Raw genomic sequence first — 115,343 nt, forward strand, 5'->3', positions numbered from 1 at the left:
TTTATCTGCTACCGATGGGAAGAAAATGTTAGGAGATTTTCCACCTAATTCCATAGTTACAGGAATAATATTTTCTGCTGCATTGTGCAATACAGTACGTCCTGTTTCTGTAGAACCAGTAAATGATAATTTTGCTATTCTTTTAGATGTTGCTAATGCTGCACCAGCTTCTTTACCAAAACCAGTAACAATATTTAATACACCTGCTGGTAAAATATCACCAATTAGTTCCATTAATGCCATTACACTTGTAGGTGTTTGTTCTGCTGGTTTTACAACCGCTGTACAACCTGCTGCTAAAGCCGGAGCAATTTTCCAGGCTAACATTAACATTGGAAAATTCCAAGGAATAATTTCACCAACAACACCAACTGGTTCGTGTAATACAATACTAACAGTATCTTTATCGTGTTCAGAAATACTCCCTTCATCTGCACGAATAACTCCTGCAAAATAACGGAAGTGATCTATACAGTAAGGAATATCTGCTGCGCGTGCTTCACGAATTGGCTTACCATTATCAATAGTTTCTAAGGTCGCTAAATACTCTAAGTTATCTTCCATAACCTGAGCAATTTTTAATAACGCGTTACTACGTTCTGTTGCAGATGCGTTGCTCCACGCTGGGAAAGCCTCGTGTGCTGCATCTAATGCTAGGTCTATATCTTCTTGTGTAGATCTTGCTGCTTGTGTAAATACTTTTCCGTCTACTGGAGATCTGTTTTCAAAATATTGACCTTTAATTGGGTCAACAAATTTTCCTCCAATAAAGTTTCCATATCTTTCTTTAAATTCGGGTTTTGTTACATTTGCCATATTACTGTGTTTTAATTTTTTTTAAATTCTGCTTGAAAAAACAAGCGTTTGTAATTATGGTACAAATGTATAATGGAGTAGAAGCTTCTTATTTATTGATATGGTTCAATAACTTATGAAAACAGTTCAAGTTGTCTTTTTTGATGTTAAACAAATATTAAAATAATTATAAAGAACTGAAAATCAATTAATTGACAAATTCTTATGTTTTTTATATTTCTGTTGGACTAATTCCGAACTTGTTTTTAAAGGCCACACTAAAGTTAGATAGGTTGTTGTAACCGACGTCTAAATAGATATCTGAAGCTTTTAAATCGCCTCCTTGTAAAAGTTCTTTTGCCTTTTGTAGTCGTTTGTCTTTTAACCATTTTCCTGGAGCCTCTTTATACTCGGCAGTAAAATGCCTTTTAAAAGTAGACAAACTCATATTGCATAAAAAGGCAATTTCTTCTAACTTTAAATTAGAATGTATGTGATCTTCTACAATGTTTTTAAAAGGAGAAACTTCTTTAGATATTAATGCGTGTAAGTAATGCTCAAATTCATTACCATATTTATCTAGTAAATACAGTAATATTTCTTCAAATTTAAGCGATAACATAGCATCACAATAAGCACTGTTTTCAAATGTTTTTGACGATAATGAGCTTATAAAAGATGCAATATAATCGTCGTTTTCAATCACAAAATAAGGCACTTTTTCTTGATATGGCTTAACGTCTTTGGTGTATTTGCTTAAAAAATTGGTAAGTTTTTTTTCAGAAAAAAAGAAAAGTTTACAATAGTAAATAGCTTCAGTATCTAGCAACTCTGTCCAAAGCCAGTTTCCTTTTTTTAATAGTAAAGACTGTTCGCTATTAACTGCTTTAGAGGTATTAGCAAAATGCACTTGCTTTTTTCCTACTTGAAGAAAGCTAAACATATTCATGCTTAAATTTACCTTGCTTTTTACAACATCGTTTGTCATTTTAAAATCGTACACAAAAATGTCTTTACTTTTGTTTGGAGTATCAAAGTAAATTTCAGGTATGTTTTCTATGGGCATTGCTCTGGTTTTTTAATTTGAAATGCTTTAGTTGAGATGTTTATAAGTTAGTATTTCAACACAAAGATACGTTTTGAAATTTCAAGGTATTACATTTTTGTTTTAAAAATATCCTGAAGTGTCTGTAACTCTTTTTTATATTTTAAATCGGTTCTAGAAGCAAAATATAAGGTGTTTTCGGTGTTTACTTTTCCATCCCAAATACGTTTAATTGTTTTATTTTCTACAGCAGCATTACATAAAAAATCTGGCACTAAAGCCAATCCACTTTCATTAGCCAAACATCGAATAATAGAAGTAATGTTTGGTAAAATATAATTGGGTTTAAAGGCTGGTTTTTTATTGAAATTCTCAAACCAAAAACGTCTAAAATGTTCCATTTCGTTAGATGCGCTATACCATGTGTTTTGTTGTAATTGGTTTTCTAACGCTTTGTAGTCTTTCGTTTTAATAAGCTTTTCTATTGAAGAAGTATCTGTTTTATTACCTGCAATAAGCACAATCCGTTCTTTAGAAAAAGCAGTATATTCTACCAACGATTTTTTTTCATTCTGCACTTTAGGAGTGATAACCAAATCTAAAATACCATTGTTTAGATCTTTAATTAAATGCGTATGATCGCCAAACCTAGCGACCAAATCGAACTCTAGTTTAGCAATTTCAGGTTCCACAATAAGCTGAAACATTTCAGAACACATACCAATATTTAAGGACGGTTTTTTGTCTTGTGTCGTTTTTTTAAAATGCTGTTCGGCAATTTCTAAGGTATTGATAGATTCAATTATATATTCATATAAAAATTTACCTTCTTCGGTAGGAATCATTTTTCTTGATGTACGCTCAAATAGTTTTTTTCCAACATAGGCTTCCAAGGCATTTAAATGTACACTAACACCAGGTTGCGAAGCGTATAGAGCAACAGATGCTTTGGTAAGTGTACCATTTTCGTAGATTTCTTTAAAGGTTCTATACCATTCTAAATTCACCATGCTATTAAAATATTTATACAAATGTATAATTTATATTATTTTTATAATAACAAAGCCTGCGTTATTTTTGCTGAAAATAAAAACAGATGAAAAACATATTTATAATTAATGGCGGTCATCCTTTTGCACATTCCGGAGGAAGATTTAACGAAACCTTATACCAAACAACAATATCGCATTTTGAAGCTTTAGATGGATTTGAAGTTAAGCATACGCAAGTTGGAGACAATTATGATGCAGCTGAAGAAGTAGAAAAGTTTAAATGGGCAGATATTATTATTTACCATACACCAATTTGGTGGTTTCAAATTCCGTTTGGTTTTAAAAAATATATAGATGAAGTCTTTACAGAAGGCCATCAAAATGGTATCTACAGTAGTGATGGTAGAAGTAGATCTAATCCAAATATTAATTACGGAACTGGTGGATTAATGCATGGTAAACAGTATATTTTAACTACAAGTTGGAATGCTCCAAAAACTGCATTTACTTTAGAAGATGAATTTTTTGACCAAAAAAGTGTGGACGAAGGTGCTATGTTCGGTTTTCATAAAATGAATGCTTTTACAGGAATGACCTGTTTAGCTACGCATCATTTTCATGACATGGAAAAAAATGCAGATGTACCTTTAGAGTTAGAAAATTATAGTGCTTTTTTGAAAACAGTACTTTAATATGCTATAAAATATGTCATAAAAAAAGCCTCAAACATAACTTGAATGAGGCTTTTATATTATAAAATTTAGCTTTTATTTTAAAAATGCTAATAAAGGCTTTATAAAACTATCAAACTGTTCAATGTGTGGTAAATGGCCCACATTTTCAATTTCTACAAGTTTGGCATTTGGTATGGCTTTTTGTGTTGTTTTACCTAATTGGCTGTATAAACCCATTGTTTTTCTAACGTCTTCACTCACTAATGGTTTTCCTAAAGCGGTACGATCTCTGGTACCAATAATTAAAAGGGTAGGCGCTGTAATGTTTTTAAACTCGTACACGACAGGTTGTGTAAAAATCATATCGTAGGTTAATGCATTGTTCCAAGCAATAGTTTTGTAACTTGAATTAAGCGTCCAACCTGCTAGTAAATTTACCCATTGGTCGTATTCTGGTTTCCATTTATTATCGTAATAATTTACTAGTTGGTATTTTCTAATGCCTTCGTAGCTTTTTTTAAGCTCATTAGCATACCACCAAGTTACAGGTTTGTAAGGTACTTTTAGTTTCCAATCTTCTAAACCAATTGGGTTTTCTAAAATAAATTTATCCGTAGTTTTTGGATACATTAGTGCAAATCTTGTAGCTAACATTCCACCCATAGAATGTCCTAAAACCGAAGTTTTACTCACGTTTAAACTATCTAATAACGTTTTTGTGTTTTGCGCTAATTGTTGAAATGTATAATGAAAATGTTCTGGTTTGCTAGATTTACCGAAACCTATTTGGTCTGGTACAATAACGCGATAACCTGCTTTAGTTAAAGCTTCTATTGTGGTTTTCCAATACGCACCATTAAAATTTTTACCATGAAAAAGCAATATGTTTTTACCATTGTAATTATCTGGTTTAACATCCATATATGCCATTTCTAGCGTTTGGTTTTGTATGTTTAATTCTAGTGTTGAAACCGGAAAAGGATAGCTGTAATTAGATAATTGTATATCTAACCATTGTAAATTATTTGTTTGTGCAGTGGTTAGTTGTATTGTTATAACTACTAAAAATAGTGCTAGTAATTTTTTCATTGGTCTTGTGTTTTGTTACTCACAAAACTATCCAATTTACTAATGTACTTGCCTTAAATATTTGCTAAAGTTTGAATGGTTTGGTTTTAAAAATAAATCTTTTTAGTTTCGTTTAACGTGTTTGTACAAGGTTAGTTGAGAGGATTTTCACAAGTAGGCTAGAACTAGTAATAAATTATATACGGTATTAGCAACTGTGTTTTTATTCAAATTCAGAGTCTATTTCATCTACCATTTCAAATAACTCTTCTGAGTTTTGTCTTAAAGATTGAATGAAAATTCTCAATTCATTTTCGTCACTAATTTTGTTATTAATTAATGTTTTCTCTAGCCTATTTAAAATGTATTCGATTAAATTTAATGTATCTTCTAATCCTTGTAAGGCATTAATTTTAAAATATCTTTTCTCAACTTCTATTTTTATTTTATTAATAGTTTCTTGAATCATTTTAAAATTAACATCCACTATTGGATAATCTTTATGAGAGTGTTCAAATAATTTGGAAATGTGATAGTCATATGTGTTTGGAATTACATTTCTTATTTTATCTCCTTTAAATTTATTTTTATGCTCTTTAAATTCGTTTGTTAATTTGTCCATAGTATTAGAAAGAATAATTTTTAATAATTCAGCTTGTGATTTAATACACTCAATAACATTTATATCTTCAAATTTCGATTTTTCTCCACTTTTCGGAAAATAAGAAGCAAGAGTAAAACCTTCATTTGATATTGAGTTTCTTCCTATCATATGGAATGATTTATCATTTCTTCTATTAGTTGGGTGTCCAATAGAATCATTTCTATGTTCTCTAATTTTATATAATTCAGGATATTCAATTTTCCAGTTAATTGTCTTATTGAACAATGCAGAAAGTAAATTGTTTAAAGCATCTTGTTGTAAGTTTATAGCTTGTAAAACACCATAAATAAAAAGGTATCCTCCATTATATGGTCCAAATTCCTCTAATTTTAGATAATAATCTATAGCTTCTTGCGTATCATCAAATGTGTATAATGAAGCCCAGATTTTATTCCATTTAACTTTGTCTTGAAATAGTAATTCTCTCTTCCAAGGATGATTCAGTACGTCTCTAATTTCTTTACTTAGTTTGGTTGGCATATATTGTGGCTACAATACATTCTAATATTAAACATTAAGTATGTTTAATATCAAACGTTTGACGAAGTTAGCAAATTCCTTTAGAAGTTTTTTACACAAAACCACTATAGTTTACCCAAGTTATCAACTTTATTTTTTTATTTATAAAAAGCAAAAACGAGTTTTGTTATAAACCATTGTTTTCAGTGATAAGAATAAACTTTCTTATTGTTACATTTGCGCATGCTTTTTAAGCCTCAAAACATATTAGTTTTTTTGTTTTTCTGTTATGCTTCTATTTTAGTAGCACAAAACACGGTACCAGAACATGAGCGTGAAACCGCACAAGTAGATAAACTTTTTTATTATTTTAATAATGGTTTTGATGCTAAAGCTTACAAGCAAGCACACCAATTATTGCCTAAATTTAAATTAAATAAATCTATAACAAATACCAATTTATTATTAGCCTATTACCATAATAAATACGTTGCTATAGACTCGTCTATTTATTACACACATCAAGCTTTAAAGAGTAAAAAAAATCCTAACGACTCTTTAGGTATTAGATTAAAAATATTGTCTTATCAGTTACTAGCCTTAAACAATACAAATAAAGGCTTGCACCAAGAGAGTAAAAACTATTATATAAAAGGTGCAGAGTTAAGTGAAAAACATAACGAAACCAATTTGTATTACACACATATTCATGGTTTAGCAAGTACTTACGTTACACTTGGAAAAACTCAAGAAGCTTTAAAATTGTTTGAAAAATGCATACAGTTTTCTAACGACGAAGAATTAATTTTAGGAAGTTACATTAATTTAGGTTCTATTTATTCGTCGCTTTCAAAATACGAAACCTCAAACCAGTATTTGCAAAAAGCAAAAGCCATTTGCGAAAAAGAATCCTATAGAAAACAACCACTTATTAATATTTTAATAAATATTGGTGATAATTATTTAAGTAAAGCAGAAACCGAAGCTGCACTTACTGTATTTAAAGAAGCTAAAAAAATAAGCAGCCAGTACCGTTTTAGTAATTTAGAGCTTATAGCTTTAAGTAAAATAGGAACCATTTTATACCAACAAAAAAAGGATGACGAAGCGCTTTTAACCTTTTCAACAACATTATATAAAGCCATTAGTTTAGGAAATTTAGATATTGAGATGAATAGTTATCTCATGATGGAAAAAATTTCTGCCAGAAAACAAGATTTTAAAAATGCGTATAGCTATGGTAAACGTTATTATAGCATAAAAGATTCTATAGATAATTCTATAACAGAAGAAGAAATTAATAAATTAGAAGTAAGATTTAAAACCTTAGAAAAAGAAAAAACAATAAAGCTTTTAAAAATCGAAAACTTAAATAAAAGCTTAAATATAAAAAACAAAGATGCCTCTTTAGAAAAACTTAAACTACAACAAACAATAATTGCAAAGCAAAACGAAAACAAAGTTTTACAACTAGAAAATGGTGTAGAAAAGCGTAAAAACGAAATTATTTTACTTAAAGAAAAAGAAGCACTAAAGGCAGTAGAGCTAGATAGAGAGCGTACAATTAAATATATTGTATTGGTAGCATTTTTTATTTTGTTAGTACCAATAGCAGGGCTTTTAATAATTTATTACCAAAAATTACAGGCTCAAAGTTTACTTAATTTAAAAGAAAAACAAATTAATGAGCAGCAGGTAATTTCGCTAAAAAAAGATCAAGAATTAAAGCTTATTAAAGCATCGGTTAGAGGTCAAGATTTAGAGCGAAAAAAAATAGCTCAGGAAATGCACGATAGTATTGGTGGTAATTTAGCAGCTATAAAATTACAATTTAGTCAGTTGTCAAACCATCCAAATAAATTAAAATTAATTTATAGTCAGTTAGATGATACTTATGAGCAGGTAAGAAATTTATCTCATAATTTATTGCCCAAAAAAATACGAGAAAACGACTTTGTGTTTTTAATAAAAGAATACATAAGTACTGTTGAAAACGCTAGTGGTATTAAAATAAATTTATCGTTTTATAACGAAAAAGCAATTAATAAGATAAGCAAGATTTTGCAAAACGAATTGTTTTCTATCTTTCAAGAGCTTACTACCAATACTTTAAAATATGCTAAAGCCAAAACTATAGATATACAGCTAGATTATTTAGATAGCGGTTTGTTTTTTGTTTACGAAGATGATGGTATTGGTTTTAATTTATCTCAAACCACATTGGGTATTGGTTTAACAAATATTAAGAATAGAGTAGAAAATTATAATGGTATCTTGCATATCGATTCTAAACCAAATAGAGGCACGAGTATAAATATAGAGATTCCTTTAACAGCCTAAATTAATGATGCATAACCTAATTATTGCCGACGACCATAAAATGTTTTTAGATGGCTTACTTAGTATTTTAAAAACAGAAAGTAACTATAATATTATATACACCGCAAAACATGGCGGACACGTTAAAAAATACATATCTATAAATAAAAACGAAAAAATAGACCTTGTAATTACAGATGTTACCATGCCAGAAGTAGATGGTATTGCTTTAAATAAATGGATTAAAAAAACAGCAAACCATATTAAAACTTTGGTTGTAAGTATGCACAATACACCAGGAATTATTGATGATCTTATAGAAAATGATGTAGATGGATATCTTCAAAAAAATGCTAAAAAAGAAGAGTTTTTAAAAGCTATTGAAACCATTTTAGGAGGCGAAAAATATTTTTCGCAAGAGATTAAAGACATCTATCTTAAAAATAAATTTGAAAAAAAGAAAGATAAAGACATTAAACTCACCAAACGAGAAGTTGAAGTTATTTCACTTATTGCTGAAGAGTTTACAACTCAAGAAATTGCAGATAAGTTATTTTTAAGTAAACATACTATAGAAAGTTACCGTAAAAATCTAATTACTAAGCTTAATGTAAGAAACCTTGCAGGCCTTACTAAATACGCCATAAAAAAGGGTTACGTATCTTAAAGCGATTACAATACATATAAAAGTAAAAAGGTTCTAATTGTTAGAGCCTTTTTTTGTGCTTTAGTTTTTTAACAATTAAATAAAAGCGAAGCAGTTTTAAAATGAAAAAAAACATTTAAGTGGTTGGTTTTTAGTTTTTTATAATTAAAGCCACTGTTTTCAGGGTGTTTAGTTTCACCACATATAGGGTTATAAACAGCTATCTATAGCTATAAATTTGCCAAGTATATAAGAAACATTATAAAAAAATAAAGTGTTTCAAATATTAAAAAAACAAATTATAACCAATTAAACTAAACATTATGACTTTCGGAATTACACTAATTTTATTAAGTATTATCGCTGTTCCATCTTTATTATTATCAAAAAAACCTAATGCAAAAGAACTGTTAGAAAAAATAGAACCTTATCAAGGTTGGATAGGTTTAGCCTTTTGTTTCTATGGTATTTGGGGAATTATTTTCTCTATACTAAACTTAGGATGGATGACTTCGTTTCCAGTTTGGTGGGCAACATTATTAGCAGGTAGTATTGTAGAAGCTGTTTTGGGATTCATGTTAGGATTTACATTAATTAACAAGTTTGTTTTATCTAAAAATGAAGCAGCAAAAGAAAAAGCAATCGAATTAAGAGCAAAACTAGCACCAAAACAAGGAAAACTTGGTGTAGTAGGTTTATTTGTTGGTGCATGGATGATTATTGCATCAATTTTATTCTTCTAAAAAAAACACTAAAAACTTTAATTAAATAGATATGAAAAATTTAATCTTTTTATTAGCTGTTTTATTTGCAATGCCAGCAATATTTCAGGAAAACGACAATACAATTTCGGTTTTTGGTGAGACTGAAAATACTGTAGAAGGCGATAGTTATATAGTATTAATAGCATTACAACAAGTACTTGTTTACGAAGGTCAAACCGAAGTAGAAGCAAATTCTTTAAAAACCGTAAAAGAAAATGCTATAGAGAAATTTAAAAGCATTGGAATAGATTTTAATAGATTTAAAAGAAACACATATTACGAGTTTGCAGTGTCGTTTAGTCAAAATAGAGAATCTGCATATTACTTTTTAAGAACCTCTAATAAAGAAGAAATTAGAAAAATAATAACACTTAAGTCTGCCGGAATGTCTATTGTAAATATAGAAGTAGAAGCAAAAAAACTTACCGGCGAAGAACTGGTCGCGTTAACAGTAAAAGCTATTGCTAATGCAAAAGAAAAAGCTGAAGGTATTGCTAAAAAAATGAATAAAACTTTAGGCGAAGTTGTACATATTGCAGATACAAACTCAAGCTTACAATACATGCAAAGTTATGGCACAACAACAGCACGAACACATGGTGTTAATGTTACTTTTAAATTAAATTAAAAAAAAGATATTACACCATTATAAAAAAACACCTCTTTAACTTAACAAAGCGGTGTTTTTTTAGTTTTTACAAAAAACTATCTTTTAGTTGTTGTACTATTTTAGTGCCATCTGGATCGGCTTGTGTTTTTAAGTTACAAAAATCTTCAGCCCATTGCGATGTACGTATGCGTAATGGAGGATTTTCATTTTGTGCTACATCTAAAACTACATTTGCGACTTCTAATCCGGTTTGGTACACTTGTGTTTCACTTTCATTGGCACGTTTTTGGTTTCCAGCCATGTATCTTTCGAAAATAGGAGCGTACTCGCCAGTAGCAAATTGGCCTTCAATAGCTGTTTTTTCTATAGCAGAGGTCATAAATTCTGTTGAAATTCCGCCAGGTTCTACACAAGAAATTTTAATATTAAACGGCTCACTAACATAAGTGGCTAAACCTTCCATAAAACCTTCTACCGCAAATTTTGCTCCGCAATACAACTCGTTAAATGGTTGTCCTACTAAACCACCAACAGAGGTAATACTAATTATTTGTCCAGATTTTTGTTTGCGCATGTGTGGTAAAACTGCTTGCGTGCAATACACAACACCAAGATAGTTAACGTCTGTGACCCATTTTATTTCGGCTTCTGTTGCTTGTTCTGTTGTTTTTGCAAAACCTGCTCCTGCGTTATTAAATAGCATATCTATTTTACTATCATTTTCAATAATAGTATCTACTGCTGCTTTAATGGTTTCGGTTTTTGTAACATCTAAGGGTAGTAAGTGTATGTCTAAATTGTCTTTTTCAATATGCTCTTTTAGTTTACTTGCTTTTTCTAAGTTACGCATAGTAGCATAAACTTTGAAATTGTTTTTGGCAAATAGGATAGCGCTTTCAAAACCTACGCCTGTTGATGTTCCTGTAATTAATACGTTCTTTTTCATAATATTTAGTTTATGGAGTGAATATTCATTCCAAATTAATAGTAAATTTTTTTTATGCTTTTATTGCATCCCAAAGTAGGTTAATTTGGTTATTAAGTGTTGTTGTTTTAGTTTCTTTTTGGTTGAAATGCCAGCGTAAATAAGATAGTATAGAGCCTCCAATAAACATGAGTAACTCGTCTATATTTATAGATTTTATAATGCGTTGTTGTTGCCCTTTTTTTAATAAGTTATAAACTTCAGTAATAGATTTTTGTCCTTCGTTTCTAGAGCTTTCAGTAATTATAGGTGATGCTTGAAGCTGTTCCATAAATTGAAAGTAAGTAGGATGTGTAATAAAAAAGTCTATTATTGCTGCATAGTAATTTTCAAATTGCGTTTTAATAGGTTTAGTAGCATCAAACGCTGTAAAAACTTTAGTTTCTTCTTGTTTAATATTTATATATATAGCGTTAATTAATGCGTCTTTATTTGAATAATAGTTATAAATGGTTCCCATGCCTGTGCCTGCAGCTTTTGCTATAGCAGACATTGGTGTATTATGCACGCCTTTTTCTGTTAGTAAGGTAATGGCAGCAGATAATATGGCTTCTTTTTTATTCATAAGACAAAAATAGGTGTTTTGGAATGATTGTTCCAAATTTTTAACTTTATTTTAGAATTAAGTTGTTTTGTGTATTAGTTGTAATGATAGATTTAATCTTTTATATATTAATTAAATAGTATATAAAAGCAATAATAAATGAGATAGCTAATATAGAGCTAAAAAGCCAAAACCATTGAAATTTGTGAGTTTTGTAAAACTGTGTTGTAGATTGAATACTTGCTATTAAAGCTAGTATAGCAGCGATTATAAATATGCCTGTGCTTAGGTTGAAGATATAATCAAACTTTGAGCTCCAAAAAAAATAGCTTAGTTTAATATATATCATTAAACTAGCTGTAAATGTTAATAGTATTGAAATTATAAAAAGTTTTTTTGTGCTCATCATGGTTGGCTTACAGTAATACCAAAGGTAGTTTTTGTTTTAAGATTGAAGTTGTTTTAAAAAAAATATATTTTACAACTAACTTATTACTTACAATAACTTTATGCAATCAATAACCTTTTCGATAGTTTTATTAGCTTCATTTTTTCGCCAATGCATATATAAATCTATAGTTTGTTCTAAGTCTATAAAGCGTACATTATTAAATTTTGAATGTTTAAATGAATAGGGCAGAATAGAAATACCAAGTCCTTTAGACACAAGGTTTAAAATCATACCACCAAAATCTGATTCAATACTAATTTTGGGTTCAAAACCTAATTGGTTGAATAAGTTTCTCAATAAAGATGAAAAAAATGTGGTTTGATGCAAGCCTGAAATGATAAAATTTTCTTCCTGAAGCTTTTTTATATTATTAATAGAGTCTTTATTTAACCAATGGTTGTTGGGTACAGCAATGCAAATAGGCTCGGTAGATAATTTTTGAGATTTTATGTTGGCATGCTGAATGTTATCACGACTAAAAGCAATATCTGTATTGTAATTTAGTAAAAGTTTTTGGTGATTCTCATCGGTAAGTTCTGCTAATTCTAATTTAAGTTCTGGTAAATTGGTTTTAATAATTTCTAAAAAATTAGGCAAGAAACTAAAAGTTATAGAGCCAGGATAAGAAATGGAAACGTGTCCAGAATCACCTTGGTCTATTTTTTTTGCTTGCCTGTGTATTTGATCTAATTCGTTTATGGTTTTAGTCCAATGCTTTTGTAAAAATTTTCCAGCATCGGTTAATTTTACGTTTCTTTTATTTCTTTCAAAAAGCGAAAAACCCAATTCGTCTTCTAAAGCTTGAATTTGTCTTGTTAGCGAAGATTGTGAAATAAAAACTTTTTCGGCGGTATTCCAAAAATGAAGCTCTTTGGCTAAAACTAAAAAATATTTAATTTGTTGTGTTGTCATAACAAATGCGTTTTTTGCATTACTCAGTCAAAAATATGTATTTTTAAATAGGTATTACCATAGTTTCTTTGCTTAAGTATTTTGTTTCATTAAAATAGAATAAAACAATGTTAGGAATTGAAAACTTTTTAAGCTTTATGGTTACTGCTTTATTTTTTATAATGACACCTGGAATGGATACTGTTTTTGTGTTAAATAAGTCTATTAGTCAAGGTCGTAAATCTGGAATAACTTCTGCAATAGGAATAAATGCGGGTGTTTTAACGCATGTATTTTTTTCGGCTTTGGGCCTTACGGTCATTATTTCTAAATCTGAAACAGCTTTCATGTTTGTTAAATATGCTGGCGCTGCATACATTTTTTATATGGGTGTACTAAAGCTTAAAAGTAATACAGATATATTAAATAATACAGATGATGCTAATGCTATAAAACCTTCTAAAAATGATTTTTGGTCAGGTTTTTTTACTAATTCATTAAATCCTAAAGTTGCATTATTCTTTTTGGCCTTTTTCCCTCAGTTTATTAATCCTTCTCAATTAGAAGATCCAGTTCCTTTTATATTGTTAGGCTTAACTTACGCTTTTATTGGTATTGTTTGGTATTTGATGTTAACGGTGTTTGCGAGTAAATTTTCAGAGACTATTAAAAGTAATCCAAAATCGGGAGTTTGGATAAATAGAATTAGCGGATTTATATTTGTGTTAATGGGCTTGCAAATTGCATTTGGTTAATTTTTGAAATTAAAAAAACCACTTTGAATAAACAAAGTGGTTTTAAATTTTTCTTTTTCTATAACTTCTATTTATCAATAGAACCTAAAACACGTTTCATAAAGTTATTTACAGCCTCTTTTTTTGGTGTACCTTCTTTAATCATTTTATTAACTTCAATTGCACCATACATATTAGATATTAATTCTCCAATAACGTCAAGTTCTTCATCTTTTAAAGAAGGAACTTCGGTTAATGCTTCAAGTGTTTCTATAGTTTCATTAACATAATCTTCGTCATTGTCTTCTATAAATTGAGCTAAGTGTTTTATTACAGGTAATTTCATTGATAATTGTTTGTTTATTTGGTTTTTACGCAGTTTAAATATTAAATTAAAACTGCGCTAAACCAGATGTTATTTTTATGCTACTTCGTTTACTAAGTCTTTTAAAACGTCAAATTTGTTAGTCTGTGTTTGATTTACAAATTTTCCATCTTTAAACGTTGCAAATGTTGGTAGATTATCTACAGTTGCTAATTGTCTTGATTCTGGAAATTTTTCTGCGTCTGCGATAACAAATGTTATATTTTCTAACTCACCAGCTAATTTTTTAACTTTAGGTTTCATAATACGACAGTTACCACACCAAGTTGCAGAATATTGCACAACAACAGTGTTGTTACTTGCAATAATTTCACTTAAATTATCTTGACTTAATTCTTGAACCATAATTACTTAGTTTACGTGGTTTGCTAAGTACTCTGCAGTACCTAATCTATTTGCGCTCATTGCGTCTTTTCCTTCTTCCCAGTTTGCAGGACAAACTTCACCTTTTTCTTGTACGTGAGTTAAAGCGTCGATAATACGTAAAAATTCGTTTACGTTTCTACCAATTGGCATGTTGTTAACACCTTCGTGTTGTACAATACCATCTTCATCTATTACGTAAGTAGCTCTGTAAGTTACATTGTCACCATCTACAGTTACAACTCCAGTTTCTTCGTTGTACTTTTCGTTAGTGATATCTAAAATACCTAAAGTAGAAGCTAAGTTACGGTTAGAATCTGCTAATATTGGGTAAGTTACGCCTTCAATTCCACCGTTATCTTTTGGTGTGTTTAACCATGCAAAGTGTACTTCTGGAGTGTCACAAGAGGCACCAATAACAATTGTATTTCTTTTTGCAAACTCTTCTTTTGCAGCTTCAAAAGCATGTAATTCTGTTGGGCAAACAAAAGTAAAATCTTTTGGGTACCAGAATAATACTACTTTCTTTTTATTATTTCTTGCTTCTTCAAGAACGTTTAATTTAAAGGTGTCACCCATTTCGTTCATTGCGTCTACATTTAAATCTGGAAATTGTTTTCCTACTATTGCCATTTGTTAAAATTTAATAATTATTAGATTAATTTTTGAGTAGGCAAAGATAGAGGTGAAGACTAAAAAAACAAGCCTTATAAAATTTTTAAATCTTATAAGGCTATCAATTTTAGCTATTGTATTTTTAAAATAGAATAGGTATTTGTTATTTTGAAGACAGTTGCTTTATTTTAATTGAAAATGCAGCGAATAAAAGTGTCATAAACGGACTTAACCAATTAAATATAGCAAAGAAAAAATAATCTACAACCGGAACACCTAAAACTCCTGATTGATAAGCACCACAAGTATTCCATGGTACTAATACCGAGGTTACAGTTCCTGAATCCTCTAAAGTTCTACTTAGATTTTCTGGAGCAAGGTTTTTTTCTTCGTAAGCTTTTTTAAACATTTTTCCAGGTACAACTAATGCTAAATATTGGTCTGATGCTGTTACGTTTAATGCTAAACAACTGGCTACTGTACTTGCAAATAAACCAAAGGTTGTAGAGGCTAAACTTAATAAAGCTCTACTAATTCTAGATAATGCACCAATAGCATCCATAACGCCACCAAATACCATAGCACAAATAATTAACCAAATAGTACCAAGCATTCCAGACATACCACCTGCAGAAAATAAATCGTTTAATTCTGTACTAGAGGTTTCTACAGCAACATCTACAGTCATTGCATTCATTACACCTTTATATGCAGATTGAAAGGTTAAACTTTCTGCTCCAGCAATTGTAGTTACTATTTCTGGTTGAGCAATTACTGCAGCAATTCCGCCTAATAGCGTACCAACTAATAAGGCAACTAATGGTGGTGTTTTTTTTATAATTAAAAAGATTACGACTACTGGAACTATAAATAACCAAGGTGTAATATTAAATGCACCGTTAATAGCATTTAACTTATCAGATATGTCTGGTGTACCTGTAGTATCTATATTTAAACCAATAATTATAAAAACAATTAGAGTTACAGTAATTGTAGGCACTGTTGTATATGCCATGTATTTAATGTGTGAGAACAAATCTGCTCCAGCCATTGCAGGCGCAAGGTTTGTAGTGTCACTAAGTGGAGACATTTTATCACCAAAATACGCGCCAGATAAAACAGCTCCTGCTGTCATACCTAATGATATGCCAAGTGTTTCGCCTATACCAATTAATGCAATACCAACAGTTGCAGAAGTCGTCCAAGAACTACCAGTAGCAATAGAAATTATAGCACAAATTATTACAGATGCTGCGAGAAATATAGTGGGATTTAAAATTTGTAATCCGTAATAAATCATGGTAGGTATAATGCCACTAATTAGCCAGGTTCCTGCTAAAGCGCCAACCATAAGTAGAATTAGTAGCGCGCCAGAGGTAGATTTTACATTCTCGGCAACTTCATCTATCATTTGTTTATAAGAAACTTTGTTGTAAAAGCCAACAACAGCTGCAACTGCAGCACCTAAAAGCAGTATAAATTGATTACTACCACTTAAAGCATCATCTCCATACACGAAAAATACATTATAAAATAACATAATAACTAATGCAATTACAGGAATTAATGCTTCCCAAATATTAAGTTCTTTGTTTTCAATAATATTTTCGTCTTGAGGTACTGATGGTTTAATATCTTGGCTTTCCATTTAGTATTACTATTAGTTTAATTTTATTTGAATGTAATGTTACGATTTTGTACGATGTTATGCAAATAGAAAAAAGGCTTGAAATACTTCAAACCTTTTATTTTTTACTTAGGGATTTATTTTTTTTAAACCAATTCTGGCTTAAGTATTTCTAAATCAATCATACAGGCTTTCATTAGTTTAAAAGTGCGCTCAATATCGGCATCTAAACCTATAGAAAAACGTATTAATCCATCGCTTAGTCCCATTTCTGCTTGTTCTTCTTCAGGAATTTCTGAAGATGTTGAGCTTCCAGGTGCAGAAAATAAGGTTTTATAAAACCCTAAACTTACAGCTAAATATCCTAAATTTCTTTCTTGCATTAACTCCATTAAAGCATTGGCTTTATCTAAAGAACCAACATCTATAGTTAGCATACCACCAAAACCATACTTATTATTCATCATGTTTTTAAATAGCGTGTGTGATGGATGTGATGCTAAACCAGGATACACTGTTTTTAAACCAAGTTTCTGAAATTTTTCAGCTAAATAAGTAGCATTTACACTGTGTTGCTGCATTCTAATGTGTAATGTTCTTAAGTTTTTTAAAACTGAAGCTGCACGAAGGCTATCCATAGTAGAACCTAATAACATACAAGCACCATCGTTTACATTTCTTAGGTCATTAATAAATTCTTGAGTACCACATATAACGCCTCCAACAGTATCAGACGATCCGTTTATAAATTTAGTTAAGCTATGTATTACAACATCTGCACCTAATTGTGCAGGAGAAATAGATAAAGGTGAAAATGTATTATCTACCACTAATTTTAAATTATATTGTTTTGCTAATTTGGCTAAACCAGCAATATCTGCAACCTCTAATAATGGATTGCTAACAGATTCGCAATACAACACTTTTGTGTGAGACGTAATTGCAGCTTCTACAACATCTAGTTTTGTAATGTCTACAAACGATGTAGATACATTAAACCGCGGTGCAAAGTTTTTTAAAAAAGCGTAAGTACCACCGTAAATCGTTCTACTAGATACAACATGATCACCAGCACCACAAAGCTGCATAATAACAGGTGTAATTGCACCCATTCCAGACGCTGTTACATTTGCTGTTTCTGTACCTTCCATAGCAGCAAGCGCTTCTCCTAAATATAAATTTGAAGGCGTAGAATGTCTTGAATATAAATAGCAACCATCTGCATTACCTTCAAAAGTATCAAACATGGTTTTAGCAGAAAGAAAAGTGTATGTTGAAGAGTCTGAAATTGAAGGATTAACACCACCAAACTCACCAAAATATTGTAAGTCTTGTATATTATTAGCAGGTTTAAAAGCCATAATTTAATTTTTTAAGTTTAATATTTAGTAAAAGTCATTTATTTTAGATTATTAATCAATATATTGTTTTAATTTTAGATTTTAAATCTGTTTAATTTTGATTTAAGTGTTTTAAATTCTGAAAAAGCAATAAATTAAATGTGTAAACAGAAAATTTTTCGATAATGACTTTTGATGCTATAGATACTAAGCTTATAAAACTATTACAAGAAGATAGTAAGCAAACAAACAAAGAGCTTTCTAATAAGTTAAATCTCTCTGTTACCGCGGTGTATGAGCGCATTAAAAAACTTGAAAATAATGGCGTAATTAATAAATATGTTACTTTAATAAATAAAGAAGTCGTTCAAAAATCTTTTGTAGCATTTTGTAACATTAAATTAGTGAAACATTCTCAAGATTATGTTTTTAAATTTGAAAAAGATGTAACTAGTTTAGAAGAAGTTTTAGAGTGCTACCATATTAGTGGAGATTACGATTATTTATTAAAAGTATTAGTAAAAGATATGAAGGCTTTTCGTAATTTTATGGTAAATAAATTAACAAAACTAGATCATATTGGTAGTACACATAGTACGTTTATGATTAATGAAGTTAAACATACTACCGTAATAACAGTTTAAAAAATATGATGCAATCTACTATCTATAAGCTTATAGAGTTTTTTATTATTTTTATAATAATTCCAATAAGTTTTACAATAGATTTTGCATTATGGATTAAAGCTATAATTGCAATAACAGGTTTTATATATATAGTTTATTACTTACTTAGAATTGAAAAAAATAAATTTAAAATTGCTGCTAACTTAAATTGGAGTCGTTTTTTTAAAGCCACTTTTTTTAAACTTATACTAATTGCAGTAATAACTATAACTTTTGTTTTAATTTCTAATCAAGCAAGTTTATTTAAAGTAGTATTAAATAAACCATTATTGTGGTTGGTAATACTGTTTGTGTACTCTGCTTTTTCGGTATATCCTCAAGAGTTAATTTATAGAACTTTTTATTTTCAGCGTTATAAAAATCTATTCAAAAACGAGCATATTTTAATATTTATAAATGCCATTGTATTTTCTCTAGCACATATTTTTTTTAGAAATACATTAGTTATTTTATTAACCTTTTTAGGTGGTTTATTATTTGCATTTACTTATAATAAAACCAAATCAACACTATTAGTTTCAATAGAGCATGCTATTTATGGTAGTTGGTTGTTTACCGTTGGAATGGGAGAGATGTTAGGTTTTCCTTCTTAATTTTTTTTAAAAATTAAATTTTATTATTTTGGTATCGCTATTAACAACTAATTAATGAAACACCAAGAAATAAAAGAGGTTTATAAATCTATTTTTGAATCTTACACTAAACCATCGCTAGAAACACATATTAAAAAAATTATTGAGCTAGATACGTATTTGCCATACAGTTCTACTTTTTTCTGTTTAACAAATACACAAGAGCTTACTTTTGAATATATAAGTAAAAACTTTACCTCTTGTTTAGGTTTAGATGCTACAGATTTAAAAGTAAAAGGAATGAAATACTTTTGGAGTAGAATCCATCCAGAAGACATAGAAATCTGGTTAGGCGCTTTAAATAGTTTAATGGAGTTTACTTTGGCCGAAATACCCGAAAACAAAAGAGAACTTGCTAATTATACATGGAATTATAGAATAAAAAATGCCAGCGAAAAGTACGTAAATATTATACAAAATACTACACCATTGGCTTTTGATAGTGAAATGAAACCTATAATTGGTCTAGCGCATTATACCGTTTTAAATATTGAATTAAACTTGCCAATAACTGCAACTGCAAAGCTATTAAATAATAAAAATGAGTACGAAACTGTATATTACAATAACTTTTCTCAAAAATTATTACATGCAGGAATAAGCAATAGAGAACGCGATGTAATACGTCTATTAATACTAAATTTTACTAGTAAAGAAATTTCCGAAAAACTAAATATAAGTCCGCATACGGTAGACACACACCGAAGAAATATTTTAAAAAAATTAAAAATATCTTCAACTGGAGAATTAGTAGGAATGTTAAAAATGGATATGACTTTATTATAGGCAATTAAAAAAATACTCAAATTGAGTATTGTGTATACTTAATATAATAGTGATTTTTACAGTGCTATTAATCAATTCTAATACTAAAACAGTTCTAATCTAATAAAAGAGAATTACTCTTTTTTAAAGATAGAGCTGTTTTTTCTTTGCGGTAAATTTAAAAAATAAGCCTCTCATTATTTTAGTAAAAAATACATCATTGTACATTCGTAAATAAAATTACAAAATTGTATTTTTGCTATAATAATCAATAAGATAGTCTTAAATACAAGATAAAATTCATTCTAAATATTACTTATGAGTAAATACGATGTAGCCATAATAGGCTCAGGACCTGGAGGATATGTAGCAGCAATACGTTGTGCACAACTAGGTATGAAAACTGCAATAATCGAAAAATATTCTACACTTGGAGGTACTTGTCTTAATGTAGGTTGTATACCTAGTAAAGCCTTACTAAGTTCATCTCATCATTACGAAGAAGCTACTAAACATTTTGAAGAGCATGGAATAGAAATTCCAGGTGAAATTAAAGTTAATTTAGAAAAAATGATTGGTCGTAAACAAGCCGTTGTAGACCAAACAACTGGTGGTGTAGAGTTTTTAATGAAAAAAAACAACATCGATGTATTTACAGGTGTTGGTAGTTTTATAGATGCTACACATATTAAAATTGAAGGCGAAGAAACAACAGAAATTGAAGCAAAAAACACCATTATTGCAACAGGAAGTAAACCTTCAAACTTACCATTTATAACACTTGATAAAGAACGTATAATTACATCTACCGAAGCTTTAAAACTTAAAGAAATACCAAAACACATGATTGTTATTGGTGGTGGTGTAATAGGCTTAGAACTTGGTCAAGTATATAAAAGATTAGGAGCAGAAGTTACCGTAATAGAATACATGGATAGAATTTTACCAACAATGGATGGTTCTCTATCTAAAGAATTAAATAAAGTCTTTAAAAAGGCTAAATTTAAAATGATGGTGTCTCACAAAGTACAATCTGTAGAGCGCAATGGAAATGAAGTTATTGTAAAAGCCGAAAACAAAAAAGGAGAAGTTGTAGAAGTAAAAGGAGATTACTGCTTAGTATCTGTAGGACGTAAACCATTTACAGATGGTTTAAATGCTGAAGCTGCAGGAGTAAAACTTACAGAAAGAGGCCAAATAGAAGTAAACGAACATTTACAAACAAACGTTAGCAATATTTATGCAATAGGAGATGTTGTAAAAGGAGCAATGTTAGCACATAAAGCTGAAGAAGAAGGAACCTTTGTAGCCGAAACTTTAGCAGGACAAAAACCACACATAGATTATAACTTAATCCCAGGTGTAGTATACACATGGCCAGAAGTTGCAGCAGTTGGTAAAACCGAAGAAGAATTAAAAGAAGCTGGAGCAGAATATAAAGTAGGACAATTTCCATTTAGAGCTTTAGGTCGTGCTAGAGCAAGTGGAGATATTGATGGTTTTGTAAAAATTCTTGCAGACAAAAATACAGATGAAGTATTAGGAGTACACATGGTTGGTGCACGTTGTGCAGATTTAATTGCAGAAGCAGTAGTAGCTATGGAGTTTAGAGCTAGTGCAGAAGATATTTCACGTATGTCTCACGCACATCCAACATTTGCAGAAGCAATAAAAGAAGCCGCTTTAGCAGCTACAGATGATCGTGCTTTACACGTATAAAACAATAACTTTTTAAAAAGTTAAATAAAAAAGCGAACCTAATGGTTCGCTTTTTTTAAATTGTAAACTCAAAAAAATAGATGTCTCAAGAAATTAAATTTGAAGAAAACGATGTTATTGGTGAAGCAACCTTAGATGTAATTGCAAAAGCCGATAAATTTAATAGATGGATGTACCAAACCATTAAACCTTATTGTAAAGGGAAAACTTTAGAAATAGGTAGCGGTATAGGTAATATATCAACATTTTTTCTTGAAGATGATTTTGAGATGGTTTTAACAGATATAAGACAAAATTATTTTGAAAAACTAAACCAAAACTTTAATCAGTATTCAAATTTTTTAGGTTCTGAAATCATGAACCTAACCGATGAGGATTTTGATAAAAAGTTTGAAAAACATTTAGGTAAATATGATACTGTTTTTGCTTTAAATGTAGTAGAACATATAAAAGATGATGTTTTAGCAATTAAAAATTGTAAAAAACTGCTAAAAGATAACGGACATTTAATAATACTAGTACCATCATACCAAACGCTTTATAATAAATTTGATAAAGAATTAGGGCATTATAGACGGTATACTAAAACGTCTCTTTCAAACATTTTTAAATTAAATAATTTTAAAATTATGCATAAGCAGCATTTTAATTTTATAGGTATTTTAGGTTGGTATGTAACAGGAAGTATTTTAAAAAAAGAAAGTATTCCAGGCGGACAAATGAAATTATACAATACTTTAGTACCAATATTTAAAATTATAGATAAACTTATTGCAAATAAAATAGGACTTTCTACAATAGTGGTTGGTAAAAAATAGCTTATAAAGCTCCAATTAAATCTTTAATTCTAAGCCTTTTGTTATAGTTGTTTTCGTTAGTTTCTCTAATAAAACACTGGTCACTTAAAGCACCATTATTAACTTTATTAATTAATGTTTTTGCTGTGTATGGACCAAACTCTTCAGATTTATTTATAAAATAATATTCATGATTATGTATAATATTTTTTGCCTTACTTAAATACTTTGAGTGTAGGTAAGTGGTAATATCATCATAAGTATTTAAAACTTTATCACTTTTAGTTTCGTTTATAAAAACAGCAAGTTCGTTAGATTTTCTATCAATGTCTAAGGTTAAAATGTCTTCATTTCTAAACGTCATTTTAATTACATTAATACTACCATCTTCACTGGTAATACGAATATAATTTTCATTTACATAATGCCATTTAGCTTTAGAGATTGTATTATTTGTAGTTCTAGTTAATACGTTGTCTTCAGTAAATATATAAGTGGTTTTTGCTTCTTTTATAGTATTAACCAATAACCAATTTTGATTAACAAGAATACTCACCACATTATCGTGGTAAAAAGTATTATCTGGATTTAAAAAAAGCTTAGAAATATCACTCATCGCTTAAATGTAAAAAATACGAGTTATTGTTAAAAATAAAACGGTATTTTTTCGATAAACGTATATTTATGCGTGTTTTATTGCGTACTTGGTAAGAATTATTTTCTTTTATTTCTTTTGTTATAGTTTTTGTCACCGCGCGTTTTAGGTTTTTTATACTTAGCGGCAATTTTAAACTTGTAAGAACCACCTAAATTTTCTTTAGAATTTTTTTCAGATTTTTCATGAAATGCTGGTCCAGGAGCGTCTTCATCTTTTCTGCGTTTATTAGGGTTATTACGTTCTTTAATTTGTGGTCTTTCTTCTTCTATAAGTTCTGTAGAAATTTCAACGGTATCTGGAATTTCTTCTACATTAATAGTCATATCCATTAACGCTTCAATATCTTCTATAGCTTGTTGTTCTTTTTCTGTAGTAAACACCAAAGCATGACCTTCGCGTTCTGCACGACCTGTTCTACCAATTCTGTGCATGTAGTTTTCTGGATATTCTGGTGTGTCAAAGTTTATAACGTGCGACACATTATCTATATCTAAACCACGAGCCATAACATCTGTAGCAACTAAAATTCTATTTATGCCTTCTCGAAATTGCTCGATACTTCGTAATCTATAGTTTTGTGTTTTGTTAGAGTGTATAACACAAAGCTCTTCGTTATATTCTTCGTCTAAAGCTTCAAATAGGCGATCGGCCATTTTTTTATAAGCTACAAAAATAAGTACCTTATTATAGGTTTCTTCATCTTGCAATAAATGCTTAAGTAAATTTAGTTTAGTATAAAAATTAGGCGCTTTGTAACGCGTTTGCTTAATATTTTCTAACGGCGTTCCAGAAGTAGCAATAGATACTTTTTCTGGCGATTTAAAGAAATCTACAATTAAATCGTCTACATCTTTTGTCATTGTAGCAGAAAACATAATGTTTTGTCTGCGTGTTGGTAACAAATCGAAAATATTAATAAGTTGATGTCTAAAACCTAAATCTAGCATAACATCGACTTCATCGATAATTAATTTTTGAATAGATTTTAATTGTAAAACTCTACTTAAAGCCAAATCGTATAAACGTCCTGGAGTAGCAACTAAAATATCTATGCCTTGAGCAATAGCTTGTTTTTGTGTATTAATATTTGTGCCACCATAAACACCCAAAACACGATTGTTAATGTATTTAGAGAGTTTTTCAATCTCTTCAACAACTTGTACAACAAGTTCTCTAGTAGGTACTAAAACTAACACTCTTGGGTTTTCTTGTTTAGAAAACGGAAGATTTCTAAGCACAGGTAGCATATAGGCAAAAGTTTTACCTGTTCCTGTTTGTGCTATACCAACCATATCTTTTCCACTTGCAACCACATTAAAAGCTTCTGCTTGTATTGGTGTTGGTGTAGTGTAGCCCAAATCGTCTAGGGCATTATATAATGGTGTGTTTAAGTTTAAGTCTCTAAAAGTCAAAGTAAATTATTTAAGCTACAAAATTACTATTTATATTTTGCTTACCCTAAATGATCCTCATGTATTTGTATACTGTAGGTTGCTGTAAAAGTTTCGCTTTCAGGTAATTTAATAATGCCCTCTTTTTCTTCTATTTTTTGATTTGTATTTTCATGATCTGCGACACCTAACCAAGGTTCTATGCAAACGTATGGTGCATTTGGTTTTGCCCAAATGCCCAAATAATTAAAGTCTTTAAAACTTAAATTAAGTATTTCGCCATGTATTTTACTAACTAAAGCTACTTTTCTAGACTTTAAATCTTTAAAAATAAGTGCGTCTTTATTAAATAAATCTGGTCTTAATTGTATGCTATTTCCAGATTTAAAAACGGTTTCAGTTTTATCTGTTACTAAACCATTATCCATGTTTAGCAAATGGGTTTTTGAGATTTCATTGTTTTCAAAAACTAAACTATAATCTGTATAGCTTTCGTTATTATATAATGGGCATTTAAATGCTGGATGACCACCAATTGAAAAGTAAATAGCTTTGTTGTCTAAGTTTTTTACTGTGTGTGCAATGTGGATGGTATTTTCTTCTAAAGTATAGGTAATTATAAATTGAAATTTAAAAGGGTAAATTTTTAATAAATCTTCATTATACATTAGGCTAAAAACAAGACTATTTCTCGTTTGTTTTAAAAGTTTTATATTTTTATTATGCCTAACAAAGCCATGTTTAGGAAGCTTAAATGTTTTACCATTATAGGTGTAACTATCTTCTTTTAGAGCGCCAATAATTGGAAATAAATTAGGAGCAAAACTTCCCCAAACATCGGGATCTGCATGCCACATAAATTGATTTTTGTTTTTTATAGCTGAAATTTCACAAAGTTCTGCACCTTTTGTATTGACTTTAATTTTTAAATTATTGTTAGTTAATTCGAACATGATTTTATTGGTTTTCAACGTTGTTTCTTGCTAAAATTTAAAGTTTTTCAAAAGTAATAAACCTTAAGAAATATGTTTTTTTAACATGGTTTTTTTTATAATTTTTCAGCTTTCTTTTTAATAAGTTCTTCTGTTTGCGCTTTCCACTTATCACTTAAATAGTGCCAATCTGTCAAGGTGGTATAAGTTTTAAAATCATGTTTTTGAGAGAGTTTAAAATCGGCTTTTACCACTGCTAAATAAGACTCTTCTGTGCCATCATACTCATAAATTAATGCATAGGCATAATAATTTATGCCGTTTAAATTAAGTGTGCCTAATACTTTTCTTTTTGTTGGCCATTCGTCTACTTCTTCTAAATATTGTTGTAAAGATAAGTTTGCAAACGCTGCTTCTTTATAATATTTTTTTGAAACCTTTTTAAAGTTATTTGCCTTATGGTATGCTTTCATAATATTATAGCGTGTATCTAAACTATCTAAAAGGGTATTGGTTAACTGGTTTTCAAGTTTTAAATCGTGAAGAATTCTAATTTCTGAAGCTCTAAGCGCTAACCACTTGTTGTTTTTAATATCTAATAACTGATTTGTAAAATTATCTATAGTTTGTGCTTGTTTGTTTTTAGGAAATGCCTCAAAATAATTTAGATAATTATAAATTATGGTTTGATGTGAGTAGTTAAAGTCTTTTGATGCTTTTTGATTAATAAATGTTTTTAAATCTTTAGTATTATTAATGGTTAAGCTATTAAATAGTGGAATAATATTGCTTTTGTTTTTATAACTAGATTTTAATATTTGTGCTGATAAACTTAGTAGTTGTGATCTGTATTTTTTTGAGTCAATAAGTTTTAATAACCCATTATAATCCTCTATTGCCATTGGGATAGAATCAAAATATGGAGAAAAAATAGCGTAATTATAATCTTCGGCTGCTTTAGGAGTATTATTTAAAAGTAACTTTCTATAAGTTGTTAAATTGTTGGGCGTTTTTAGTTCGGGAATTATTTGTAATATGCTTCTTTTTAAAGCTTCGTTTAAATTATTACTAGTGTATAGTTTTTCTAAAAAAGCAACTGTATTGTCATCTGAAACGTTATTAAATTCATTAATTATAGCTTCAATTACTTTTTCTTTATTTTCTGTTGTTGCATACTTAGCATCTATGGCTTTATAAAGTTTTGGTACATCATCTTTACTAAATTCATAATATGTAAATGCACCATAAGCTTGTTTAAATACTAAAGAGTCTTTAGACTTTAAATTGTTTAATAATAAATCTGTTTTAGAGCTGTAATAATTAAATGAGGTAGTATTTGTTTTGGGTAAATAACCGTACAATAGGTTGTTGGTTGTTTTACTGTCAATATTTTCTTTGCTTACAAAAGCCGATGTATAAATAAATTTATCTTTATCTAACCAAAGTAAGTACTTACTATAAATACTATCTTGTTTTTGCATAACAACAAATTCTACACCTTCGTTATTATTAACTTTTACTTTTTTGCTTCTTACAATAGTATCTGTGTAATTAGTAATGTTTTCTTTATTTAAATCGTAAAATTTAGCTAGGGTATCTATTTTAAAATAAGGTTTTAATTTTGTAAAACCGAAGGCATAAATATCTCCTGATTGTTCGTTTTTAGTATAATAATCATAAGAATTATAAAAATACGTATCAGAATTATCATAATCTTCATCTTCTAAAATTTCACGAATATTTTTAAAGCCTTTAAATTTTAAACCTTGTTTTTCATGAACAACAATAGGTTCTTCTTCAAAATCTGTAAGTTTAAAAGATTCAAAAAACGGATTGTTTGCATTTGCTTTTAATCCTTTTTCAAGTCTTTGCGCAAGAAGTAAATACGTTCTATTGCCTCTAAAAAACAATCTGCAAATAGAATGAGAAACACCTTTAATATAAAGTTCATATTCCTTACCAATATAACCGTTTTGGTATATTGTTTTTGGTGTGCCAATAATTTCGGCTTTACCAGTAAATGTTTCTGCCATACCTGTAAACGATGCCTCTAAATCATCAATTCTATAGCCATTAGGTTGGTCGTTATATCGTATTATATAATTAGATTTATTTTTGGCATCTATGGCCATAAACATATTAATTATGTAAGGTTCTGTAGTGTCTTCAAACGGACTTTCAATTTCTCTAGAACGATCTAAAGGTTTGCTTGGCATTTTTACTGTAAAGGCTCCTTTTTTATGCTTAAACTCATACCAATTTGGTGTTGGTATAGCTTTAGGTTTTGTGATTTTTATAGAGTTTACAAAACGTGACACCATTTTAGAGTTTAGTGAATTATAGTTTCCGTAGACTAAAAATTGATAAAAAATCCCATTTTTAAATGCAAAAACAGATTTTACACCATCTTTTTTTTGATCACTTGGTTCAGGAATTTTTATGTCAATTTCATAACCTTGTGTACCACCAATTGTAATGGTTTTTTTGCTAACTATTTCTCCATTATATCGTGTAGCAGCATCTTCAATCATTTTTTCATAAAACATGGTTTTGTCTATTCCATTTTTAGATCTAAAATCTAAAGCAAAATAAGAATAGTTTGTACCGGTAATTAAGTCTGTGTAGATATAAGCATCAAGTCCCTCGTTATTTGATTCTATAGCAGGAATTCCTGGTGTTTGCAATGTGTAGCCATAATCTTCACTATTAAATGTATGCCAAGACATTTTAGAAGTATCTATAGTATAATTTTTTGCAACTCCTGTAAATTTAGCTTCTACAGGCGTAACTTTATAACCTTTATCGCGAAGCATTTTTATAAGTCCCACATTTCCTGGTAAATGTGCTGCACCAACAGCCGAAAAAATAGAACTGTTTTTCATTTGTTTTATAATACTATTAGTCATTACAATGTTTCTACTTTTCATTTCTTCTCCATAACCATCATAAGACATAATCATGGCGTCTATAGCATTAATATCGCCTGTTATATATACCTTTTTTAAGGCTTCAGTTTCAGTTTCATAAGTTTCTATGTCGTAAAAAAGCTCTTCTAAAAGTAGTTCGCGTTTTCTCTCATCTGTAGCATTTTCAAAATAAAATAATTGTGAATCGGTATCTTCTAAACCTACAATTTCTTTTTGCATAGTCTTAGCATGACCTAAAAGGTGCATGTCTACAAAAGTTGTTTTATCGGTTTCTTTTTCACTATCAGGACTTAGCATAGACATTAAAATACTTGGGTCGTAAAGTGTAGATTCTTCAATATCGTAACCGTTTATAGCCTTAAACCGTTTGGCAATTTTGCTATATTCATCATCATTTAAAAGTTTTTTAAACTGCAAATAAGCAAGCTCAATTTTTGGTTTTGTAAACATTTTTATCACTAAAGAATCGGGCTGAATTTCTAATGCAAATTTCTCGGTATTTTCAATTGCAGGCAAAACGGCATCGCTAAAATTAAAAGCGCGTTCGTCGCTAACATGCATTGTGCCAAATAAATAAGAAGGTTTACGTTGGTCTTTGCCTTCAATTTTCCATAATAAAGAATATTTAGATTTTTCTTGAGCAGATAATTGTAAACCGAAAATTAATAAAAGCAAAATGGTTAGTAAATGCTTTTTAAAATTAATAGAAAATAAAGTCATAAGATTGGGATAGTGAAACGTTTTATATATTATACTTAGAAAATAGTGAGATTCTTTTTAAATTTGAAAAGGTTAATATAAGCACTTTAATTGAGAACAAGTAAAACAAAACAAATAGTTAATATTGAGGAATTTAAGAGAAAACTACTTTCTTGGGCACAACATTTTGATGATGTTGTTTGGCTTGATTCCAACAATTACTCACAAAAATATTCAAATTATGATGCCGTTTTAGCGGTTGATGCATTTACAGCAATACAAACAGATTATCATGATGCTTTTGGTAAACTTAAAGAATACCAAAACAATACTAACGATTGGATTTTTGGTTATTTAACTTACGATTTAAAAAACGATACCGAAAACTTAAAATCTAATAATACCGATGGTTTAGCTTTTGCAGACCTGTATTTTTTTCAGCCTAAAAAAATCTTTTTGGTACAAGGTAATACGGTTACTATAAAATATTTAAATGCTGTTGATGATGAGTTAGAAATAGATTTAGAAACCATAGAGAATTATAAATCTACTATTAATACTCAAGCAAATACAAACATAAAAATTAAGCTGCGTACAAGTAAAGATGATTACTTTGAAAAAGTAGCAAAAATGCAATGGCATATAAATAGAGGTGATATTTACGAAGCTAATTTTTGTCAAGAATTTTATGCCGAAAATACAACCATAAACCCAATAGAAACTTATTATAAACTTAACGAAATTTCACAACCGCCATTTGCAACTTTTTTTAAAACAAATGATAAATATTTACTCTCTGCTTCGCCAGAGCGATACATAAAAAAAGCAGGTACTAAAATCATTTCGCAACCTATAAAAGGTACAGCAAAACGCGAAAGCGATGCTATATTAGACAATACATTAAAACATAATTTAATTACAGACCAAAAGGAACGTAGTGAAAATATTATGATTGTAGATTTAGTTAGAAACGATTTATCACAAACAGCCACAAAAGGTAGCGTTGAAGTCGAGGAGCTTTGTAAAGTTTATAGCTTTAAACAAGTACATCAAATGATATCTACAGTAGTTTCTCAAGTAGAAAACACTATAGATCCTATAGAAGTTTTAAAAACTACATTTCCAATGGGAAGCATGACTGGAGCTCCAAAAATTTCAGCAATGAAAATTATTGAAACTCTAGAAGACGCTAAACGTGGTTTGTATTCTGGTTCTGTAGGTTACATTACTCCAGAGAACGACTTCGATTTTAATGTTATAATTCGTAGTATTTTATATAACGAAACACGGCAATATGTTTCTTATTCTGTTGGTGGAGCAATTACTGCAAAAAGTAAACCAACTAGCGAATACGAAGAGTGTTTATTAAAGGCAAAAGCCATGCAAACAGTTTTAGAAAACAATAATTAATAAGCAGTAACACATGTTTAATGCCTTTAAAAATAATATAGAGAATAATATGCCTTATTTAAAAAAGGCTAAAATTCTTATTGCGGTTTCTGGAGGTTTAGATAGTGTTGTTTTAACTCATTTATGTTCAAAGTTAAATTTAAATATTGCGCTAGCACATTGTAATTTTAATTTACGCGAAAATGAAAGTGATACCGATGAAGCTTTTGTTTTAGAATTAGCAAAAACATTAGATATAGAAGCTTTTGTACAGCATTTTAATACAGAAGCTTATGCTAAAGCAGAAAAAAGCTCAATACAAATGGCAGCCAGGACCTTACGTTATAATTGGTTTTTTGATTTAGCAAGGCAATTACAATTCGACTATATATTAACAGCACATCATGCAGATGATAATCTAGAAACTGTACTAATAAATCTTACACGTGGTACAGGAATTGAAGGTTTAACAGGAATCCCAGAGCGTAACGAAAATATCGTGAGACCATTACTTAAGTTTTCAAGAGAAAGTTTAGAGTACTATGCAAAATCTAAAAATATAGCATGGCGAGAAGATAGTAGTAATGCTTCAACAAAATATTTAAGAAACAAATTACGACACGATGTTATTCCTATTTTAAAAGAAATAAATCCTACGTTGCTTAAAAATGTAGAAACTACATTAGATAATTTAAAAGATACCAAAGCTATTGTTCAAGAAAGTGTAAGTGCAGTTTTAAAACGTGCAATTATACAACACGATAGTGAAGCCGTAATTTATAAAATACAAGAGTTTAAAAATCTAAAACAACCAAAAGCTTATTTATTTGAGGTTTTTAAAATCTATGGTTTTACAGATTGGAACGTACTTGAAAATTTATTGCACGCGCAAAGCGGAAAACAAATAATGTCTAACACTCATACACTGTTAAAAAATAGAGAAACATTAGTTTTAACAGAAAACACAACTGTTACAGCATTTAAAGAAATTACAATAGAAAAACCATCTAAAAGTATTGAAATTGCTAACGGTTTATTATCTATAGAACGCGTTGAAAAACTAGAGAAAAATACAAAATCTACTATTTATTTAGACCAAAAACTGTTAAACTTTCCTTTAAAAGTAAGACAATGGGAAAAAGGAGACTATTTTTACCCGTTGGGAATGACAGGAAAAAAGAAACTAAGTAAGTTTTTTAAAGACGAAAAACTGTCGTTACGAGCTAAAGAAAAATGCCTCGTTTTAATCTCAAACAATACCATAGTTTGGGTTATAAATTATAGAAGTAGTGCGTTGTTTAAAGCAACAAATCAAACAGATAACATATTAAAAATCACATATCAACAATGAAGCAATTTATAGCTTTTATCTTAGTTTTATTTTCAATAAATAGTGTAACAGCACAACTTAATCCTGTAAAATGGAGCACAAGTGTAGAAAAAATATCTGATACAGATTATAACTTAATATTTAATGCAGATATAGAATCGAAATGGCATTTATACTCACAAACGTTACCAGAAGGTGGCGCTTTGCCAACAGCGTTTACATATAATAATGAAGGTGAAGATTATAAAGTATTAGGTAAAACAAAAGAGAGTAGAAGTATAACAAAACACGATAAGGTTTTTGATATGGATCTTACGTTTTTTGACGATTCTGCAACATTCACGCAACGTATAGAGTTGGTAAATAAAAATATTATTGCCATAGAAGCAGAGGTTAGCTTTCAAGCCTGTGACGATAAACAATGTATTTTTGAAAGTGAAATTTTAACCTTTCAACTTCCAACACCAAATAATATTATTGGCAAACAATCTAACGTTTTAGAGCCTGTAAAATGGACCTCGAAAGCCAATAAACTTTCAGATACAGAATATGAGATAGAATATAAAGCAGTAATAGATGGCGATTGGCATTTCTATTCACAAGAAAATAATGCAGACGATGGACCAATTGCTACAGAATTTACATTCGATACTGAGTCTAAAGACTATGAAGTAATAGGAGAAACTTCAGAATCAAAATCTAAAAAAGTTTTTGAAGACGTTTTTAATATGGATGTTAAGTATTTTGAAAAAGAAGCAACCTTTAAGCAAAAAATAAAACTTTTAAATCCAGAAGTAAAAGTTATAAAAGCAGAAGTGTTTTTTCAAGTTTGTGATAACGAAAAATGCCTTGCACCAGAAACCTTTGAGTTTCAAACATCGCTTTCTGGAGATTTATTAAAATCTTCAGGAGCAACACAACTTAGCGATTATGATATTGAACAATCGAAAGCACTTGCATTAGATATTAAAGGAAAAGAAAAGTTTGAAAAAGCAGAAGATGTAGAAGAAAAAAGTAACCTTACCATTTTCTTTTTAGGTTTTTTAGGAGGATTAATAGCTTTGTTAACACCATGTGTTTTTCCTATGATTCCTTTAACGGTTTCATTTTTTACTAAAAGTGCAGGAAACTCTCAAAAAGGAATTGCAAATTCTGTAATGTATGGTTTTTTCATCTTTTTAATTTACTTTTTATTAAGCTTACCATTTCATGTTTTAGACTCTTTAGACCCAGAAATATTAAATAACATATCTACAAATGTGACGTTAAATATTATCTTTTTTATAATATTTATAGCCTTTGCTTTTTCATTTTTTGGTTATTACGAGTTAACATTACCACATTCTTGGAGCGCCGCTTTAGATAGTAAAGCAAATAGTGTTGGCGGTTTAATAGGCGTGTTTTTTATGGCATTAACCTTAGCTATAGTATCGTTTTCTTGTACAGGTCCAATTTTAGGAACTTTATTAGGAAGCTCTTTAACTAGCGATGGTGGCGCAACACAATTAACCATGGGAATGAGTGGTTTTGGTCTTGCATTAGCTTTACCATTTACTTTATTTGCTATGTTTCCAAAATGGTTAAATTCTTTACCAAAATCTGGAGGTTGGTTAACAACAGTAAAAGTCGTTTTAGGTTTTATAGAAATTGCTTTAGCCTTAAAGTTTTTATCTAACGCAGACCTTGTAAAACATTGGGGACTATTAAAAAGAGAAGTCTTTATTGGACTTTGGATAATTGTTGGTATTGGCTTACTATTATATCTATTTGGAAAAATAAAATTTCCACACGATGGTCCATATAAAAAGCCTACAAAATGGCGTTGGTCTTTTATTTTTTTAGTTTTTGCATTTACAGTATATTTAATTCCAGGTTTAACAAATACTAAATATGCTAACTTAAAGATGTTAAGTGGTTTTCCGCCGCCATTATGGTATAGTATTTATGAAAAAGAATCTGAGTGTCCTTTAGGTTTAAATTGTTATAAAGATTTAAACGAAGGCGTAGCAGCGGCAAAAGCATCCAATAAACCTATAATGCTAGATTTTACAGGTTATGCTTGTGTAAACTGCCGTAAAATGGAAGAACAAGTATGGAGTGAAGACGATATTTATAATATTTTAAACGATGAATATATTATTATTTCACTGTATGTAGATGATAGAAAGGAATTGCCAGAAAATGAACAATTTAAATTTTTAAAATCTAATGGTAGTTTAAAAAGTATAAAAACTATTGGAGATAAATGGGCAACTTTACAAACAGTAACATTTCAAAATAACTCACAACCGTTTTATGTATTACTAAATCACGATATGGAAATGCTAAACCATACCACAGCATACACGCCAAATGATGAAGAATATTTAGAATGGCTTAAAAAAGGTTTAGAGAATTTTAAGAAGAAATAAATTATTAAGTATATAAAAATCTTATTTATATAATTAAATAAAAAGAATCTTAAATATGTAATAAGATTCTTTTTTTTTACTCCGTTATAACGGCTTAAAACACTAATAAATTATGAAAATTCAAGGTCAAATAGTAGACATCCAAAATAAACGTATTTACAAAGGAGAGATAGCTATTAAAGCAGGTAAAATAGCATCAATAGAAGAAAAAGACCATGACGTTAATCATTATATTTTACCAGGATTTGTAGATGCTCACATTCATATAGAAAGCTCTATGTTAGTGCCAAGCGAGTTTGCTAAATTGGCAGTACGTCATGGTACCGTTTCTACGGTTAGTGATCCACACGAAATAGCAAATGTACTTGGTGTTAAAGGTGTTGAATTCATGATTGCAAATGGAAAGCAAACACCGTTTAAATTTAATTTTGGAGCACCATCTTGTGTGCCTGCTACAAACTTTGAATCGGCTGGAGCAGTTATAGATAGTGAAGATATAAAAACCTTAATGGCAAATCCAGATATTAAATATCTTGCCGAAATGATGAACTATCCCGGTGTACTTTTTAATGACGAAGAAGTGCTTAAAAAAATAGCTTGGGCAAAACATTATAATAAACCAGTAGATGGTCACGCACCAGGTTTACGTGGTGACGATATTACAAAGTACATTGCCGCAGGAATTTCTACAGACCACGAATGTTTTACTTACGACGAAGCTTTAGAAAAACTACAAAAAGGCATGAAAGTTATTATTCGTGAAGGTAGCGCTGCTAAAAACTTTGAAGCCTTAATAGATTTGTTACCAGAACACTTTGAAAACATGATGTTTTGTAGTGATGATAAGCATCCAGACGATTTATTATTAAACCATATAAATAAACTTTGTGCGCGTGCCATTACAAAAGAAATAGACTTGTTTAAAGTATTGCAAGCCGCATGTATAAATCCTGTAAAACATTACAATTTAGATGTTGGATTGCTACAAGAAAATGATGCTGCAGATTTTATAGTTGTTGAAGATTTAAAGCAATTTAAAACGCTTCAAACCTATATAAATGGAGCATTAGTTTACGACTTTGGGAAAGTAAATATTAAAGATGTTGTATTTAAAAACCTCAATAATTTTAATTGTGACAAAAAAGAAATTTCAGAATTTAGATACGAATCTTCAGCTAAAAAAATAAGAGTTATAGAATGCTTAGATGGCGAGTTAGTCACCAATCAAGTTATAACAAATAGCTTGATAGATAATGGTAATTTAATTTCTAATACAGAAACCGATGTTTTAAAAATAACGGTTGTTAATCGTTACAATAATGCAAAACCTGCTATTGCTTTTATAAAAAATTTCGGATTAAAAGAAGGCGCAATAGCAAGTTCCGTAGGTCACGATTCTCATAATATTATTGCAGTTGGTGTAGACGATGCTTCCATTTGTAAAGCTGTTAATGCCATAATTGAAGCAAAAGGAGGAATTTCGGCGGTAAACAATTCCGAAGAAAAAACAGTAGCATTACCAGTTGCAGGAATAATGAGCGATAAAAACGGAGAAACTATAGGTAAACAATACGCAACACTTGATGCTATGGCAAAACAAATGGGAAGCAAACTAAACGCACCATATATGTCGTTATCATTTATGGCTTTATTAGTAATACCAGCACTTAAATTAAGTGATAAAGGATTGTTTAATGGCAGTACTTTTGAGTTTGCTAGACTTGATATTGATAATTTGTAACTAATTAATCTTTTTTAATTAAAATAAAAAACCTTTCAAGAGCTCAAATTCATGAAAGGTTTTTTTGTTTTAAGCGATACTGTACATTAAGCAATACTTATCTCAATAATGTAAATTTAAACTTCAAAATTATTCTAATAGCTTAAAATTAAATAGTTGGTAATCTCTGTATTTATTTCTAATTTAGTTCAGCCTAAATCTATAATAAATATCATTTTGGTGTTAACCTTAGGTGTATAAAAATATTAATATTAGGTAAAAACAAACTATTTCTATGGCAGATTATGCACTATCAAGCAAGTTAAAAGAAGCATTACATATTGCTCAAGCAATTGCAAAAGAATATTCAAATAAACAATACTCATCTGCACACGTATTAAAAGCCTTAATGCACAAAAGTATAGGCATGATTAAGTACTTAGAAAGTATAGATCAAGATGGTTACTATGTAGAAGAATGGGCAGAAGTAAGGTTAGAATCTTTACCAAAAACCAATAAAGTACCAGAAAATCCTTCAGCAGACGATAGTGTAGAAGCAGTGCTGTATGAAGCCGATAATATAAAACTAAAACTAGGCTTAGAGGAAGTAACAGAGCATTGTGTGCTAATTGCATTATGTACGCCAGGCGTAGGTTTTTCATTCGAGCAATTAAAATCATTTTCATTAACACCTAATGAGATTATAGATAATATAGGCGTAAAAGAAGATGGCACAGTAAGTGCACCAGCAGGAACAACTTCAAAAAAACAAAACAAAGCTGTTGGTACAGGTACACTTTCACAATATTGTATAGACAAAACTTCTGGAGCAAGTAATAATGAGTTAGACCAAATTTCTGGAAGAGAATCTGAAATTAAAATGATAGGCGAAATTTTAGGTCGTCGCTCTAAACCAAATGTTTTAATTCTTGGAGATCCAGGTGTTGGTAAAACGGTTTTATTTAATGGTTTAGCCTATGCCTCTGTAAATAATAATGTACCAGAACATTTAAAAAGTGCGAGAATCTATGAATTAGATTTTATAAACTTAGTTTCTGGTGCAGGTTATAAAGGTGAAATAGAAGATAGGTTTAAAAAGGTTATAGAAGAAATAAAACAATTTCCAAAAGCAATTTTATTAATTGATGAAATTAATAATTTAACCGATAAAAACCAGGGAAATCAAGGCTTAGCAAATTTATTAAAGTCTGAGTTGGTAAAAGGAGAACTTACCGTAATAGGTACAGCAACAAATGATGCTTTTAGAAAATATATAGAAGTAGACGAAGGTTTAGCAAGACAATTTGAAACGGTAAGATTAATAGAGCCAAGTGAAGATGAAGCTTACCGTATGATAAAAAATACCATTTCTTATTATACAGACCATCACAAGTTAACAATAGATTCTGAAACTATAAATGAAGCTATAAGACTCGCAAAGCGTTATAATAAAGAACGAAGTTTGCCAGACTCTGCTATAGATTTAATAGACAGAACAATGTCTGCAGCAAAATACATGATAGAAACATCTGTAGATGAAATTGAAACAATAAAACAACATTTAGAAGCATTAAAAGAAGATACTGAATTTACAGAAGAAGAGTTGCTAAAAGAGCAAACATGGCAATATGCTTTAATGAAAAACAGGTTGAGTTATTTATTGTTTGATGAGTTAGGAGACGATAACCATTTTGAAGACGTAAAAACATCTAAAGCAGGTTTTAAAGCCATGGAAAGCATGCTTAACCAATTGCATGAAGTTGCTTCTCAAGAAAAAACAAGTATAAACAAAAACGATGTAGCCTCAACAATAGCAAATAAAACAGGAATACCAACAGGTAAGTTACAAGCCGATGAAAAAGAGCGATTACTTAATATGGAAACCGTTTTACAACGTCGAGTTATAGGTCAAGATCATGCAATAAGTGTAATAACATCAGCAGTTTTAGAATCTAGATCGGGTTTAAGTAAACCAGGATTACCAGTAGGATCGTTTTTCTTTTCTGGACCAACAGGAACAGGAAAAACCGAATTAGCAAAATCACTAGCCGAATTTTTATTTCAAGACGAAAATGCAATAATCCGTTTTGATATGAGTGAGTTTAAAGAAGAACACTCTGCAGCCTTACTATATGGTGCGCCTCCAGGATATGTAGGTTATGAAGAAGGCGGATTACTAGTAAATAAAATAAGGCAGAAACCATATTCTATTGTCCTTTTTGATGAAATAGAAAAAGCACATCCATCGGTTTTTGATATTTTTCTTCAAATATTAGACGAAGGAAAACTTAGCGACCGTTTAGGTAAAGTTGGAGATTTCTCTAATGCAGTAATACTATTTACATCCAATATAGGCAGCCAACATATAGTAGACTCTTTCGATCAAGGTATTATACCAAAATCTAACGATTTGCTAGAAATAATGGGAAGCTATTTTAGACCAGAATTTTTAGGAAGACTAACAGAAATTATCCCGTTTTCTCCAATAACAAAAGAGAATGTGGTTAAAATATTTAAAATACAATTACAAGGATTGCTAAAAGCCTTAGGCAAACAAGATATAAGTTTAGAAATATCTAACGATGCAATGGAGCATTTAGCAATAAAAGGCTTTACACCAAAATATGGTGCAAGACCACTACGTGGCGTAATTCGTACAGATTTGAGATCGCCATTATCAAGAATGATTATTTCTGGAGACATAACAAAAGGAGCCAAAGTAAGCCTAAAACTCAACAAAGAAAAAGAATTAGAGTGGCAATATAAATAACCAAAAATTGCTTATATTTATCAATAACAAAGAATTAATTAAACCAAAACAACATGGACACTTACGGATTGGGCGGCACAGAAGTAAAAACTGATGCTAATGAAGCCATACAAGAAATACCTCAAAACAGAACACTTTTTGTAGAGAAGTTAACTCAAGATCAGCCTATAAAACCAGAAGTGGTTACAGGACTTAAAACGGTAGAAGAAGTTTTTGAACACTACAAGCCAGAAGTAGAAGTAGATTTTGAAGATGCCGATGGCGTTGAAAAAAAAGAAGCGCTAAATTTTAAAAATTTAGGCGATTTTGGTGGAAAAGGTATTACTCGACAAAGTAAATTTTTAAAAGATTTAAATACCGAAAAAGACCAATACCTAAAAATTGTAAAACAACTAAAAACTAACAAAATATTAAAGACTGCTTTAGAAAACCCAGAAGCTAAAGAATCTTTATTAGAAGCTATTCGCGCATTATTAACCGAAATCCAAGAAAACAAATAATTATGGCATCACCAGAACAAAAAGGACAATTTACTCCAGTAGAAAATCCCGCGCAATACTTAAAAGAAAAAAGCGAAAGCTTAGCTAAATATGGCGGTTTCGATTTGTTAGAGTCTTGCATTGAAGGTGTTCAAAATATGAATCCGGAGCGTAAGGCAAGAAAAAAAATATTTCTTACAGAAAATAGTAAAACCGAAGATAGAGAACAACTTAAAAAAGTATTAGAAATTTGGTCATCGGTTTTAGGTGGTGCAGAAAATATTTCTGATATGGTTGAAGCATCAGAAGAAAAGTCTCAAGTTGCTAATGGGTTATTAAAAAAGAACCTTAATAAAGCTTTAGAATCTACTAATGAATTAGAACGTTCTTACCGTTCTATGGCTTTATTTTATAAAAATACCGAGTCTGATAAGTTAAAGAACATTTCTATAATGAACGCAGAGCTAGATCAAGTTAAAGATTTAGACAATACACGTTTTATAGATGCTATAGCAGAAGAATTAAAATCTACTTACGATAGATTAGATTTAAGAGATAACTACGGTTTATTAGTAATACCAGGTTATTTAGGATCTAATAAAGTTGTAGAAAAATGGGCTAAAATTGCACACGAAAATAAAGCCATGTTAGTAACAGATTTTGAGCACTTAGATGAGCCAGATGATGTTATGGAAATGTTTGAAGCTGCAAATTTAACTAGTGGAGATAAATATAAGTCTAATGTAATAATGGCTTGTAACTGGTTAGTTGGTAGAGGTAAAGTGGATGAAGTAGGAGAGGAAGATGATTTATACGTACCACCAGCAGGAGCTTTAGCGGGTAAAATATATAATACATTAATGTCTCAAGTTACTGCCGGTAAAAAGTTTGGTGGTATTAACGAAATTGATGGTGTACGTTTTGACCTTAAAAAAAGTGAAATTGCGCATTTAGAAAAAATGGGATTAGTACCTATGGTAAACGAGTATGGTAAAGTAATGGCATTTTCTGCTAAAACTTTATTTAATGGTGATAACCTTGGGTTACAAACATACTCTGTAGTAAGAGTATTCGATTACGTTACAAAAGTATTAATGGATTTCTTAAACCGTCGTGCTTTCGAAAACTTTAATGCAAAAACTAGAAAAGAATTAATGGGACAAATTGTTAAGTTTTTAGATGGTATTACAGGACCAGATAAACTTATTGAAGACTTTTCTATTAAACGTTTCGAGCAAGATCCAAACCAAAAAGATCGTGTGTTTTTAGATATACACATGACACCTTATTTTCCAGCCAAAAACTTTATGATTAAAATGGACGGACAAAAAGGAGATGATGGTACAGAATGGGATGCAGAATATGAGCAACAATAAAAATATAAATTAATAAAACGCCACTTTTTAAGTGGCGTTTATTTTTATAACATAATTTAAACGCTATGAAAATTAAACTTTTATTTTTTTGTGCAAGTCTATTTTTTGCTTGTAAAAACGGCAATACAACCCAAACAAATAATTTTGAAAGTAAAGATGCTTTAGAATACCCAGAAAATAAAAGCATAAAAAATAACGATTCATTAGCGCTTCAAAAAATTATTAAAAAAGCAATAGACTTACCAGAGTTACAACAATATTATCATGTTTTAGAGTTACCAAGTAGATCGCCTTTAGTTGTGCATTTTAATACAAAAGATTATAAAAATTTAGAGCTTTTTAAATTTGGAAAACCTGTTGAAATAGTTAATAGTATTAATACAGTTAAAAATAAACCACATTTAAAGTTTAACGTGGTAAATGTAGAAGAAGCTAGAGCAAGCCTTGATTTTGATTATAAAGTTGAAGGAATAAATGTATTAATGGAGCTAAATAAAATTAATGGAAATTGGATAGTTGTTAATTCAAAAATTATAGAAAAATAAGATTTATGAAAATGAATAGCTCAGACATAAAAAAATACCCCAAATTAGCTTATTATGTTAAGTATAATATCCCACAAGTTTTACATGTGTCTCCAATAATAATGGCATTAAAAAAAGTAGGAGGCATAAAAAAGAGTAAAATTAAGCAAGCATTAAAATGGGGAATTGGACCAGAAATTAATATTACTACTCTAGTAAAAGCTTATGGTGCATTTACTCCAAACTCTAAGTCTAATGAAATAAGAATAGATATAAAATTAGTTGAGCAATTTGAAAAAGGAAAAGATGTACGCTTAGCAAGAGCAGGAAATGTTTACTTAATTGGCGTAACCCTTTTACATGAATTGGTACATTGGGCAGACGACCAAAACGGAAAAGATAGACCAGGAGAAGAAGGTGAGGAGTTTGAAAAATTAATATATGGAAAAGTAGTAAATTAAAATTTTATACTTTAAATATGTTACTCGTAAAACTGAAGTGTTTCGTAGTTTCCAAATGTAGATACCGTTTCAATTATAGCATTTTTTATGCTTTGCATTTCAGGATCTTTTACATTTAAATTTCTAGCAAAAACTAAATAGATTTTATTTTCTTGGTACACCCAAATCCAATTAATTCTTTTAAAATAGATTTCTCTTTCCTTGTAAGTTTTTAAACTTTCAAAACAAGACTTTGCTTTTTTACTATCATTAAAAAACCATTCTTGTATAGATATGTAATCTGCTTCTTTGTCATGACTAGGTACCAAAAAAGAAAAATGATTTGATTTTACGTCAAGAAAATTGTCATTTTTAAAACTATTAGAAAGCATTTTTAAAAAGGATTTAGATTTATAGCCTTTTTTTGTTTCATTTAGTTTGTTCGAATTTTCACCAAAAGGATAGGCTGTAAAATCTGGTTGTATTTTTTTTGTAATTGCTAAAATGTTTGCTGATGATGTTATAGGAGTTATAGTATCAAATAAAATAGTATGTCCAGGAATAATAGTTTCTTTAATCTTACTTACTTGTTGATTATTAGTTTCTTCAGGCGATTTCTCAGTATTTATATTTTTTTTGCATCCTACTAATAGAAATACTAGTAATAATATTATGTTTATTTTTATATTCATGTTTATAAATTTTATACAATTTTCAATGCTGGTCTAGTTGCAGTTTGATATATTATTTTTGCATACTTTTTAGCACTTACTTCTTCTTCATTTTTACAATTTGCTAATTCAATTATTAAGTTGTTAAATCTTTTCCATTCGTTATGTCCGCATATTTCAATACAACCTATAGAACCAAATTCTCCAGCTAGTGCATTTATAGGACCTCTATGTACAAAAAAAACATCATATACTCTCCAAGCATTTTCGTCCATTGTGGTTATCCAATCCCATTTTAAAGTATACGATTGAGAATCTTGTAAACCAACTACATGCGCATTTATAGTTTCTGTTCTTTTTATACCAAATCTAATCGCTTTAAATTCTTTTGAAACAGGAATATCATTTTTGTCTTTTCCAGCAACTGTTACGATATATAATGGAACCTCGTATTGTATTCTATGAGGTCTTATAGGATAGCTTGTTAACCTAGCAAATCCTTTTTTAGTATTTGTTACCGTAATAATAACTTTATGCATGTTTTAAATTTAAGCGTTTTAAAGTTTATTTAATTTATTATTGAGTTGACTAATTTAAACAATAACAATTTATAGTTTTAAATACTTCTAACTTAATACACGTACAGAAACTATTTTTTAGTTTTCTAAATTAATACAATTGAATATTTTTTTATGTTAACCATTTCTGTTTTATAACTATTAAATAGTAAATACACTTTTACTATGAGACCATCACGTTATAAAGCACAATATATAAATTTAAGAGTAAATATGGTTTTACATCAATCTACAGAACATCCTGTAAGCGAAACACATACTCAAAACGTTTGTATTAATAGTTATTTAAGTGGGATATCAAACATAAATGAAAAAAATAGAATTATAGGTTTAATGCGCAGATATGGCTACAGTAGCAATGATCGCGTGTGTATGTCTAAAGCTTTTTACGGTAAAGCTAGTGTAAGACAATGCCAAAAAGCTGTTGCTGTATTAATTGAATTACAGGCTTATAATAATAATTTACAAGAGTATTATAATACTTATTTTGGTTTAGATTGTTCGGGTTTTGTAAATTGTTATTTTAATACTATGCATGGTATAGGAGAACGTACAATAGCTTCTTATTATCATCATGGTAGAAGAAATGTACGCGACAATTTTAGCGATTTTAAAAATAACGATATTTTAGTTTGGTGTGATAGAAATGGTGCTATTAATAGTAGAGGTGTAAGCGCACAGCATATTGCTATTATTGATAGGGTTAGAGAAATTGCGACAGATGAGTTAAGAGCAACTGTTGTAGAATCTACAGGAACTGTTGGTCTTGTAGAATCTATTTACATTTTTTTTAAAACAAGAGAAAATGGCGTTTACAGAGTGTATAGACCTTTAAAACCAAATACACATAATCATGTTAGAGTTGTGCCCGTTATATCTTAATTTAAAATACTTTTATAGAGAATGACTAGCTTTTATCTATTCTCTGAGACATTGTTTAAAGATAATAAATTGCATTGCAAATACTAAAGAAAATTAGACACACTTCATAGAAGTGCGCCAGTGTTAGGGATATGTCGCGCGAGTGAATTATGCATGCTTGTTGGCATACCAAGATGGTCTGCTAAAATACTAAATTTTTTGTTGTTTTTTAGTTTGGCATTTGGTTGCTATTTTAAAGAACGTTTACATAATAAAAGTAAAAAAAAAGGCACACTTTTATAGTGTGCCTTTTTAAATTATATTTAATACAATTAGTCACGCTTTACAAAAGCGCGCCAGTTGGTATTTATTCCTCGAACCAAAAAGGTATTTCTGGATTTAATTCTTGGGCAACTTCTTCTTCTTTGTCAAAGTCCATATCTAAATAACCATCTTCATCTAAAAAATACACTTGTTTTTCATAGAAAGCAATTATTGTTTCAAAAAAAGCTTCAAATGAATCATGAATTTTTATAGGATTTAATTCATCATGGTTAATTAAAAAAACACCTTTATCTATTCTGTTTTCTACCTTAAGCGCATAAAAGTCAGAGGAATAATTAACTAAAAAAGGAAAATAGCTGTCTTTACTTTCAGATAGCATTTTAGTCATTTTACTTTTAAACTCCCTGTATTCAGATTTATGAATTAATAGGAAACCTGGAATAAAATCCATTAATGATTGATTCTCTACTTCATAAAGTGTTCCTTTAACTTTTGAATAAATAGGACTTAAGACATCAGGAATACCGTTGCCATTTAATTCTTCATCATCATTTATTTCTAGACTATTACTATAATTATTTCTTAAAGAGTCTGAAAGCTCTAAAAATTTCTTAAACAGTTCTTTTATTTTCTTGCTCATTTGTTTTAATCTATAATTTCTATATCAAAGGTATCACCATGTTGTATATTATTCTCTCTGTAAAACTTTCCTAAATCTCTACCTGCACCTTGATTCACATCACTTAAGACTTCTTCAATATGAGCTCCTGAACCACCTTGTTCTGTTGATGCATAAGGGAATTCATCATAATCATGATCTTTTTTTGGACCTCCTTGTTTTTTACGAATTTCTTTCTGAGAATGATATCTATTTTTCCTTGCTGCTTTAGTTCCTTTCCCTCTCTTTAATCCTTTTAAGGAATGCCCTTCTTTAACTGCATTTTCAACCATTGCAACATGTTCTGGGAATTTCTTTTTTGAGAGTTTATAAGTTTTTGTAAGACCTAATACATCTAAATAAGAATTAGAATCACCTACATATGCATATAAATTGTTTTCACCACTAAATAATCCAATTGGATCTTTTTGGATAAAACGTCCATCCTCAGGATCATAATATCTAAATCTATTATAAGCCAGTTCAATTTACTCACATAAATCTATTGATTCCTTCCCGTCAGACCTTTTACTGTAGTTATATCACCAAAGTTTATAAATTCTCTAGCTACAGCTGTATGAAATAATATAGGTGTGTTTTCTAAATCTACATTGTTCCAATCTTGATTAGTACTGAAAATGTTAAAGAAAACCAAATATGGATCTTTTATCATTTGCGCAAGAACATACAAACCTCTTCTAGTTTCTATGCTTAACACTTTATTTTCTTTCCATTGAACTTTTGCCATATAATTTATTTTTTATAACCATTCTTTTTTCTTAGATGTCTTTCTGCAGCTCTTCTATATTTATCCTTTTTAGGATTTCTATCTCCCACAGGTCTTTGTGCATTATCAAAACCATCGTCAGCTCCCATTTCTTCTAATCCTCTTGCTGTGTTTTTACCTCTTATGTTTTTTCCATGGTAATCAACATTAATGCTTTTTGGCTTATTTTTTTTACCACTAATCTTCTTGCAACAATCTGTTCAGGAGTCTACGCATACCTTAAAAATACAAAAAGCTACCTAAATGAATAGATAGCTTTTATTTTTAATGCTTTTGTAGAACTTACTCGGTACGGCACTCGTTACAAACGAGCGCTAGAGAAATATAAAACATTATTGATTACTTAAGAAATCCTTAATTTCTAATTTTAAATCTTCATCTACATCTTTACGTTCTAAAAAAGAATTCATAATTTTTTCATATTTCATAAATATATCACCTTCAGAATCATTCATAATTCTATTCAACATCCAAACTGTATGACTAGTTGGTTTTCTATTTAAGGATTCGATTAATTTTTCTTCATATCCTTTTTTATAAAAACCTTCTAAAAAATGAACAATGGACCCAGGCATACCAAAATCTTTATCTGGATTGTTTTCCAATATTGAAAATAAAATATCCATAATCACAACTTTATGCTCATTTATATTACCATTTTCTTCAATAACTTCTATATCTTCATCTAATTTATCTAAATCAAATGAAGTTATATAATTTCTTAGTTTATTAATTATTTTATCCATAATATTTTAATAAATGTTTAAGTCTTTAGCATGCTGTATTGCATCTGTTTTTATTTTATCTACAGTTACTTGTGGTATACCGTTATCTGATAAGATTTGTGAGTTTGCATCTATACTGTTTTTTACACTCATATCTTTTGTTCCTTGTTCGATTTGGGCTTTATTTACTTTTTTATGAGTTCCTCTTTCAAGAGCAATAACAGGATTCTTTTTTGAAGCATCTGTATCTAATCTCTTTTTTGTTAAACCTTTCTGTTTAAGAATTGCATTTTGTAAAACTTCGTGACCTTCTAAATTATCACCAACTTTTGATTTGTTTTTGAAATCATTATATGGTAAAACTTCATTTTTTTTAACATAAGTCTTTGCTAATCCAAATGGGTCAATATAAGTATTGGAATCTTCTACATAATTGTATAAACCATATTCTCCCGAGAGCAGTCCAATAGGATCCACAGAAATATACCTACCATCTTCAGGATCATAATATCTAAATCTATTATAAGCTAGTTCAATTTCTTGATCATAATACTGTCCTTGATACATAAAAGGACAACTATTATTATCTCCAGTAATTACTTTACCAAAGGTATCTAAAGAACGTTCCCAAACTTGTTCGCCTTCTGCATTATGCATGCTTGTTGGCGTACCCAAATGGTCTGCTAAAATACTAAATTTCTTATTATTTTTTAGCTTTGCCGTTGGTATAAAACTGTTTTCTTCAAAAACCCAAGTTACAATGCCATTATCGCCAACTGTGCTGTTGCTTAAAATATCTCCGTTTTGGTTTTCTTTCCATTCGTGTAATGGTACGTTACCATCCCAAAGCCATTTTGTTGTTGTGCTTTTAAAGGTTTTGCTTAAACGTCTGCCTAAAGCATCGTACGTAAAATGTACTTGTTCTTTATCTGGACGTATTACGGTTTGTAGCATACCAGCTGCATTCCATACATATTGCCAATGGTCTTTTTTGGTTTTAAATAAACGTCCTGTGGTTTTATATTTTTCGGTTAAAAAACCGTCTGCATCGTATTTATAGTTCCAGCTTCCTTTTTTTTCTAATCTTCCGCCTTTGCTGTATTCTCTATCGTTATGGTTTGTGGTTTCAAATAGGTTACCTACATTATCTTGGTCGCGTACTTGTTCTGTTCCATCTTGAAAATGGGCTAACTCTAAATGTCCAGTAGGTGAGTAGCCGTATTTTGTTATGCCTTGTTTACTATCGTCGGTTTTTTGTAAGCGGTCGTTAATTCCCCAAGTATAGCGACGTTTGTGTTTTTGTTGCTTTTTGGCTAATGTTTGTTGTGTGGTTAGCCTACCAATGTTATCGTAACTAAAATGTTGTTCTAGTTTTCCTGGCATTATTCGTTCCACCTCAAAACCTAAGCTATCGTGTTTGTATTGTGTTTGCCAGTTATTGGTGTCTTGATTTGCTGTTAAATTGGCTAGATTACCAAAGTTGTCGTGCTCGTAATTAATATGTGCCTCTAAGCTACTTTGTAACTGTGTACGAACGCCTAATTGGTTGTATTGGTTTGTTATGCTGTGTTCGCCAACCTGCTCGTTGGTTATTAAGCCAAGTGTGTTGCGTGTAAAAACAACTTCGGCATCGTTATTTATGGCATTTAATAATTGTCCTGCTGGATTGTAATTAAAGGCTTGCGTATTGTTGTTACCATAATCTATTTCGGTAATTCTACTAGCAGCATCGTAAGTGTATTTTACTTTTTTACCACTGGCTTTTGTAAGTTGTAATACGCGACCTGCAAGATCGCGTTTAAAGTGTTTTGTAGCTTCGTCAAAACTTTGCTCTTTGGTAATATTACCAACACTGTCTAAGGTAAAGGTGTATGGATTACCTTTTTCGTTTATAATTTTGGTAAGCTGCTCCTCAGTATCGTAATAATAATAAGTTGTACCACGAGCATCGCTACGTCTGGTCATTTTCCACATACCAGAATAGCTGTAATTTACTTCTTGGTGTGTGTCTTGGTATTTTAATAGGTTGTCTATACCATCGTATTCTAAATGGATATTATTACCATCGAAATTAGAGACTTCTTTAATACGGTTTAATAAATCGAAACCTTTGGTTTGTATGGCTCCTTTTGGGTTTGTAATTTTGGTACAGTTTCCTAAAACATCGTATTTGTAAAGTGATGTATTGCCTAAACTGTCTCTTATTTCTTTAATATTGTATTTAGAGTCGTATTGTAAGTTTGTGGTATTGCCTAAAGCATCTGTAATAGTCTGTAGTAATCCATTGTCGTACTCCATTGTACTGCTTGCACCTAATGGATTGGTACGTTTAATTACATTACCATGATCATCGTAGTCCCATTTATAAATACCACCATTGGCATCTTTTACTTTTACAGGTAAATGTTGTTGGTTTGGTTCTAAACTGTATTCGGTTTCTACAATGGCTCCAGCAGGATCGATGCTTAAAATTACATTTCCAAAGTTATCGTAGGTATATAATTCTTTATGTCCTAAAGGATCTGTGTAGGAGGTAAGTTGGTTATTCTCGTCGTACAACCATTGGTTAATGGCTCCATTAGGTTCTACTTTTTTGTAAACTAAGCCTCCTTTATGGTAATACTCTGTTATGTGCCCAAGGCTGTTTTCAACTTTAGTTAAACCGTTAAAAAATTCTAGTTTGTGATTGTAAATATTATTATCTCCCCAAGTATGAATACAACGCGAACCAATGTCCTTTCCGTCGTATCTAAAAAACCAGTTTAAACCATTTCTCCAGGTTTCTTTAACCATAAGATAGCCTTCATATTCAAAAAGCATGCTATCTCCAACGGCATTTTTTTGTTCAAGCATATTACCTTTAGCATCGTAAATGTATGTTGCTATAGTAAATGTTTGTCCAGGAAATTCTGGGTGTGGTGCGTTTATTTGAGTTATACGTCCTACAGCATCGTTTGTTACTTTAAGTACACGATGCGCACTATCTGTAATTTGAGTTAAATGGCCTTGCGTATTGTAGTTAAACTGTATGCTAAAACTATTAGCATTTACTACACTGCGTAATTTTTGTACGCCATTAAATTTTTCGGTTGTAAAATAATAGTAAAGGTCTTCGTTTATATCCCAAACATGGTATTCACCACTATCGTTTACACGAAGCTCCATTTGTTCACCTTTTCTAAAGGTTGGTGTAGCTGTTGTAGGTTTTCTAAAAGCTAATGGTCTACCATCTGGCATTCTTAGCGAGACGTTGTTTTCGGCTTGGTCTTCTACAATAGCAATATCGTAACTGTGATGCCAACCGTTTCCTAGTGGACCTTTGTAATCGCTTTCGGCATACCAAGAACGTTCCCAAGATAATGGAATTGGTCCAGGAAGGTAGAAATCTTCTTCGTCTGTAAAAAACATTCCAGAGGCTACATCTACTGGGTGACCCGTTTTAGTACATAGTTTTTTATGTAGTTTATTTGCTAATTTACTATTGCCTAAAGTTTTATTAATAGCACCATGACCAACTTTAGCAGCTAATTTATTAAAATGCCTACCAAAAGCACCTTTAACGGCTTTTGCGGCTAAAGCCATAGGATTAAAAGGCGCAGGAACAGGACTTGTTACAATGGATTGTGCCATAGGAATAGGCATTACCATACTTGTAGGCAAGTACAAAGTCATTTTTTCTTTTGCGCCGCCAGACGTGTTTTTACTTTTTCTTGTGGCATGAACAGACGGCATACCAAAAGGAGGCGATTGGCAACTTAAGTGTAAGTGCATTCCTCCACCAGCAATAGGATCGTCATCTGCCAAAGCAAATAAACTACCAAGCATTGCGTGTCCTGTATTAGTTGGCGGTAAAGGCGCAAACGATGCACCCATAGGAAAATGCGGAATACTTTTGGTTGGTGTACCAGCTACAGTACGCGGAATAAAACCACCAATTTTTACTGTAGCACCAAGCATACCTACAACCATGCTAAAACCGGTGTTTGTTAACTCGGCCATTTTATGGTCGTTTGCGGCTTGTTGTTGCGCTTCTGTAGCCATTTCGCCTTCTGCTGGTCCAGCAGGTGCTGGTGGCGGTGGCGCAATAAAAGAAGCAAGTGCCGCAGCAATAAAATCTTCAGCCTTAAATAACATACCAATATAAGGATGAGGCATTGGTATTGGAGCAGGAGCAGGCGGTATCATTACCGTATGCACGTCTATACCTACAACAGGATCCATTTGTTTGGTAATAGGAAAACTAGCAATACCTTTCATGCCTAAGGCAGCCATTGCTGGCAATAATACGGATTGTGCAATATTGTCTACCGTACCAGTAAGCGTACTAAAAGTTTGTATACCTGTATCTACAGCGTTTAATGCTTGTGCAGTATTAGCTGTACCATCACTAAGGTTTTCGTTTTGAGAAATAGCATCACGTTCTTGATCGCCTTGTTTAAAGCCATCAATTTCCTCTCCAGTAGTAAGACTTATTTGCTCGCTTACATTATCAAAATATGATTTATCTGTTGGCATGGATAAGTGATATTATTTGTTATTTAACGATTAATTTCTATAAATTATAAGTCCTATTCCTACAGCAATTAGTGCAATTGTAAAATAAATAATTGCCATTACTAATCTGCCGGACAGTTTGTTATTGGTTAAATTACTTAAGTTTTGTAAAGATTTTTTATCGGCTTTATCTAACAAAAATCGTTCTTTAATAAAAGCATTAAATACTAGAGCTATTATAAAAATACTAGCTAAGATTTTTTTTATAGGTATGTTGCTAAAAAAGTCTTCCACTTTAGCTAATAAATTAGGTGCTAATTATATAATTCTGGGTTATAAGTAAAATAACCAAATAAGCATATTATAATACCAATAAGCATAATGAGGCCGTAAACAATTCGTACAGTTTTTCTACCAAATGCATTAATAAAATAGGCGATATTAAAATAGCCACCACCAGGTTCTACAACCCAATCCCAATCTAATATTAAACCTATAATAATAAACAAAAAAACACCTGCGCCTAATAAGTAGCCGTATTGCGGATTAGATGTCATTATCTCTGTAATTTGTTCCATATTATTGTTTTATTTTTTTAGTTAGTTTTCCAGATTTTTCGATGTGCTCTTTCCATTGTTCTCCAAAAATGGGTTTCATATCCGTATCCATTTGCGCATCGCTTAAAAATGAGTTTCTATTATAATCTTTTAGTAATTGTAATACTATTAATGGATAGGTTGATGATTTTACTAAATCTGTACCTAAAGCTTCTTTTAAATTATAAGCTTGCAAATGGTATTGTGTGGCTTCGTTTTTTAAACTCATTTTATTAGCCATGTAACCTGCTAATCTTAACGATTCGCATTGCATTAAATAGTCTTTAGCTATTGCGTAAGCTTTTGCAGCTTCTTCATAGTCGTTTAATGCGTTATTTTTTTGTTTTTTTAATTGGTATAGCGCACCTCTACCTAAGTGTGTTTGTCCCACAAGTCTATACGCCATTTCTGGTTTTATTAAACCTTTAGATTTTACAGCTGTTTCTACCGCTTTATCTGCAAAATAGATAGCGTCGTCGTAATTTTTATAGCCTAACTGGTCGTTATATAAAATAGTATATACTGTTACTATTTGCATGAGCCAATTGGCATCTTTTTTAAGTGCTTTTACGGCAATATCTAAACACGCTTTTGCAGCGTATTGTACTTTTTTTTGGTCTCTTGCTTTTACACCATTTATTAATTTGGCAAGATTTGCTCTATATGGAGTCTCGGTAGCTGTTGGATCTCCTAAAGCAGACATTTGCTCTACAGCAGCATCCATATTAAATTCTGGTACAATAGTATAAACAGCTTTTGGGTATGCTTTTGCTAAATCGTTATATATAGGATATTGTGTAGTATCGTTAATAGCAAATATTAAATGCGGTTCCATATTGGTATTCAATACATTTGTGAACCAATTTATGGCATCTTTTTTTGAAATTTCGTTAATATTTAAAACAATACTAACTTTTATTTTTTTCTCTGGTTGAAGATAATTAGCAAAACTATTTAAGTTTTCAATTAATAAATGCGCTGGATTATCTACATTTTCTAGACTATAGTCTGCTTTCCAAGTTATGGTTTGAAATTTTATGCTTTCAGGAATTTTAGCATTGTTCCAATTATTTATTTCTTCTTCAAGTTCTTGTAATAATGTTACGGCATATTCTTTTTGAGTTGAAAAAGGAGCGCTTAAAATAAGTACAAAGTCTTGTTGGTTGGTATCTATAGCCAACATATATTGATAATAAGCTTCAAGCATTTGCTTATCATCATTTTCGGCAAGAATTCTAACAATCTTAACATTAGGCGTGTTAATTGCTAATGTCCATTTTAGGAGCATTTGGTCCACACGATCTTGTATAGGATTGTTTTGGCTCATGCTAGTTAAGTTTAATAATAGTACCTTCTACTGCCGTAGTACCAGACGAACTTACTGTTGCTTTAGCTGTTCCTGTTATAGCAACATCTGTAGAGTCTACAGTAACTTGAGTTGCACCATTAACAGCCACTTTTTTTCCTGCTATTATACTGGCTTCTTCTCCACTAGAAACAGAGTAAGTTTTACCGCTAGTTTGTGATATAGAAGTGCCAGCATCTGTAGATACTGCATCTGCACTTGTAGAAACAGATTCTGGTCCTGTTACAGATACATTGCTAACGGCAGTTATTTGAATATTCCCACTACCATCTAAAACTATAGAACTACCTGCTTTATCTTGTATGGTAATACTACCATCTTCATCGTTTAATTTAAAAAATGAACCACTTCTTGTTTTAAGCATTTTAATGTGGTTATTTTCATTAGCGCTGCCGTCTGGCGGAATAGATTGTGAGTTATAAACGCCACCCATTACAAAAGGCGCTTCGGCATTACCACCTTCAAAGTCTACAAGGACTTCGTCATCTACTTCTGGTATAAAGAAAAATCCTTGACCTTGTGATGCGCTTGGTGAAATACTTCTAATCCATGGTGTTGTTAAACCGTCTGGTTTTTGCCATGGAAATTGAACTTTTACGCGTCCCATGCCTTCTGGATCATGATTTTCTATAACCTTTGCGGTTTGGCTGTGTGCCATTGGGAACGCGTTAATTTTTGTTTTTGGGTATACATCTACGTTTGTAGATGCGGCTTCAAAATAATTTTCGTATTCTCCATTGCTAGAGTAGGAGTGTATTACTTTGGTAACCCTATATGTGCTTTCTGATATTTTTATTGTTGATGCGAGCATAACACCAGGATTGTCTGATGTTCCTGATACTACTACTTGATTGCTCTGTAAAGATTGTTGTTGTAAATCGGCATATTTATCTAAACGGCTTTTTGATTTTGAATCGTCTGATATGTTTAGCCAAATTCTAGTTGGTTTTGTATAAATATCTTTAGAACTGTCGTTAACCACAGTAAAATGACCTTCGCTAGCGCTAGTTGTAGCAGAGGATTCTGCTTCATGAATATCGTTAGCAATATAATCGTTGGTAAAATATTTAAAATTTTGTGCTACAGGTTTTAAAGAGGTACTATAGTCTTGTAAGTCTCTTCCTAGTTTAAGTTCTGTTTCTTCGGTATTGGTATCTATTCCAAAAACTAATTCTTCACCATTATAATACATCCATTCACCATTTCTAGCTGCCATACGTTGTGCAAAAGCAAAACAACTTTCATTGTATTGTACGGTATATATTAAAGGTTCTGTTAGTTTAGAATTTTTTGTATTTATTTTTAATTTTGAGGTGTCGTAACTACTAAAATTATCTTCTATAATATCTACAAAACTCATATCATTAAAAGAGGTATGGTGTGGACCATCGTCTGATATTATGGTTGTACTTTTTGCTTCAATGGCAACTAAGTTACCATCTGTTCCATATAAGCCTTTGTTATGGTTTAAGCTTGTAATTATACCTTTAAATTTTAGTGTACCGTGAAAATCTATATCTGCAAAAGATTTAGTTTCTACAGTAATTATAGCAGCTAATAAATCGTGAATTTCTATATTGTTGTTGTTGCAAAAAAAATCGATAGTTTCTTGCAGGCAGGTTAAATTTAATATGTGATGACCGCCAATTTCCTGATGTAAACTACAACTATTATAGTATGGAAGTTGATTTCCGTTTATGTGAATATAAGTTGTAGATAAAATTGCCATGACTAGATAATTTTAATTTATTATAAATTTTTTATAGATGGGTTTATATATAAAGTATCGTCTAATTCTAATGTTTCTACAGTTAGAACTAAATTAGTAATCATTGGGTTTGCACTGTTACTTTGAAATACTTCATTATAATTAACACAAAAAGCACCAGTAAACTTTAAGGTTCTGGAGCTTGCCATAGCGTCTCTTTTATAAAACACAATTTCACCATCTTTTTGCTCGTAACTATTAACACTCCAGCCAAAAAAACCAGAATTTTCTGCAGATTCTATAGATATGTGAATATGATTTATTATTGCTAAACCTGTAGGTCTTGCAGAGCCATGGTTAACTTGTTGGTTAACATCAAAAGAAAATGATAAGACATTAAATTCTTGATCATCTATGGTTAATTTTGCTAAAAAAGACATGATTATATAGAGTTAACTTTAATTAATAGAGAAGTAATAATCTAAGGAGTGATTGGTTATACACTCCTTAGATATATTATATATTATAAAAAGGTTTAAAAAATTAAACCCATTCGTTAACGTGCTCGCCGTTACCCATTTTTAAGGTTTTAGCAGAGATTACAATAGTTTCAGCCATTGGGTTGTCTCCTTTATGATCAAATTCTTCAGAATATTGTACAGCATAACCTTCTTTAAATTCTAATTCTTTGGCTTTAGCGTCTGTATCTCTTTTTAAGAATGTGATAGTACCATCTTTACGCTCAAAGTTGTTAAACATCCAATCTGATAATGTAGTGTCTGCAGTAGACTCTACAGTAACTTCAAATTGTCCGCCTCTTGTGATTGATGATGGACGTCCTGTTGCATCAACTTCTTGATGTAATTTGTAGCGGCAGTTTAATACGTTGTACTCTTTTCCTCCTACAGTTAATTTTGCTTTAAATGACATAATAATTGAGATTTGATTAATTTTCGATTTTAAAAAATTAAAGATTTGACTTAATTTACTTTTTAATGTTATATAAAATTAAAGGTTAACATGTAACGCTTTATTGCTTTTAAACTATTGGGTTTTATTTGTCTTAAATTTGGTGCCTTTTTTTAGTCGTTTACTCTTTGGCAAACAATTACATCATTTTCTTTTACATTATTGTGGCTTACAGTTTTATTGTAATCTATATGTTTTAAATTACCTAACCAATTTGGTTTGAAAAAAAAGATCCACTGTTGAGGTTGCATTGTTGCAGGATTTAAATATTCTATTTTACTTTCTGGATGACGCTCATTATAATCGTTTATAAAGAAGTAGAATAGTTTACCAAAATCCATATTTTCTGGTGCTTTAATTCTAAAGTTTGTAATGTCTTTATCGTCGTTGTTTTTTTGAAATTCGAAACTAATAACAGCAGGATTGGTAAGCTCGTTTTTTGTAGGCTCTTTTATACTGTTATCTAAAGGGTATATCCATTTGTTATATACTGAAACAGGAATATTATATGCGAATTTGTATAGTTTATTGAATAAAAATGGAATTAAAAACACAATACTTGCTCCAAGAAATGTGAAACTAAATGAAGGTCTAAAACGGTTTACAACATTTAAATAGACAATTAAACCTAAGCATAAAACTATTATAGTAAATAAAAGTTCGTGAAAAATACCTGATTTGTCTTTAGTTAGGTCTGGAAAGAATTTATCTATTACATATATATGTAAAATACCTAATATTAAAAATATAATTTGAATACCAATAAAACTATTTAACGGTGTATCGTTTAAAACAAAACTAGAACTAAGTAAACCTGTTAAAGCAAAAGTTACAATTATAAAAAGTAAATAAAGAATTCCTGCTTTTTTGTTTTTTGCAAATACGGTTCTTATTTTTTTCATTAAGCCCATAATAATAGAGCTGATAAAAAATAAGCCTAAACTTACTTTAAACATGTTTCCGTTCATTATGTTAGTTACTGTATTCATTCTTCATATTTTATAAAAATTTAATAAATGACCGTTTTGTATTTAATATTAACAAAATTGAAAGGTTAACTTTTTATTTTGTTTTTTATTTAAAACAGGTTTTTATTCACTATAATAATATAGATACAAAAACTAGAATGCTAAAAAATTGACTTGACCAGAAATAAACTTACAGGAACAAACTTATAGGTTTAGAAAAAAGATGGTTTAGAGCAATATTGTGGTTAGCGTAAACTTGTTTTATTTGGTTTATATATTAAATACGTTCAATTTTACGTTTTGGATTTTTAAAATTTAATTTTTTTTTATGTTAATGTTTTATTTACAAATAATTGAAATACAGACTAAAGTTAAAAAAAAATGTGAATTGGTACTTGTTATTTATATTAAGTTTTTGTGTTTTTTTTAACTTTATAATTCAAACTTGCTACATCATCAAGTATAGTAATACATTTGGTGAAATATTTTTTTTTAAACTAGTTTTAACCTTCAAAATCTTTACAATCTGCAATCTTAAAATTAGACTTATCTAAAGTGAAATATTTATTTATACGTTGGCCAATAAATTTTTTAGGGAAATTACCTGTTATACTAAATTTATATATAAATAAATCTTTATCTATTAAATTGAAAGCTAGTATTAGCTTTTTTTGATTTAATTGATTTTCTAAAATTAATTGGGTTTGGTTTTCAATTGCTTCAATATTTTTGATAGTATACTTATAAACATTTTCGATGTTAGAAGGATTATTGTTTTCGCTACAGTAATTATAAACATAGAAGGTGTTTGTTTTGCTATCTATATAAAATGAAGGCGCATTACACATGCATTGCGAAATATCATCTATAAAATAACTGTTTTCTGAAGCCGTTAGTCCTACAAGTGTTTTATTAAATAGATTATTTTGTTTAGTAGCTACAGTTTTAGTTGTTTCTTCTTTTTGTTTTAATACTTTATTTTTAAACAAAATAAGAGAAGCTTTTTGTTCTATAATAAAATAATTATTGGCAATAATAGCTTTATTAAATAAAGGTTTTTAAATAGAAGTTTTTATGTGAGCGTTTTTATTTGTGATGGCAAGAATACTATCTGGAAAAGGAGTGTTTAATTTTTCTTTGAAAATAGCTTGATAATAATTTTTAAAATATTGCTGTTTAAAAAACTTATTTGATGGAATCTTATTAATATAAAGTTCTTCTTTACCAAGATTATTAATAGTAATTGTATTATTTACTATTTTGAAAGATAGTTCTCGATAAATATTTTCTACAGTTTTTATGTTATCATCCTTTTGGCTTCCTATTGGGTAAACAGAAAAAAAGTGCCATGAATTATCATTGTTAGCATTTATTTTTTTTGTTTCTATAATTTTTGACACCAAAATTGCTTCAGTAGTTTTTAAACTAGAGGTTTCAGTATTAGTCTTGTTTTTACATCCTGTAAAAAATAATACTAGAATTAATATGTGTAATTTAAAGTGTTGATTCATAATAATATTATCAAATCTTTAAAACCTCTATTTAAAGTTCTTTTCTTTTAATTAGATATTTATCGTTTGGTGGATTTAACATATAAATATCGTGACCTGAGATATAAAAATTATTTTTTTTGTCTTTGGTTATATAGTATTTGTTTTTTTTACTTTCCAAGTTAAATATTAAACTGTCCTTTCCTGTTTTTAAAATTTGGCCGTGATTAAATATAGGTTGGTTATTGTCTAAAGTGGTAGTTAAAACTATATTATCTTCAACTTTTATATTAAAAAAAATAGAATGTACTTCGTCCATTTTTGCAATATTTTCGATACTAAAGGAGTATATTCCTTTCCATAAAGCATTAGTATTTGAAATAGTTTTAAGATTAAAACTTTTCTCTATTTTAAGTATTTCTTTTGCAATATCTTCGTTGTCAACTGGTGTTTTATATTCATCATTAAGAATTAAATAATTTTTTCCTTCTAAAGCCACAAAATAATCTTGATCAATTTTTAATAGTTGCTTATTATAACTTTTGTTTTTATCTATAAAATTATAATAATCATCAGTCGAAGTTGTTTTATACTCACTAATATTCACTTTTTTATTTACTATTGAAATTGTATTTATTATTTCAGTTTCATCACTTATTGAAGGTAGTATAATTTTATAATTTTCATTATTCAACTTAAATACTTGAATCTGGTTAACATTAAAAAAATCTATTTGATGATTTGTAAAAAAAGTGTTTTTTAAGACTTCTTTGTTTTTAGAGACTATTGAATAGATATTTAAATCTATAGCAAAAAACTCTATTTTAATATCTTCAAATTTTAAATTGTAATAGAATGGGAGTGAACTTGAATTGTTTTTTATTAAACTATGTTCAATTTGCTTTAACCTTAAAGTGTCTTTAGCAGCAATAGGATTTGAAATAGAGGCGTTAGTATCTACTTCAATATTATTTTTTGATAAATTTTTAGTTTCATTCTTACAACTAAAAGCTACAAGAATTAATATAAGCACTATAATTTTTTTAATTAACATATTATTTATCCGGTTTGACTTGTTTGACTAGGTGTTTTATTAATACTCGAACTTAGCTCTGTGATGGTATATGGGTCTATTCTCCCACCTGTTTTAGAATTACTTGTTCTTAATTCAAAATGTAAGTGTGCCATTTTTGCAATTTGATTACTTGCATTACCAGTTTGTCCGGTTTGCCCAATTACATCTCCAGCTTTAACAAGATCTCCTTCATTTACAGATACTGATGATAAATGCGCGTAAAAGAAATAGTAAGTTGTTCCATTATAATCTGCTTTAATATTTAAACAATTACCATAACTACTTGAGGTATATTTTAGGGAAACCTCACCGTCTAAACAGGCAAAGGTGTCTGTGCCAACTGGAGCATAAAGGTCTAAGCCATCATGCAATTTTGTATTATTATTACGAACATATCCATAATCGCTGCTTGTTGGTGCCCATCTTGTTGCAGAATACCAGCCTCTAAGATCCATAGTGCTTAATGGGTCTACCCAAGATTTATCGCAATCGCAATCATTTTTATGTGTTTTCCCATCTTCATACCACTCATTTATTTCTCTCTCAATTTCCCAAATATAGGTTTTACCTGTTGTATTTGTTGCACTATCTGTATCTTCATGAAAAAAGGCAGGATTTTGCCTATAAGCACTTCGATTATAATTACTAGTTGAAGCAGCATCAAACACAATATAATTAGGGTTTGTACCATTGCCAGAAGCTGCTGGATATAATACAGATAAATATACATCTGTAAGTGTTGTTAATCTAGACTTATATCTTAAAAAATAACTTTCTACATATTCTAATTGTTGTAAAACAGTCATTTCTCTTAGGCTTGTAGTTGTAGTCCCTAAATCTGAGGCTGCTGCATCTCCAAATTGTATTAAACCAGTATAACCTAAACTGTTAGTTATAGAAGGATCAAAAGTTCCGCCAGTTTCTAATGCCATTACAGCCATTAACCAATTTGCTCCCATAGCGCTATCGTCTCCTAATTCTAGATTTTCAGCCATTGAAACTACTTTTTTACGTTCTTCGCAACTAAATTTATTTCCCCAAACTAGAATTGCACAATTTTCTATTTCAAAATAAGAGTTATCGTCTTCGTTTAAAAACTCTTCTTGATGGCATTCTTCATCACCATCGCAAGATACTTTTAAATACAAATATTCTGTTTGTGCTCCTTTTTTGTATTTAGGTATATTCTCTAAAACAGCGTATGATGAGCCTACGGTTAAAAGTGCAATAATGTCATCTTTTTTTACAATGTGGTTTGGTGCTAAAGCAGTATTGCTTCTAGTTTCTATAGTGCTAGCAATAGTGGTTTTTTCTGCTTCGCTTTCCACAGTAAACTCATTTGTTGCTGTATAGGAATGTGTGCCATCTTGTACGCCTCCTTTTAATTTTTCTTCCCAAGTTTCCAAATCTTCGTTTTGTTTTGGTCTTAGTTTTATTTTTATTGCTGCAAAACCATCATCATTGAATGTGGTTTTAAGCTCTGTGAATTCTTGAGCATCATCATTATTTTCTTTTGCTTCAATTACATTTAATGGAGCGTCTTTTTCAACCAATAATTCTTCTTTTTCATGTATGGTAATTGTTGCTTCTTTGCCTAACAAATTAAAAGATTTTGCTATAACAAAAACTTCTGAGGATAAACCTGAAAATTCAATTTTCACGTAATCTTTTTTTAGTTTATGTAGCTCGAAAGTTATTACTTCATCTTTACTATATGAATCGTTTGTTAGAATAGATATTATACTTTCTTCTTTAGCATATTTTTTATCATTTTCTAATGTAGGATTTATATTAGTTACTATTATTGAAGCTATATTGGCTCTATTTTGATCGGTTATTGCGTTGTCGTTTTTAAAAGTATATTCTCCATTTCCAGCGCTATCGTTAGACTTAACATATTCTTCTTTTGCAAAATAAGCATCATGAATACCGTCTTCTATAGCGTTATTTGCTGGGCTAGAATAGTTTTCTGGAGTTGGAGTTTCGGGTGTTGTTGGCTCAGCAGTGCCTTCTCCAGTTGCACCTTCCATAACATCGTCTTGAGGTATTGGTGTAGTTTCTACAGGTTGTGTGCTAGGAGCTTGTGTAGGAGTAGAAGGAGCAGAAGTTGGTGCAGTAGGAGTTGATGCCGGTGGAGTTGGTGATAATGGTGACGAAGCCACTGTATATGCTACTACGGCGACTGCGACTATTGCTAAAACTACTAAAAATATCATCTCTATTTTATTTAATTAATTATTGGCAACTGTAGGTTTTACTTTTTAAATTAATGCTATTAAATTTTGTAAAAAAGACTTTGTCATTTTCTAGCTCCCAGAATACTTTTAAATCTCCAATTACAAATCGACATGGAGATATAATACTTGGTTTGGCTATAACTTCTTTTTTATTGTTTTTTAATACTACGTAAGCTTTTTTAAAGTTGTTTTGATTTGAAAATCCTGAGTGCTTAAAATCGCTTTGCACATAAACATCTAAAAAATACTCGTTATTTGGACTCGTAATAGTTTTTGAGAACTGGTATTTAGGTTTTAATAAAAAGTAGGCTAAAATTCCAATTATTAAAAGGGTTGGTAGAATTATATATGTCATTTTAGATTTCATTTAAGCGTCTTTTAATTTTACTTTATAATTTGTTGAAGACAGTTTTACTGTTGAATAAAGGTGATAATTATAACCCATTCCATGTGCATCTCTATACTCTCTATAGCTTTTATTAGTTACTTCAAAATATTCACTGGTTTCATTGGTTTCACGTTCTACTTCTATAGTTTTGTCATCATTTATTTTCCAATATCCTAAAGGCTGTGAAGCTTCGGCTGGATTATCGTCTATAAAATCGAAACTATCTTTTATGTAAACTCCAAATTGTTTTACGTTAATATCTATCGTATCTCCTAACCAACTGGTATTGTATTCTAGTTCACCTGTAGCAAATAAGTGGTAATTAAAATTTGCTAAAGAGGCAATAAAATCGTCTAAACCATCAAAAGCAAAGTGAATACCTAAATCAAAAAAACCACTAAATGGTTTACTTTCAAAATAATATTTTTCGTATTCTGGAATTTTTTCTCCTCTATACGTAATAATTTGAGCATTGGTAACACCAAATGGTTGGTTATTGTTTTCTGTAGGAAGATTAACGATACCTTCATTTATCATTTTTTCGATTTCAGATTTTAAGCTGTCTCTAATTTTATTACCCAAAAGGTGATAATTATTATTAAGTTTTGTTCCAGTTTCTATTAAAAATTGTCTGTATTCTGTATTTACTTGAGAAGATTCGGCTATTGCCCAATCAAAACTAACAGCATCAATGATTGGGTCTACAGTATCTTTATCTATATTATTTCCTTTAGTAAACCATATACGTTGCAATTTTTCAGCATTTGTAAAACCTAAAGTTGTAAGTAGTTTTGGAATATACCTTACAAAATGAATAGAAAAGGTACTTGCAACTTCATTTTCTTCTTCATCAATTACAACTTTAAAAGAGAAGTCAATAATATTAGGCAGTGGTTTACCTGAGGCTCCTATTTTTTTAGCGGCTTTACTATAAAAACTATAATCTATAACTATAAACCATTTGTTGTCATCTTGTTTTATGCCGTATGTTTTTGAAGTATAGACTAAGGTTGGGCTTCCACCATCTACAGCATTTGTAGCAAAAACTTTTATAAAGTATTCTTGTGCTTCTATACCTTCTTCGGGTACAAATGTTACGTATGCTTTATCTTGTTCAAAGTCTAATATCATAATTTATTTAGATAATTCGGTTGAAACTATAGATTTTGAAATTTGCTCATCTGGAGTTACACTATCTACGTCTAGATTTTCCATTGGTGGTAACTCGGTAACTTGCAAATCATCTTTAATGGATATTGTTGCGCCTCCATAATTACATTTTATAGTAGAACAGTCTAAAAGTGCTTTATTATTTTGTATTAAAATATCTCCAGTATTTTTCCATTGGTCTGGAGCTATTAAAGATGCACAAGGCACAGAAGATTTATCACTTTTTTTACAATTACCTGTAAATTGAAGGTTTGGTTTTTTACCATCTTTTACTGTAGCCCAAGTTTTGTCTTGTAATTTTACGACATTAGAATTTACTATAAGTTTTCCCTCGGGTTTAGTACAAAGCGGACAAACTATCACAGCATTGTTACAAACATATTTTTTTGCGCTCATATTTGTTGTTTGTTTACAGTGTTATATTGTATACTTTTTCTAAAGTTTTCTCCACAACTAATAGTGATATTTAATTGAAATTCTTCTAATAGTCCATTTGTTTTATCTAAGGTGATATAACCTAAATATTCTTTTAGTTTAAGTGTATTTTCTTTTGAAATATTTTGTCTACTAAAATGGTTTTTTAATTTTCGAGGATATTTTTGATTTTCATGTAAAGTACCTGTAATTTCAAAAGTTGCCTGTGTGTTACTGCTTTGAGTTAATGTGAATTCTTCATCAATACACAAAGGTAATTTTGCAACCATGTTATCTATAGTACGCTTGTTTTTATAAATACGATTTAAATGATATAAATTAAACGGAAGCATAAAGAACGCACCAAAATTTCTAAGTTGTAATAAGTTGTTTAATAAGCTCTCTTGATTATTGAATCTTTTATTTAAACCAAAAAAATAGGTTTCGGCATGTTTACCTTTATAGTGTTTATTTAATTTTGTTTCAAGCGTTTGCCATTTTGAAATAACTTGATTATGATTTTTTATTTTTAAAGGTTTATTTACATTACTTACTTCTAAATCTATAGTATCTATAACTTTAGCAATTTGCTTAGTTAAACCTTCTTGTTTTTTATATTTTGTAGCTAATTGTAATTTGTTTTCTTTTATTTTAAAGCTAATATCGTATGTGTTTTTTATATGAGATTGGCTTTTGTAATCAATAATTCTGTTTAATTTTTGTTTTTCGGTATTTCCATTTAATGTTGTTGTAGCAATAATACTTTGGTGGTATTGCTGCTCCATTTTAGAAACCGAAAGGTTATATAAAGTATTTTTTGCTAACACTTTGTGCATACGTTTAGCCTTTACTTATTTTAACATCTGCACTGCCTTGAAAAGTAGAAACACCACTTGCATGTATGGTTAAATCTCCTTTTGTGGCTAACATTTTAGCATTAGCTGAAGATTGGTTGTAATTTGAACCTGCCGTTAAGGTTTTATTGTTTGCTACTTGCTCTGTACTATTGTTAGAGTTTATATTGTGATTGCCTGTAATCTTTTCGGTTTTATCTTTTTGTATAATCTCTGTTTTAGTGTTACCAACATTTAAATCTAAGTTTTCCTGCACGTTTATTTGCATATTTTTAGAGTTTAATGTCATGTTTTCTAAAGCTGTAATTGTAATATTGTTATTAGCAGTATCAATATTAATTAGGTTTTTGTTTATGTCTGTAATTGTAATACTTTCTGTACCACCTGTATCGTTTAGTTCAATGGTATGTCCAGATCGTGTTCTAATAGCTTTTATATTATTAGAATTTGTTTTCCAGCTATCTGGCTTTGCTTGACTGTGATACAAGCTGCCAAGTACATAAGGTTTTTCGGCATAATCACCTTCAAAACCAATTAAAACTTCTTCGTCTTTTTCTGGTATAAAATGAAACCCTTTATCTTTTCCTGCATGCGGACTTACTATACGAATCCAAGGCGTTGTTAGTCCGTTTTCTTTTTGCCATGGAAACTGCACTTTAATTCGGCCTAAATTTTCTGGATCTACATTATCTATAACAGTAGCCATTTGTGAGGGACTTTTAGCTATTGCAGTTATGTTAGTATATGGGTATGCTTCTACATTTATTGAGACGGCTTCAAACGTATTATTATATTCTCCATTGCTTTTATAATCGTGTGTAACTTTGACTACTCGATATAAATTATTCAGAATTTTAACTACAGATGTTAGTTTTATACCAGGATTATCACAAGAGGCATATATTTTTATTTGATTACTTTCTATAGCTTTTTGATGTTTTTCTACAGCAGAGTCTAATTGGGTTTTGCTTGTTGTATCATTTTGAATGTTAGCCCAAATAGTTGTTTTTTTTGAAAAAAGATCTTTAGAGTTTCTATTAACTACATTAAAATAGCCATTATTAGTTGATCCATTTTTAGCAGACTTTTTTTCGTGTGTAATATTCTCTATATAATTACTAGAAAAATAATTAAAATTTTGTGGTTTTGGTGCTAATTGAGTTGTAAAACTATTTAAGTCTCTACCAAACTTAAGCTCTATTTCTTTATTGCTGGACGGTAAACCAAAAACAAGTTCTTCGCCATTAAAAAACATCCATTCGCCATATTTAGCAGCTAAACGTTGTGCAAATTCAAAACAACTTTCGTTAGACTGAACAGTGTAGAGTAGTGGTGAGTTTAAAGTAGCATTTTTTGTGTTTACAGAAAGTTTTGAAGCATCGTAGTCATTAAAATTTTTTTTAATAATTTCTACAAAACTCATCTCGCTATAAGAGGTATAGTGCGAACCGTCGTCTGACAGGATTGTTGGACTTTGTATATTAAACTCTATATAATCGCCCTCATTATTATATAAACCTTTTTGGAAATTTATAGCTGTAATTAAGCCTTTAAATTTTAAGGCTCCTAAAAAGTCCATTTTAGCAAAAGAACTGGTTTCTATGGTAATTGGTGCGCCTAATAAATCGTCTATTTCTATATTATTATCTGCACAAAATGTTTCAATTGTTTCTATTAAACAATGCAAATGCATTGTATGATGTTTACCAATTTCCTGCTCTAAATTACAACTGTTATAGTAAGGAAGTTTATTACCGTTAATATTAATATTTGTAGTAGATAAAATAGCCATAGTTTAATTTTTTAGCTTTTAAAAAAAGCACTGGTAGAGCTGCTTTTTATTGTATTCTAATAAAAAAAAAAAGAATACTAATTCACTAAAAACCTATAGTATGTTTGCGCTATGCTTGTTCTATTAGAGTAGTATTAGGGTGTGATTTTTGAACAAAAAACATAATTATTTAGATTTTTAACATGAATTTGTAACACAATAAAAATAAAGGAGTTTTATAACTCCTTTATTTAAATTTAATATAATTGAGGTCTTATTATTAAACCCATTCGTTAACATGCTCACCATTACCAATACTTATGGATTTTGCAGATATAACTATAGTTTCTGTCATTGGGTCATCGCCTTTATGGTCGAAAACTTCTGTGTATTCAATCATGTAAGCTTCTGTAAAGTTTAATTCTTTTGCTTTGGCGTCTGTATCTCTTTTAAAGAATGTTAGAGAACCATCTTTACGTTCAAAATTATTGAACATCCAGTCTGATAAAGAAGTGTCTGAAGTAGATTCAACCGAAATTTTAATTTGTCCACCTCTAGTTATAGAAGATGGTCTTCCTGTTGGATCTGTTTCTTGGTGAAGTTTGTAATCACAACTTAAAACGTTGTACTCTTTTCCACCAACATTTAATCTGGTTTTAAATGACATAGTAATTTGGTTTTTTATTTATTAATAGTTTATTTTTTTAATAATAACCCAAATTAAATAACGGTTGTTAAACCTATAATGGGTTCATAATCTTTACGCAATAGAAATCCATTTTTATAACTAACGTTAAGTTTCGTTTTAATTTGCACTTCTATTGGAAAAAAATAATCGTAAAAAACGTTTACAAATTTTAATACGCCATCTTCTTTAATATAGTCTTCTACATTTTCTTCGTCAATTGGTCCAATTTCTACATTATAATAAGGTTGCGAAATGTAATCTGTTTTTTTAGAAAGTGTAAAACTTGTTCCTAAACAATTATCGTCCTTATTTAAGTTACGTAGCTCGACAGGATTTGGACTATATTTTTTTGTGATTTTAACATTTTTATCTAAAATTTCTTCTAGGCACTTTTTTGTAAGCTCTAAATCGCCTGCAATTTTGTAAGCAAATGGAAGTAATTTTATAAGTTTAGATAAATATTTTTTAGGTATTGTATCGTCAATTTTCCAAAAGTCTATTAAAAATTTATCATCAAGATTTAAAAAATTATTAAATAAATCACGCTCATTATTTTCAATCTCAAGTTTCTGATTAAAAAATTCATTTTCTAAAGGAGAGAAAAAGTGTCTGGCTTCTTTTTCTTCCTTTTTGTAAGATTTTCTTAAATCTGGAAATGATACTCTACCTTTTGTTGTGTCCTTAGCATGAAATAAACCTTCTGGTAAATGGTCGTATAAACCATTTCTACTTAAATTTAAGTTTAGAATATTATCATCTATAGAGCCAATATTTATAATATCACGTCTATGCGATCTTCTAAAGGTGCTTTGGTTATTTATAATTATATCCTCTTGGCTAATATTTGTTGTTTTTTGCAGCTCTGCTACAATAACTTCGGCTTTTACATTGTCATAAACTTGTACAAGCTCTTCAAATATTTGTTCAAGTTGTGCGCTAGTCATCTAATCTGAACTTTTTTTTCTTCTTCCAGCAGCAACAAATTTTCTAGTCCAGTAATTTGTATCAAGGTTACTTATTTTTACACCTTTACTTCCTGTGTCTTTAGTATAAGATGTTGCATGTACAAAACGGTTATTATTTAAATAAATACCTACATGTGTTATTAATTTTTCGCTATCTCCATTTTTATTAAAAAATAGTAAATCACCTTCTACTAAAAACTCTTTACCTAAAAACTTATCGGTTAATTTAGATCTAAATTGCTCTTCGGCAGTACGCTCAATATATCTATCGTATACGGTAGTGTATAATCTTTGTGTAAAAGATGAGCAATCTATACCTTCTTTTGTAGCGCCACCCATTAAATATGTTGTGCCTTCCCATTCTTGAATAAATTCAAAAAGTTTTGTGTTAGTTATAGTTTCTGGTGTAACATCTAATAAAGCGCCATATTTAACTTGTAAATCTGAAATATTACTAGAGTTAATAGGCTCTATATCGCTATAAGTAACGGCATCATTATCCTGGTCATCCACGTCATCTTTATTACGTTCTCTTTCTTTAAGTAATTTTCTTTTTCTTTTTTCTAGTTCTTTTTCTTCTCTTTCTTTATCTTTTTGTGCTTGTTCTAAAAGTTTTTCTCTTTCTTTAAGCAACTTTCTTTCTTCTTTAAGTTTAGCTCTTAAAACTTTTTCTCTTCTTTTTCTTTCTTTTTTATCAACTTCAATTTTAATATCATTCATGGTTATATTCTTACCATCTATAGCTTCTATTAAAAAGTATTTATTAACGTAGTTTTCTTTTGTAATAGTAACAACGTGTTCTCCATTTGGGATTTTTTCAGTAAAGTTAAATTCGCCATTAGCACCAGTGTATTGAGAAATAGCAGTACCTTCTACAGTTACTATGGCATCACTTACAGGTGCAGAAGTATCTTCTTCTGTAACAATACCTTGAAAATAATTTTGGGCGTAGGTTTGTGAAAAAAAAGCAAATATTAATATTGGTAAAATTTTTTTAATCATCTCTTTGAGGGATTTTTATTTTAATGTTTATTTTTTATTGATGTTAACTTTTTCAAGAAATAAATATAAATAATTGTAGCAAATAAACAGTTAATAAATTGTTTTAATCTATAAGATGTTAATTAATACGATTATATTTATAATCATCGATTAGAATTTTTAAATCAAAAAAAATATAACGTAATTTATGTTTTTATAAAAGTTATGATTAAAAACTATTACGAATTACCTCTAAAACCAGCTAATTTTTTTACTAAAAAAGAGCACGATACTTGTGATATTAAACAATCGATAGCACATTATATTCACTTAATAAATACATCTCATTTTGGAGAATGTAGTTTTGATGAAACTTTTGGAAGCTCTATTTGGGAATTAGATTTCGATAATTTAAAGAGTTCTAATAAATTAAAATCTATAATTAAGCAGTCTCTAGAAGAGGCTATAAAAGAACACGAAAAAAGATTAGTTAATGTTATTGTAGAGGCTAAAATTAAGCAAGAAGAAATTTTAGATAATAACACATTAAATAGAATAAAAAAAAGAGTAGATCTGGTAATTAGGGCAAAAGTTAAAAAAACCAACGAGACTTTTAAATATGTTGAGTACTTTTACATAGGTCCATTATCTTACCAATAATATATTTTATGAAGACAGAATCTTTTGAACATATAAAAAACCGTATGGTAAAAAAAGCAGCTTCTATTTGGGGAGTTGCAGAAAATGAAATAGAAACTTCTTTTGATCCTGTTGTATCTTTATTAATATCTGCTTGTGCTTCAGAAATTTTAAAAATTGAGGCAGATTTAAATGCATCACAAAATCGCGTAACAGAGAAATTAGTACAACTAATGACTCCAGAAACAGTTATTGGTTCTAAACCAGCACATGCTATTTTACATGCAAATACTTTAGATAATTATACTACCATAAAACCTGAATTTCAGTTTTATTACAAGAAAAAAACAGCCGATAAAAAAGCTTCACAGCGATTAAAAAATATATTCTTTACACCAATTCAAAACTTTAAATTAGTAAACGCAAATGTAAAGTATGTGGCAGCTGGAGACACTTGCTTACTGTTAGAAGGTAAAAAGCAAAAACAGGAAATAACACCTAAAATAAGTAAAACCGTTTTACCTGGATCAACATTATATTTAGGTGTAAAAAAAGACATAGATATTTTAAACTTAAACGATATATCATTTTATTTTGAATTAGATGATATTGAAAACAGTAATTTATTTTACCATTATTTAAAACATGCAAAATGGTCTGTTGCAAATAAAAACTTAAATACAACAGACGGTTTTTATAATAGTGATAAATTAAGTGAAGTAAATTTAAAATCTATATTTAAAGATGTTTCAAAAAACATACAAAATATTAATGCACAAGCTTTAAATTTTTATAAAAAACATTTTGTAAGCGTTAAAGAGAATACACAAATAACAACATCAAAGCATGAAGAATTAGAAGCATTTATTGCAGAAAATGGTCTTGAAGTCGATGAAGATATCATTTGGATAAAAGTAGAATTTCCAAGAGTTATTAGTAATGCGATATTAAAAAAAGTATATAGCTCTTTAAATGCATTTCCAGTTTTAAATAGCGAAATAAATGCATTTACATACCAAATAAGAAACTATATAAACATTTTGCCAATTAAAACAGAAGACTTCTTTTTAGATGTAAAATCTATAGTTAATACAAGTGGCGAAGTGTATTTGCCAAAGGTAAAAGATGTGTTAGGAACAGGCAAAGGTAATTATACGGTAAGAGGAAATAATGTTGGTAAACTAGACCAAAGAAGTGCAAAAGAATATTTAACACATTTAATAGAGTTGTTAAAAGACGAAAGCGCATCGTTTGCATTTTTAAATAACGATTTTTTACATGGAAATTTAAAAAACCTTAATCAATTAATTTCTTTATTAGAAAAAAAAGTAGCTTCAGCAAATGATAATTTAATAGAAACCAATTACATTACTCTAGAACCTTATAATAAAAAAGAAAATTTACTTGTTGAGTATTGGACCACAAATGGAGAAGAAGCTAATAATATTAAGTCTGGTAGCGATATAGAAGTCTATAAAGCAATAGGTATAAAACAAAAAGGAAGCTACCTATTAACCACAACATTTGATGGGAAAAATAATTTAGATATGGACGAGCGTTTAAACTCATATAGACGCTCATTACTATCAAGAGATAGAATTGTAACTAAAGAAGATATTAAAGCAGTTTGTTACGAATTATATGGCAATAAAATTGAAAAAATAAATATAAATAAAAGCTACACAAGCAATATCGATTTACATAAAGGTATTACCCAATGTATTGAAATAGAATTATACGCAAATAATAATGTAAGTGTAGACAACAAAGAATGGGAATCTTTAAACAGTAATTTATTATTGCTTTTAGAGAAAAAATCTTTAAATATATTCCCGTATAAAATAAAAATAGTCAATTAAATTATTAATTTTATAGCATAGTAATGTATTAAAAATGAAATTATGAGCAAGTATAATAATTCATCAAGCCATATCGATAAAACTGTAATTTATGTTTTTTTGTTTGTTTTTTTTGCATCCATAAGTGTATTTGCTTATAGATATACTAAATATTCACCTTGTGAAAATGTAACCTTTAATATCGATAAAGCCCAAAACACAGTTGGAGAACTAATAAAATTTAAGGATGTTACAGACACGGCAGAATCATGGTATTGGGATTTTGGTGATAACTCCATAGCATCAACACAAAAAGAACCATTACACGTTTACAAAACACCAGGAGATTACACAGTAAAACTAATAGTTAATGATATTTGTGAAGCAACACAAACCGTTTCTATAGCAGAGAAAAAAGAAGTTTTAGACCCAACAAAGTTTCCAATATTCGAACTTCAAAAAACTATAAAAGTAGGTCAAAAACTAAGAGTAAATGACGAAACAGAAAACGCATCAACCTGGGAGTGGCGTTTTGGAGAAACAGCAAAAATAAACGCAAATACAAAACGTGCAAGTTATGTATATACAGAGCCAGGGTTAAAAACAGTATCTTTAGTAGTAAATGGAGATTTAAAATACGTAACTAAAAAAACAATCGAAGTTTTACCACTAGCAGAAACAAAAAGAAAACCTATAGATATACCACAAGCACCATCTAAACCAAGTGTAGATATTAAGTACAAACCAGAATCTGCAATTAAAGATAAACCATCTACACCAAAATTAGCCCCATATATAAGCGAAGCAGATTTTAAAGCAAAAATGATGAAAGTCTCTAAAGAAGAAATGAGTGCAAAACAATTTTCAGAATATTTTTGTGGAGATATTAATAAAAAAATAGTTGCTAATGGAAGAAATACAACATTTCTAGTATTCTGCGAAAAAATAAGCGACAAAAAAATAAGAATCAAAAAGTTAGAAATTTTTAGAGATAAAGGATCAAATTGTATAAATACTATTACAATAGATTGTAGAATACGAGGGCTTTTTAACGACTAGAATAAAATGAAACCACAAGACAAACATAGAGTAAACTGGATAGATGGAATGAAAATTAATAAAGATCACTTTATTGATTTTGAAGAGTCTGTAATCCATGCAATAAAAAGTTCAGAACAAAAGCAAGTAACACCAGTAAGTTATGGGTTACTTCCAGATTTTTCAGAACAAGGTAGCGCAATAGATTTGCTAATTTCTATAGATGGACAAAACACAATAGAAGTTATATTAAATAAATGTCATGCAATAACACTTGGAGGATTTCAAATTAATATATCTGAAGAAACCAAGCCGCTTTTAGAACAATCAGGATACATATTAAAGCAACAATATGCAATAGGAAATGAAGATAACGAGTTTTATGTTATTTTAACCGTAAACCCATACGAGAGAATTCCAGTAGGAAATGCGAACCCAAACGAAGAGCCACCAAGGCATCCATACGTATTACCAGAATACAAACTAGATATTTTAACAAAAGCAGAAGTCTCTAAAAGAGAATTAGGTTTACATCATATAACAATAGGTAAAGTTATAGTAAAAGACAATGTACCTAAATTAGTAGAAAACTTTATTCCACCTTGTAAATCAATTCAAAGTCATGCAGATTTAAAATTTACATTTAATGAGATTGTTACTTTTTTTAATTTAATGGAATCTTACTCCATGCATGTAATTCAAAAAATATATCAAAAAAAGCAATCTAACGATTTGTCACATATGGTATTACATATATGCCAGCGTGTTTTAGAAAATTTAAATCGTAGTATTCCAGAATTTAGAATGCAAGATAAATATGAATCTCCAATAGTGATGATTAATAAATTATCTGGATTAGCAAGAGTAATAAAAAGTAGCCTAGATGTATTTGTTGGTACAGGTAAAGAAGAGTTGCTAAATTATTTAACAGATTGGTGTGATTTAAACCAAGGAGCCTTTGAAAACGTATTAATAGATATGCTAGAAATAAAATACGAACATACAGATATTAATGCATCGCTACTTAAAGTATCTTCATTCTCAAAGTTAATGTTATCCCTATTTAAAAAATTAAACGAGCTAGATTACATTGGTAAAAAAGAAGATTCAAATATTTTTGTAAAAGAAGAAGTAGTAGATAATGTAGAAGTTAAAAACAGAAGAAGCTTTTTATTAGATTAAATTAAATTTTTATAAATATGAAACCAAAAAATAGTAAAGAAAGACGAAGTGCATTTTTTAAGTTTTTAGCACTTTTTGTAATAACTATGTTAGCCATACTATTTGCAGTATACTTTAATTTTAAAGTGCCAAACCAAGAAAACACCTTACTTAAAGCTCAGGTAAAATCTGTAGAAAAAGAAATGGAGTTTCAAAATAACTTTTCTAAAGAAATGAGTGAAATAAAACGCATGATAGACTCTTTAGATGTACCAGGACAAAATTTACCATATCAAAACTCAAAAATAAGTGAAAAATTAGTAGAGTTACAAAAAACAATACCAACAAAAGACTCTACGTTTAGGTACGATATGTATAGTAATATTGTAGCAACATATGTTAATTTACAACAATCTGAAGGCGAATTAATAGATTTAAACGATGCTAAAAGTACAATAGAAGAATATCAAACAGCATTAGAAAAATGTAGAAACGAATTAAAACAAGCCGAACGCGACTTATATATCGCCAGAGGAAGATAAATAATTATCTAAAAACAAAACAAAATAAAAGCCTTTCTGTAATTCAAATTACTTAAAGGTTTTTTTTATTGTCTATCTTTTCCTACATTTAGTTTTTAAACTAAATAATTCATGCTTAAAAAAGTATTTGGAAGCGCCGTTTTTGGTGTTGATGCCACAACCATTACTGTAGAAGTTAATGTAGACTCCGGCATTGGTTATCATCTGGTAGGCCTTCCAGATAATGCTATAAAAGAAAGTAATTATCGTATAGCTGCAGCATTACAAAATAATGGTTATAAAATTCCTGGAAAAAAAATAACTATAAATATGGCACCTGCAGATTTACGAAAAGAAGGTAGCGCGTACGATTTAACACTAGCTATAGGTATTTTAGCCGCATCAAAACAAATAAACGCACCAAATTTAGAACGCTACTTAATAATGGGAGAATTATCTCTCGATGGTAGTTTACAACCTATTCGAGGTGCACTACCAATAGCAGTTAAAGCTTTAGCCGAAGGTTTTAAAGGTTTTATATTACCATCTCAAAACGCTAAAGAAGCAGCAATTGTAGAAGGTCTAGAAGTCTATGGAATAGATAATATTAAACAAGTAATAAACTTTTTTGATAAAGATGAAGCAATCCCACAAACCATAATAAATACAAAAGAAGAATTTGAAAAAAGTTTAAACTACCCAGAGTTTGACTTTAGTGATGTTAAAGGTCAAGAATCTATAAAACGCTGTATGGAAATTGCTGCTGCAGGAGGACATAACATTATTTTAATAGGACCGCCAGGTGCAGGTAAAACTATGCTAGCAAAGCGATTACCAAGTATACTACCACCAATGACTTTAGACGAAGCATTAGAAACTACTAAAATACATTCTGTAGTAGGTCGCGTAAAAGCAGATACAGGTATTATGGCCCAACGTCCATTTAGAAGTCCTCATCATACCATATCTAATGTAGCTTAAATAGTTGCGGGGGTTACCGTAAATTTATATATTTGACTAACAAATTCCACTCAATGTTAGCAGTATATATAAGACTTTCAAAAGAAGATGATAGCTCTAATTCAATCAATAATCAATTGAGAGAGGCTAAGGAATACATCGAAACTAACTTAATTAAGAAGTATAAAATTTATAATGAAGGAGAGGGGTTTTCTGGTACTCTTAGAGTTAAAGAAAGACCTCAACTTAGTAAATTAATGAAAGACATTGATTCTGGTGTTGTTACGTCTGTATGGATGCGTAAACAAGACAGACTTGCAAGACTTGGTATGACTGTTTTACAATTCGCAGATTCCATAGTTAAAAATGATGTAAACCTTTATTTTGGAGATAAAGGAGAGGTTGATTTGACAGACCCAATTCAAATGTTTCATATAACTGTTATGGCTGGGGTTGATGCTTTGAAACCAGCTCAACAATCTAAAGCAACAAGAAAAGCAATTAAAGATAATTTTGCAGAGGGTTTATCACACGGTAAAAGTACTTATGGTTTTACTAAGGATGTTAACAGAAAGATTATAAAAGACGATGAAGAAAGTAAAATTATTGAGTTAATATATAGTTTATCTCTTGAAGGAAATGGAACTCAAAAAATCGCTAATATTTTAAATGAAAAAGGTATCAAAACGCAATACGCAAAAATTGCAGAAAGATTTGAAAAAGAAAATATTCCTTTAGAATTAAGCAGTATTAAGCCTACTTATAAAGTTATTAATAAATACACTGGTAAACATACGGAATTAAACAAAGCTAATAGTAAATGGAAAGCTGGTACTATATATTCTATTCTAGTAAATAAACAATATATGGGTGTTAGAACTAGGAAAGAAAAGAAAAAAAATGAAATGGTATTTATTGAATATAAAAACATTCCAGTAATTATACAACCTCACATTTGGGAAAAAGTTCAAGTAAACCTTAAAAAGAATCGTAGTAAGTCGGGAAAAAAAGAAACATATAATTATTTATTGAAAGGACTTATTATTTGTGGTAGGTGTGGTCGTAATTATTATGGTCGTCATAGACCACCAAAACAAGGTCAAGCATATAGTAAGGATAATTATTATATGTGTAGTTCTAAACGTAATAAAGAAACTAATTGCGGTAATAGGAGCATAGATATAACATTCATTCAGGATTTTATTTGGTTACGTTTTTTTAGATACAAGGAGCTTAACGAACTAATTAATAAACATTTTCAAGAAACTGACACAAAAGACGTTTTAAGCGGTTTAGAGCAACGTTTAAAGAAACTTAATAATAAGTTATCAAAGTATGATAGAGAGCGTCAAAACACTATCAAATTAAACGCTAAGGAGTGGATAACAATTGAACAAGCTGAACTAGATTTAAAACGTGTTAATAAAGAAGAAAATCAAACTAAAAGTGAGATTAGAAACGTAAAAGAGCAAATCGCTAATTATGGCAATTCAATAAGATTAAAGGAACAACAAAATGAACTAAATAACATTCAAGATAAGATTAGCTTTTTAGATAAGAAAGAACTGGTTAACAAGTACATTAAAGAAATTGTTATCAATCATATTGACGATAAGAAATATTATGAGATTGTTATTAAGTTCAATATTGATATTGTTTCAGAAAAATATATAGTTACAACGTTTAAAAAAGAAGTCTTTAGAGTGGTAGATGGATTCGGAATATTCACGCATAAAATGGACTTAGAAACTTTAGAAGGTAGACACTTTACAAATCTTGAAAAAACTACTGTTCCAAAACTCAATAAATTAATATCTAATAACAAGGCTTAATTAAAGTTCCCATTATGCAAAAAATAACAGAAAATTAGATAAGTTGTTTAAATAGTATCAGCAAAGCATACATAATGTAAATGATACTATTATGAGTAAGAATAAATACACAACGAAATTTAAAATCAACATATCTATACACTTATCTAAAGCAAAATGGGTGATGCTAAGTCTTTGTTTTATGTTAATGCTATTTAGATTTGATGAAGAGACTATAATTTCAATTTTAAAAGCTATAAAGGATATTTTACATAATTAATTAGTAAATACTTTAGTAGTTCCTAAACTTAATATTTTAACAAGACTTTTTCCGTATTGTTCAATATGAATTATTGAATAAGTTAATATCTAAAAATAGGTTTTTATAAAATTATTTAAATAAGAGTTTACTTTTTTGAATTATTACGTATACCTAATATAGAATAGTCCAACTATATCTTATTAGTAGTGAAAATTCATATAAAAGAATAAACTTTTAAAATTCCTCTTCCCTTTTTGGTTGCTCTTAAAGGGTTGGTGTAGAGGATAAAAGACACCTTAATAATTTAATTAAAGCACCAATGATATTATGATTAACAAATTTAAAAATGTAAAAAATCCAGTAGTAATAAATTCAATTGATATAAATGATATTTTAAATATTATAAAAATTGGAGATAGTAATTTAAGTATTATTAATTCAATTAGAACTTTAGGGAAATCAAATGTTTTATATGATGAACTTAAAACTACCAAATTACCAACATTCAGATTTAACTTTAGATTTGAAGGTAAAGCCACTAACAAAAATATTATAGAACCAACTGGATATATTTATCTAGATGTAGATAATTGTAATAATATTCAATTAGATAGTAATTATGTATTTGCTTTTTGGAAATCGATTAGTAATACTGGTTATAGTGTTTTAGTTAAAGTAAATAATTTAAATATTAATAATTTTAAAGAAACTTACATCGCAATTGGTAAAGAGTTGAATATTAACTTAGATGAAAATGCTGGTAAGCCTTCACAACAAACAGTATTAAGTTATGACAAAGATTTATATCATAATTCTGATTCTTTAGTATTTGATGCAATTGATAAAAAGGTATCAAACGCTATTATTAAGAAAAAAGGGAGAAGAGGAATAACTACGAATGATACTTTTTCAGAAAGTTCAAAGATTAGATTTGATAATATCAATGATTACTTTATCAATGATGAGGTTGGATATATTTATTTTAAAGAGGAAAAAGAAAATATTGCACAGCCTTTTATTCCTAAGCGTGTTGAAGCTGGTAAAAGAAATTCTACTATGTTTTATGTCTTAGGTCAATATGCATTACTTAATCCTACTGCTGGAGAAAGCTATCTAATTAGTTGGGCTAATACTATAAATAAAAATGTTATGTACCCTAGATTAAATGATAACGAACTTAGAGGGATTGTTAAAAGTGTTATTAAAAAACGATTAGAAAAAACATTAGAATTAAATTTAAATAAGCCCAGAAGAATATTATTTAATCCAAATAAGAAAATGGAACAGAAAGAGAAAATGAATATAACTAATAAACTTATTGGTAAAGCTAAAACAGAAGCTACAAAGCAAGAAATATATAATATTATTGAAGATTGGAATTTTCAATTTTTAGGTAAAATAACACAAAAGAAAGTATCAGTTGTTTCTAATAAAAGTATTGCTACTGTAAAGCGTTATTGGAGTGATTTTAAAGCCTATATAAGCGACTTAAATAGTAATGTTGTAAAAACAGTTCCAAGCGTCAAAACTATGTCTAATATCTACTGTATTTCTAAAAGTTGTGATGTTGAAAAGTTTGTTAGTTATGAAAATTTGTTCCCAGATTCAACTAAATATTTCTACAATAAAAATAAATTACCGTTATTGGATTTGTCTAGAGTTGCATAGCCTTTTTTACTTTCTGTACAGTACCAAGACTAACACCGCTTAATTTAGCAGTATTTCTTAATGATTGATTAGCTTTTAAATACTTTACAACTTGCTTATGTTTAGTAAGCAGTTGTTGAGCTGTTTCCTTACTTCCTTTTACACGTCCTTTATAAGTTCCGTTTGCTTTAGCAATTGCAATTCCTTCTTTTTGACGTTCTAAAAGTGTTTCTCTTTCCATTTCGCTAACGTTAGACATTACACTAATGATAAGCTTAAATACTTGGTTTGGCTTTCCGTTGGTTAGGCTTTCAATTCCTAAATTATCAACTTTTAGAGTTACATTATAACTATGAAATAATTCAATAGTTTGTAAAATGTCTATTGTGTTACGTCCTAATCTATCTATACTGGAAACACTTATGAAATTAATACTAGCATCTTTAACAGCTTCAATAAGTTTCCTTGCTTGTTCACGCTCAATAAAAGGAATAGAACCCGAAACAACGTCACTAAATAATAACTCGCTAGAAGTTGCTTTTGTAGTTTGTCTATCTAGATTTTGAGTTACTGTTGAGATTCTGTTATAACGTGCTTTCATAATGTACTATTTTAAAGTTAAGCAAATATACATTTTATTGAAATAGTGTACTAATTTTAGGGTGGTTATTTTTAACACACTTTAAAGCCAGTGTTTATGTTATAAATATAAATGTTGGTGTGTCACGTTTAAAGTATAGTTTAAAAATAGTACAATAAGATTTATTGGTATTATTTGTTCAACTTTCCGTGATTATTGTTTTCATATACTAAAATAGGGGTGTGGGGTGTATAAATTATGCGTGTTAGCTAATGTTCAGACCATATATAAGCTTTGGTTAGAATCCCTACCTATATAGTACCCTACCAATTTTGTTCGAAATCTGTAATAATTGGATTATGGTCACTTAATTTCAACCAATGACTGGAATTACCAACTTCAATTTTATTTAAAGTTTTTATAAATTCAGTACTACCGAATATGTAATCTATATGATAGGGTTTTGTTAGTTTTCTTTGAAGAAAAAAAGTAGGTTTTGATTCTTTGCCTTGCTCTTCATTAAAATACATATGATATAAGCTTTCAATTCCCAATTCACTTAATTCCTCAAGAACATCTGAATGATTCCACCACCTATCCCATTTATCCCATATCTTATTGCTATTAAAGTCACCAAGAATTATACATTTTTTGAGGTTTGATTTATTAATTTGAAGATATTTCCAAAATTGACCAATATACCCAAATGTTGGTGAGTTATTACTATGATTCCAAAGAGCCAATAAATCGAAATTATTATTTATTTTACAAGGAAGGAAATATTTTACTCTGTGGTCATTATAATTTTCAGACCAATCGAGTTTTTTTAAATCTATATTTGGTTTTGCAAATACACCAACACCTTTATTTTTATTGTCTCCAATCCATAAATAATTATCTGCCCATAATTTATATTCTTTATGATTAGATTTTAGAGGGTCTTCACATTCTTGAATTACATAAACCTCAGCATTCAAAGATGAAATTTCTTTGAATTTTTTTCTAAAAGCACCATTACAATTCCAAGTTATTATCCTCAATTTTTATGTGTTTAATGTGTTGGTATATATTTTTGAAAATACTCTCTTAAGTTGTCATCACAGATATATAAATAAGTCCCTTCAATACCTCTATACATTAGAGTTTTATAAATATTTATTATATATTCTTTCAATACTTCAATATCAGTAATGCCGACTTTCCCTTTTGCGTCAAAATAGTTGTCTTTATGTACTGTTATCTTGTTTAAGATTTTATTATATCGTATTTCGTTTCCTAAAATTACGCCTCCATAATTTAAGTCATATCCTTGAGTAGTATGAATACATCCGATTTCATTTAATTCTGTAGCGCTATTAATCCAGTCGTGAGGAACTCGATTCCAAGTTAAGCCAATACCATCAATCATAGCATCTGGAATATTATTTTTCTTAGATACCCACTTCCAACCATAACCAGCCATCATTCTACATAAACCATACTTTTTTTCTTTAATTTTTAATTCTTTTAACATCGTTGGTAGATGTGTAAAAATTTTCAAATTATAATTAGGGTCGTGAAATAATTCTTTTGATTCATCTAGTTTATTATGCAACAATTCATCAATGAATTTAATATAGTCTACACCTCCCTTTGCTCTTAATTGAGATGTTAATTTAATTTTTTGTGTGTTTTTTAATGATTTTAATTTAGAGAAATCACTACTCAAAATGTCACTTGGTCTTACTGATTGAGCTTGGTCATAAAAGAATAATTGATGTTTACTTCTAAGCATTATCCAATCTAACTCAGTTCCATCAATTCCAAGTCCTAAAGTTCTGTTATTGTTATCGTGACTACCAAAATTTGTTATTCCTTTTCGTCTTCTCAATCTATGAGCTTCATCTACAATTAATACATCATATTCTTTTTTCAAAACATCCGAAGCACCAATAACCATACTTGGTTTTAATCCTTTTACATTCTTAAAGACTTTTTTAAGTGTCTTTCTTAGAGAAGCCATTGGAATAACTAAACCAATAGATAACTCCTTTTTTTCTTGTATTCTTTGAACTAATTCTAATTCTTCAATAGAGTCATTTTCTAAGTCCTCATAGTCTTCTAAATCAAACTTAGTTAATAATAGTTTCATTAAGTAAACAGCTAATATAGTCTTTCCAGTACCAGCAGAACCATCAACAAAAACAGTACTAGTTTCATTTGAAAAAAGCACTTTTAAGTATTCCTTAATGGCTTTGTGTTGGTCACTTGTTAATGACTTATAAGGTGAATATTTAAATAAATCTGAATTATCAATTTCAAGAATATTCTTAGTGACTACTTTTTGTAATTTTAGATTTTCCCAGATGTTTTCGAATACATTAAAATACTTATCTTTTTGATAATAATTGTGTCCAGATATTCCAGCATTACCATTTAATAAAACAAAGGTTTCATCGGCTACCATATATTTAATTAAATTTGATTCAATGTCTAAAGCAGCTGACTTGTTAAAGTTTTTACTAGAGATTATATATAAATATTTGAGCTTCTTTTTATCTGGATGAGATAAATGATTTGTCATTCTACTTATTGCGTTAGTTGACTCTCCAACATATGCAATAGAAGTATTTAAATCGTATAAAATATAAACTATTGGATAAGAATTTTTGGTATAGAAATCTTCTTCAATTCTATTAATATATAATTTATCAAAAAGATATTTATTTACCGTAAAGTCTGTAGGTAGAAATCCATCCATATTTATAATTCATTATATTTTTTCGCAGTTCCTTTAGCTTTATTAACTGGATATTTTTTTGAGTTCTTGTCTATTTTTTTATTTATGATTTCGGAGATGTTTAAATTATGTTTTTCCGCTAATAATAATCCATAAGAGAAAACGTCTGCTAATTCTTCTTCTAGCTTTTCTTTATCACATTCTTCATTATCTTTCCATAAGAATAATTCTAATAGTTCGCTTGCCTCAATAGAAAGGGCTAAGGCTAAATCTTTTGAATTGTGAAACTGTTTCCAATCTCGTTGGTCTCTGAATTCTATTAGTTTTTCAATTGTTTTATTAAGCTTATCCATTTGCTATAATTTTATCATTGTTTGGGCTAACTTATATTCTTTATCAAATGGCATTTGCAAACTTTTTAGCATTTCTGGAATAGCTAAAGCCCAACTAGTATAATAATATGCTAAAGTTTTATAACCGCTAAAACTACTGTTTTTTATTGATGGTATTGAATATCCCTTTTTATTCGGGTCAATTCCACCCATTCCAACAGTTGCAAGTTCAAAAGCAACTTTTTTTATTTCTTCCTTAGAATAATTCTCAAAATAATTTAAAGCATCTATCATATACATTACAACAGCATTATTAATGTCATCATTAGAATGTTCTTCTAGAAATTGCTTCATTTTTCTGTCATTAGATGAAGTATTATCATCTAATCCGAAAGGGTCTTTATTTATCTCATCAATAACACTATCAATAGTTTTTTTCTTGTGTTCTAATTCGGGAATTAAATTGAAATAAGAATCAAATTTCACGTCCTCACCCCAATGTTGAATTAATTCATATTCCTCTCCTTCTTTTTTATCTGAGCGGTATTCTAAGTATTCATTATAAAATTTGTTTGCTTGTTTTAATTCAAAACTTGTCGATTTAAAATCATTAATTAAATCAATAGAAAAAAGCATTTTAAAGTGTAAAGCATTTACTAGATTGTAGATTTTAGATATTGAAATAATCCTTTTAGGAAAATTTTCAATTATATCTTTCCTCGTTGTTGCTTCAATTCCTTCTTTAACAAATCTTAACAATGATAAAAACTGTATAGGTTTTATTTCTGCAAATCTATTGTATATTCTATCTTCAATAAATAAATCAATGGGAGTATTAAAAACTTGGTTATTGATGCCATTAAAAAGGGAATCTATAAAGTTTTTAATGTTAGAATCTGGAATTCCTTTTTTTTCTAAACTTTTTGAAAACTTATTTAAAGAATGGTGAAATTTAGATTTATTGGAATCGTTAGTAGTAAATAAGAAATTCTCTTCAATACTTCTGGCTTCAAGAACAAGTTCAAGATGCTCAAGTTCGTGCAGTACTAAATGACTTATAGATTCAAAATTAGGTTTGTATTTTACTAAATGAAAATCTTTATTATATACTTCAGCAAATTCAATCTTTGCAGCTGTATTAATCGATTCATCGCTTATTATCTTAATTTTCTTCTCAGATTTATATGCTAATTCTGAAACAAATTTATTTATAATTTCATCTGCATTAAATTCCTCTGAATAGGCTTGAGCAGTTTCTATTGCCAATCTAAAAGCATTATTATATACGTCATCCTTTTTAGAGCAAAGGGATATTGTTTTAATAGCTAAATTAAACGCTTCTAAATATTCGGATGCTTTTTCTTTTATTAGTCCTAAAGCCAAATAAGTGTTAGGATAACTCGGATTAACTTCCTGTGCCTTAGTAAAATAATTTATTGCTTCTTCAGTTTTATCTATCTGCATAAGAACCGAACCAATATTATTAAGAGTAATATGATTTGTTGGAGTATATTCTAGGATTTGATTGTAATAAACTAAAGCGGTTTCAATATCTTTTTTATCCTTAACAAAAATATTACCCATCATTAATAAAGCCCATTCATTTTTTGGATTCCATTTAAGAGCGTCAATTAAAACATTTATAGCCTCTTCTTGCTCATCTAATTCTGAATATATTTGACCTAATAATCTATAATATTCAGATTCTGTAGGATATTCAGAAACTAATTTCTTAGCAAGAATTAAAGCATCCTCAAACTTTCCATTTTCGCAAAGACGTAATAATTGGTTATGTTTTTTTTCTTCAATTTCAACTTTGTTAAAGTCTAATTCAATTATTAAATATTCACCTTCATCTTTAATATGGGGAACTATCGCACCAATTTTATAAAACTGTTTGATTTTATTTATTAGTATTGATTTATCATTTTCTTCATTAGAAAATAGTGTGTTCGAAAAATTATTAAAAGGAATTATTATAGTCATTAAATTGTATTAATTTAGTAAAAATCAAAGTTAATTAAAATATACGTTTATATATATTAAATCTTATGTTTGATGACTATAAGAAAAATGATAATAGGTTATGGATGTTTAGAAATAGATATTTTAAACTCTTAGTTGTTGTATTATTAATATTTTTGATAATTACAATTATTCTAGAACAGTTTTTCGATATAAAAATATAACCAATGTGCTTTCATAAATCATTAACCAAGAAACAAGAAGAGTTTAAGGAACGTTTCGATGCCGCTATGAAAGAATTAGATGTCTACGAACCATATTTCCATCGTAGCGGTTTTGAAGATAATTATATATACATTATCAAAGCTAATGAACCATATGACATAGTGCCATCATATTGGGGGATAATGCCAGAAAATTATAATATTTATCAGCGAAAAGGGTTTCTTACGAAAACCAATACACTAAATGCAAGAAGTGAAAACCTGTTTACTTCTCCCTTATTTAAGGAACATATTAAAACGCAAAGATGTTTAATCTTAGCTGACGGTTTTTTTGAGCCACATACAAGAAATAAGATTTCTTATCCTCATTACATAAAATATAGAGATTCTAATTTATTTGCTTTTGCTGGTATTTATTCTGAATTAGATGATGGTTTATATACTGCTTCAATCATTACAACTATTGCCAATGATTTTATGAAAGGAATTCATAATAAACCTTCAAGACAAGGAGATTATCGAATGCCATTAATTTTAGATAAATCCAATGAGGATGATTGGTTAAATGGAAATCTATCTATTGATAGTATAAGAGAATTACTTTTTACTTTTACATCAAATGATTTGGTATCTTATCCAGTTACTAAGAATGTAATGAATTCTAATGTAAATAGTAATATAATTAAATCACTTGAACCAGTGCATTATGATGCACTTAATACTTTATTTTAGTTTAATGATGAAAAGCTAAATTTTAAATAAATATTCAATTGAACGTTTTTTAAGACCAGCACAACAAATAATTTTACAAACATTAGCTGGTAGTGTTAAGTTTATCAATAGTGGTGTATTAGGTGGTAAAAGAAGCATTTCAAAATCAATGATATGATATATTAGAAGAAAAAATGTTGTTAGCAAATCATAGTATGCCTTCAACAATTGCTTCTATAAGCGAAATAAATATAAAAGGTAAGGTTGTAAGAGCTTTTAATGAAGCTTCGGTGTTCTAAATACGATTATAAAATTTTAATTAAACCTTTAACTACAAGTGAGAATTTTATTTATAACTTAGATTTATATAAGAAGATTATAGAAAGAATGACAATTAGCTTTGGATGTTTCGTAGGAAATATTCAAAACTTATAATTTGGATTCTTTTAATAATATTAATTTTAACTATAATCTTAGATAAAGTTTTAGATATTAAGCTAAAACCTATTTAACAAAACTAATCAAAAGCTAACCATATTGAAAAAAGTAAATTTAATTTCGCTTGTACAATCTTACAAAAATCTTTCCAAACCTCTTTACGAAAAATATTGTTCATATTTTGGTGTAAAACCAAAATCTACAGAAATGGATGATTTGAGTGTTTTTGCACATAATTTATTTAATGTAGAGCCTAATATTGAAATCTTGAAAGATTATTATTTTGGTTTCAATATACCGCAAATAGGAAAGGAGTTTGACTTGTTAAGGTTTGGAGAAAACTATAATATTAATATCGAATTAAAGAGTAAGAATACTGGAATTAAAATCAATAATCAATTAAAAAGGAATATGTATTACTTAGGTTTTTTAGGAACTGAAACCCATTATTATACTTTTGTATCAAGCGAGGAAAAGCTTTATAAATTAGATGATAACGATATGTTGGTTGAAAGTGATTTGAGAGAATTAGTAAAACTTTTAGAAGGACAAGTTTTAAAACAAATACCCAATGTTGATAATTTATTTAATCCGTCAAACTACTTAGTATCTCCATTTAATTCAACAAAGAAGTTTATCAAAAACAAATACTTTCTCACGAACCAGCAAGAACAGATAGAAACTGAAATTATGAAAGCTTTAAGTAAAGGAAAAACAGCTTTCATATCAATTAATGGAAAAGCAGGAACTGGAAAAACTTTAGTTACTTATCATATTGCTAAAAAACTAATTAATAATAAAGAGAAAGTTTTGGTCGTCCATTGCGGTAACTTGAATAATGGGCATAAAGTTTTAAATGACAAATACGGTTGGGGTATTAAACCAGCCAAATTTTTAAGACATAATGAAATAAAGAATTATGATGTTATTATTGTAGATGAAACTCAGAGGATTTACCCATCGCAATTAGAAAAAATAATAAAATACACTAAAACTAACAATACTGTTTGTCTTTTTTCTTATGATAAATCTCAATGTCTACAGCAATGGGAAATAGATAACGATATTGAACAAAAAATAGAAGACCAAACATCTTCCAAAATATTCAACTTAACCAAGAAAATAAGGACTAATAAAGAGATAGCTGCATTCATAGTCTCTTTATTAGATAAAGATGTTAATTTTAAAAGTAAAACTTCTAATATCGAATTAAACTATTTTAGCAAAACAAAAGATGCAACCGTTTATATCAACCAATTAGGACAGGAGGGGTGGAAATTAGTAAACTACACACCTTCAAAGTATAAAATGCCTTACGATAGGTTTAAGATATTTGGAGAGGATAGTACTCACGACGTTGTTGGTCAAGAGTATGAAGCGGTTGTTGCAGTTATTGACTCTCATTTTTATTATGATGCTGATAATAATTTAGGTACTAAAGGATATTCTTCCTATTATCATCCAACAAAAATGTTATCACAAATAATGACACGAACAAGAAAGAAGTTAAGCATAGTTGTCATTGATAATGAGGAAGTTATGGATAGGTGTTTAGATATATTAAACTAAATCTAATAACTATTTAATTAATAATTAATAACGTAAAAAATTTTTTTGGATTAGGAATATTTCTGCTGTAATATTTATTTCTGTATTTATAACTGGTTTGAATAATTTTATACCAGTTTTTTTGTTAATTTTAAAAAGTGATTCTAATTTGAATGTAGTTTTATTTGGTTAACATCGACTTTTCTAATAATTCCAATATTTTATTCACTTTTTATATTTTTACTAAAAGTGAGAGTAAACGGGATATTATAAAAGAAAATACAATAGAAATATTTCGTTATTTCAAAGTGAAAAATATATTTTTTGTCTTTATGAAAATCAATTATTAGAGATTGTAACTGACAATAGTTTTAATAAAATTTTAATATGGTTGAAAATAAAAAAGAAATAAAATTCGAATATAATTAAATCACTTAACCCAATTTTATTTTATGCTTTAATTACCTTGTTTTAAAAATACGTAATTGTAAGTATTTTATTATTAAATATATTTTATTACATTTATTAGCTACTAATCGACAAACTAAACCAATATGAAAAAGCTTACATATTTATTGCTTTTATTTTCAACTTTTTGTTTATCTCAAGGCAATATTTTAAATGGTTCAACACCAGAAGAAATTGGAATTGAAATAGAAGAAGATGGCTCTTCACTTGAAGAAATAGAAGGTGATAGAGGGTTTGAAAATAATTCTTTTTTTATAGCAAATGTTAATTTTGAAAAATTTAATAAAACATCGGAATTTAATAATGATAATAGTAATTCCAATAATTCATTAAGTTTTGAAGATAGGACTTACATTAAAGGAGTAGGTATTGAGGCTTTTAGTAATGATTTGGAAAAACTTATTGGTAAAATAATAATAGTAGATGAAGATAAATCAATTTTAAGTTTAAGGTCATTTAAATTGGATAGTGCAGTTTTAAAAACTAGTAAACCAAAATTTCAAGAAATTGAAGCACTTAAATATACAACAACTGATGACAAGAAATTAGGTTTTTTTATAAAGGCAGAATTAAAAGAAGATGAAATATTAGAATATACTAGAACTGATATTTCTAGAATGGTTATTGGAGATAATGATATTAATTTTGATAAACTAAAGTTATCTTATCAAACTTTAAAATCTACGAAACCGTCAGCTATAATTAAAGTTGTTACTGGTGTTACAGTTACAGAAATAACTACAAGAGAATTTAAAAAAAGTAGTAGAGTTTTAAAAGCAAGCGGTTTTTCAATTGCAACAAATGCATTTTCTTATGGTGATTACTTTTATATTACTAATGATAAGTTTAAGAGATTTTACAGAATAGGTTTATCAACTTTTGAAATAACTCCATTATCATTTATAGATTAATAACCCCATCAACTAATAAAACTACAAACGTAGCATTAGTTGGTGGAGGTAGTTATCCTCAACCAGGAGAAATCTCATTATGTCATAATGGTGTTTTGTTTTTAGACGAACTACCAGAATTTAAGCGCGAAGTTTTAGAAGTTATGCGACAACCACTTGAAGATAGAGAGGTTACTATATCTAGAGCAAAATTTACAGTAACTTATCCATCATCATTTATGTTAGTTGCCAGTATGAATCCAAGTCCTAGTGGGTACTTTAACGATCCAGATTCGCCAATAACGTCAAGTCCTGCAGAAATGCAACGCTATTTAAGTAAAATTTCTGGACCCTTACTAGATAGAATAGATATACATATAGAAGTTACACCTGTACCGTTTAACGAGTTAAGCGATACACGTAAAGGAGAATCTTCAGTCGATATAAGAAAACGAGTAACAAAAGCAAGAGTAGTACAAACTAAGCGTTTTAAAAATTCGGCAACAGTACACTACAATGCACAAATGAATACAAAGCAAATAAATGAATACTGTGTGTTAGATGAAACTTCAAAACAATTATTAAAAACAGCAATGGAAAGATTAAATTTATCTGCTAGAGCCTACGACCGTATTTTAAAAGTATCTAGAACCATTGCAGATTTAGAAGGAATCGAAAATATAAACGGAAATCACATTAGCGAAGCCATACAATATAGAAGTATGGATAGAGAAGGTTGGCTTGGCTAATAAAACATACAAACTTTCAATTAAAAATAATTTTTTAAATTTATTATAAATCACGCTATTAACCAAAACTAAATATTATGCCTAATCCAACAGGAATTATTACCGCTACAGAAGCACAAGAATTAAACGATAATTGGACAAACCTAAGAGCCAGTGCCAATAGAACAGCTGCAGGACAAGACGACAATAGGTCTTCTTGGTACTCATTAGAAGATATGGAAAATTTTCTACAACTAATTAAGGATGAAAACCCAACAGTAAATGGAGTTAGATTTTATCTTGGAGTTGAAACCACCAAACAAGATCCACAAGGTTTAACAACAATATTCATGGTTCCAACCGAAGAAAAAAATGGAGAAAACGCAGATATAAGAGATGCAAACGGCATGGATAGAGGAAGTGTTGGTGGAGGTCGTTCTTATCCTCAATAAATTAAAATGTTAGAGTTTTTATTTAACAACAATAATTTAATAACACATAGTATACAATGTATAGCTGCAATAATTGGTATATTTAATTTAAAGAAATATAAAAACACAATAGGAAGTTTTTTTATAGGTATATTAATATATATATCTGCTGTAGATTTATTAGCAATGTATACATATTATTGTAATACAATACCTTTTTTAAATTTTATAGCAAACACTAAATTTGAATCAAATTATTGGTGGTACACTATATTTTTTGACTGTATTGCAGTTTTACTCTTTGCAATTTTTTTTTATAAAATAGTAGTAAAAAATAAATATAAAAATGTAATAAAATATAGTGCTTTTTTATATTTAATTGTATTTGTATATATAATTTTTAGTGATTTAAAGCATTTGTTTATAGGTACTTATTCTGTAATATATACAGCTGAAGCCATACTAATAATGATTTGTACAACTACATATTTTATAGAAATATTAGAAAGTAATAAAGTGTTATATTTTTCAAAATCTTTATACTTTTATGTAAGTGTAACTGTTTTTTTATGGTGGTTAATAGTTACTCCTGTAGTATTTTTTGACAAATATTTTATAACAGAAGATATTCACTTTATAAAACTAAAACGATGTATCTATATATTTGCTAATATATTTATGTATACAACCTTTTCTTTTGGGCTAATTGTCTCAACACCAGATAAAAACAAGAAATTTATTAAATAAAAAGCGCTATTAACTAATTCTAATAAATAATGAAGTGAAAATCGCAATTTTTTTAAAAAAATTAAATAACCAATAAATTAACTAAACCAATGAGAAATTTTATTAGCCTAATTGTAGGCTTATTTATAGGAGCACTAATAATGTATTTTGTTTGTAATAAAAATACAGAAGAAGGTGCAATAGAAATTATAAAGCCAAATGGTGTTATATCTCCTCGAGAAGCAGAAATTTTAGACGAAAACTTTAATGCTAGACACCAATTAATAAGTGCCGAGATAGTTATGCGTCCAGATAACCGTTCGTCGTGGTGGTCATTACAAGACATTCAAGATTATATAGTATATGCACAAAACCAAAGTAAAGAATTAGGTTACACCATGGATGGTATTCGAGTGTATTTAGGAGCTTATCCAGATACAAAGGCAGGAGATAGTACAACTGTTGGCTATACCACAATGTTTATTGTGCCAACCTCTAGTGATATTACTGCTCGTGGTGGCGCTGCTGCAAAACCAAAAAATGGTGATATACCAGGTGTAAACCCTATAAATCAAGGAACTGGAGGCTATCCGCCAAGTGCTAATTACCCTCAATAATAGATAATGAAAGAATTTTTAAGGTCAAATTATCTTTTATTAATCTTTTCTTTCGAAATTTTAGCAGTTATAACTGGTTTATTATTTTATAAAAAATATAAACATATGGCTGCTAAATATTTTATATATTTTCTGTTTTATCTTTTTATATGTGAATTACTTTGCACATATACTTTATTTGTTAATAATGATGGCTTTTTAAATTTTCTGAAAGGAACTATTTTTGAAAAAAACTATTGGCTATCAACTATCACTTGGTCAATTGGAAGTATACTATTTTTTAGTTATTACTATTATAAAATTATAGAAAGCACGACCTATAAAGTAATTATAAAATATAGCGGCATATTTTTTCTTATTATTTCAGTAGCTCAAATTATTATTAATTTTCAAGATTACTTTAATCGTTTTTTTCCATTAATAAATGTGTTAGGAGCAATTGTAGTATTAATTTGTACAATACTTTATTTTGTAGAAATTTTGCAAAGTGAAACAATATTAAAGTTTTACAAATCGATAAATTTTTATATCAGCTGTGCCATTTTAATTTGGTGGTTAATTATGACTCCATTAGTTTTTTATGATATATATTTTAATAAAACAGATTGGAATTTTGTAATTCTAAAATGGCAAATTTATCTATTTGCTAATTTTTTTATGTACACCACTTTTACCATTGGTTTAATTGTTTCTAAACCAGAAAAGCAGATAAAGTTGAACAAAAAATGAACTTGTGAAAGACTTTTTAATAGCATATTATAGCATTACAATTAAAGGATTAGAAATTCTTGCTGCTATTATTGGTATTATTTGCTATAAAAAGTTTAAAGTTTCTCACGAGCGATTTTTTATCTATTTTTTAATATATATACTATTTGTTGAAAATATTGGTTCCTACACTATTTATATAAGTGAGAATAAGAGTTTAAATTGGATAAAAGAAGCTATTGCAGGAACAGTGTTTCAAAAAAACTATTGGTGGTTTCAAATATTTTGGGTAATTAATTCTACACTATTTTTATGTTATTATTTTAGAAAGAATTTAAACAATATACAGTCAAAAAAACTATTTGCTTTTGTAGGTTATAGTTTTTTTATAGTCTCCTTTTTTTTAGTTGTTTTAAAATGGAAAACTTTAAAATATGGCTTAATTAAAATTTTAGAATTATTAAGTTTCCTAACAATATTTTTCTTAATCAGTAATTATTTTTTTCAAACATTAAAGTCTGAAAAAATCTTAAAATTCTATAATAATTTAACCTTTTATATAAGTTGTGCATTTATAGTATTTATAATATTAATTACGCCATTAACATTTTTTGAAAGTTATTTTAATACATCAGATTGGAGTTATATAATACTAAAATGGCAAATTTTATTTTTAGCGAATGCTTTTATGTACATCACTTTTATTATAGGGTTAATAGTGTCTAAACCAATAAAAAATATTAAAAAAAAATAATATTAATGTAACAAAATATAAAACAAGATTAGATTTTTGTAATTAAAAACAAAGCCTTTTTGTTTTTGCCAATATCTTTATGTATTCTTGTTTTGCTATTAATATTATAGTATTTAAACCAAAACCAAAAAATGAATAACTTAATATTTATTACTACAATACTTCAAGACGTAAAAAAATCTACAGCGGCAGAACGCTATTTATTAATTTACATGATTGGTGTTTTGGTAATAGTTACCTCATTGGTAATATTATTTTTTGTAGTATTCCAAAAAAGAAAAAATAAACTTTTAATAGATAAAATAAAGCAACAACAAGCTTTTGAGGAAGAGTTATCTAATGCACAAACCGAGATACAAGAGCAAACTTTAAAAAATATTGGTTGGGAATTACACGATAATGTAGGTCAATTATTGGCAGCGGCAAGTATGCAAATGAATATTTTAAAAACTCAAATTAGTGATGATGTAAAAGAAAATTTTTCTGAAGCAGCAAGCACTGTAAAAGAAAGTTTAAAAGAAGTACGTATGCTATCACGATCATTAAACAATGAAGTGATTTTAAATATTGGTTTTGAACAATCTATTACAAATGAGTTAAATAGACTTAAAAAAATGAAATTTGCATCGGCAGAACTTCAAGTTAAAGGAGATGTTATTCCGTTTGCAAATAAAAAACATGAAATTATTGTATTTAGAATTTTGCAAGAATTCTTTTCTAATACAGTAAAATATTCTGAAGCTAAAAACCTGAGTGTAATTTTAAATTATAAACCAGAAAAGCTAATTATTACTGCTAGTGACGATGGTAAAGGTTTTGATATGGCTACGGTAAATAAGGGTTCAGGATTGCTAAACATGAAAAGTCGTGCAGAACTTATAAATACATCTTATAATTTAAGTTCTAACATTGGTAAAGGCACACAATTAGAATTACAATATCCATATATTCACAAAGCGTAATTTATAACCATTTTAGTAAGCTTTTAATTTTATTTAGTTTTCCATTATATGGTGCGTAACGTAAGGGTAAATCTAGCCAATTTCCTTTATTTACAACAGGTTTTTTATGTGAAAAGGTATCAAAAGATAGTTTACCATGATAAGCACCAATACCACTATTACCAACACCTCCAAAAGGTAACCTGTGATTTGCAAAATGTACAACAGTGTCGTTAATACAACCGCCACCAAATGAGAATTTTTCAATTAATTTTTTAGCAGCATTTGTTTGTGTAGTAAATATATACAGCGATAATGGTTTATTGTAACTAGTAATTATAGTTTCAATTTTGGTTTTATCCTTAAAAGAAATTACAGGTAAAATAGGACCAAATATTTCATCTTTCATAACTTCACTATCAAGATTTGGCTCATCTATTACTGTTGGAGAAATGTAAAGGGATTTTTCATTTATATCACCTCCAACAATGCAGTTTTCATTTTCTAACATTTTAGTTAAACGCTTAAAGTTTTTAGTATTTACAATACGACAAAAATCTTTAGAGTTTTCTGGATTTTTTGAATATGCATTTTCAATTTCAATTTTAATTGCTTTATAGAACGATGCTTTTATACTGTCGTGAATTAGTATATAATCTGGAGCAATACAAGTTTGTCCTGCATTTAAAAATTTACCCCAAACAATACGTTTAGCTGTAAGGTTAATGTTTGCTGTTTGATCTATTATACATGGATTTTTTCCGCCTAATTCTAAAGTAACCGGTGTAAGATTCTTGGCAGCAGCTTTGGCTACAATTTTTCCTACGTTAACGCTTCCTGTAAAAAAAATATAATCCCAACGTTGTTTTAATAATGTTGTAGAAACATCAACGCCACCTTCTACAACGGTAACATGTTCTGGTTTAAATACGTGAGATATTATTTGTTTTAATAGAGCAGAAGTATGCGGAGTCAATTCGCTTGGTTTTAAAATAGCAGTATTTCCAGCTGCTATAGCGGCAATTAATGGCGCCATTGCTAATTGGTAAGGGTAATTCCATGGTGCTATAATTAAAGTTTGTCCATAAGGCTCTGAGTATAAAATATCTGTTGAAGGGAAATTAATTAAACTAGGAAGCACCCATTTTGGTTTAGACCATTTTTCTAGATTTTTAATCATATGGTCCAACTCTGATAGTACTACAGATGTTTCTGTTAAAACTGTCTCAAAAGCAGGTTTATTAAAGTCTTTGGCTAAAGCTTCAATAATTTTACTTTCTTGGTTTACAAGTTCAGCCTTTAATTGTTTTAAAGATTTTTTTCTAAAGGCTACATTTTTGGTTTCTTCAGTTTTAAAATAGCTTTTTTGAGATTGGAGTAGTTCAGGAATCATAAAAAATAATTAGTACTCCTAAGTTAGTAAATATTTTATAAGATGTAAATTATATAGTACTAATCTATACAAGCATTCCAAATTGCATTGTTAGGTAATGGAGCAGTTATATCTAATTCAATTTTAGAAACAGGATGTATAAACTTTATGTTTCTAGCATGTAAACTTATACTAGCATCTTTATTACTGCGGTCAAAACCATATTTTAAATCACCTTTAATTGGTGAGCCAATACTTGAAAGTTGCGCACGTATTTGGTGATGGCGTCCAGTTTCTAAGTTAACTTCAAGTAAAATATAGTTATCTAAAACCTTAATGGTTTTATAGTGTAAAATTGCTTTTTTACTGTCTGGAACTTCTTTTATATGTGCTCTAGACTTATTGTTTTTAGGATTTTTTTTAAGCCAATGTATTAAAGTATCCTTTTCCTTTTTTGGTTTGTTTTTTACTAAAGCCCAATAGGTTTTTGAGATATCTTTTGATACAAACAATTTGTTTAAGCGTGGTAAAGCCTTACTGGTTTTAGAGAATATTACTAATCCTGTTGTTGGTCTATCTAGCCTATGTACAGTTCCTAAATAGACATTTCCTGGTTTATTATATTTTTCTGCAAGATATTCTTTAACAACGTCGCTTAAAGGCTTATCTCCAGTTTTATCACCTTGTACAATATCGCCTGCACGTTTATTAACCACAATTATGTGGTTGTCTTCGTAAATAACTTGAAGGTTATTTTTATTTGATAGTACTTTTTCTAAAAATTTAGTCACAAATACAAGAATAATAATTTGCTAACTGCTTAATATTGCTCAGTATCATTAGGGAAATCACCAGATTTTACATCTTCACCATATTGTGTAAATGCGTTGGTCATTTCTTCATATAAATTCATGTAACGACGTAAAAAACGCGGATTAAATTCATGCGTCATTCCTACCATATCATGTGTTACTAATACTTGGCCATCTACACCAGCACCAGCACCAATACCAATTACAGGTATAGAAACACTTTGGGCAACTTCTTGTGCTAATTTTGCAGGAATTTTTTCTAAAACAATAGCAAAACATCCTGCTTTTTCAAGCATTAAGGCATCTTCTTTAAGGCGTTGAGCTTCTTGCTCTTCTTTTGCTCTAACGGTATAAGTTCCAAATTTATAAATAGATTGTGGCGTTAAACCTAAATGTCCCATTACAGGAATTCCAGCATGAAGAATACGTTTTATAGATTCTTTTACTTCTTTTCCTCCTTCCATTTTTACGGCATGTCCACCAGACTCTTTCATGATTCTAATGGCAGAACGTAAAGCTTCTTTAGGGTCACTTTGGTAGCTACCAAAAGGTAAATCTACAACAACAAGTGCACGTTCTATAGCACGAATAACAGAAGATGCATGGTAAATCATTTGATCTAATGTTATAGGTAAAGTGGTTTCGTGTCCTGCCATAACATTACTGGCAGAATCTCCTACTAATATAACATCAATACCAGCGCCATCAACAATTTTGGCCATGGTATAATCGTATGCTGTTAACATGGAAATTTTCTCTCCACGTTTTTTCATATCGATTAAAGATTTAACGGTAACTCTTTTGTATTCTTTTTTTGCTACAGACATTTAATTTAAATTAAGATAGACTGTAAAAATAGTAAATTTACGATATATAGCGCTATTTTTATTTAATTCTGAAAAACAGTACATTGCATTTATATATTTAATAATTATGAAATATCTACCTATAGTTTTAGCTTTTTTTTTAATAACCAGTAGTAAGGCTCAATCTAAAACAGAGTCCAATTCAAATTTAGAAGTAAAACAAGTAATAGAACGTTTTTTTGAAGGTTTTCATAAGCAGGACACTACAATATTAAAATCTGTAATTTATAAACAGTTACAGTTGCAAACTATAAATAAAGATAATAATGGAATCGTACAGTTGTCTACAACAAAATACTCTAATTTTTTAAAGTCAATAATTTCAATACCAGAATTTCAGGAGTTTAATGAGAAAATTTTAAACTATACCATAAAAATTGATGGTAATATGGCAAATGTTTGGACAGATTATGAGTTTTGGTTTAATGGCCAACTTAGTCATTGCGGTGTAAACTCATTTCAATTAATAAAAACAAGTGATGGTTGGAAAATATTTTATATAGTAGATACTCGCCGACAAAACGGATGTAATGACTAATACTTAAAAATTTATTTCAAAAAATATAATTTTCACTACTCACTACTCACTACTCACTACTCACTACTCACTACTAACAATCTGCCATATTCACACGTATAGCCAAGCCACCTTCACTAGTTTCTTTGTATTTGTTATTCATGTCTTTTGCGGTTTCCCACATAGTATCTACTACTTTGTCTAAAGGTACTTTAACGTTTTTAGGATCGGTTTCTAGAGCTAATTCTGCAGCATTAATAGCTTTTATTGCTCCCATGGAATTTCTTTCTATACATGGTATTTGAACCAAACCACCAATAGGGTCACAAGTTAAACCTAAGTGGTGTTCCATTGCAATTTCTGCAGCAATCATTACTTGTTCTGGAGTACCACCAAGTACTTCTGTTAAAGCTCCAGCTGCCATGGCGCTAGATACACCAATCTCTGCTTGGCAGCCACCCATGGCGGCAGATATTGTGGCACCTTTTTTAAAGATACTTCCTATTTCTCCAGCAACTAATAAAAATTGTTTAATATGTTTAAAATCGGCATCATGGTTTTCAATAACCATATAGTACATTAATACAGCTGGAATTACTCCAGCACTTCCATTTGTAGGCGCAGTAACTACACGACCAAGAGAAGCATTAACTTCGTTTACAGATAAAGCAAAGCAGCTAACCCATTTTAAAATTTGGCGAAACTTAACTTCACTTTGTCTAATAGATTGTAACCAATCTTTAGAGGTAACGTAAGGCACTTCAATATTTAATTTTTTATGCATATCAAAAGCGCGACGGCGCACGTTTAATCCGCCAGGTAAAGTACCTTCAGTATGGCAACCAATAAACATACAGTCTAACATAGTTTGCCAGATGCGTTGTAGCTCATGATCTATAGTTTCATCATCTCTAAGAGAGCGTTCATTTTCTAAAACAATTTCAGATATAGATTTGTTTTCGGTGTTACAAAAGTTTAAAAGCTGTGTTGCGGTGTGACTTGGAAAAGGAAATTCTTTTATTAATTCTTTATTTTCGGCATCAACAGTACGTTCTTCTTTTATAACAAAACCGCCACCAATAGAATAGAACGTAGATTGATGAATTTCGGTATTTAAGCTAAACGCAGTAAATGTAATGGCATTAGAGTGAAACGGAAGAAACACACGGTTAAAAATAATTTCAGAGTTTTTATCGAAATCTATTATCTTTTCATTTCCTAAAACCAGTTTTTCTGTATTTTCTATAGAGGCAATAATAATATCTATAGTGTCTGTAGGTATATATTCTGGATCGCTTCCGCTTAAACCTAACATTACTGCTAAGTCTGTGGCATGACCTTTACCGGTTAATGATAGAGAGCCATATAAATCTACCTGAATTCGTGTAATATCCTTAAAAACATCATCTTGTTTTAATTCGTGCAACCATCTCTCTGCAGCACGCCACGGTCCTAAAGTGTGAGAACTCGATGGTCCAACACCAATTTTAAGCATATCAAAAACCGAAATACATTCCATAATTTATGTTCCTTTTTATAATCCCGCAAATATAGGTTTTTGCTTTCTATCGTATTTTAAAATACTTCACAATTTTTTTAATTTCTGACAACCTGTCATATTTTTTTCAATGGCATAATCATTGACTTAATGCTACCGTAAATAATTAATAAAATTAAGTTTCGCTTTTAAATTGAAAACATTCAGCATTAAAGCGAAAAAACATAAAAACAAAACATAAAACTATGAGTAAGATTATTGGAATCGATTTAGGAACTACCAACTCTTGCGTTTCTGTAATGGAAGGTAACGAGCCAGTAGTTATCCCAAATGCTGAAGGTAAAAGAACAACACCATCAGTAATCGCCTTTGTTGAAGGTGGAGAAATTAAAGTTGGAGATCCAGCTAAAAGACAAGCAGTAACAAACCCTACAAAAACAGTTTATTCTATTAAACGTTTTATGGGTAACAAATACTCTGAGTCTAAAAATGAAGCAGAACGTGTACCATATAAAGTTGTAAAAGGAGATAACGACACACCACGTGTTGATGTTGATGGACGTTTATATACGCCACAAGAGTTATCTGCAATGGTATTACAAAAAATGAAAAAAACAGCTGAAGATTACTTAGGAACTTCAGTAGGAGAAGCAGTTATTACTGTACCAGCATATTTTAACGATGCACAACGTCAAGCTACAAAAGAAGCTGGTGAAATTGCAGGTTTAAAAGTACGTCGTATTATCAACGAGCCAACAGCAGCAGCTTTAGCTTATGGTATGGACAAAAAAGGAACAGACCAAAAAATAGTAGTATTTGATTTTGGTGGAGGAACACATGATGTTTCTATATTAGAGTTAGGTGATGGTGTTTTTGAAGTATTATCTACAGATGGTGATACACACTTAGGTGGTGATGATGTTGATGAAAAAATCATTAACTGGTTAGCAGATGAGTTTAACGCTGAAGAGTCTATGGATTTACGTAATGATCCAATGTCTCTACAACGTTTAAAAGAAGCAGCAGAAAAAGCTAAGATTGAATTATCATCTTCTGAGCAAACAGAAATTAATTTACCATATATTACTGCTACTGCAAGCGGACCAAAACACTTAGTACGTACATTAACACGTTCTAAATTTGAGCAATTAATCGATGATTTAGTAAAAAGAACGATCGAGCCTTGCCAAACAGCATTAAAATCTGCAGGATTATCAAAATCTGATATCGACGAAATTATATTAGTTGGTGGATCTACACGTATTCCAGCAGTTCAACAAGCAGTAGAAAAATTCTTTGGAAAAACACCAAGTAAAGGTGTAAATCCAGACGAAGTTGTTTCTTTAGGAGCAGCAATTCAAGGAGGAGTTTTAACTGGAGATGTTAAAGATGTATTACTTTTAGATGTAACACCTTTATCACTAGGTATTGAAACAATGGGTAATGTAATGACAAAACTTATTGAGGCAAATACTACAATTCCTACTAAAAAGTCACAAGTATTCTCTACAGCTGCAGATAATCAACCTTCTGTAGAAATTCACGTATTACAAGGTGAACGTGCAATGGCTGGAGATAACAAAACAATTGGACGTTTTCACTTAGATGGTATTCCACCAGCACAAAGAGGTGTACCACAAATTGAAGTAACGTTTGATATTGATGCTAACGGAATTATAAAAGTATCGGCTACAGATAAAGCAACAAATAAATCTCAAGATATTCGTATCGAGGCATCTTCTGGTTTAACTGAAGAAGAAATCCAGAAAATGAAAGCAGATGCTGAAGCAAATGCAGAAGCAGATGCAAAAGCAGCAGAAAATGCTAAAAAATTAAATGAAGCAGATTCTATGATTTTCCAAACGGAAAAACAATTAGAAGAGTTTGGTGATAAATTATCTGCAGATAAAAAAGCACCAATAGAAGAAGCTTTAACAGAATTAAAAGCTGCTTACGAAACTAAAGATATAGCTGTAATCGAGCCAGCGTTAGATAAAATTAACGAAGCTTGGAAAGTAGCTAGTGAAGAAATGTATAAAGCACAGCAAGAAGCTCAAGGTGGAGCACCAAATGGTGGATCAACAGATGCAGGCGCTGGAGCAAAAGGTCAAGCAGCAGACTCTACAGATGATGTAGAAGATGTAGATTTTGAAGAAGTAAAGTAAGCAGAGAACCAATTTTGTAAAACAAAATTGTGTGAATCGCTTATTCCAAATTTATTTTGGAATCTCTTTAAGATTGAACACAAATAAAAAAAAACGCAATCATTAATTTGGTTGCGTTTTTTTGTTAAAATCAATATTTTGTTTAATCGTTAATGTTTGTAAAAAACTATGCATGCATAATAAATTATTGATTATATTTGTTCAAATAAAATCAACAAAATGCAAACTAAACTTACACAACTTTTAAATATAAAATACCCAATAATTCAAGCGCCAATGTTCTTAGTTTCTAATGTAGCAATGGTTACAGAAGCTATGAAAGGTGGTATTGCAGGCTGTATTCCAGCTCTTAATTATAGAACTTTAGATGAGTTACGTGCAGCAATTAGAGAATTAAAAGCAAATAAAGTTGAAGGTGGCTCTTTTGGGTTTAACCTTATTGTAAATAAATCTAACATTAAATATAAAGGACAATTAGAAGTTTTATGCGAAGAAGGTTGCGATTTTATTATTACTTCTCTTGGTAGTCCAGAAGAAACTATAAAACAAGCACACAAAGTAGGTATTAAAGTTATTTGTGATGTAACCGATTTACGTTTTGCACAAAAGGTAGAAAGTTTAGGTGCAGATGCAGCAATTGCTGTAAATAACGAAGCTGGTGGTCATAGAGGGAATTTATCTCCACAACAATTAACAAATCAATTAAGTGAAGCATTAACTATTCCAGTAATTTCTGCTGGTGGAGTAGGTTGCAAAGCAGATATAGATAAAATGCTAAGTTATGGAGCAGAAGGCGTTAGTGTTGGAAGTCCGTTTATAGCATCAATAGAAGCAGGAGTTACAGACGAGTACAAACAAGCCTGTGTAGATTATGGCGCTAAAGATATTGTAATGACTCAACGTATTTCTGGTACACCATGTACAGTAATAAATACACCTTATGTTCAAAAAATAGGAACAAAAGAATCTTGGCTTGAATCTATTTTAAACAAAAATAAAAAATTGAAAAAATGGGTTAAAATGATTCGTTTTTCAATAGGTATGAAAGCTACCGAAAACGCTGCTAAAAAAGCAACTTATAAAACGGTTTGGGTTGCAGGACCAAGTATAGAACATACCAATGAAATTTTACCAGTAAAAGCTATTATTGATAACTTGGTAAAATAACACCCATTTTAATTAATCTTGTTTTAAATAAGCTAAAAACTCTTTAAATAGAACAATCATTTCTCAATCAAAGTTTTTATTTTTAGCCTAGCGATTAAAATAGACAATGAAAAAAATAGGAATGTTTTTTATAGTATTATTGGTAGTATTTATACTACTAGTATATTGGTCGTTGTCTAGTACAGATAAAGTTTTTGAAAAAGCCGAAATATTAAATATAGATAATATAGACACTTTTAATTTTAAATCTATAGACTCTGTAGTTATTAGCGCTAGTACATTATATAAAACAAATACTGTAAAAACACTCATGCAAGGCGAGCAATATCGTAAGGCATGGGAAACACCAATAAAAGTACCAGTTGTATTTCTAGACTCTTTAAAAGGAGGAATGGAAGTAATAAAAAAAGGTGGAGGAAAACAAACACACTCTTTAAAATTACAATGTGAAAATGGCGTAAAATATACTTTAAGAAGTATAAATAAAGATCCAAAAGCACTAATTCCAGACTTTGCTCGTACTTTAGGTTTAGAAAATATTGTTGTTGATGGTATTTCGGCACAACATCCATATGGTGCTGTATTAGCTTCAGAAATTGCAAAATCTGCAAATATTTTAAGTACTCAGCCTAAAATTGTATTTGTACCAAAACAAAAAGTATTAAAAAAATACAATAAGAAATTTGGTAACAGATTATACTTATTAGAATATGAGACCGATAGCCATAAAAACTGGACAGATTATAGCAGTGTAACAGAAATTGTTGAAACAGACGATTTACAAAAGCTAAAACTTAAAAAAGAAAATAAAGTTGCAATAGATAAATCTGCATTAATAAGAGTGCGCTTGTTTGATTTTCTTATTGGCGATTGGGATAGGCATGCCAAACAATACGGTTGGGTTATTAAAAAAGTAGAAAATAATTATACAGCAATACCATTAGCAGGTGATCGTGATAATGCTTTTTTTAAAACCGAAGGTATAATACCAAGCATTTTAGCAAACAAGCACATTGTTCCAGAGTTACAATCGTTTGAAAAAGAAATTAACTTCATGCCAGGTTTAGTTTATCCGTTTGATCGTTATTTTTTACTTAATACCAAAGAATCGCTTTTTATAACCGAAGCAAAATTTCTTCAAAATCAAATTACAGATAGCGTTTTAAACAATGCTTTAAAGATTTGGCCTAAAGAAATCACTGCTATAGATGGTAATGAAATTATTGAAAAAATAAAAGCCAGAAGAACAAATTTAGTAGCTTATGCTAAAGAATTAAAAAAAGTAATAGACGAAAAAGGTGTGGTAACAGAAGCTTTAAAAGGCTCTGAAAAATTAAATTTACCAGAAAACTTATTGCATTGTTTTGAATGTAAATAAACTTTTTTTTGTAAATTAGAATACACTTAGTTTTATATACTATAGCATATAAGTGAGTTTTTAAATATTTTGTTTATGGATAATCTTTGGATGGCAATAACAGCATTATTAATTTTTGTGACGTTTATTTTTCTGTATTGGAAACTCACTCGAGAATATGGCAAAAATGAATTTGGCTCAAAATTATGGAAACATTGGCCAACACGACTTTCTTATTGGCAAGGCGCTATTTTATATAGTGTAGGTTTTACTTTTATAACTGTATCTGTATTAAAATGGATAAACGTTTTACCTTATTAATAATTATCTAATTACAGTTTAAAAATAAATCGTTTTTAAGCGAATGCCATTCTCTTTTTAAAATACCATAGCAACAAGTACTGCGTCTAAAACCATCACTCATAATTTTATTTTCACGCAAAACACCTTCAAAAACACCTCCAATTTTTTCTACAGCTTTTCTAGATTTTAAATTTCGTTCGTCTATTCTAAACTCTACTTTTTCAAAATTCATGTTTTCAAAAGCATACTTTAACATTAAATATTTAATATTTTTATTTAATCCTGTGCCTTGAAATTCTGTGCCTAACCATGTCCAGCCAATATGTAAAACTTTATCTGTATAATTTATTAAACCAAAACGAGTTGAGCCTGCATAAGTTTTAAATTTTTTATCGTAAATAATAAATGGTATCGCTTTTTTATTTTCATATTCTGCAAGAGCAATTTCTACATATGCTTTGTACTTTTCAGGAGTAGAAATATCGCTTGGAGAATAAAAAATAATATGCTCTTGGTTTGCAATGCTTGTAAGTTCTTTAAAATTATTTAAAGTAATTAAAGTAAGTTTTGCTCTATTGTTTTCTAAAATCATAGAATAAAAAAGTTTCTATAAAGCTAAAAAATTAAACAAGACTATTAATAATTTCTACATTAACAACATGTTTACCTTTAAAAGGAATAATATTTAAGTTGCTTTTAAATAGTGTTTTAGCGAATTTAGTTTCTTGAGCAATTCGTTCTTCATTTAAATATTCGTCTTCAGTACCATAAATTAAAGATACTTTAGCAGTTAAATGTTTAAAGTCTTCAGCAATTAATTCTTTAGGTATACCACCAGAATGTAAAACCAATTGCGCACAATTAAATTCACGATTTTTCACATATCTAGTTGCAACACTTACACCTTGAGAATACCCAAAAACAATAATATTTTTATCGCTAGGTATATTTTCTTCAGCTAAAATAGCATCAAAATATTCCATTATATTTTCAGTTTCGGCTAAAGTATTTTCTTTTGTTAGCCAGCTTGCACCAACATGCTTAAAACCTTTTTGGTAGTATAAACTAGGAGCTTGTGGAGCAATAATATAATTTTCTTTTTCATTTAATCCATTAAAATAACGAATAAAGTATTTACTTAAATAACCCATACCGTGGCAAACAAACCACACATTTTTAGTAGAATTAGTTAATGTATTTAAAGTAGCGTATGGTTTTTTTGTAGTGTAAATTATTTCCTTTTGGGTAGATTGCATTGTGCTTATGTTTCGTATTTTTGGAGTTGTAAAAATACAGTAAATAGATGAACTTATCTAAAGACGAAATACTAGCAAAAGCAAACATTGCCAGCAAAAATACCTTAATGGAAACTTTAAGCATTGAAATGGTAGATTTTGGAGATAACTTTTTAATAGCAAGAATGCCAGTAACACCACGAGTACATCAACCAGACGGCGTATTACACGGTGGAGCAACAGCAGCTTTAGCAGAAAGTGTTGGTAGTTTTGCGTCGCATATTTTTATAGATACAGAAAAAATGTTTGTACGTGGTTTAGAAATCACTGCAAATCATTTAAAAAGTATAAAAGAAGGTTTTGTTTATGCAAAAGCAACCTTTTTACATAAAGGGCGCACAACACAATTGTTAGATATTCGTGTAACAGATGAAGCCGATAATTTAATCTCTATTTGTAGATTATCAACAATATCATTGCCTAAAAAAAAGTAGATTTTCGCTTTCGCGGAAATATAAAAACTCTTGAAAATGTTAGACAAAGATTTTTTTGAAATTGCCCAAAATCATTTTAATGAAGCCTTACCATTTGTATTATACAAAAAGCCTAATGCAGCAATAGTAAAAGGGCTTTTTCAAGAAGATGATGCTATTTATAAGTCTATAGATCTAATAGAAAGTGGTTTTGTGTTTTCTCCTTTTGATAGTGAAAAGGAAACTATTTTAATTCCTGAAAGCAAGTCTCAAACCTTAGAAACAAATTTTAAAACAAAGGAAGAAGACGTTAGTAATAAAGACTTAGAGAATACTATAGATCATGAAGCAAAAAACAATCATGAAAATTTAGTTTTTAAAAGTCTGCAAAGTATAGAATCTGGTATTTTAAAAAAAGTTGTAGTTTCAAGAAAAAAAATAATTCCACTTAAAGAAAAAAATGCAATTACATTATTTTCAAGATTATTAAACACATATCCAAAAGCTTTTGTTTACTGTTGGTATCATCCTAAAATAGGGTTGTGGCTTGGTGCAACACCAGAAACATTGTTAACAGTAACAGGAAATAGATTTACAACAATGGCTTTAGCAGGAACACAAAAATTTAAAGGCGATAAAAACCCAAAATGGGAAGCTAAAGAAATTGAAGAACAGCAATTAGTAACAAATTTTATAGTAGAAAATTTAAAAACTTCTGTAACTAATTTTAGCGTAGCTAATGTAGAAACAATTAAGGCAGGAAATTTATTACATTTAAGAACTAAAATTTCCGGTATTTTAAATTCAAACTTAAAAACAATATTAAGCGCATTACATCCTACTCCTGCAGTTTGTGGTTTACCAAAAGAACCAGCAAAGCAATTTATTTTGCAGCATGAAAACTACAATCGAGAATTTTATACTGGTTTTTTAGGAGAATTAAATACAACCGAAAAAAAATCAAGAAATAACAATAGGCGTAACGTAGAAAATAATGCTTATACCTCTATAAAAAAAGTTTCTAACTTGTTTGTAAACTTACGTTGTATGCAACTTACAGATGTAAATGCTACTATTTATGTTGGTGGCGGAATTACCAAAGACTCTATTCCAGAAAAAGAATGGGAAGAAACAGTTAACAAAACTCAAACCATGAAAAAGGTGCTGTTTTAATATGGTTTAAAATAGTGAATATTGTATTTTTGTAGTTAGATGAAATACCCAAAAATACCACTCGCACAAACCGTTGTTCAGCTTTTAAAAGCTAAAAACATACAACATATTGTATTATCTCCAGGTAGCCGTAATGCACCATTAACTATTGGTTTTACTTACCACACATTTTTTAAATGTTATAGTGTTGTAGATGAGCGTTGTGCCGCTTTTTTTGCTATGGGTATTGCACAGCAAATACAACAGCCTGTTGCAGTTGTATGTACATCTGGTAGTGCACTTTTAAATTATTATCCTGCCGTTGCAGAAGCTTTTTATAGTAATATTCCTTTAGTCGTTTTAAGTGCCGATAGACCTAAACATTTAATAGGCATTGGTGATGGACAAACTATAAATCAAGAACATGTTTTTAAAAATCATATTTTATATTCGGCAAATTTAAAGCAGGATTTAAATGAAGAAAACAAGCTTGAAAAAGATAACTTACCAATAATTAAAAGTATTGAAAATAAAATAGAAAAATATCTAGAATTACAGGAGACCATTCAAAATTATAATGAAAAGGAGATTAATACAGCATTAAATATATCTATATCTAAAAATGGCCCAGTACATGTAAATATCCCGTTTAATGAGCCATTATACGATATTGTAGAAGAGCTAACTGTGTCACCACAGCTAATGCCTATTAAAGAAAGTAATTTAGAAATAGAAAATTTAGAAGCTTTCAAAACAATTTGGAAAGCTTCTAAACGAAAATTAGTTTTGGTAGGTGTAAATCAGCCAGACAGTGTAGCGCAAAAACACCTTGATAATTTAGCAGAAGATGATAGTGTTTTGGTACTTACAGAAACGACTTCAAACATTCATCACGATAAGTTTATTCCAGGAATAGATAAGTTAATAGGAGCTTTTAATCAAGATGATTTTAAAAAATTACAACCAGAAATAGTACTTACTTTTGGAGGTTTAGTAGTCTCAAAAAAAATAAAAAAACTTTTAAGAGAATTTAAACCCAAACACCATTGGCATGTAGGAGAACACAATGCAAACGATACTTTTTTTGTACTTGACAAAGTATTTAAAACTTCGGTAAATAGATTTTTTTCTAAGTTTTTAGAGAATACAACCACAGTTAAAAGTGACTACAATCCATATTGGTTAGCACAATTTAATAACCGAAGAAAAAAACATAAAACATATATGGAAGCAATTCCATTTTCAGATTTTCAGGTTTTTAATCAATTATTAAGTACAATTCCAGATAATTCAATTTTACAAGTTGGTAACAGCTCAGCAATTAGGTACACGCAGCTTTTCGACTTAAATAAGACCATAAAAGTATTTTGTAATAGAGGAACCAGTGGTATAGATGGTAGTACAAGTACTGCAATAGGTACAGCAGCCATAGCACAAGAACAAACAGTATTTATAACAGGAGATTTAAGTTTTTTTTACGATAGTAATGCACTGTGGAATAAATATATACCTAAAAATTTTAGAATTATTGTAATTAATAATAGTGGTGGCGGTATTTTTAGAATACTACCAGGACATAAAAACACCAGTAATTTTGATGAATTTTTTGAAACCAAACATAATCTAACAGCTAAGCAATTATGTAGCATGTATGATTTTGAATATGTACAAGCTAATAGTGAAATAGAATTAACTCAAAATTTAACTCAATTTTATTTAAAAAGTAATAAGCCTAAGTTACTAGAAGTCTTTACTCCAAGTAAAATTAATGATACGATACTACTTAATTATTTTAATGAAATAAAGTAAGTTAGCGAAAGTTTTTTCCTTTTATCGATATATGGTCGATAATTTATTCTTGCGTTAAAAATTTTGGTTTAAAAAAATTGTATATTTAAAGGAATTTAAAACAACTTAAAACTAAAATTATGAGTAAAAGAGACGACCTTATTACTAAATATGCTGCAGATCTTAAAGACAAATGTGGTGTAAATCCCGATATGGATTTTTTAACTAAAGTTACAATTGGTTGTGGTCCTTCAATTTATAACAGAGATGCTGCAACAGTTTCTGGGTCTGATGAAAAAGAATTAGCTACTGTTAAAAATAATTTTCTAATAAAAAAATTAGGCTTAAGTGATAGTGATGATTTAGATAAAGCTATAGATTCTGTAATAGAAACTTACGGTCGATCTAACAAGACTAAGTATAGAGCTGTAATTTATTATTTACTAGCTAAGCATTTTAAAAAAGAGTCTGTTTACAAATAGAATTATCTTTATAAAATATTAAAAACGCTGTAACTCATATTATAGCGTTTTTTTTATATTTAAATTTCAAATTTTATAGATTAAAAAAAATCTAATTTGATTTTTAATATTAGTACTTTTGCAAAATGATTAATATAGGAGAATACAATACTTTAGAAGTTTTAAGAGATACAGAGCCAGGATTATTTCTTGGAGACGAAGATGGTAACGAGGTGTTACTGCCTAATCGTTATGTGGAAGATGTTTTTAAAGTTGGAGATGATGTAGAAGTATTTATTTACTTAGATAATGATGAACGTTTAGTAGCAGTAACAGACGAGCCATATATAACAAGAGGTGATTTTGCTGTTTTACGTTGTAATGCAGTTAACGATTATGGTGCTTTTTTAGATTGGGGAATGGTAAAAGAATTATTTTGCCCATTTAAAGAACAAGCCTTTAAAATGAAAAAAGGTGGTTGGTATTTAGTACACTGTTATTTAGACGAAAAAACCGAAAGACTTGTAGCATCAAGTAAGACCAATAGGTTTTTAGATAATACAGTATTAACAGTAGCAGAGTTTGATAAGGTAGATTTAATAGTCTCACATCCAAGTGATATAGGGATGAATGTTATTGTAAATGGTAAACACACAGGATTAATTTATAAGGATAATATTTTTCAGGAAATTAGTGTAGGAGATAGACTAGACGGTATAGTTAAAAAAATTAGACCTGGAAATAAATTAGATATTGCTTTAGGAGAAATAGGATATAGAAATATAGAACCTAATGCTAAAAAAATACTAGAAACCTTAGAAGATAATAGTGGCTATTTACCATTACATGATAAGTCTTCGCCAGAAGCAATAAAAGAGACTCTAGAAATGAGTAAAAAGAATTTTAAAAAAGCTATTGGTACACTTTATAAGCAAAAGCAAATCACTATAGAAAAAGAAGGTATTAGGTTAAATTAATAACCATATATAACAATAAAAAAAACTGTTTTCTATTAGTTTAGAGAACAGTTTTTTTATTAAATTAAGGGATATAAATAGTTTTATTAGTTATTACTTTAAAACGCATTGTGACTTAGTCCAATTATAAGCCTCTGTTAATGAGTCAAAGTCTTTTTTATTAGTTTTAAAAAAAAGCTCTTCAATTTTAATAGCATTTCTTTTGTAACTGTTATAAGTAACTGTACAATAAGATCGCGCACTTTTTAATTTCTCTTTAAAGTAGTGTAAATCTAATGGCGAAACAGAGAAGTCATTAACTCTGTTGGATATATAACCATAAGGATCTTCTCTAAAATATAAGTTTATAGCATCAATTAGTAATTTGCTATTATCTATATTTAAATGCTCACCATCATGTATTTCAGATACAACTGCATCTTCAAGAAAATATAACATACCAACACTATGCTCAAAACGTTCAATAATTTTAGAGCTTAAATCAGAGTATATAATAGAGTTTTTTGGGTTCACTTTTGTAATAAATTTATTAGACAATAAAAAAAAGCTGCTAGATTTAAAATTAGATTTTAATAAAAATCTAACAGCTCATGTAGGTTATCTAGTTCGGGTAAATAATATTTTTATAAACTTTATTTTATAATAAAGATTTAAAATTTTAAAAAAGTTGCAAAAGTAATTACAATTTCTGTGTATTTAAAATTTTTTCACAAATGTGTATAAAGTATTTATTTTTAATAGTTTATAGAATAATTAATAACACTACAAATATATTTTTGTTAGCTATTATTAGCGTGTTTTAAAGTCATAAAAAGATAATCTATAGTTAAAATGCTAAAAAATCAGTTTAACAGTCTGTTTTGTAGGTGTTTATTCTAGTTGTATATTTTTACATTTTATAATATCTATATAGATACTACATAATTATAATAGTAAAATTAGTACTAAACATACTAAATTATGTATTTTTAATGCCGATTAATATAAAACACAATATGAGCGAAATAAAATGGACTAAGGTTAAAGATTATGAAGACATAACCTATAAAAAATCCAATGGTGTAGCAAGAATAGCATTTAACAGACCTGATGTAAGAAATGCATTTAGACCAAAAACAACAAAAGAACTATACGATGCATTTTACGATGCACAAGAAGACACTAGCATAGGCGTAGTATTACTATCGGCAGAAGGTCCTTCAAGTAAAGATGGAATATACTCATTTTGTTCTGGAGGAGATCAAAAAGCTAGAGGACATCAAGGATATGTTGGTGAAGATGGTTACCATAGATTAAATATATTAGAAGTTCAAAGACTTATTCGTTTTATGCCAAAAGCTGTAATTGCTGTTGTTCCAGGTTGGGCTGTTGGTGGTGGTCACAGTTTGCATGTGGTTTGCGATTTAACTTTAGCAAGTAAAGAACATGCTATTTTTAAGCAAACAGATGCAGATGTTACTAGTTTTGATGGTGGTTATGGTTCTGCATACTTAGCAAAAATGGTAGGTCAAAAAAAGGCAAGAGAAATCTTTTTCTTAGGAAGAAATTATAACGCTCAAGAAGCTTACGAAATGGGTATGGTAAATGCCGTAATACCTCATGATGAGTTAGAAAATACAGCATACCAATGGGCTCAGGAGATTTTAGAGAAATCACCAACATCTATTAAAATGCTAAAATTTGCAATGAATTTAACAGATGACGGTATGGTAGGGCAACAAGTGTTTGCAGGAGAAGCAACACGTTTAGCTTACATGACAGATGAAGCAAAAGAAGGTAGAGATGCGTTTTTAGAAAAACGTAAACCTAACTTTCCAAAACAATGGATTCCATAATTAAGCCAGATGAAAAATATTTCAATTTGGTTATCAGCAATAAGGCTTAGAACCTTACCGCTTTCCATTTCGGGTATAATTGTAGCAGGAAGTTTAGCAGAATATAATGGTGTTTTTGATGCTTTAATATTTACACTAGCAATAGCAGCAACTATAAGTTATCAAATACTATCTAATCTTGCTAACGATTATGGTGATTTTGAAAAAGGTACAGATAACGACCAAGATAGAGTTGGACCAACCAGAGCAATACAAAGTGGTAAAATTACACAATATGAAATGTTTCATGCTATTAGATTAAACATTTTAATATGTATTGTTCTAACTATCTTTTTAATTTTTACTGCTTTTGGAGTAAAACATTTGTTATTATCGTTTTTGTTTTTCTTTTTTGCATTCCTATCTGTTAGAGCAGCAATGAAATACACAATGGGTAACAATGCTTTTGGTTATAAAGGTCTTGGAGATATTTATGTATTTATATTTTTTGGCTTGCTTAGTGTTATTGGATGTTACGTGCTTTTTGCTAAGCAGTTTGATCATGTTACCATACTTCCTGCAATAACAATAGGTTTATTAAGTGCAGGCGTATTAAATTTAAATAATATGAGAGATGCTATTGGAGATTTAAAATCTAATAAAATCACACTAGCAGTAAAACTAGGATTTGAAAAAGCTAAAAATTACCATTATTTTTTAATTTTAGGAGGCATAGTCGCATCTTTATTATTTGGTGTTTTATATTATGTTTCACCATTTAATCTAATATTTTTTATAGCATACATTCCATTGTTTTTACATTTAAAAAGAGTAAAAGCAATTACAAATCCTGTAGATTTTGATCCAGAATTAAAAAAACTAGCACTGTCTACAGTCTTATTAGCACTTTTACTTGGTGCTGGACATTTACTATAAAATATGAAAGCAGTTTACCATAAACATATTTTAAATTTTAAAATGCCAAGCGGTACATCACGAGGTATTTTAAAAACCAAAGAAACTTGGTTTATAATAATAAAAACCGAAGAAAATACCGGTATTGGCGAGTGTGGTATACTTAGAGGTTTATCTATAGACGATAGGCCAGACTACCAGCAACAATTAGAGTATACTTGTAAAAATATAGATAAAGGTTTAGAGTATTTATTAGAAAAAAATACAGCATTTCCTAGTATACAAATAGGTTTAGAAATGGCTTTTAAATCTTTAAAGGCTCAAGATAAATTTATACTTTATCCTTCAGCTTTTACCCAAGGTCAAGCAGCAATAAACATTAATGGACTAATTTGGATGGGTACAAAAGCGTTTATGAAAGACCAAATTAAAAACAAAATTGAATCTGGTTTTAATTGTATTAAGCTTAAAATTGGTGCTATAGATTTTAATACAGAATTAGAAATATTAAAAGATATTAGAAAGCATTTCCGCGAAAGCGATATAGAGTTAAGAGTAGATGCTAATGGTGCTTTTAAACCAACCGAAGCATTAGAAAAATTAAAGCAACTATCACAGTATAATCTTCATTCTATAGAGCAACCAATAGCTGTAAAACAGTTTGATGAAATGGCTAAGCTTTGCGAACAAACACCTTTACCAATTGCTTTAGATGAAGAGTTAATAGGTGTATTTTCTAAACACGATAAAAAACAATTATTACAAACTATAAAACCTCAATATATTATTTTAAAACCTAGTTTTATTGGTGGTTTTAACGGTACAGACCAATGGATTGAATTGGCAGAAAATAATAATATAAATTGGTGGATTACAAGTGCTCTTGAAAGTAATGTAGGTTTAAATGCAATAGCACAATATACTTACAAAAAAAACACAACAATGCCACAAGGCTTAGGTACTGGCAGTTTATTTACAAATAATTTTGATTCGCCATTACAAGTAAAAAATGGTACATTGCAATACAATCCAAATTTACCTTGGAATTTTAATTTATAATTTATGTATATAGCTCAAGCATATAAAGTAATGCACGAATGGTGGCGTTACTTATTAGGAATAATTATCGCTGTAATTGGTGTATTTATATTTTCGCTTCCACATTTAGCAGCCATTTTTGTGAAAAAAATGGAAGCAAACGTAGATTTAGCAAGATTAGATGATACTAATTATCTATTAAGTCTTTTTGATGCTAATACAAATCTGGTATTTATTTTATTACCATTTGCTGGCGGATTAATTTTTCTATTATTAGCTGTGAAATTTTTACACGCTCAAACTATAACATCTCTAACTACAGCAAGAAAAAAAATAGATTGGAAACGTATTTGGTTTGCTTTCTTTTTTTGGGGAATACTATCTTCTGGAATGGTACTTTTAGATTACTTTTTATCTCCAGATAGTTATTTAAATAATTTTGAGTTAAATAGATTTTTAATTTTAGCAGTAATCGCAATTATACTAATTCCTTTTCAAACCAGTTTTGAGGAGTATTTATTTAGAGGCTATTTAATGCAAGGTTTAGGTGTTATAGCAAAAAACAAATGGGTGCCATTAATTTTAACTTCTGTTATATTTGGTATGTTACACATTGCAAATCCTGAGGTAGAAAAATTAGGTTACTCTATTATGGTCTACTACATTGGTACAGGATTATTTTTAGGTATTATAACACTTATGGATGAAGGTATGGAACTTGCTTTAGGTTTTCATGCTGCCAATAATTTATTTACAGCATTATTGGTAACAGCAAATTGGACAGCTTTTCAAACACATTCTATATTTAAAGATGTTGCAGAACCAGAACTTGGTTTTTTAGATTTAATATTACCTGTATTTATAATTTTTCCAATTTTAATTCTAATATTTAGTCGTCTTTATAAATGGACTAATTGGAAAGAAAAACTTTTTGGAAAAGTAATAGAACCACCAAAAGAAAACTATAAAATTCTAGATTAAAGTGGTGCCAGAGTATTATAAAACACACGAGCATTTTAAATTTAATGGGAAGCATTACAACGCTCAAACATTAAAAACGCTAAGCGAAACATTTTTAAAAGGTGATGTTTTATATAAAAAAGATATAGGAACGTTTCTTTTAAATTGGTTAGATAAAAAAGAAACAATAACACTTAAAACATCTGGCTCTACAGGAAAACCTAAAACAATAACTATTAGCAAACAGCGCATGATTAATTCTGCAATTGCTACTAGAGATTTTTTTAATTTAAAACCAGGAGATAAAGCACTTTTATGTTTACCAACGCACTATATTGCTGGCAAAATGATGTTAGTTAGAGCGCTAATAATTGGTTTAGAAATAGATAGTATAGAACCCAAATCTAAATTAATAATAGATAAATCTAAAACGTATGATTTTGCAGCAATGGTGCCGTTACAATTGCAAAGCAATTTATATTCTGTAGATAATATAAAAACCTTAATTGTTGGAGGAGCAAAAGTATCAACAGCATTAACAAAAACACTACAAGATTTAAAAACAACTGTTTTTGAAACTTATGGGATGACAGAAACGGTATCTCATATAGCTTTAAAGCAATTAAATAATTTTGAAGCGCAACAGGCTTCGGGCGTATTTAAAACGTTACCAGAAGTTACTATTTCTCAAAATGAAAATAATTGCTTAGAAATTGAAGCACCTTTGCTTTCTTCGGAAAAAGTAATTACAAACGATGTAGTAAAACTCCATACAAAACAGACTTTCGAGTGGTTAGGTAGGTTTGACAATGTTATAAATTCTGGAGGTATAAAAGTATTTCCAGAACAAATTGAAAATGCTTTACAATCTAAAATTAGTAATCGTTTTTTTATAGCTTCAGAAGAAGATAAAACTTTAGGAAACCGTATAATTTTAGTTGTTGAAGGACAAAAGGATTCTATTATTTCTTCAGTATTTAATGATTTAGAACCTTATAAAAAACCAAAATACATATACTATTTAGATGCTTTTGCCGAAACCGCTTCTGGAAAAATTCAGCGTATAAAAACATTACAATTATTAAAAAAGTAGGGTTTACTCATTAAAAGTAACTGTTTACTCATTGGGTATTTTTTAAAACAAGCTTTGGTTATAGTTTTATTATAAACTTTAAAACCATAGCATCATGAAATACATTTTAAATTTTCTATTTGTAAGCATTTTTGTAATGCAATTACAAGCACAACAAAAAACAATTTCTGGTATAATTACAGACGAAACAGGAATACCGCTTCCTGGAGTTACAATAGTTGAAAAAGGTACCACAAATGGTACACAAACAAATTTTGAAGGAAAATATACTATTAATGCAACAGCAGGTAATATTTTGTTATACAGCTTTATTGGTTATGTAAGAGAAGAACGTACTGTTGGTGAGTATTCTACAATTAGTTTTTCTATGCAACCAGATAAAAGTAGTTTAGATGAAGTTGTTGTAAT

109 protein-coding genes and 3 pseudogenes (2 of these 112 running past the window's edge) are annotated in these 115,343 nt (G+C 29.4%); 56 read left to right on the forward strand and 56 right to left on the reverse strand.

Annotation, left to right across the window (positions count from 1 at the left end):
- From LACAL_RS11095 to LACAL_RS11105, 3 genes are all read right to left on the reverse strand, one after another.
- Positions 1-816 carry the 5' portion of an aldehyde dehydrogenase family protein gene (locus LACAL_RS11095; protein WP_013870833.1) on the reverse strand. 687 nt of this gene lie to the left of the window's left edge, so only the first 816 of its 1,503 coding nucleotides appear in the window; its start codon is at positions 814-816; the stop codon falls past the left edge of the window.
- Positions 817-1,027: 211 nt separating this feature from the next.
- On the reverse strand, positions 1,028-1,861 hold the full coding sequence (locus LACAL_RS11100) for an AraC family transcriptional regulator (protein WP_013870834.1): 834 nt from the start codon (positions 1,859-1,861) through the stop codon (positions 1,028-1,030).
- 89 nt (positions 1,862-1,950) lie between these two features.
- Positions 1,951-2,850 carry a LysR family transcriptional regulator gene (locus LACAL_RS11105; protein WP_013870835.1) on the reverse strand — a complete coding sequence of 300 codons (900 nt, stop codon included), beginning with the start codon at positions 2,848-2,850 and terminating at the stop codon, positions 1,951-1,953.
- Positions 2,851-2,936: 86 nt separating this feature from the next.
- Between LACAL_RS11105 and LACAL_RS11110 the strand changes: the two genes are divergently transcribed.
- Entirely contained in the window at positions 2,937-3,524 is a 588-nt protein-coding gene (locus LACAL_RS11110; protein ID WP_013870836.1) for an NAD(P)H-dependent oxidoreductase, read from the forward strand.
- A 75-nt stretch (positions 3,525-3,599) separates the two neighbouring features.
- Here the strand turns inward: LACAL_RS11110 and LACAL_RS11115 are convergent, their stop codons facing one another.
- Both LACAL_RS11115 and LACAL_RS11120 read right to left on the reverse strand, forming a co-directional pair.
- Positions 3,600-4,595 carry an alpha/beta fold hydrolase gene (locus LACAL_RS11115; RefSeq protein ID WP_013870837.1) on the reverse strand — a complete coding sequence of 332 codons (996 nt, stop codon included), beginning with the start codon at positions 4,593-4,595 and terminating at the stop codon, positions 3,600-3,602.
- Between the two features lie 202 nt (positions 4,596-4,797).
- Positions 4,798-5,718 carry a hypothetical protein gene (locus LACAL_RS11120; protein WP_013870838.1) on the reverse strand — a complete coding sequence of 307 codons (921 nt, stop codon included), beginning with the start codon at positions 5,716-5,718 and terminating at the stop codon, positions 4,798-4,800.
- A gap of 255 nt (positions 5,719-5,973) precedes the next feature.
- Between LACAL_RS11120 and LACAL_RS15070 the strand changes: the two genes are divergently transcribed.
- The 4 genes from LACAL_RS15070 (at position 5,974) to LACAL_RS11140 (ending at position 10,054) form a co-directional block, all read left to right on the forward strand.
- Positions 5,974-8,037 (forward strand): sensor histidine kinase, encoded by a 2,064-nt coding sequence (locus tag LACAL_RS15070; RefSeq protein WP_158306396.1) that lies wholly within the window; start codon positions 5,974-5,976, stop codon positions 8,035-8,037.
- A 4-nt stretch (positions 8,038-8,041) separates the two neighbouring features.
- Positions 8,042-8,683, forward strand: coding sequence for a response regulator transcription factor (locus LACAL_RS11130; RefSeq protein ID WP_041301488.1), 642 nt, complete (start codon positions 8,042-8,044; stop codon positions 8,681-8,683).
- 302 nt (positions 8,684-8,985) lie between these two features.
- On the forward strand, positions 8,986-9,405 hold the full coding sequence (locus LACAL_RS11135; protein ID WP_013870841.1) for a hypothetical protein: 420 nt from the start codon (positions 8,986-8,988) through the stop codon (positions 9,403-9,405).
- Between the two features lie 31 nt (positions 9,406-9,436).
- Positions 9,437-10,054, forward strand: a complete 618-nt coding sequence (locus tag LACAL_RS11140) for an SIMPL domain-containing protein (RefSeq protein WP_013870842.1) — start codon at positions 9,437-9,439, stop codon at positions 10,052-10,054.
- Positions 10,055-10,121: 67 nt separating this feature from the next.
- Here the strand turns inward: LACAL_RS11140 and LACAL_RS11145 are convergent, their stop codons facing one another.
- The 3 genes from LACAL_RS11145 to LACAL_RS11160 all read right to left on the reverse strand — a co-directional run bounded on the left by LACAL_RS11145 (position 10,122) and on the right by LACAL_RS11160 (position 12,928).
- Positions 10,122-10,982, reverse strand: a complete 861-nt coding sequence (locus LACAL_RS11145) for an SDR family oxidoreductase (protein WP_013870843.1) — start codon at positions 10,980-10,982, stop codon at positions 10,122-10,124.
- A 52-nt stretch (positions 10,983-11,034) separates the two neighbouring features.
- Positions 11,035-11,586 carry a TetR/AcrR family transcriptional regulator gene (locus LACAL_RS11150; protein WP_013870844.1) on the reverse strand — a complete coding sequence of 184 codons (552 nt, stop codon included), beginning with the start codon at positions 11,584-11,586 and terminating at the stop codon, positions 11,035-11,037.
- 475 nt (positions 11,587-12,061) lie between these two features.
- Positions 12,062-12,928, reverse strand: a complete 867-nt coding sequence (locus tag LACAL_RS11160; RefSeq protein ID WP_013870845.1) for a LysR substrate-binding domain-containing protein — start codon at positions 12,926-12,928, stop codon at positions 12,062-12,064.
- A 107-nt stretch (positions 12,929-13,035) separates the two neighbouring features.
- Between LACAL_RS11160 and LACAL_RS11165 the strand changes: the two genes are divergently transcribed.
- Positions 13,036-13,662, forward strand: a complete 627-nt coding sequence (locus tag LACAL_RS11165) for a LysE family translocator (RefSeq protein ID WP_013870846.1) — start codon at positions 13,036-13,038, stop codon at positions 13,660-13,662.
- 67 nt (positions 13,663-13,729) lie between these two features.
- On the opposite strand, the gene LACAL_RS11170 is transcribed toward LACAL_RS11165, so the two are convergent.
- From LACAL_RS11170 to LACAL_RS11190, 5 genes are all read right to left on the reverse strand, one after another.
- Positions 13,730-13,987: a hypothetical protein gene (locus tag LACAL_RS11170; RefSeq protein WP_013870847.1), complete on the reverse strand. Its 258-nt coding sequence runs from the start codon at positions 13,985-13,987 to the stop codon at positions 13,730-13,732.
- A 75-nt stretch (positions 13,988-14,062) separates the two neighbouring features.
- Positions 14,063-14,371, reverse strand: coding sequence for a co-chaperone YbbN (locus LACAL_RS11175; RefSeq protein ID WP_013870848.1), 309 nt, complete (start codon positions 14,369-14,371; stop codon positions 14,063-14,065).
- A 6-nt stretch (positions 14,372-14,377) separates the two neighbouring features.
- A complete protein-coding gene (locus LACAL_RS11180) occupies positions 14,378-15,022 on the reverse strand; it encodes a peroxiredoxin (protein ID WP_013870849.1) in 645 nt (214 codons plus the stop codon).
- 145 nt (positions 15,023-15,167) lie between these two features.
- Positions 15,168-16,652 carry a Na+/H+ antiporter NhaC gene (gene nhaC / locus LACAL_RS11185; RefSeq protein ID WP_013870850.1) on the reverse strand — a complete coding sequence of 495 codons (1,485 nt, stop codon included), beginning with the start codon at positions 16,650-16,652 and terminating at the stop codon, positions 15,168-15,170.
- Positions 16,653-16,777: 125 nt separating this feature from the next.
- Complete coding sequence (locus tag LACAL_RS11190) at positions 16,778-17,992, reverse strand: aminotransferase class I/II-fold pyridoxal phosphate-dependent enzyme (protein WP_013870851.1); 1,215 nt, start codon at positions 17,990-17,992, stop codon at positions 16,778-16,780.
- A gap of 164 nt (positions 17,993-18,156) precedes the next feature.
- Between LACAL_RS11190 and LACAL_RS11195 the strand changes: the two genes are divergently transcribed.
- The 5 genes from LACAL_RS11195 (at position 18,157) to LACAL_RS11215 (ending at position 22,591) form a co-directional block, all read left to right on the forward strand.
- Positions 18,157-18,615 (forward strand): Lrp/AsnC family transcriptional regulator, encoded by a 459-nt coding sequence (locus tag LACAL_RS11195; RefSeq protein WP_013870852.1) that lies wholly within the window; start codon positions 18,157-18,159, stop codon positions 18,613-18,615.
- Between the two features lie 5 nt (positions 18,616-18,620).
- The gene (locus LACAL_RS11200) at positions 18,621-19,250 is read left to right on the forward strand and encodes a type II CAAX prenyl endopeptidase Rce1 family protein (RefSeq protein ID WP_237700986.1); all 630 of its coding nucleotides are present in this window, start codon (positions 18,621-18,623) and stop codon (positions 19,248-19,250) included.
- Positions 19,251-19,304: 54 nt separating this feature from the next.
- On the forward strand, positions 19,305-20,075 hold the full coding sequence (locus LACAL_RS11205) for a helix-turn-helix transcriptional regulator (RefSeq protein ID WP_013870854.1): 771 nt from the start codon (positions 19,305-19,307) through the stop codon (positions 20,073-20,075).
- A gap of 297 nt (positions 20,076-20,372) precedes the next feature.
- Entirely contained in the window at positions 20,373-21,773 is a 1,401-nt protein-coding gene (gene lpdA / locus LACAL_RS11210; RefSeq protein WP_013870855.1) for a dihydrolipoyl dehydrogenase, read from the forward strand.
- Between the two features lie 80 nt (positions 21,774-21,853).
- On the forward strand, positions 21,854-22,591 hold the full coding sequence (locus LACAL_RS11215) for a bifunctional 2-polyprenyl-6-hydroxyphenol methylase/3-demethylubiquinol 3-O-methyltransferase UbiG (RefSeq protein ID WP_013870856.1): 738 nt from the start codon (positions 21,854-21,856) through the stop codon (positions 22,589-22,591).
- Between the two features lies 1 nt (position 22,592).
- Here LACAL_RS11215 and LACAL_RS11220 read toward each other — a convergent pair whose 3' ends face one another.
- The 4 genes from LACAL_RS11220 to LACAL_RS11235 all read right to left on the reverse strand — a co-directional run bounded on the left by LACAL_RS11220 (position 22,593) and on the right by LACAL_RS11235 (position 29,198).
- Positions 22,593-23,186 (reverse strand): hypothetical protein, encoded by a 594-nt coding sequence (locus tag LACAL_RS11220; RefSeq protein ID WP_013870857.1) that lies wholly within the window; start codon positions 23,184-23,186, stop codon positions 22,593-22,595.
- A gap of 98 nt (positions 23,187-23,284) precedes the next feature.
- On the reverse strand, positions 23,285-24,640 hold the full coding sequence (locus LACAL_RS11225) for a DEAD/DEAH box helicase (RefSeq protein WP_013870858.1): 1,356 nt from the start codon (positions 24,638-24,640) through the stop codon (positions 23,285-23,287).
- Between the two features lie 41 nt (positions 24,641-24,681).
- Positions 24,682-25,572 carry an aldose 1-epimerase family protein gene (locus LACAL_RS11230; RefSeq protein ID WP_013870859.1) on the reverse strand — a complete coding sequence of 297 codons (891 nt, stop codon included), beginning with the start codon at positions 25,570-25,572 and terminating at the stop codon, positions 24,682-24,684.
- Between the two features lie 95 nt (positions 25,573-25,667).
- Positions 25,668-29,198 carry a TraB/GumN family protein gene (locus LACAL_RS11235; protein WP_013870860.1) on the reverse strand — a complete coding sequence of 1,177 codons (3,531 nt, stop codon included), beginning with the start codon at positions 29,196-29,198 and terminating at the stop codon, positions 25,668-25,670.
- A gap of 90 nt (positions 29,199-29,288) precedes the next feature.
- Here LACAL_RS11235 and LACAL_RS11240 point away from each other — a divergent pair, with 90 nt between their 5' ends.
- From LACAL_RS11240 to LACAL_RS11280, 9 genes are all read left to right on the forward strand, one after another.
- A complete protein-coding gene (locus LACAL_RS11240; RefSeq protein WP_013870861.1) occupies positions 29,289-30,587 on the forward strand; it encodes an anthranilate synthase component I family protein in 1,299 nt (432 codons plus the stop codon).
- 13 nt (positions 30,588-30,600) lie between these two features.
- Positions 30,601-31,917, forward strand: a complete 1,317-nt coding sequence (gene tilS, locus LACAL_RS11245; RefSeq protein WP_013870862.1) for a tRNA lysidine(34) synthetase TilS — start codon at positions 30,601-30,603, stop codon at positions 31,915-31,917.
- Complete coding sequence (locus tag LACAL_RS11250; protein ID WP_013870863.1) at positions 31,914-34,307, forward strand: protein-disulfide reductase DsbD domain-containing protein; 2,394 nt, start codon at positions 31,914-31,916, stop codon at positions 34,305-34,307. The genes tilS and LACAL_RS11250 overlap by 4 nt, the downstream gene beginning before the upstream one ends.
- Positions 34,308-34,419: 112 nt before the next feature.
- A complete protein-coding gene (gene ade, locus LACAL_RS11255) occupies positions 34,420-36,048 on the forward strand; it encodes an adenine deaminase (protein WP_013870864.1) in 1,629 nt (542 codons plus the stop codon).
- 274 nt (positions 36,049-36,322) lie between these two features.
- Entirely contained in the window at positions 36,323-38,797 is a 2,475-nt protein-coding gene (locus LACAL_RS11260; protein WP_013870865.1) for an ATP-dependent Clp protease ATP-binding subunit, read from the forward strand.
- A gap of 53 nt (positions 38,798-38,850) precedes the next feature.
- Positions 38,851-39,297, forward strand: a complete 447-nt coding sequence (locus LACAL_RS11265; RefSeq protein ID WP_013870866.1) for a hypothetical protein — start codon at positions 38,851-38,853, stop codon at positions 39,295-39,297.
- Between the two features lie 2 nt (positions 39,298-39,299).
- Positions 39,300-40,652: a DUF5458 family protein gene (locus LACAL_RS11270; RefSeq protein WP_013870867.1), complete on the forward strand. Its 1,353-nt coding sequence runs from the start codon at positions 39,300-39,302 to the stop codon at positions 40,650-40,652.
- A gap of 65 nt (positions 40,653-40,717) precedes the next feature.
- Positions 40,718-41,197, forward strand: coding sequence for a hypothetical protein (locus tag LACAL_RS11275; RefSeq protein WP_013870868.1), 480 nt, complete (start codon positions 40,718-40,720; stop codon positions 41,195-41,197).
- A gap of 5 nt (positions 41,198-41,202) precedes the next feature.
- Positions 41,203-41,637 carry a hypothetical protein gene (locus LACAL_RS11280; RefSeq protein ID WP_013870869.1) on the forward strand — a complete coding sequence of 145 codons (435 nt, stop codon included), beginning with the start codon at positions 41,203-41,205 and terminating at the stop codon, positions 41,635-41,637.
- A gap of 20 nt (positions 41,638-41,657) precedes the next feature.
- Here the strand turns inward: LACAL_RS11280 and LACAL_RS11285 are convergent, their stop codons facing one another.
- Both LACAL_RS11285 and LACAL_RS11290 read right to left on the reverse strand, forming a co-directional pair.
- A complete protein-coding gene (locus LACAL_RS11285; RefSeq protein WP_013870870.1) occupies positions 41,658-42,308 on the reverse strand; it encodes a hypothetical protein in 651 nt (216 codons plus the stop codon).
- Positions 42,309-42,319: 11 nt separating this feature from the next.
- Positions 42,320-42,826 (reverse strand): hypothetical protein, encoded by a 507-nt coding sequence (locus tag LACAL_RS11290; protein ID WP_013870871.1) that lies wholly within the window; start codon positions 42,824-42,826, stop codon positions 42,320-42,322.
- Positions 42,827-43,030: 204 nt separating this feature from the next.
- On the opposite strand from LACAL_RS11290, the gene LACAL_RS11295 reads away from it, so the two are divergent.
- Positions 43,031-43,747 (forward strand): hypothetical protein, encoded by a 717-nt coding sequence (locus tag LACAL_RS11295; RefSeq protein WP_013870872.1) that lies wholly within the window; start codon positions 43,031-43,033, stop codon positions 43,745-43,747.
- Positions 43,748-44,093: 346 nt separating this feature from the next.
- Here the strand turns inward: LACAL_RS11295 and LACAL_RS11300 are convergent, their stop codons facing one another.
- The 25 genes and pseudogenes from LACAL_RS11300 to LACAL_RS15080 all read right to left on the reverse strand — a co-directional run bounded on the left by LACAL_RS11300 (position 44,094) and on the right by LACAL_RS15080 (position 68,336).
- The gene (locus LACAL_RS11300) at positions 44,094-44,651 is read right to left on the reverse strand and encodes a hypothetical protein (RefSeq protein ID WP_013870873.1); all 558 of its coding nucleotides are present in this window, start codon (positions 44,649-44,651) and stop codon (positions 44,094-44,096) included.
- 5 nt (positions 44,652-44,656) lie between these two features.
- On the reverse strand, positions 44,657-44,962 hold the full coding sequence (locus tag LACAL_RS11305; protein ID WP_041301496.1) for a NucA/NucB deoxyribonuclease domain-containing protein: 306 nt from the start codon (positions 44,960-44,962) through the stop codon (positions 44,657-44,659).
- A gap of 60 nt (positions 44,963-45,022) precedes the next feature.
- Positions 45,023-45,157: pseudogene (locus tag LACAL_RS15610) on the reverse strand (RHS repeat-associated core domain-containing protein); the annotation flags it as partial.
- 14 nt (positions 45,158-45,171) lie between these two features.
- The gene (locus tag LACAL_RS11310) at positions 45,172-45,417 is read right to left on the reverse strand and encodes a hypothetical protein (protein ID WP_049791511.1); all 246 of its coding nucleotides are present in this window, start codon (positions 45,415-45,417) and stop codon (positions 45,172-45,174) included.
- 5 nt (positions 45,418-45,422) lie between these two features.
- Positions 45,423-45,545, reverse strand: a complete 123-nt coding sequence (locus tag LACAL_RS15600) for a hypothetical protein (protein ID WP_013870874.1) — start codon at positions 45,543-45,545, stop codon at positions 45,423-45,425.
- A 243-nt stretch (positions 45,546-45,788) separates the two neighbouring features.
- Positions 45,789-46,202 (reverse strand): hypothetical protein, encoded by a 414-nt coding sequence (locus tag LACAL_RS11315; RefSeq protein ID WP_013870875.1) that lies wholly within the window; start codon positions 46,200-46,202, stop codon positions 45,789-45,791.
- Positions 46,203-46,208: 6 nt separating this feature from the next.
- The gene (locus LACAL_RS11320) at positions 46,209-50,696 is read right to left on the reverse strand and encodes a DUF6531 domain-containing protein (protein WP_013870876.1); all 4,488 of its coding nucleotides are present in this window, start codon (positions 50,694-50,696) and stop codon (positions 46,209-46,211) included.
- Between the two features lie 293 nt (positions 50,697-50,989).
- On the reverse strand, positions 50,990-51,253 hold the full coding sequence (locus LACAL_RS11330; protein WP_013870878.1) for an immunity 17 family protein: 264 nt from the start codon (positions 51,251-51,253) through the stop codon (positions 50,990-50,992).
- 1 nt (position 51,254) lies between these two features.
- Complete coding sequence (locus LACAL_RS11335) at positions 51,255-52,598, reverse strand: hypothetical protein (RefSeq protein WP_013870879.1); 1,344 nt, start codon at positions 52,596-52,598, stop codon at positions 51,255-51,257.
- A 1-nt stretch (position 52,599) separates the two neighbouring features.
- Entirely contained in the window at positions 52,600-54,366 is a 1,767-nt protein-coding gene (locus LACAL_RS11340; RefSeq protein WP_013870880.1) for a type VI secretion system Vgr family protein, read from the reverse strand.
- 20 nt (positions 54,367-54,386) lie between these two features.
- Positions 54,387-54,785: a type VI secretion system tube protein TssD gene (tssD, locus tag LACAL_RS11345; protein ID WP_013870881.1), complete on the reverse strand. Its 399-nt coding sequence runs from the start codon at positions 54,783-54,785 to the stop codon at positions 54,387-54,389.
- Positions 54,786-54,888: 103 nt separating this feature from the next.
- Positions 54,889-55,275, reverse strand: coding sequence for a type VI secretion system tube protein TssD (gene tssD, locus LACAL_RS11350; protein ID WP_013870882.1), 387 nt, complete (start codon positions 55,273-55,275; stop codon positions 54,889-54,891).
- 152 nt (positions 55,276-55,427) lie between these two features.
- Entirely contained in the window at positions 55,428-56,303 is an 876-nt protein-coding gene (locus tag LACAL_RS11355; protein ID WP_013870883.1) for a TssN family type VI secretion system protein, read from the reverse strand.
- Positions 56,304-56,785: 482 nt separating this feature from the next.
- The gene (locus LACAL_RS11360; RefSeq protein WP_013870884.1) at positions 56,786-57,271 is read right to left on the reverse strand and encodes a hypothetical protein; all 486 of its coding nucleotides are present in this window, start codon (positions 57,269-57,271) and stop codon (positions 56,786-56,788) included.
- Between the two features lie 69 nt (positions 57,272-57,340).
- The gene (locus LACAL_RS11365; protein ID WP_013870885.1) at positions 57,341-57,793 is read right to left on the reverse strand and encodes a hypothetical protein; all 453 of its coding nucleotides are present in this window, start codon (positions 57,791-57,793) and stop codon (positions 57,341-57,343) included.
- 31 nt (positions 57,794-57,824) lie between these two features.
- Positions 57,825-58,826: a hypothetical protein gene (locus LACAL_RS11370; RefSeq protein WP_013870886.1), complete on the reverse strand. Its 1,002-nt coding sequence runs from the start codon at positions 58,824-58,826 to the stop codon at positions 57,825-57,827.
- A gap of 5 nt (positions 58,827-58,831) precedes the next feature.
- Positions 58,832-61,063, reverse strand: a complete 2,232-nt coding sequence (locus tag LACAL_RS15075; protein ID WP_013870887.1) for a M23 family metallopeptidase — start codon at positions 61,061-61,063, stop codon at positions 58,832-58,834.
- Positions 61,064-61,082: 19 nt separating this feature from the next.
- Complete coding sequence (locus LACAL_RS11380; protein WP_013870888.1) at positions 61,083-61,451, reverse strand: hypothetical protein; 369 nt, start codon at positions 61,449-61,451, stop codon at positions 61,083-61,085.
- On the reverse strand, positions 61,452-62,603 hold the full coding sequence (locus LACAL_RS11385) for a DUF6402 family protein (RefSeq protein WP_013870889.1): 1,152 nt from the start codon (positions 62,601-62,603) through the stop codon (positions 61,452-61,454). It lies immediately after the preceding gene.
- Positions 62,604-62,606: 3 nt separating this feature from the next.
- Positions 62,607-63,038, reverse strand: coding sequence for a DUF4280 domain-containing protein (locus LACAL_RS11390; protein WP_013870890.1), 432 nt, complete (start codon positions 63,036-63,038; stop codon positions 62,607-62,609).
- Positions 63,035-63,892: a hypothetical protein gene (locus tag LACAL_RS11395; protein ID WP_013870891.1), complete on the reverse strand. Its 858-nt coding sequence runs from the start codon at positions 63,890-63,892 to the stop codon at positions 63,035-63,037. The genes LACAL_RS11390 and LACAL_RS11395 overlap by 4 nt, the downstream gene beginning before the upstream one ends.
- A 4-nt stretch (positions 63,893-63,896) precedes the next feature.
- Positions 63,897-65,702, reverse strand: a complete 1,806-nt coding sequence (locus LACAL_RS11400; protein WP_013870892.1) for a type VI secretion system Vgr family protein — start codon at positions 65,700-65,702, stop codon at positions 63,897-63,899.
- 259 nt (positions 65,703-65,961) lie between these two features.
- Positions 65,962-66,348 carry a type VI secretion system tube protein TssD gene (gene tssD, locus LACAL_RS11405; protein ID WP_013870893.1) on the reverse strand — a complete coding sequence of 129 codons (387 nt, stop codon included), beginning with the start codon at positions 66,346-66,348 and terminating at the stop codon, positions 65,962-65,964.
- Between the two features lie 53 nt (positions 66,349-66,401).
- Complete coding sequence (locus LACAL_RS11410; RefSeq protein WP_013870894.1) at positions 66,402-67,313, reverse strand: hypothetical protein; 912 nt, start codon at positions 67,311-67,313, stop codon at positions 66,402-66,404.
- Complete coding sequence (locus LACAL_RS15080) at positions 67,314-68,336, reverse strand: NlpC/P60 family protein (RefSeq protein WP_013870895.1); 1,023 nt, start codon at positions 68,334-68,336, stop codon at positions 67,314-67,316. It lies immediately after the preceding gene.
- 204 nt (positions 68,337-68,540) lie between these two features.
- Between LACAL_RS15080 and LACAL_RS11420 the strand changes: the two genes are divergently transcribed.
- From LACAL_RS11420 to LACAL_RS11455, 9 genes and pseudogenes are all read left to right on the forward strand, one after another.
- On the forward strand, positions 68,541-68,975 hold the full coding sequence (locus LACAL_RS11420) for a GPW/gp25 family protein (protein WP_013870896.1): 435 nt from the start codon (positions 68,541-68,543) through the stop codon (positions 68,973-68,975).
- Positions 68,976-68,983: 8 nt separating this feature from the next.
- Complete coding sequence (locus LACAL_RS11425) at positions 68,984-70,813, forward strand: type VI secretion system baseplate subunit TssF (protein ID WP_013870897.1); 1,830 nt, start codon at positions 68,984-68,986, stop codon at positions 70,811-70,813.
- A gap of 42 nt (positions 70,814-70,855) precedes the next feature.
- The gene (locus LACAL_RS11430; RefSeq protein WP_013870898.1) at positions 70,856-71,851 is read left to right on the forward strand and encodes a PKD domain-containing protein; all 996 of its coding nucleotides are present in this window, start codon (positions 70,856-70,858) and stop codon (positions 71,849-71,851) included.
- A 6-nt stretch (positions 71,852-71,857) separates the two neighbouring features.
- A complete protein-coding gene (locus LACAL_RS11435) occupies positions 71,858-73,012 on the forward strand; it encodes a hypothetical protein (RefSeq protein WP_013870899.1) in 1,155 nt (384 codons plus the stop codon).
- A gap of 17 nt (positions 73,013-73,029) precedes the next feature.
- Complete coding sequence (locus LACAL_RS11440) at positions 73,030-73,533, forward strand: type VI secretion system transmembrane protein TssO (RefSeq protein ID WP_013870900.1); 504 nt, start codon at positions 73,030-73,032, stop codon at positions 73,531-73,533.
- A 111-nt stretch (positions 73,534-73,644) separates the two neighbouring features.
- Positions 73,645-74,490: pseudogene (locus tag LACAL_RS11445) on the forward strand (YifB family Mg chelatase-like AAA ATPase); the annotation flags it as partial.
- Positions 74,491-74,546: 56 nt separating this feature from the next.
- Positions 74,547-76,304, forward strand: a complete 1,758-nt coding sequence (locus LACAL_RS11450; protein ID WP_013870902.1) for a recombinase family protein — start codon at positions 74,547-74,549, stop codon at positions 76,302-76,304.
- A 91-nt stretch (positions 76,305-76,395) separates the two neighbouring features.
- Complete coding sequence (locus LACAL_RS15410; RefSeq protein WP_158306397.1) at positions 76,396-76,563, forward strand: hypothetical protein; 168 nt, start codon at positions 76,396-76,398, stop codon at positions 76,561-76,563.
- Between the two features lie 309 nt (positions 76,564-76,872).
- The gene (locus tag LACAL_RS11455; protein ID WP_013870903.1) at positions 76,873-78,213 is read left to right on the forward strand and encodes a BT4734/BF3469 family protein; all 1,341 of its coding nucleotides are present in this window, start codon (positions 76,873-76,875) and stop codon (positions 78,211-78,213) included.
- On the opposite strand, the gene LACAL_RS11460 is transcribed toward LACAL_RS11455, so the two are convergent.
- The 5 genes from LACAL_RS11460 to LACAL_RS15215 all read right to left on the reverse strand — a co-directional run bounded on the left by LACAL_RS11460 (position 78,200) and on the right by LACAL_RS15215 (position 83,809).
- Positions 78,200-78,793 (reverse strand): recombinase family protein, encoded by a 594-nt coding sequence (locus tag LACAL_RS11460; protein WP_013870904.1) that lies wholly within the window; start codon positions 78,791-78,793, stop codon positions 78,200-78,202. The genes LACAL_RS11455 and LACAL_RS11460 overlap by 14 nt on opposite strands.
- 302 nt (positions 78,794-79,095) lie before the next feature.
- The gene (locus tag LACAL_RS11465; RefSeq protein ID WP_013870905.1) at positions 79,096-79,812 is read right to left on the reverse strand and encodes an endonuclease/exonuclease/phosphatase family protein; all 717 of its coding nucleotides are present in this window, start codon (positions 79,810-79,812) and stop codon (positions 79,096-79,098) included.
- Positions 79,813-79,823: 11 nt separating this feature from the next.
- Entirely contained in the window at positions 79,824-81,512 is a 1,689-nt protein-coding gene (locus LACAL_RS11470; RefSeq protein WP_013870906.1) for a DUF2075 domain-containing protein, read from the reverse strand.
- Positions 81,513-81,514: 2 nt separating this feature from the next.
- Positions 81,515-81,844, reverse strand: coding sequence for a nucleotide pyrophosphohydrolase (locus tag LACAL_RS11475; RefSeq protein ID WP_013870907.1), 330 nt, complete (start codon positions 81,842-81,844; stop codon positions 81,515-81,517).
- A gap of 3 nt (positions 81,845-81,847) precedes the next feature.
- Entirely contained in the window at positions 81,848-83,809 is a 1,962-nt protein-coding gene (locus tag LACAL_RS15215) for a tetratricopeptide repeat protein (protein ID WP_013870908.1), read from the reverse strand.
- 206 nt (positions 83,810-84,015) lie between these two features.
- Here LACAL_RS15215 and LACAL_RS11485 point away from each other — a divergent pair, with 206 nt between their 5' ends.
- The 10 genes and pseudogenes from LACAL_RS11485 to LACAL_RS11530 all read left to right on the forward strand — a co-directional run bounded on the left by LACAL_RS11485 (position 84,016) and on the right by LACAL_RS11530 (position 92,993).
- A complete protein-coding gene (locus tag LACAL_RS11485; protein ID WP_013870909.1) occupies positions 84,016-84,744 on the forward strand; it encodes an SOS response-associated peptidase in 729 nt (242 codons plus the stop codon).
- A gap of 516 nt (positions 84,745-85,260) precedes the next feature.
- The gene (locus LACAL_RS11490) at positions 85,261-86,730 is read left to right on the forward strand and encodes an ATP-binding protein (RefSeq protein ID WP_013870910.1); all 1,470 of its coding nucleotides are present in this window, start codon (positions 85,261-85,263) and stop codon (positions 86,728-86,730) included.
- A gap of 533 nt (positions 86,731-87,263) precedes the next feature.
- Positions 87,264-88,088 (forward strand): hypothetical protein, encoded by an 825-nt coding sequence (locus LACAL_RS11495; protein ID WP_013870911.1) that lies wholly within the window; start codon positions 87,264-87,266, stop codon positions 88,086-88,088.
- Positions 88,061-88,816 (forward strand): annotated as a pseudogene (locus LACAL_RS11500) (YifB family Mg chelatase-like AAA ATPase); the annotation flags it as partial. The gene LACAL_RS11495 and the pseudogene LACAL_RS11500, both read left to right, overlap by 28 nt.
- A 77-nt stretch (positions 88,817-88,893) precedes the next feature.
- On the forward strand, positions 88,894-89,247 hold the full coding sequence (locus LACAL_RS11505; protein ID WP_013870912.1) for a hypothetical protein: 354 nt from the start codon (positions 88,894-88,896) through the stop codon (positions 89,245-89,247).
- Positions 89,248-89,253: 6 nt separating this feature from the next.
- Positions 89,254-89,973 (forward strand): hypothetical protein, encoded by a 720-nt coding sequence (locus tag LACAL_RS11510; protein ID WP_013870913.1) that lies wholly within the window; start codon positions 89,254-89,256, stop codon positions 89,971-89,973.
- A gap of 89 nt (positions 89,974-90,062) precedes the next feature.
- Positions 90,063-90,569 carry a hypothetical protein gene (locus tag LACAL_RS11515; protein ID WP_013870914.1) on the forward strand — a complete coding sequence of 169 codons (507 nt, stop codon included), beginning with the start codon at positions 90,063-90,065 and terminating at the stop codon, positions 90,567-90,569.
- 6 nt (positions 90,570-90,575) lie between these two features.
- Complete coding sequence (locus tag LACAL_RS11520) at positions 90,576-91,298, forward strand: hypothetical protein (RefSeq protein ID WP_013870915.1); 723 nt, start codon at positions 90,576-90,578, stop codon at positions 91,296-91,298.
- A 4-nt stretch (positions 91,299-91,302) separates the two neighbouring features.
- Positions 91,303-92,031, forward strand: coding sequence for a hypothetical protein (locus LACAL_RS11525; RefSeq protein ID WP_013870916.1), 729 nt, complete (start codon positions 91,303-91,305; stop codon positions 92,029-92,031).
- A 131-nt stretch (positions 92,032-92,162) separates the two neighbouring features.
- Positions 92,163-92,993 carry a sensor histidine kinase gene (locus tag LACAL_RS11530; protein ID WP_013870917.1) on the forward strand — a complete coding sequence of 277 codons (831 nt, stop codon included), beginning with the start codon at positions 92,163-92,165 and terminating at the stop codon, positions 92,991-92,993.
- A 1-nt stretch (position 92,994) separates the two neighbouring features.
- On the opposite strand, the gene LACAL_RS11535 is transcribed toward LACAL_RS11530, so the two are convergent.
- Genes LACAL_RS11535 through panB form a run of 3 tightly spaced genes read right to left on the reverse strand, consistent with a single transcriptional unit; the run spans position 92,995 to position 95,983 of the window.
- Positions 92,995-94,365, reverse strand: coding sequence for an aldehyde dehydrogenase (locus tag LACAL_RS11535; RefSeq protein WP_013870918.1), 1,371 nt, complete (start codon positions 94,363-94,365; stop codon positions 92,995-92,997).
- Between the two features lie 59 nt (positions 94,366-94,424).
- A complete protein-coding gene (locus LACAL_RS11540; protein ID WP_013870919.1) occupies positions 94,425-95,135 on the reverse strand; it encodes an RluA family pseudouridine synthase in 711 nt (236 codons plus the stop codon).
- A 29-nt stretch (positions 95,136-95,164) separates the two neighbouring features.
- Positions 95,165-95,983 carry a 3-methyl-2-oxobutanoate hydroxymethyltransferase gene (panB, locus tag LACAL_RS11545; protein ID WP_013870920.1) on the reverse strand — a complete coding sequence of 273 codons (819 nt, stop codon included), beginning with the start codon at positions 95,981-95,983 and terminating at the stop codon, positions 95,165-95,167.
- 106 nt (positions 95,984-96,089) lie between these two features.
- On the opposite strand from panB, the gene LACAL_RS11550 reads away from it, so the two are divergent.
- A complete protein-coding gene (locus tag LACAL_RS11550; RefSeq protein WP_013870921.1) occupies positions 96,090-96,560 on the forward strand; it encodes a hypothetical protein in 471 nt (156 codons plus the stop codon).
- Between the two features lie 73 nt (positions 96,561-96,633).
- Here the strand turns inward: LACAL_RS11550 and LACAL_RS11555 are convergent, their stop codons facing one another.
- Complete coding sequence (locus LACAL_RS11555; RefSeq protein ID WP_013870922.1) at positions 96,634-98,058, reverse strand: L-serine ammonia-lyase; 1,425 nt, start codon at positions 98,056-98,058, stop codon at positions 96,634-96,636.
- A 224-nt stretch (positions 98,059-98,282) separates the two neighbouring features.
- Between LACAL_RS11555 and dnaK the strand changes: the two genes are divergently transcribed.
- The 4 genes from dnaK (at position 98,283) to LACAL_RS11575 (ending at position 103,047) form a co-directional block, all read left to right on the forward strand.
- Complete coding sequence (gene dnaK, locus LACAL_RS11560; RefSeq protein WP_013870923.1) at positions 98,283-100,202, forward strand: molecular chaperone DnaK; 1,920 nt, start codon at positions 98,283-98,285, stop codon at positions 100,200-100,202.
- 219 nt (positions 100,203-100,421) lie between these two features.
- On the forward strand, positions 100,422-101,369 hold the full coding sequence (locus tag LACAL_RS11565) for a nitronate monooxygenase family protein (RefSeq protein WP_013870924.1): 948 nt from the start codon (positions 100,422-100,424) through the stop codon (positions 101,367-101,369).
- A 106-nt stretch (positions 101,370-101,475) separates the two neighbouring features.
- Positions 101,476-102,747 (forward strand): hypothetical protein, encoded by a 1,272-nt coding sequence (locus LACAL_RS11570; protein WP_148256139.1) that lies wholly within the window; start codon positions 101,476-101,478, stop codon positions 102,745-102,747.
- A 75-nt stretch (positions 102,748-102,822) separates the two neighbouring features.
- Positions 102,823-103,047, forward strand: a complete 225-nt coding sequence (locus LACAL_RS11575; protein ID WP_013870926.1) for a hypothetical protein — start codon at positions 102,823-102,825, stop codon at positions 103,045-103,047.
- Between the two features lie 7 nt (positions 103,048-103,054).
- On the opposite strand, the gene LACAL_RS11580 is transcribed toward LACAL_RS11575, so the two are convergent.
- Together LACAL_RS11580 and LACAL_RS11585 are read right to left on the reverse strand one after the other, a co-directional pair.
- Complete coding sequence (locus LACAL_RS11580) at positions 103,055-103,621, reverse strand: GNAT family N-acetyltransferase (RefSeq protein ID WP_013870927.1); 567 nt, start codon at positions 103,619-103,621, stop codon at positions 103,055-103,057.
- Between the two features lie 31 nt (positions 103,622-103,652).
- The gene (locus LACAL_RS11585) at positions 103,653-104,285 is read right to left on the reverse strand and encodes an alpha/beta hydrolase (protein ID WP_013870928.1); all 633 of its coding nucleotides are present in this window, start codon (positions 104,283-104,285) and stop codon (positions 103,653-103,655) included.
- 47 nt (positions 104,286-104,332) lie between these two features.
- Here LACAL_RS11585 and LACAL_RS11590 point away from each other — a divergent pair, with 47 nt between their 5' ends.
- The 5 genes from LACAL_RS11590 to LACAL_RS11610 all read left to right on the forward strand — a co-directional run bounded on the left by LACAL_RS11590 (position 104,333) and on the right by LACAL_RS11610 (position 109,115).
- Positions 104,333-104,758 carry a PaaI family thioesterase gene (locus LACAL_RS11590; protein ID WP_013870929.1) on the forward strand — a complete coding sequence of 142 codons (426 nt, stop codon included), beginning with the start codon at positions 104,333-104,335 and terminating at the stop codon, positions 104,756-104,758.
- A gap of 36 nt (positions 104,759-104,794) precedes the next feature.
- Positions 104,795-105,910, forward strand: coding sequence for a chorismate-binding protein (locus LACAL_RS11595; protein ID WP_013870930.1), 1,116 nt, complete (start codon positions 104,795-104,797; stop codon positions 105,908-105,910).
- Positions 105,911-105,949: 39 nt separating this feature from the next.
- Entirely contained in the window at positions 105,950-107,698 is a 1,749-nt protein-coding gene (menD, locus tag LACAL_RS11600; protein WP_013870931.1) for a 2-succinyl-5-enolpyruvyl-6-hydroxy-3-cyclohexene-1-carboxylate synthase, read from the forward strand.
- A 119-nt stretch (positions 107,699-107,817) separates the two neighbouring features.
- The gene (locus LACAL_RS11605; protein WP_013870932.1) at positions 107,818-108,159 is read left to right on the forward strand and encodes a DUF2853 family protein; all 342 of its coding nucleotides are present in this window, start codon (positions 107,818-107,820) and stop codon (positions 108,157-108,159) included.
- A 125-nt stretch (positions 108,160-108,284) separates the two neighbouring features.
- Positions 108,285-109,115 carry a S1 RNA-binding domain-containing protein gene (locus LACAL_RS11610; RefSeq protein WP_013870933.1) on the forward strand — a complete coding sequence of 277 codons (831 nt, stop codon included), beginning with the start codon at positions 108,285-108,287 and terminating at the stop codon, positions 109,113-109,115.
- Positions 109,116-109,208: 93 nt separating this feature from the next.
- On the opposite strand, the gene LACAL_RS11615 is transcribed toward LACAL_RS11610, so the two are convergent.
- Positions 109,209-109,652 carry a hypothetical protein gene (locus LACAL_RS11615; protein ID WP_013870934.1) on the reverse strand — a complete coding sequence of 148 codons (444 nt, stop codon included), beginning with the start codon at positions 109,650-109,652 and terminating at the stop codon, positions 109,209-109,211.
- Between the two features lie 458 nt (positions 109,653-110,110).
- Between LACAL_RS11615 and LACAL_RS11620 the strand changes: the two genes are divergently transcribed.
- From LACAL_RS11620 to LACAL_RS11645, 6 genes are all read left to right on the forward strand, one after another.
- Positions 110,111-110,950, forward strand: a complete 840-nt coding sequence (locus tag LACAL_RS11620; protein WP_013870935.1) for a 1,4-dihydroxy-2-naphthoyl-CoA synthase — start codon at positions 110,111-110,113, stop codon at positions 110,948-110,950.
- Positions 110,951-110,959: 9 nt separating this feature from the next.
- Complete coding sequence (gene menA, locus LACAL_RS11625) at positions 110,960-111,865, forward strand: 1,4-dihydroxy-2-naphthoate octaprenyltransferase (RefSeq protein ID WP_013870936.1); 906 nt, start codon at positions 110,960-110,962, stop codon at positions 111,863-111,865.
- Between the two features lie 3 nt (positions 111,866-111,868).
- A complete protein-coding gene (locus tag LACAL_RS11630; RefSeq protein ID WP_013870937.1) occupies positions 111,869-112,903 on the forward strand; it encodes an o-succinylbenzoate synthase in 1,035 nt (344 codons plus the stop codon).
- A 3-nt stretch (positions 112,904-112,906) separates the two neighbouring features.
- The gene (locus LACAL_RS11635) at positions 112,907-113,863 is read left to right on the forward strand and encodes a CPBP family intramembrane glutamic endopeptidase (protein WP_013870938.1); all 957 of its coding nucleotides are present in this window, start codon (positions 112,907-112,909) and stop codon (positions 113,861-113,863) included.
- 4 nt (positions 113,864-113,867) lie between these two features.
- Positions 113,868-114,935 carry an AMP-binding protein gene (locus tag LACAL_RS11640; protein ID WP_371200052.1) on the forward strand — a complete coding sequence of 356 codons (1,068 nt, stop codon included), beginning with the start codon at positions 113,868-113,870 and terminating at the stop codon, positions 114,933-114,935.
- 94 nt (positions 114,936-115,029) lie between these two features.
- Positions 115,030-115,343, forward strand: the 5' end (the start) of a protein-coding gene (locus LACAL_RS11645) for a VWA domain-containing protein (protein ID WP_013870940.1). It continues 1,783 nt past the right edge of the window; 314 of the gene's 2,097 nt are visible here — the first part of the coding sequence; the start codon lies at positions 115,030-115,032; its stop codon lies off the right edge, out of view.

The organism is Lacinutrix sp. 5H-3-7-4, assembly GCF_000211855.2.
In the GTDB taxonomy this organism is placed as follows: domain Bacteria; phylum Bacteroidota; class Bacteroidia; order Flavobacteriales; family Flavobacteriaceae; genus Lacinutrix.

Excerpts from the sequence above, each read along its gene's own strand:
- LACAL_RS11100 (WP_013870834.1), bottom strand. The coding sequence starts at position 1,861 with ATGCCCATAGAAAACATACCTGAAATTTACTTTGATACTCCAAACAAA.
- LACAL_RS11105 (WP_013870835.1), bottom strand. The coding sequence starts at position 2,850 with ATGGTGAATTTAGAATGGTATAGAACCTTTAAAGAAATCTACGAAAAT.
- LACAL_RS11110 (WP_013870836.1), top strand. The coding sequence starts at position 2,937 with ATGAAAAACATATTTATAATTAATGGCGGTCATCCTTTTGCACATTCC.
- LACAL_RS11115 (WP_013870837.1), bottom strand. The coding sequence starts at position 4,595 with ATGAAAAAATTACTAGCACTATTTTTAGTAGTTATAACAATACAACTA.
- LACAL_RS11120 (WP_013870838.1), bottom strand. The coding sequence starts at position 5,718 with ATGCCAACCAAACTAAGTAAAGAAATTAGAGACGTACTGAATCATCCT.
- LACAL_RS11130 (WP_041301488.1), top strand. The coding sequence starts at position 8,042 with ATGATGCATAACCTAATTATTGCCGACGACCATAAAATGTTTTTAGAT.
- LACAL_RS11135 (WP_013870841.1), top strand. The coding sequence starts at position 8,986 with ATGACTTTCGGAATTACACTAATTTTATTAAGTATTATCGCTGTTCCA.
- LACAL_RS11140 (WP_013870842.1), top strand. The coding sequence starts at position 9,437 with ATGAAAAATTTAATCTTTTTATTAGCTGTTTTATTTGCAATGCCAGCA.
- LACAL_RS11145 (WP_013870843.1), bottom strand. The coding sequence starts at position 10,982 with ATGAAAAAGAACGTATTAATTACAGGAACATCAACAGGCGTAGGTTTT.
- LACAL_RS11150 (WP_013870844.1), bottom strand. The coding sequence starts at position 11,586 with ATGAATAAAAAAGAAGCCATATTATCTGCTGCCATTACCTTACTAACA.
- LACAL_RS11160 (WP_013870845.1), bottom strand. The coding sequence starts at position 12,928 with ATGACAACACAACAAATTAAATATTTTTTAGTTTTAGCCAAAGAGCTT.
- LACAL_RS11165 (WP_013870846.1), top strand. The coding sequence starts at position 13,036 with ATGTTAGGAATTGAAAACTTTTTAAGCTTTATGGTTACTGCTTTATTT.
- LACAL_RS11170 (WP_013870847.1), bottom strand. The coding sequence starts at position 13,987 with ATGAAATTACCTGTAATAAAACACTTAGCTCAATTTATAGAAGACAAT.
- LACAL_RS11175 (WP_013870848.1), bottom strand. The coding sequence starts at position 14,371 with ATGGTTCAAGAATTAAGTCAAGATAATTTAAGTGAAATTATTGCAAGT.
- LACAL_RS11180 (WP_013870849.1), bottom strand. The coding sequence starts at position 15,022 with ATGGCAATAGTAGGAAAACAATTTCCAGATTTAAATGTAGACGCAATG.
- nhaC (WP_013870850.1), bottom strand. The coding sequence starts at position 16,652 with ATGGAAAGCCAAGATATTAAACCATCAGTACCTCAAGACGAAAATATT.
- LACAL_RS11190 (WP_013870851.1), bottom strand. The coding sequence starts at position 17,992 with ATGGCTTTTAAACCTGCTAATAATATACAAGACTTACAATATTTTGGT.
- LACAL_RS11195 (WP_013870852.1), top strand. The coding sequence starts at position 18,157 with ATGACTTTTGATGCTATAGATACTAAGCTTATAAAACTATTACAAGAA.
- LACAL_RS11200 (WP_237700986.1), top strand. The coding sequence starts at position 18,621 with ATGATGCAATCTACTATCTATAAGCTTATAGAGTTTTTTATTATTTTT.
- LACAL_RS11205 (WP_013870854.1), top strand. The coding sequence starts at position 19,305 with ATGAAACACCAAGAAATAAAAGAGGTTTATAAATCTATTTTTGAATCT.
- lpdA (WP_013870855.1), top strand. The coding sequence starts at position 20,373 with ATGAGTAAATACGATGTAGCCATAATAGGCTCAGGACCTGGAGGATAT.
- LACAL_RS11215 (WP_013870856.1), top strand. The coding sequence starts at position 21,854 with ATGTCTCAAGAAATTAAATTTGAAGAAAACGATGTTATTGGTGAAGCA.
- LACAL_RS11220 (WP_013870857.1), bottom strand. The coding sequence starts at position 23,186 with ATGAGTGATATTTCTAAGCTTTTTTTAAATCCAGATAATACTTTTTAC.
- LACAL_RS11230 (WP_013870859.1), bottom strand. The coding sequence starts at position 25,572 with ATGTTCGAATTAACTAACAATAATTTAAAAATTAAAGTCAATACAAAA.
- LACAL_RS11235 (WP_013870860.1), bottom strand. The coding sequence starts at position 29,198 with ATGACTTTATTTTCTATTAATTTTAAAAAGCATTTACTAACCATTTTG.
- tilS (WP_013870862.1), top strand. The coding sequence starts at position 30,601 with ATGTTTAATGCCTTTAAAAATAATATAGAGAATAATATGCCTTATTTA.
- LACAL_RS11250 (WP_013870863.1), top strand. The coding sequence starts at position 31,914 with ATGAAGCAATTTATAGCTTTTATCTTAGTTTTATTTTCAATAAATAGT.
- ade (WP_013870864.1), top strand. The coding sequence starts at position 34,420 with ATGAAAATTCAAGGTCAAATAGTAGACATCCAAAATAAACGTATTTAC.
- LACAL_RS11260 (WP_013870865.1), top strand. The coding sequence starts at position 36,323 with ATGGCAGATTATGCACTATCAAGCAAGTTAAAAGAAGCATTACATATT.
- LACAL_RS11265 (WP_013870866.1), top strand. The coding sequence starts at position 38,851 with ATGGACACTTACGGATTGGGCGGCACAGAAGTAAAAACTGATGCTAAT.
- LACAL_RS11270 (WP_013870867.1), top strand. The coding sequence starts at position 39,300 with ATGGCATCACCAGAACAAAAAGGACAATTTACTCCAGTAGAAAATCCC.
- LACAL_RS11275 (WP_013870868.1), top strand. The coding sequence starts at position 40,718 with ATGAAAATTAAACTTTTATTTTTTTGTGCAAGTCTATTTTTTGCTTGT.
- LACAL_RS11280 (WP_013870869.1), top strand. The coding sequence starts at position 41,203 with ATGAAAATGAATAGCTCAGACATAAAAAAATACCCCAAATTAGCTTAT.
- LACAL_RS11285 (WP_013870870.1), bottom strand. The coding sequence starts at position 42,308 with ATGAATATAAAAATAAACATAATATTATTACTAGTATTTCTATTAGTA.
- LACAL_RS11290 (WP_013870871.1), bottom strand. The coding sequence starts at position 42,826 with ATGCATAAAGTTATTATTACGGTAACAAATACTAAAAAAGGATTTGCT.
- LACAL_RS11295 (WP_013870872.1), top strand. The coding sequence starts at position 43,031 with ATGAGACCATCACGTTATAAAGCACAATATATAAATTTAAGAGTAAAT.
- LACAL_RS11300 (WP_013870873.1), bottom strand. The coding sequence starts at position 44,651 with ATGAGCAAGAAAATAAAAGAACTGTTTAAGAAATTTTTAGAGCTTTCA.
- LACAL_RS11305 (WP_041301496.1), bottom strand. The coding sequence starts at position 44,962 with ATGGTTGAAAATGCAGTTAAAGAAGGGCATTCCTTAAAAGGATTAAAG.
- LACAL_RS11310 (WP_049791511.1), bottom strand. The coding sequence starts at position 45,417 with ATGGCAAAAGTTCAATGGAAAGAAAATAAAGTGTTAAGCATAGAAACT.
- LACAL_RS15600 (WP_013870874.1), bottom strand. The coding sequence starts at position 45,545 with ATGGGAGCTGACGATGGTTTTGATAATGCACAAAGACCTGTGGGAGAT.
- LACAL_RS11315 (WP_013870875.1), bottom strand. The coding sequence starts at position 46,202 with ATGGATAAAATAATTAATAAACTAAGAAATTATATAACTTCATTTGAT.
- LACAL_RS11320 (WP_013870876.1), bottom strand. The coding sequence starts at position 50,696 with ATGCCAACAGATAAATCATATTTTGATAATGTAAGCGAGCAAATAAGT.
- LACAL_RS11330 (WP_013870878.1), bottom strand. The coding sequence starts at position 51,253 with ATGGAACAAATTACAGAGATAATGACATCTAATCCGCAATACGGCTAC.
- LACAL_RS11335 (WP_013870879.1), bottom strand. The coding sequence starts at position 52,598 with ATGAGCCAAAACAATCCTATACAAGATCGTGTGGACCAAATGCTCCTA.
- LACAL_RS11340 (WP_013870880.1), bottom strand. The coding sequence starts at position 54,366 with ATGGCAATTTTATCTACAACTTATATTCACATAAACGGAAATCAACTT.
- tssD (WP_013870881.1), bottom strand. The coding sequence starts at position 54,785 with ATGTCTTTTTTAGCAAAATTAACCATAGATGATCAAGAATTTAATGTC.
- tssD (WP_013870882.1), bottom strand. The coding sequence starts at position 55,275 with ATGTCATTTAAAGCAAAATTAACTGTAGGAGGAAAAGAGTACAACGTA.
- LACAL_RS11355 (WP_013870883.1), bottom strand. The coding sequence starts at position 56,303 with ATGAATACAGTAACTAACATAATGAACGGAAACATGTTTAAAGTAAGT.
- LACAL_RS11365 (WP_013870885.1), bottom strand. The coding sequence starts at position 57,793 with ATGAATCAACACTTTAAATTACACATATTAATTCTAGTATTATTTTTT.
- LACAL_RS11370 (WP_013870886.1), bottom strand. The coding sequence starts at position 58,826 with ATGTTAATTAAAAAAATTATAGTGCTTATATTAATTCTTGTAGCTTTT.
- LACAL_RS15075 (WP_013870887.1), bottom strand. The coding sequence starts at position 61,063 with ATGATATTTTTAGTAGTTTTAGCAATAGTCGCAGTCGCCGTAGTAGCA.
- LACAL_RS11380 (WP_013870888.1), bottom strand. The coding sequence starts at position 61,451 with ATGAAATCTAAAATGACATATATAATTCTACCAACCCTTTTAATAATT.
- LACAL_RS11385 (WP_013870889.1), bottom strand. The coding sequence starts at position 62,603 with ATGATATTAGACTTTGAACAAGATAAAGCATACGTAACATTTGTACCC.
- LACAL_RS11390 (WP_013870890.1), bottom strand. The coding sequence starts at position 63,038 with ATGAGCGCAAAAAAATATGTTTGTAACAATGCTGTGATAGTTTGTCCG.
- LACAL_RS11395 (WP_013870891.1), bottom strand. The coding sequence starts at position 63,892 with ATGCACAAAGTGTTAGCAAAAAATACTTTATATAACCTTTCGGTTTCT.
- LACAL_RS11400 (WP_013870892.1), bottom strand. The coding sequence starts at position 65,702 with ATGGCTATTTTATCTACTACAAATATTAATATTAACGGTAATAAACTT.
- tssD (WP_013870893.1), bottom strand. The coding sequence starts at position 66,348 with ATGTCATTTAAAACCAGATTAAATGTTGGTGGAAAAGAGTACAACGTT.
- LACAL_RS11410 (WP_013870894.1), bottom strand. The coding sequence starts at position 67,313 with ATGACTAGCGCACAACTTGAACAAATATTTGAAGAGCTTGTACAAGTT.
- LACAL_RS15080 (WP_013870895.1), bottom strand. The coding sequence starts at position 68,336 with ATGATTAAAAAAATTTTACCAATATTAATATTTGCTTTTTTTTCACAA.
- LACAL_RS11420 (WP_013870896.1), top strand. The coding sequence starts at position 68,541 with ATGATTAAAAACTATTACGAATTACCTCTAAAACCAGCTAATTTTTTT.
- LACAL_RS11425 (WP_013870897.1), top strand. The coding sequence starts at position 68,984 with ATGAAGACAGAATCTTTTGAACATATAAAAAACCGTATGGTAAAAAAA.
- LACAL_RS11430 (WP_013870898.1), top strand. The coding sequence starts at position 70,856 with ATGAGCAAGTATAATAATTCATCAAGCCATATCGATAAAACTGTAATT.
- LACAL_RS11435 (WP_013870899.1), top strand. The coding sequence starts at position 71,858 with ATGAAACCACAAGACAAACATAGAGTAAACTGGATAGATGGAATGAAA.
- LACAL_RS11440 (WP_013870900.1), top strand. The coding sequence starts at position 73,030 with ATGAAACCAAAAAATAGTAAAGAAAGACGAAGTGCATTTTTTAAGTTT.
- LACAL_RS11450 (WP_013870902.1), top strand. The coding sequence starts at position 74,547 with ATGTTAGCAGTATATATAAGACTTTCAAAAGAAGATGATAGCTCTAAT.
- LACAL_RS15410 (WP_158306397.1), top strand. The coding sequence starts at position 76,396 with ATGAGTAAGAATAAATACACAACGAAATTTAAAATCAACATATCTATA.
- LACAL_RS11455 (WP_013870903.1), top strand. The coding sequence starts at position 76,873 with ATGATTAACAAATTTAAAAATGTAAAAAATCCAGTAGTAATAAATTCA.
- LACAL_RS11460 (WP_013870904.1), bottom strand. The coding sequence starts at position 78,793 with ATGAAAGCACGTTATAACAGAATCTCAACAGTAACTCAAAATCTAGAT.
- LACAL_RS11470 (WP_013870906.1), bottom strand. The coding sequence starts at position 81,512 with ATGGATGGATTTCTACCTACAGACTTTACGGTAAATAAATATCTTTTT.
- LACAL_RS11475 (WP_013870907.1), bottom strand. The coding sequence starts at position 81,844 with ATGGATAAGCTTAATAAAACAATTGAAAAACTAATAGAATTCAGAGAC.
- LACAL_RS15215 (WP_013870908.1), bottom strand. The coding sequence starts at position 83,809 with ATGACTATAATAATTCCTTTTAATAATTTTTCGAACACACTATTTTCT.
- LACAL_RS11485 (WP_013870909.1), top strand. The coding sequence starts at position 84,016 with ATGTGCTTTCATAAATCATTAACCAAGAAACAAGAAGAGTTTAAGGAA.
- LACAL_RS11495 (WP_013870911.1), top strand. The coding sequence starts at position 87,264 with ATGAAAAAGCTTACATATTTATTGCTTTTATTTTCAACTTTTTGTTTA.
- LACAL_RS11505 (WP_013870912.1), top strand. The coding sequence starts at position 88,894 with ATGCCTAATCCAACAGGAATTATTACCGCTACAGAAGCACAAGAATTA.
- LACAL_RS11510 (WP_013870913.1), top strand. The coding sequence starts at position 89,254 with ATGTTAGAGTTTTTATTTAACAACAATAATTTAATAACACATAGTATA.
- LACAL_RS11515 (WP_013870914.1), top strand. The coding sequence starts at position 90,063 with ATGAGAAATTTTATTAGCCTAATTGTAGGCTTATTTATAGGAGCACTA.
- LACAL_RS11520 (WP_013870915.1), top strand. The coding sequence starts at position 90,576 with ATGAAAGAATTTTTAAGGTCAAATTATCTTTTATTAATCTTTTCTTTC.
- LACAL_RS11530 (WP_013870917.1), top strand. The coding sequence starts at position 92,163 with ATGAATAACTTAATATTTATTACTACAATACTTCAAGACGTAAAAAAA.
- LACAL_RS11535 (WP_013870918.1), bottom strand. The coding sequence starts at position 94,365 with ATGATTCCTGAACTACTCCAATCTCAAAAAAGCTATTTTAAAACTGAA.
- panB (WP_013870920.1), bottom strand. The coding sequence starts at position 95,983 with ATGTCTGTAGCAAAAAAAGAATACAAAAGAGTTACCGTTAAATCTTTA.
- LACAL_RS11550 (WP_013870921.1), top strand. The coding sequence starts at position 96,090 with ATGAAATATCTACCTATAGTTTTAGCTTTTTTTTTAATAACCAGTAGT.
- LACAL_RS11555 (WP_013870922.1), bottom strand. The coding sequence starts at position 98,058 with ATGGAATGTATTTCGGTTTTTGATATGCTTAAAATTGGTGTTGGACCA.
- dnaK (WP_013870923.1), top strand. The coding sequence starts at position 98,283 with ATGAGTAAGATTATTGGAATCGATTTAGGAACTACCAACTCTTGCGTT.
- LACAL_RS11565 (WP_013870924.1), top strand. The coding sequence starts at position 100,422 with ATGCAAACTAAACTTACACAACTTTTAAATATAAAATACCCAATAATT.
- LACAL_RS11570 (WP_148256139.1), top strand. The coding sequence starts at position 101,476 with ATGAAAAAAATAGGAATGTTTTTTATAGTATTATTGGTAGTATTTATA.
- LACAL_RS11575 (WP_013870926.1), top strand. The coding sequence starts at position 102,823 with ATGGATAATCTTTGGATGGCAATAACAGCATTATTAATTTTTGTGACG.
- LACAL_RS11580 (WP_013870927.1), bottom strand. The coding sequence starts at position 103,621 with ATGATTTTAGAAAACAATAGAGCAAAACTTACTTTAATTACTTTAAAT.
- LACAL_RS11585 (WP_013870928.1), bottom strand. The coding sequence starts at position 104,285 with ATGCAATCTACCCAAAAGGAAATAATTTACACTACAAAAAAACCATAC.
- LACAL_RS11590 (WP_013870929.1), top strand. The coding sequence starts at position 104,333 with ATGAACTTATCTAAAGACGAAATACTAGCAAAAGCAAACATTGCCAGC.
- LACAL_RS11595 (WP_013870930.1), top strand. The coding sequence starts at position 104,795 with ATGTTAGACAAAGATTTTTTTGAAATTGCCCAAAATCATTTTAATGAA.
- menD (WP_013870931.1), top strand. The coding sequence starts at position 105,950 with ATGAAATACCCAAAAATACCACTCGCACAAACCGTTGTTCAGCTTTTA.
- LACAL_RS11605 (WP_013870932.1), top strand. The coding sequence starts at position 107,818 with ATGAGTAAAAGAGACGACCTTATTACTAAATATGCTGCAGATCTTAAA.
- LACAL_RS11610 (WP_013870933.1), top strand. The coding sequence starts at position 108,285 with ATGATTAATATAGGAGAATACAATACTTTAGAAGTTTTAAGAGATACA.
- LACAL_RS11620 (WP_013870935.1), top strand. The coding sequence starts at position 110,111 with ATGAGCGAAATAAAATGGACTAAGGTTAAAGATTATGAAGACATAACC.
- menA (WP_013870936.1), top strand. The coding sequence starts at position 110,960 with ATGAAAAATATTTCAATTTGGTTATCAGCAATAAGGCTTAGAACCTTA.
- LACAL_RS11630 (WP_013870937.1), top strand. The coding sequence starts at position 111,869 with ATGAAAGCAGTTTACCATAAACATATTTTAAATTTTAAAATGCCAAGC.
- LACAL_RS11635 (WP_013870938.1), top strand. The coding sequence starts at position 112,907 with ATGTATATAGCTCAAGCATATAAAGTAATGCACGAATGGTGGCGTTAC.